Source organism: Exiguobacterium sp. s128 (genome assembly GCF_018618815.1).
In the GTDB taxonomy this organism is placed as follows: Bacteria; Bacillota; Bacilli; order Exiguobacteriales; family Exiguobacteriaceae; genus Exiguobacterium_A; species Exiguobacterium_A antarcticum.
In genome coordinates this window covers 57672-139770 of sequence record NZ_JACSMT010000003.1, presented here as the reverse complement: position 1 = coordinate 139770, position 82099 = coordinate 57672, and the positions used below count along the sequence as shown (strand labels likewise).

The window sequence follows — 82099 nt, the reverse complement described above, 5'->3', positions numbered from 1 at the left end:
TTCTGTGATGCCTTTTCGGAACACTTCGGTAGAAGTACGGACGAGTCCGAGACCGTAGTCATATACGAACGTCAAATCACAAGAGAGGCATCTTTGACGTGGGACATCCAGTTCGATCCACAAGGCACCGACTCCCCACGCATGACCGTGTCGAAAACGACGACGTTTTTTCGAATGCAGGATGGTCTTTTTTTCGCATAGCGGACAAGGGATTTCATGTGTATCAGGAATGACAGGAAATACGTGCGGTTCTTCATCGGACGACATCTGGATTTGAAAAAGGGCTGGAAGCGGAAGAATTAATTTGATAAACTGTTGGGACAAGGCGAAAACTCCAATCGTGGTTTGTCTAGACAACAATTACGATACCGGGGTTTTCGCTTTTTTTCTATGTTCGATTTAAAATCCGATGGATTTTATGTGTCAACCACACCTTATGGTGATGAGCCAAATAAATGGAGAATCGTACGCAATCTGTAAGGCAGATTTATTAATTAAAGGTGAAGATGCACGTAATATTCGTCTAGGCAATACATTATCGAATGATCAATTTTCTCAAGAGAGATTCGATTATCTGATTTCAAATCCGCCATATGGTGTCGACTGGAGATCGTATCAAAAACCTATTATTGATGAGCATGAGAATCTAGGTACTAACGGTCGCTTTGGTCCGGGTACACCTCGTTCAAGTGACGGACAGCTATTGTTTTTACTGCACTTAATTTCAAAAATGAAGCCTATAACAGCTGAAAATCCACAAGGATCACGTTTAGCGATTATTATGAACGGTTCACCGCTGTTTACAGGTGATGCTGGCTCTGGTGAAAGTGAAATTCGTCGTTACGTACTTGAAAATGATTTAGTAGAAGGCATTGTCGCGTTACCGAACGATTTATTTTATAACACTGGTATCGCTACATATGTTTGGATTTTAACGAATAATAAGGCGCCACTGGCAAAAGGGAAAGTACGTTTAGTCAATGCAGTAGACTTCTCGAAAAAAATGAAGAAAAGCATGGGAAGTAAACGTAACGAAATTACAGAGGAACAACTTGCAGAAATTGTTCGCCTATATGGAGAAGCGCAACCAGGTGAGTACGTTAAGACTTTTGATAATGAAGACTTTGGCTACTCAAAAATTACAGTCGAGCGTCCCTTACGATTAAATTTCCAAGTGACGGAAGAACGTTTAGCACGTGTTGTAGAGGAAAAAGGCTTTTCAAACTTAGCAACATCAAAGAAAAAAGGTGATGCAGGTCATTTTGAAATTGAAGAAGGTAAAAAACTACAAGCACAAATTTTATATGTATTACGTACATTAAAAAGTGATGCCATATATAAAAATCGTGAAGAGTTTACGAAAATTGTAAAGTCTGCACTCAAAGAAGTAAGTATTACAGCTAGTGCACCTGAATTAAAAGCGATTTTAGCAGGTCTATCAGAAAAAGATGAAACAGCTGATGTATGTATGAAAAATAAAACAGATATCGAGGCCGATAGTGATTTACGTGATACGGAGAGTGTACCGTTAAAAGAAAGTATCCAAAATTACTTTGATAATGAAGTGTTACCGCACGTACCTGATGCATGGATCGATGAAACAAGAACAAAAATCGGTTACGAAATTCCATTTACACGTCAATTTTATAAGTATACCGCCTTACGTAGCTCGACAGAAATTATGGACGAAATTCGTGCATTGGAAGTGGAGATTGCAGAACAGTTGAAAAAGGTGATGGAATGAGTCAAGAATTATGGTCTAAGAAAAAAATTACCTGGTTATTTGATGTAATAGGAAGTGGCACTACTCCTTCAGCTTCTAATGAGAGTTATTATAATTCTCCAGATAAAGCATGGTTAAATACAGGAGACTTAACAGATGGTTATATAGAAAAAACATCTAAATATGTTTCACAAATAGCCTTGGAAAAATATTCAGCACTAACAGTTTTTCCAAAAGAATCATTAGTCATGGCTATGTATGGAGCTACTATTGGTAAACTGGGAATAACAAAATATGAAACTACAACTAATCAAGCTTGCTGTGTATTAGCTAAACCTAAAGATATATTAACAAAATTTGTATTCTATTGGTTGATGGCACATCGAATAGAAATTATTAATCTTTCTCAAGGTGGAGGACAACCCAATATTAGTCAGGGAATTATTAAAAATATAAGAATTGCTGTACCCTCAATTGAATTACAGAATAAAATAGTGTCTTTAGTTGATAAAAAATTTGAAGAAATAAATCATGTAATCAAACAAAAAGAAAAAGTAATGGCTCTTTTAAAGCAACAAATCCAATCGATTATTACAGAATCTGTAACAAAAGGTTTAAATCCGAATGTGAAAATGAAAAAATCAGGTGTTGAGTGGATTGGTGAGATTCCTGAACACTGGAAGATAAAAAAAATTAAGCATATAACTCAAGTTAAACGAGGTGCGTCACCAAGACCTATTGATAATCCAATGTATTTTGATGATGATGGAGAGTTTGCATGGGTACGTATAGCTGATGTTTCAAAATCAGGAATGTATTTAAACAAAACATTACAAGCATTATCGGAATTAGGATCCTCATTGAGCGTCAAACAATATCCAGGAGATTTATTTGTCAGTATAGCAGGAACTGTTGGAAAACCATGCATAACTAATATCAAGTGTTGTATTCATGATGGCTTTGTTTACTTTCATGACTATCAGTACAATAATAAATTTTTATATTATATATTTGCGTCTGGTCAATCATATAAAGGACTCGGTAAAATGGGAACTCAATTAAATTTAAATACAGATACTATTGGAGAAATTAAAATACCTTGGCCACCAGTCGAGGAACAAGACGAAATCATAAGCAAATTGCAAGAAAACATAAGTAAAATTGATAACTTAGTTGAAATAGTAGCCAATCAAATAGAGAAACTAAAAGAATACCGGCAATCCCTAATCTATGAAATGGTAACAGGCAAAATTGATGTACGTAATATTGAAATAGATTAAGTGAGGTGAATTGTAATGGCGATGGATACATCAGAAAAAGGCTTCGAAACGAATATTGAAACAACTTTAATTGCGAATGGTTACACAAAGCGCATTCTTGAAGGTAAGGCAAGTAGTGCTTTCAAGCAACACGCTATCGACGTAGAGGAACTTTTCGCTTTTTTAGAAGAAACTCAGGAAAAACGTATGCGTACGCTAGAAAAGTCGTATGGTCCAATGTATAAAGTAGAAATATTGAAGCGTATTAAAGATCAGTTGCATAAACAAGGATTAGTTGAATGTTTACGTAAAGGTATCAAAGACCGTGGTGTGACATTACAGCTTGCGTTTAATAAGCCACCGACAGACATGAATAAGACATTAAACGAGCAGTATACAAAAAATCGCTTTAATGTGTCTCGCCAAGTGTATTATAGCGACAAGCATAACAATAGCTTAGATATGGTTTTATTCTTAAACGGATTACCTGTCGTTGTCATGGAGCTGAAAAATCCGCTGACGAATCAAACAGTAGAACATGCGATGAAGCAACTAAAAAATGATCGTGATCCACGAGAACAGTTATTTACATTTAATGAGCGTGTGGCAGTATACTTTGCAGTAGACTCGGATGAAGTATTTATGGCAACAAAGCTCGATAAAGCAAAAACATACTTCTTGCCCTTCAATAAAGGTAATCAGGACGGGAAAGGCAATCCTGGAGTTCATAACAATTATCGGACACATTATTTATGGGACGAGATTTTGACACCTGATAGCTTACTGGATATTTTATATCGTTTCATTTTTATTAAGAAGGACGAAATCAAAGACTCAAATGGTGGGACGATTGGTGAACGTCAAATGTTGATTTTCCCACGTTTTCATCAGCTTGATGTTGTACGTAAGTTGGAAGCTGATGTAAATGTAAAGAAGGTCGGACATAACTATTTAATTCAACACTCGGCAGGATCAGGAAAAACGAATTCAATTTCCTGGCTTGCACATCGACTAGCAAAGTTGCATACAGAGAATAACAATTCAGTGTTTAGTAGTGTAATTGTAATTACTGACCGTCGTGTACTCGATAAGCAATTACAAGACGCAGTGTATCAACTAGAGCATAAAGCAGGCATGGTTGAGCGTATTAATCAAGATTCTGATCAACTCGCAAACGCAATAAATAATGAAACAAGAATTATTATTACGACGTTACAGAAGTTCCCTTACATATTAGAAAAAGTGTCGGACTTAAATCGGAAAAAGTATGCAGTCATTATTGACGAAGCACATTCCTCTCAAGGAGGTAAAGCTTCAACCGCTTTAACGAATGCATTATCGGATAAGACGTTAGAAGCTGCTTACGAAGAAGATCGTCTTGCAGAAGAAAACTTAGATGATGTAGACGAGAAAATCGTAGAAGCTATCATGAGAAGTGGTAAACAAGATAATGTGTCATTCTTTGCTTTTACAGCAACGCCGAAACCAAAGACACTTGAGAAATTTGGCACGATAGGAAAGGATGGCAAGCCAACGGCGTTCCATCATTACACAATGCGCCAAGCGATTGAAGAAGGCTTTATTTTAGATGTTTTACAAAACTATACATCGTATAAAACCTTTTGGAAGATTGCAAAGACAGCAAATGATGATCCTGAAGTGTCAAAGAAGCAAGCAACTAAAAAGCTTGCACAATATGTGTCATTGCATCCGCATAGTATCGCACAAAAAACGGAAATCATTATTGAACATTATCGGAATTTTGTACAGCGTAAAATCGGTAGTCGGGCAAAAGCGATGGTCGTGACAGCAAGCCGTTTACATGCGGTGCGTTATAAAATTGCCTTCGATAAATACATTACCAGCATGGGCTATGCTGACATGAAAACGATTGTTGCTTTCTCAGGGACGGTGAAGGATGGCGCGATTGGTTATACAGAGACAGATATGAACAGTTTTTCCGATAGAGAGTTGCCTGCAAAATTTCATTCAGACGAGTACAAAGTATTGCTTGTAGCTGAAAAATATCAAACAGGTTTTGATGAGCCATTGCTACATACAATGTATGTCGATAAGCCCCTTAGCGGAATTAAAGCAGTACAAACACTATCTCGTTTAAATCGTACATGCCCTGGTAAAGAAGATACATTTATACTCGATTTTATTAATGATCCTGACGATATTAAGGAATCCTTCCAGCCATATTATGAGTCGACAAATTTATCAGAAGTAACAGATCCGAATATTTTGTACGATTTACAGGCTGAAATTGAGCCATATCAAATATTTACAGAAGATGAAGTAAGACGAGTAAGTGAATTAGAAGTAGCTGGTGGTGTAACAAAGTCTGTAAAGGCCCAAGCTGAGTTAAATGCCATTCTTGATAAAGGTGTCGAACGTTACAAACAGTTGCCGGAGCAAGAACAAGAGGCATTTAAACAAGCAATAATGAAATTCTCACGTACGTACGGTTTCATATTGCAAATTGTAACTTTCATTGATATTAGCTTACACAAACAGTATATTTACTTAACATATTTACTTCGAAAACTACCACGTTCAGCAAATGATAAAGATGTGTATCTAGCAGACGATGTGGCACTCGAATATTATCGCAACCAAAAAGTGTTTGAAGGTGAGATTGGATTAGAGAAAACAGGTGGCGCAGATCTTGATCCTCAAAAATATGGTGCTGGTGTTGCAGAGGATGAAAAAGTTTATTTATCGAGTATCTTAGATAAATTAAATGAACGATTTGGTACAGAGTTTACGGAGTCTGATTTCCTTTCTCGGGAGCAAGTAAAGCAGGATATGCTAAGTGACGATGACATGCGTCAAAAAGCAGCCAATAACACAAAAGAAAATTTTAAATTCGCTTTTGAAAAAACATTCATGGATTTTGTACTTGACCGCATGAGTAGCAACGAGGAGTTCTTTAAAAAGATACTGGAGAACAGTGAGTTTAAGATGTACATTATGGAAGATATGATGAATGAGGTTTATGGGGAAGTGAATGGATAATATTGTTCTTGTTAAGCTTATAATTTTAGAAAAATAGCTTTAATTTCTATCGGTTGAAATTAAAAGTATTTAGTATGAATATAGTATCTTTAAATGGAGGAGTAAAGTAGTGATTTATAGCGGGAAGATTGAAATAGAAGGCTATTTTTCAGATGATTTAACTCATCGGTACTATTTAAAGCGAAAATATAAAACTGATAAATTTTCGTTTCTAGGTAATCGTAAGCTATGTTATATATTAATCAATCCTTCTTTTTCAGATGAACTATTATTTGATAAAACAAATATGCTTGCTTCTAACATTGGAGTGAGAAATGGGTTTAATGAAATTATAATTTTGAATATGTACTCACTAATTACTAAAAATAAAAACCAGTTAAAGAAAAGCTTAGCTCTAGGTAATGACGTAATTAATGATGAAACAATACTAAATGAATGTTTAGGGGCGCACAAAATTATATTGTCATGGGGAACGGATAGTGAGTTTCAGGATAGACGCAAAATATTAGTGGATATGCTTAACGATAATGACCTTATGGATAAAACCTACAAAATTGTATATACAGATAAAAACGGGAAATTGTATAATGCTGCTCACTTGAGCATGTATTTAACCGATAACCCTTGCAATTTCAAAGTGGAAAAATTGGGCTGTAACTAAATTATATATGAGCAATAGCTAAATCATTTTAATTGAATAGTCAAAAACCCTTGTAAATATCAAGGGTTTTTACATTTTAATATACAAGTAAGGTACTTTACTTATTAGTTAAAAATCTATATTACGTTAATAAAAAGAAGGTGTAAGTAATAGCACTTACCCACGAATTTGGGATTATTGATAACCACAAAAATCTTTTGAGATATATTGATTATGAATCAAAGAAATTTAATTGTATTAGTGTTGGTGACAACGTCGTTAGCGACTTAATGGAGCAACTGTTAATCATGAAAACATATTTCCAGACATTTAATCGACCAGCTTGTGGTTTGGCGTACCATGGCACTACAATTATTCCGCCTGAGTCACTATCGTTATTTTGTGATATCGTCATTTCTTCAAGTTGTTTAAAAAAATCTGCTGATCTTCAAGAACTGGTTTTGATTATCATAAGAGCGATAGAAGAAAAAAAGCATATGATTCATTTCGGAATTTAATTTTGAAAGGTCTGATCAAAATCGAAACGAAATTGATTATTTTACGTGGTAATTCTGGAAGCGGGAAAACAACAATTGCAAAATTACTTCAAAAAAGTTTAGGGGAAGAAACACTGCTGGTTTCACAGGATATTGTACGTCGCGAGATGTTGATGGTTCCGGATTTGCAGGGGAATATGTCAATCGAGTTGATCAAAAGAATTACAGAGTTTGGTAAAGGTACATGCAAAGTGGTTATTTTAGAGGGGATATTGAAAAAACAAGTTTATGAAGAACTACTACTTGATCTCGTTAACTACTTTGATTATCACGTCTATGCCTATTACTTTAATTTACCTTTTACAGAAACGGTCGAGCGACATAATTTACGTTCTTCTGCAAAAGAGTTTGGAGAAGCACGTTTAAATACCTGGTGGATTCCTCATGATCAGTTAGGAATAAATGGAGAAATGATGCTCACCATCGATATGAGTCAACAAGACATCGTGGACTTAATTCTTCATCAAATCAATGAATCGCCCTGTTCATAAAAAGGGGAATGTACCGGATTACGCGTATACTACTTAAACGACATCTTTGTTGATTAGAAATGTAGTGCAGAGCAATCCAAGATTTCAAAAAGGGTTACGTGTTACGTTTTAATCAAGTACACCAAAAGAACTTATTTTTTCATATTATGTTTTTATGGAAATGGAGCTGACACCTATGATACGACGTGCCACCTTGATGGATGGAAAGGCCTTATCGGATTTGATGCGACGAATTGATCGGGAAACGAAATATATGTTGTACGAACCGGAAGAACGCAGCATGTCGACGGAGCAGGCGGAAGCGTTCATTGAACGGTTTGGTCAGGCGGCGAACTCGGACATCTTCGTCGTCGATGTCGATGAGCAACTTGTCGGTTATGTGTTGGTCGTCGGTGGCAAACCAAGCCGAATCCGTCACCGGGCGAACCTTGTGATCGGCTTGCTCGATGCCTATACGGGTCAAGGTCTTGGTGCCGGATTACTCGAAGCCGTCGATGCCTTTGCCGTTGAAGCAGGGCTTGTTCGGCTGGAACTGACGGTTCGGAAAGATAATCTGCGGGCAATCGAGCTTTATCATAAGTTTGGCTTCGACATCGAAGGAACACGGATTGCCTCGCTGTTCATTGACGGCGAGTACGTCGACGAACTGGCGATGTCGAAGATTTTTACAGCAGAAGAAACCTAAAAAAGATGCTCGATTGCCTCCTCTCAGATTGAGACGGGACAGACGAGCATCTTTTTTATTGGGACAATTTTTGTTGTTCAAACTCAACTTCGAGGACATTTTTGGCATAATCCTTACCCCAGTCGTACATCGCGTCTAAAATCGGCATCAGGCTGTAGCCATGTGGCGTCAATGAATATTCGACCTTCGGCGGAACGACCGGATAGACTTCCCGGTGGATGATATGGTGATCTTCCAGCTCCCGTAACTGATTGACGAGCATCCGTTGCGTGATACCGGGCATCAGACTTTTCAGCTCTCCGAAGCGTTTGGTGCCTTCTTTACCGAGATGCCAAAGAATCAGCATCTTCCATTTCCCTCCGATGATTGATAGGGTCAATTCTTTTTCGCAGTTAAACTGCCGGTCTTCAAAATGTGGCATCGTTCCACCTCCTTTTTTAGTATAGTCCTTCTTGTCATCGACAGTATACTTTTCCGCACTATGTATGAAAAACCGCACTATGTAAATTAAAAGTGCGTACTTCCTAAGTTCGTCTATGAGGATTATATTTAGTCATGTTCCTTCACGAACGTCAGAAGGAAGTGCCAGGATCCATAAATAGAGAGAAGAATAGGAGAGATCAATTATGAAATTACAACTCGCGATCGATTTAGTCGATACAGCAGGTGCCATCGCTTTAGTCAAAGAAATTGGTGAAGAAAACTTGGATATCGTTGAGATCGGGACACCGGTCGTCATCAACGAAGGTCTTCGCGCCGTGAAAGAAATGAAAGCGGCATTCCCGAACTTAACGGTTCTCGCCGACTTAAAAATCATGGATGCTGCCGGCTATGAAGTCAGCCAAGCTGTCGCACACGGTGCCGACATCGTGACGATTCTTGGAGCAGCCGAAGATATGTCGATCCAAGGTGCCGTTGAAGAAGCGAAAAAATCAGGCAAGAAGATTTTGGTGGATATGATCGCTGTCAAAGATATCGCGACACGTGCGAAAGAGCTTGATGAACTCGGTGTTGACTACATCTGTGTCCACACAGGTTACGATCTTCAAGCCGTCGGTCAAAACTCGTTCGAGGATCTCGCAACAATCAAGTCCGTTGTTAAAAATGCTAAAACAGCAGTTGCGGGTGGAATCAAGATGGAGACATTACCGGAAGTCATCGCAGCACGCCCAGACCTCATCATCGTCGGTGGCGGGATTACCGGACAAGACGACAAACAAGGAACAGCGTCAACGATGCGTCGGATGCTGCAAGAGGCGTAAATGACACATATTCAAACGATTGTACAAGAGCTGACGTCGACGGTCGAAGCGATTGATCAAGCCGAGACGACACAACTCGCGGAAGCCGTTCTGAAGGCAGACCGGATCTTTCTCGCTGGAGCCGGTCGCTCCGGCTTAATGGGCAAAGCGTTTGTCATGCGTCTGATGCACATGAACTTCGATGCATATGTCGTCGGTGAGACGGTCACAGCGAACTTGCGCGAAGGGGACTTGTTGATCATCGGATCAGGATCCGGTGAGACGAAAACACTCGTCCCGATCGTCGAGAAAGCGAAGCAGATCGGTGGAACCGTCGCGGTCGTCACGATTGAGCCGACGTCGACACTGGCGAAGTTAGCGGATCTTACCGTCAAGCTGCCGGGAGTGCCGAAAGAACGGACAGCGACGGCGGACGAAACGGTCCAGCCGATGGGATCATTGTTTGAACAGACGATGTTACTGTTTTATGATGCATTAATTTTACACATCATGGCGGCGAAACAACTTGATTCAAAAACGATGTACGGCAAACATGCCAATTTAGAGTGAAATAGATATGTGAAAAAGATTAGTCCTCTTCTTAAATTGAAGAGATGGCTAATCTTTTTTTTGAGGAAATTCTCCTTTCCCTTCTTTGTCAGTTTGATGAAAAGCGTCATGATGAACCGTGCGATACTGGAAGAAAGGGAAAACATGGAGAGGGAGAGACCTATGCGATTTAAACGAACATGTTTGGTCAGTGCCCTAGTGATTACGGGTATCTTGACCGGTTGCGCGGAACCGGAACAAATTCCTGCATCCAGTCAGCAAGAAACGAAATGGATAGACGATACCACTACTGATGGTGGAACGACATCAGACGCCATCGTGAAGAGGATTAAGGTTGATGCATTCCCGCAAGATGCAGATTCATTTGAAGAAGGTGTCCGTCGTCATCTGGAGTTTCAATTTAGGGACGGGACGTCGGCTCATCCGACAGCGACCGATCTTTGGAGCAGTGTCGTCGTCGGAGACCGTGCCTATGTCACTCTCCAGTATCCGAAAAGTGCTAAGCGTCTTGCCATCTTGACGTACCAACGTCAGGCAAAGAGCTGGATTTTAAAGAGCGGTCTCTATGAAGATATCAAACAGATAAAAGCAACCAGTGCGGCGAACGGTCTGAAGCTACCGTTCTCAAAATTTCAATCAATTGGCAGTAGTTCAATTTCCAGTGAAGACTCCGGTCGCATGTGGCTATTTTATACGAAAACTGATGCTGTAGTAATCACCGTCCTTCCGAAACAGAACGTTCCTTCATCTGATTGGAAGACAAGCAGACTTGCAGACGGTCGAACGGCTTACGTGCAACAGAAAAAGAAAGGTACAAACCTGTATTATGTAGATGACGATCAACTCGTCCTTGTGACCGGAAATCTGTCGCTTTCGCAACTGCAACAGTTGGCTGTGACGATCGCTCCCGTCAGCTCAGATGGTTTTCCGTACCCGACGTAAACAAAGAACCCGGAGGCCATGGGGCATCCGGGTTTTTTTGTTACCACTTCATATCAAAATCAGCCCCGACGTCTTTCGCGAGGTGCGCATCCGATCCGTAAACGAGCGGAATCCCTAAAGACTGCGTGATTTGCAGGAGTTCCGGGTAAGGATAGGAAAGACCGCATAACGGTTTGCGCAGTCCTGCCGTATTGAGATCGAGCGTAAAGTCGGCCTGGCGGATTTTACGGACGGTCTCGTCGAGGTTCGCCGGCGTCTGCTCAAGCGGATAGGCTTGGATGAACTTCGTCGGCAACGTCAGGTGACCGAGGCGTTTTGGTTGATGGGTCCCGAGGTTCGTCATGACAAGCGCCTGGATGCCTTCGTAATACCGTTCGTGAGCGGCCGTGACACTGCCGGTCGTTGTGACGATCTCACCAAAACTTTCCTTGCTGAAGTCGACCATGTAATACCGGTCCTCGATCCAAAGGTAATGCAGGGACAGGATGCCGTCCGTCAGCTCGGGACCATAGCGGGCGATGATGTCACGCGTGCCGTCGACGTCATGCTCCCAGTAATCAAACTCCATCCCGATCCGGATGTCGATATCATTTTTGTATGTGTCGCGTAATGTCTTCAGTTCTTCAATGTAGCGTTCGGCTGTCGCGAACGACATCCCGGAATCGTTGTCGGGTGCCGGATCGACAAGTCCTTCCGGCAGCGGGGCGTGTTCGGTGAAGCTGATCCGTTCGAGACCTTGTAACAGGGCGCGTTCGATATACGCTTCGAGTGGATCCTTTGTTCCATGCGGACAATACGGGCTGTGGACGTGACCGTCCCATTTAATCAATTGCATGACAAAACCTCCAATATGTTTTTTTCAGTACGAAAACAGGCAAAAGGATTGACAATCGAACCACAAAAAAGGTATCTTATCGTTAAATAATTTAGCGTGGTACAGTGATAACAAGATAAAGGAGTGGCGACATGCAATCATTTTCTACGATTCGACTCAAAGACGGGGCGACGGACTACGTCGGGCAATCAGCTGAACGCCTGCAACGTGTCATCCGCCAACTCGAGGATGGGCTCGAACAATCTAACTATACCCGATTAATCACCCCTTTAATTGAAGAAGTCGGTGGCCGGGAACAAATTCGGATGGATTTTACGACAAGTGTCGCGCGGGCGCTCAGTGAGCGGGGCCGCGAACAATATAAGCGCGTCTTTTACAGTGGTTCGGTCTTCCAGCCGGAAGAAAAGTTCCAAGTCGGTTTTGAAGAACGGGGCGTCATTGCCGAGGTCGAAGCGATCCAACTCGGTGTCCGGTTGATCGAAGAATTGACCGGTAAAGAAGTGACGTTGTCGATCGGCGACGCCGGACTGATTGAACACTTGATTGAAACGCGGGTCGGTGATCACCACCTGCGGGATCAAGTGACCCAGATGTTGCGGTTACGGAACGTCATCGAACTGAAACGGATTGCCCGGGAACTCGATGATGCCTTGCTCGCCAAACTCCCGCTCTTGTTTGGTCGCGAAGGGGCGGAACAGATTTTGCCGTATGTCGACGAAACCCGCTTAAATGCCGTCATCGATTTAGCAGACGCCGTCAATGCTGATCTCGACTTCGGACAGATGGGGCTGCAGACGTACTATGATGGCGTGACGATTCACGGTTTCATCGAAGGTGTGACCGAGCCGGTATTGGTCGGAGGACGATATGACCGGCTGTACGAACAATTTGGTCAGGAACAACAAGCGTTCGGGATCGGATTTTCCGTCGAACGACTCGCGGAGGTGCTCTAAATGCGGATTGGGATTACGAAAGGCCGGCTGTCGAAAACGACGGAACGGTATTTAAAAGAAGCAGGCGTCGAAACGTGGGGAGCGATCGAACGTGAATTGATCGTCAAACGCGGCGAACACGAATTCGTCTTCATGAAAGGATCAGATTTGATTCCGTACGTCGCCCAAGGCGTCCTTGATGTCGCAATCACCGGCAGCGACATCCTGCTCGAATCGGATCAGGAATTGTCGGAACTGGCAGAATTACCATTCGGGATTTGCCGGATGTCGGTTTGTGCAAAAGAACCGTTGCAGTTCGAAGGCGGACGCCGGGTCCGGATTGCGACCAAATATCCGGTCATCGCAAAACGTTACTTCAGTGAACTTGGTGTCGATGTCGATATCGTGCCGCTGAACGGTTCGGTTGAACTGGCACCACTACTCGGACTTGCCGATGCAATCGTCGATATCGTCGAAACGGGTGAAACACTCCGGGCGAACGGTCTTAATGAATACGAAAAAATCATCGATATCAACGCCCGATTCTTTACAAGCGAGTGGACGTTGAAACGCAAACGCGTCGAAGTGATTCAATTACTCGAACAGCTGACAGAAGGAGTGACTCGGTAATGGCAACGACAAAAAACTTCAGTGTTGACCGTGAGACGGAGCAAGCCGTCCGGTCGATTCTGGAACAAGTGGCAAACGACGGCGATGCAGCCGTCCGTCGCTATACAAGTGAATTTGACCGCGTTGATCTGACAGACTTCCGTTTAGATGAAACGAAAATCCAAGAAGCGTTTGATCAAGCCGATCCGAATCTGGTCGACTCGTTAAAACTGATGGCGACTCGACTGGTCGAGTGGCACGAACAAGAATTGCCGTCCGACATCGAGCTCGTCGAAGCGGACGTCACCCGTCGCCAACGGTTTGTTCCGGTTGACTCGGTCGGGATTTATGTCCCGGGCGGAGCAGCAAGTTATCCGTCAACCGTCCTGATGAACGCGATTCCGGCTAAAGTCGCCGGCGTCGAGCGGGTCGTCATGGTGACACCGGTCACCGGACTGAGCACGGAAGTATTGGTCGCGGCGAAAATCGCCGGTGTGACAGAAATCTATACAATTGGTGGCGCCCAAGCCGTCGCTGCCTTGACGTTCGGCACGGAATCGATTCAAGCGGTTGATTTGATCGTCGGACCGGGCAACCGGTTTGTTGCGGAAGCGAAACGCCAAGTCTACGGCATCGTCGGCATCGATTCGGTCGCGGGACCGTCAGAAGTCGTCGTCATTGCTGATGAGACGGCGCATCCAGACCGGATTGCCGCCGATTTACTCGCACAAGCGGAACACGATCGTGACGCGGTCGCGATTGCCTTTGTCCCGACAGAAGCAATGAAACGTGACGTCGATGAGGAACTCGAACGTCGCTTGTCAGTACTCCCGCGGCAAGAGATTGCACGCCGGGCGATGGAAAACGGTGGCGTCTTCGTTGCCTCACTTGATGAAGCGATTGCAGAAGCGAACCGTTTGGCTGCCGAACACTTGGAACTCGCCGTCGCGAACCCGCAAGAGGTCGTCAAGTTGATCCGTCACGCCGGGATGATTTTCCTCGGACACGAAACACCGGAAACACTTGGCGATTATGTCGCCGGGACAAACCACGTCTTACCGACGTCGGGGACGGCACGCTTTGCGTCCGGCTTATCGGCACGAACATTCTTACGTCACCAGACGCTGCTCGAAGCGACACGGGAAGGTGTCGCCCGACTGGCGAATGCTGCAAAAACGGTCGCTCGGGTCGAAGGACTCGAAGCACACGCACAAGCGATAGAAGTGAGGGAGAATTGATGCGATTACACCAAAACGAACGTTTTACACCACACAGCCGGGTTGGCATCGAGACGATCAAACAACTCGTCGAGACGTTTCCGATCAATGAATATCCGATCGAAGTCATCGATCAAGCGAAAGCATCGTACAGCGCCTACGCCGGTGTCCGTCCGACGCAGCTCGTGGCCGGGAACGGCTCCGACGAACTGATTGGTTACCTCTGTGCCCGCTACGCCGGACCGGAGTCACCGGTCATCGCCTCGCAACCGGACTTCGTCATGTATCAGTTTTATGCTGACCGCGCACGGGCCGACTTCAGTAAAGTCCCGTTGCTCGACGGGATGGCGCTTGATGTCGACGGATTACTTGCTGCCCCAGGCAACATCATCTTCCTCAGTCACCCGCATAATCCGTCGGGGACCTTACGGAAAGAACAGGATGTCCGCCGATTGCTCGACAGTGGAAAATATGTCGTGATTGATGAAGCCTACATCGATTTTGCCTTTGAGCAGTCGATGATCGGTCTGCTCGACGAATATCCGAACGCGATCATTCTCCGGACGTTGTCGAAAGCGTTTGGTCTCGCGTCACTGCGACTAGGCTTCCTGATTGCCAGTGAACAGGTCGTCGCGGAAGTCGAATCGATCAAGTCGCCGTATAACGTCTCCGGACTCTCGGCTGCCGTCGGGATCGCCATCATGGCCGAGCCGGAACTGGATCTCGTCTTGGAAGAGACGTTCGCGAGCCGGGACACGATTACCCGTCTGGTTGAACCGCTTGGCAGAACGTATCCGAGTGCTGCGAATTTTGTTTACGTTGAATACGAGGAAAACGAGCGCTTCACCGAACGTTGTGCCAAAGCCGGACTGCGGATCCGTTTGTTTGACGGAGCCTTCCGTGTCAGTTGCGGCTCGAAGGAAGCGATGGAAATCTTAGAGAAATGTGTAGAGGAGGAACTGCAATGCGTCGTGGGACAAGTGAACGAGTAAGTTCAGAATCAGAAATCAAGGTCGCGGTCGACCTCAGTGGCGGACCGGTTGAGATCAAGACAGGGGTCGGCTTCTTCGACCACATGTTGACCTTGTTTGCCTTCCAGGCCCGAATCGGTCTTGTGATTGAAGCGAAGGGTGATCTCTGGATCGATGCCCACCATACGGTTGAAGATACGGCGATCGTCCTTGGGGCGGCCTTGACGGAAGCGTTAGGCGACAAAGCCGGTATCGAACGGTACGGTGAATCGCGTGTGCCGATGGACGAGACGCTTGCCTCGGTTGTCCTCGATTTCAGCGGTCGTCCGTATACGGTCTTCCTCGCCGAATTCAAAAATCCGAAGCTTGGCGATTTTGATACGGAACTGGCGGAAGAGTTTTTCCAAGGCTTGTCCCGCAGTGCCCGGATGACGATTCATGCGCAAGTTCTCTACGGTTCGAACACCCACCACATGATTGAAGGACTGTTCAAGGCACTGGGGCGGGCTGTCCGTCAAGCGGTTGCTGTCACCGGTGATGGCGTCCCGTCGACGAAAGGACTGATTGACCAATGATCGCGATCGTAGATTATGGTGTCGGCAATATCGCCAACATCGAACGGGCGTTAAAAGAGCTCGGGGAAGCCGTCATCGTCACGAGTGACCTAGAACTGCTCGGACAGGCGGAAGCGCTCGTCTTACCGGGTGTCGGCGCCTATTCCCCTGCAATGGCCCGACTGCAAGAAACGGGATTAATCGAGTTCTTACAGGAACAAGCGACGAAAAAACCATTCCTCGGGATTTGTCTCGGGATGCAACTGTTGTTTGAATCAAGCGATGAGGATGGACAGACGCAAGGGCTCGGTATTTTACCGGGAACGGTCGAAAAGTTACCGAGTAACGTCCGCTTGCCCCACATGGGCTGGCATCAGTTGACGAACCATGGCGAAGCCGTTTATTTCGTCCACTCGTACGGTGCCGTCTGTGAACCGGACTGGATCGTCGATTCGGTCGAATACGGACGACTCGTTCCGGCCATCGTCCAAAAAGACTTGGTGACGGGAATGCAGTTCCACCCGGAGAAGAGTGGCGAAGTCGGATTGAAATTACTTAAGGAATGGAGAGAGACGACATGCAACTCTACCCAGCAATCGATTTAATGAGCGGACAGGCCGTCCGGCTCAAGCAAGGTGATTTTCAACAGCAGACCTTTTTCGGGGATGCGTTGACGATCGCGAAACGGTTTAAAGAAGATGGTGCGACAGCGATTCACCTGATTGATTTGGATGGGGCAAAAGCCGGCGAACCCCTGCACTTGAGCCTGATCGCGGACATCAAAAAAGAAACCGATTTGTTTGTCGAAGCCGGTGGCGGTGTCCGCAACATCGAAACGGTCGAAGCTTACGTTGGCGCCGGGATTGACCGGATCCTGATCGGCACGGTCGCTCTCGAAGACGAAGCCTTGCTCGAACAGATGATTGAGCGGGCCGGTGATAAGTTGGCTGTGGCGCTTGATGCCAAAGATGGGATCGTCCAGACACGTGGCTGGCTCGAAGCGAGTGACTGGACACTTGACCGGGCGATCGAACACTTGATTCAAAAAGGCATTAAGACCTTCTTATACACGGACATTTCCCGCGACGGGATGATGCAGGGACCGGATGTCGACGGACTGGACCGCTTAAAACGGGACGGCGTTGAACTGATTGCGTCCGGTGGCGTGACGACAGTCGAAGACGTGGCCCGCTTAAAAGAAATCGGGATGGACGGTGCTGTCATCGGCCGTGCCTTGCTCGACGGCTCACTCTCGTTGAAAGAGGTGCTTCGCGTATGTTGATGAAACGGATCATTCCTTGCCTTGACGTCAAGGAGGGACGCGTCGTCAAAGGCGTGAAGTTTCAAAATCTGCGGGACCTCGGCGATCCCGTAGCCGTCGCGAAATACTATTACGAACAAGGGGCCGATGAACTTGTGTTACTTGATATCTCGGCAACGCAAGAAGGACGCGACACGATGCTCGATATCGTCGAGCGTGTGGCGGAAGTCATTTACATGCCGTTTACGGTCGGCGGCGGCATCAAAACGCTTGAAGACGCCAAACGGTTGATCCGTGCCGGTGCCGATAAAGTCTCCCTCAATTCATCGGCGTTACAGAATCCGCAACTGATTCAAGACATCAGCCGTCTGTTTGGTGTCCAGGCGACGGTCGTCGCGATCGACGCCAAGCGGACAGGTGACTCGTGGGGTGTCTTCTCGCACGGCGGCACACAAGCTGTCGGCCGGGACGCCATTGAATGGGCGCAGGAAGCGGTCTCGCTTGGAGCCGGTGAACTGCTCGTCACGTCGATGGATGCGGACGGAACGAAGGACGGCTACGACTTGGAATTGATCCAACGCTTGCGCGAAGTCGTCAATGTCCCGTTGATTGCCTCGGGTGGCGTCGGGACACTCGAACATTTGGCGGAAGGGCTCGAAGCCGGAGCTGATGCGGCGCTCGCGGCCTCGATTTTCCACGAAGCGACCTATACGATGCCGGAGACGAAGGACTACTTGAAGGCGAGAGGAGTCGACGTCCGATGATCAAATTGAATTTTTCGAAGGGACTCGTCGCGACCGTGATTTTAGATGAGACGACGAACGACGTCCTGATGGTCGGTTTCATGGATCAGGCGGCGTACGACAAGACGCTTGCGACCGGACTCGTCACGTTTTTCTCACGGACGAAAAACCGACTTTGGACGAAGGGCGAGACGAGCGGGCATACGCTCGAACTACGCCGTATGTGGATTGACTGCGATCAGGACAGTCTGTTGATCACCGTCAAAGCCAACGGACCGACGTGCCATACCGGCAATCGGACATGTTTCTATACAGAAGTGGAGGTGCCGCATGCTACATGAACTCGAACGAACGGTAAAGGAAAAAATCGCGTCACAAGATGAGGCGTCTTATACGAACTACCTGGTCAAAGCAGGCCGGGAAAAAATCGCCAAGAAGTTTGGTGAAGAAGCGTTTGAAGTCGTCCTCGCAGGCGACGATACGCTCGCGGAGGAAACAGCGGATTTACTGTATCATCTGACGGTGTTGCTTGCTGATCGGGGTGTTTCGTTTACGGACGTCGAAGCGGTCTTGAACGAACGCCATGGCACAAAGTCGACGTTCAAGGATCGACCGGATATCGAACAGTGGTAATCGATGACTCTGCATTCCTAAAACGGGATGCAGAGTTTTTTTGCTGAAAAAAATGGGAAAACAACATAAGAAGTGTCATCAAATCGTCAGAACATTTTGATAGGCATTTAGTAGAAAGCGGGCGTATAATCAAGAACATAGTCTGTTTGTCCAGAAAGTAGGTGTCATCTTGATCACGAAAAAAGAAATCACGAAAACGATCAAAGACCAATCAAAGGAAACGATTGAAGAGTTGCTCGCAAAAGGTGATTCGTTAAAAGAAGAGATTGCCAGTGCGATTACCCATGGTCTCGGTGTCATCTTTAGTATCGTCGCTTTGGTCCTGCTTGTCCTGCAAGCCTCGAAGTCGGGTAGTGTTTGGAACATCACGGCCGTCAGTATCTTTGGTGCAACGATGATTCTGTTGTATCTGTTCTCGACGCTGATGCATTCGCTGATGCATACAAAAGCCAATAAAGTCCTGCAGATTCTTGATCACGCAGGAATCTACTTATTGATTGCCGGGAGCTATACACCGTTTGCCTTGATTACGTTACGCGGACCACTCGGCTGGACGTTGCTTGGAATCGTCTGGGGCGTTGGTATTCTCGGTATCATTTGGAAATTGTATTCGACCGGAAAATACGTCTGGATTTCGAACGCCTCGTATTTGATTCTCGGCTGGTGTTGTCTGTTCGCGATTAAACCGATGTATGAAGCGCTTGGCTTACAAGGATTCCTTCTCCTGCTGGGTGGGGGACTCGCCTATTCACTTGGTGTCATCTTTTACGTCTGGGCACGTTTGCCTTACAATCATGCGATTTGGCATCTGTTTGTCCTCGCCGGCAGCATCTTGATTTTCCTGTCGATTTTCTATTACGTCGCACCGGCATCCGCACCGCTGTCTTGAAGAAGCTCAAGTTACGGGACTGGCTCCCGTTTACACTCTACATGCTGATTGGCGTCGGACTGCTCCTGTATTTCCGCTTTTCGGGAATGATGGAGCAGTTTGATATTCAAGCGTTATCTGACTGGATTCGTCAGCAAGGCGCCTTCGGCATGTTGCTGTACATATTAGCCTATACGATCCGTCCGCTCGTCTTTTTCCCGGCGAGCCTGTTGACCGTTTTTGGCGGCTATACATATGGACCATGGCTGGGAACGATTTTGGACGTCATTGGTGCCGGGACCGGCAGCTTACTGAGCTTTTGGATCGCGCGCCTGCTCGGTCGGCGCGGGATTGAAAAAATCATCGGCACCGGCAAATTAACGGCACTTGATGAACGGATTGCGACGAATGGCTTTGTTGTCGTCTTGATCGTCCGGCTGATTCCATTTTTTCCGTTTGATGCGATCAGTTACGCGTCAGGTCTATCAAAAATTAAATTTAGACAGTTTGCGCTTGCGAGTTACCTCGGCATCATTCCGGGTGCCTTTGTCTACAACAACATCGGCGCAAGTTTACGTGATCCATTTTCCTGGCAGTTTTTCTTTGCGATTTTCCTATACCTCTTATTTTTTATGGTTGGATTTTTTGCACAACGTAAACTTCGGAAAAAACAAAACAATGAGCACGTGTAAGCGCTTTATGTCATAATATGAATGCAGAGATGTGAACCGACATGGTAAAACAGCCTAGCATTTATTTAGGGGGAGTAATGAGTGATGGAACGAGTATTACGGGATGGTTTTATCTTTTTATCGCAAAATAAGACATTGAATGGTCTGGCGAAACGGTATGGTCTGAAATTCGGTGCAGGTCGCTTCGTCGCGGGGGATTCACTTGAAGCTTCGAAACGTGCGATTCAGGGCTTAAATGCAAAAGGATTGTGCGTCACGATGGATCACCTCGGGGAGTTCATCTCGACCGTAGGAGAAGCGGAAATGATGACGCAGGAATGTATTCGTGCGGTAGAAATGATTGCGGAAGAGAAATTAGACTCGCAACTTTCACTGAAATTGACATCGCTCGGTCTCGATATCTCGGATGAATTGATTCGTTCGAACATGGAACGGATCTTAACACGGGCAAAAGAAGTTGGTGTCTTTGTCACGATCGACATGGAAGACGAGCCGCGTTGTGAAAAGACGATTCAACTGTTCGAAGAATTACGTCAGTCATTTGATAACATCGGGACGGTCATTCAGTCGTACTTGTACCGGTCGGAAGACGACATCAAACGTGTCGGACGATTCGAGACGAACTTACGGATCGTTAAAGGCGCGTATAAAGAGCCGGCAACGGTCGCCTTCCCGGAAAAAGAAGATGTGGATCATAACTACATCAAGCTCGTAAAACTTCAACTGTCACTTGGTAACTATGCTGCAGTAGCGACGCATGACGATGCGATGATTGAACAAATCATCCGTTATGCGAAAGACAATGGCATCGGCAACGACAAGTTCGAATTCCAGATGCTGTACGGCATCCGTGTCGAGCGACAACTTGAACTCGTGAAGCTCGGCTATAAAGTTCGGGTCTACGTTCCGTATGGTCGTGACTGGTACGGCTACTTCATGCGTCGCTTAGCGGAACGTCCGGCGAACGTGGCGTTTGTGCTTAAAGGAATGGTCAAAGGTTAATAGGGGAACATGAGATGGAGCTGTCATGGCTTCATCTTTTTTTATCATTTTTTAATAATTGTTCGAAAGATTTTTACGTCCCTTGCTTTCCTCGGGCGAGACGCAAGTCGCGGCTCTTTGACCCATGGGATCAACGAGCCGGGTCTCGCCTGTCTCTGACAGCGCAAAAAAACGCGCTTTTTCCCGTAGGAGTCACGGGAAGCAAATCTTTCTTCACTGAGTACATATACTACATAGGAGGCACGGTCATGGATGTAACGGAACAGCAGTTGAAAGTGCAGCTGCAACGAGAGAATACTGTTATTTCGAAGGAATTGCTTGATCAGATGCTGCACCATATCGGCAGTTTGGATCCGGCTTTACGGGACGGACTCATTTATCCGCGGCTGGCTGAATGGATTATGTCGGAAGAGTTTTCCGCAATATCAGCTGAACGGATCGTATCGTTTGTTTTGAGTCAGGACGGCTTATTTCATCAATTGACGGAGCCGGATGACACCGCCGTCTTCACCCGTTCTTTTTCGGCTTTGCTTTTGGCGGCAGTATTGGAAAAGGATATCGCGAAGCCACAATTGGACGAGAAGAGATACGAACAGCTCTCCGAACGATTGTTGACGTATCTTAAAAACGAAACAGATTTTCGAGGATTTGTTCCTGACTATGGTTGGGCGCATAGTATTGCCCATATTGCCGACGTCTATGATGCTTGGTTCAAGCATCCCCGGTGTCAGATCAGAAATGAGCAAGCAGCGATTGCCCGGTTCATCGAGATTTTGATGACACCGGACTGTGTTTTTATCGATGAAGAACAGGAACGTGTCATCACAGCTTGGTTAGCGGCAAGAGAACGAGGAATGACAGACGAAATCTTGTTCACGACGATTGAGACATCAGTCCAAGCCTTACTTGATCTACCGGTAAATTGGAGCGACGAACGATTTACTGTCCTCCGCAATACAAAACAATTATTACGGACACTGTATTTTCGGGTGAAATGGCAAGACAAGACATCTATGCTCCCGGAACTGATTGAACACTTGCTGTTTCAAATCCATCAACGCTATCAGTAAACGAAAAACAGACGTGTCCACTCGACTTCTACGGGAAAAGGAAGCTTGCTTCCGTCAGGGACAAGCAAGACCCGGTCATCGCTAGATGGGCGCGGCTTGCGTCCCGCCCGAGAAAAGCGGGTGGACATACGTCTGTTGCAAATAGGTATTTTTTTTAATCTCTTGTCTGAAACGCAAACAAACAGGAAAACGCATGGGACTGATCAAGCAACCGGTGACCGGTCATGACGGCACCTTCTTTTTGAATGACGGCTTCATCAAGCAACGTCCAGCCAAGTTCATTTGCCAGTTGGAGAAGTTCCCACGGCATCATCGTATTACCCATCGGTGCGTCTTCTCCGTACAGGCGACGATAGGACAATGCCCGTGGTGCTGCCGTTGGTCCAAGTAGACTGATGACGACAAGCGGAGCGACCCGGCTAATTTCGCTTAGCACCGTGACAGGACGCGTCGACCATTCGAGTGAATTGACAGCAAGGACGGCGTCAAACGTATCATCCGCAAACGGTAACGCTTCACCGGTTCCGACGACGAAGTCGAGTGCCGGTGATTTGTCACGGGCGATTCGTACCATTTCTTCCGATAAATCCAGTCCTGTCACCTGAAACGCGTCTGCAAGCAGACGGCAGGCCGCACCGTCGCCGCATCCTAAGTCGAGTAAGTTGCCGGACGTGATGACGGATTTCAGAAACGGGATGATGGTTTTCCGGCTGCCTGACGTCCACATCATCTCCGATCGTTCCGCCCAGTCCGTCGCTTTTTGATCCCATAATTGTTCTGTCGATTTCATGAGAACTCCCCCTTTTGATTTCAGTTTAACAGGGAAATTTGACCAATAGCTGAATTTTTATTGCTACTGAATGATAATTCATTTATGATGGAGATGTAGAAGGAAGCAGTGGAAAAACGGACGGCTTCTTTTTTTGTCAGAATAATGAATGGTTGTTCATTCAATTACGAATCAGGGGGTCTATCATGGCGAGTCAAATCGGTCAGCCGACCACAGTACACACGACGAAACATATTCAATTCGCCGTCATTATCGGTTCAGGGGTCATGGGTGCAGGGATTGCCGCACACCTCGCGAACGCGGGAATCCGGACATTGATGCTTGATATCGTACCAAAAGAATTAACGGCGCAGGAGACAAAACAAGGGTTGACGCTCGAAGATGCGGCAGTCCGGTCACGGATTGCCCGCGACAACCGTCAGAAGTTACTCAAACAAAATCCGGCACCACTGGCTTCGAAACAATTACTCGATTTAATTGAAGTCGGAAACCTCGAAGACGACTTGGAACGCCTCAAAGAAGCGGACTGGGTGATTGAAGTCATCGTCGAACGGCTTGACGTCAAGCAACAGCTGTTTGCGACAATCGAACCGTTCTTGCGCGAAGATGCGATCGTCAGCTCGAATACGTCAGGAATTTCAATCGAAGCGATGCGTCAAGGACGTTCGGATTCCTTTAATGCCCGCTTCCTCGGCACACACTTCTTTAATCCGCCGCGTTACTTGAAGTTACTCGAATTGATTCCGACGACGGATACGGCTCCGGAAGTCGTCCAGTTCATGAAACAGTTCGCAGAAGAACGTCTTGGTAAAGGGGTCGTCATCGCTAAAGATACACCAAACTTCATCGGCAACCGGATTGGTACGTACGGTCTGCTTGTCACACTCGACGAGATGAAGAAGGGCGGCTATTCGATCGGGGAGGTCGATTCCGTCACCGGACCATTACTCGGTCGTCCAAGCTCAGCGACGTTCCGGACGCTTGATGTCGTGGGGATCGACACATTCGTTCACGTCGCGAACAACGTCTACGACTTGTTACCGGACGGAGCGGAAAAAGACACGTTTGCCGTGCCGGCAGAAATGAAACGGCTGGTCGACGAAGGGTCACTCGGGGCGAAGTCGGGTCAAGGCTTCTATAAAAAAGTCGGTAAACAGATTCTGGAACTCGATCTTGCGACTTTTGAATACGTCGAAAAGAAAGCGCTTACCGAACCGTCGATCGGTCAAGCGAAAGCTCTTCCGGGCGCAAAAAATAAACTCAAAGCCGTTGTCTTTGCGAAGGACCGTGTTGGTGCTTTGCTCTGGCCGATTCATGCGAAGACGTTACTGTACTCGGCTCAACTGACACACGAAATCGCGGATGACATCAAAGCGATTGACGAAGCGATGAAATGGGGCTTCGGTTGGAAGATGGGACCGTTCGAGACATGGGATGCGCTCGGCGTCGAGAAGACGGTTGCGAAGATGAAGCAGGACGGCTACGATGTCCCGGCTTGGGTCGACGAGATGCTCGCAGCAGGCGTCACCAGCTTCTATAACGAAGACGGTCAGTTCTATGATGCACAGTCACAAACGTATGTCGGCGCTGCCGTCAATCCAAAAGAAATCCGTTTACGCGACGTTCGAAAATCAAACGGCGTCCTGCTCGAAAACAACGGTGCCCGCCTGATGGATCTCGGAGACGACGTCGCGGTTCTCGAATTTACGTCGAAGAGTAATGCAATCGGCGTTGATATCATGCAGATGATCGAACAGTCGATTGATCTCGTCGAAAAAAATCACCGTGGTCTTGTCATCGCAAACGATGGCAAAAACTTCTGTGTCGGGGCGAACCTGGCAATGATGTTGATGGAAGCTGAAGATGAGAATTGGTTCGAACTTGACTGGATCATTAATAAGTTCCAGCAATCGATTCAGAAAATCCGCTACGCGTCACGGCCGATCGTCGTCGCTCCACAAGGGATGACGCTTGGCGGCGGAACAGAGATTTCACTTCCGGCAGCGCGTATCCAAGCAGGACTTGAAACGTATATGGGACTGGTCGAAGTCGGTGTCGGTCTGATTCCAGGGGGTGGCGGGAACGTCAACACGTATCGTCGTCTGCTTGAGAATACACCGGACGGACTCGTCAACATCGAAAAGGCCGCGCAGAAGACGTTTGAGAACGTCGCGATGGCGAAAGTCTCGAAATCAGCCTTTGAAGCACGGGAACTCGGTTATGTCCGGACCGTCGATCAAATTTCGATGAACCGTGATCACTTGACGTTTGATGCAAAACAGCTTGTCCTTGAGCTCGACCGGACAGGATACACGGCACCAGCGCATGCAAAGATTCCGGTCGTCGGTCGTGCCGGGAAAGCGACGCTTGAACTCGCGACGCGCGAGATGTTCTACGGCGGTTATATCTCGGAACACGATTTAAAAATCGCCAGTAAACTTGCACACGTCATTGCCGGCGGAAACGTTTCGTTTGGCACGACGGTCGATGAGCAGTACATGCTCGATATCGAACGGGAAGCGTTCCTGAGCTTGATTGGTGAGATGAAAACACAACAGCGGATGCAGCATATGCTTGTCAAAGGCAAGCCGCTCCGTAACTGATGACTGGGGGGATTCGAATGAAAGAAGCAGTAATCGTCGCTGGTGCACGGACACCTGTCGGCAAAGCAAAAAAAGGATCGTTTAAATCGATGCGTTCTGATGAACTCGCAGGAATCGCCATCAAGGAAACGTTGAAACGTGCGAACTACACCGGAGCAATCGATGACGTCATTCTCGGTTGCGCCTTACCGGAAGCCGAACAAGGGATGAACATCGCCCGTTATGCGTCGGTCCTCGGAGGACTCTCGCATGAAGTACCCGCGATTACGATCAACCGGTACTGTTCATCCGGTCTCCAATCGATTGCCGATGCGTCGATGAAAATCATGACAGGACAAGCGACAGCGGTCATCGCCGGTGGACTGGAGTCCATGAGTCAAGTGCCGATGCCGGGACACGTCGTCCGTCCGAATCCATCGATCGTTGAAACGGAACCGGAATATTATATGAGCATGGGTCATACGGCAGAGCAGGTCGCAACGACGTATCACGTCTCACGGGAAGATCAAGATGCGTTTGCGCTCAAAAGTCATCAAAAAGCAGCCGCTGCGATTGCGTCCGGCAAGTTCGCCGATGAAATCGTCCCGGTGACGGTGACAGAACAGTTCGTCAACGATGAACTGAAAATCGAAGAAAAAACGTGGCTCGTCGAACATGACGAAGGCGTCCGCGCTGACTCGTCACCGGAAGGTCTCGCAAAGTTACGTCCGGCCTTCCGTCTCGGAGGCAGTGTCACAGCCGGGAACTCGTCTCAAACGTCAGATGGTGCAGCCGCAGTCTTGATCATGGAACGGGAAGAAGCAGAACGCCAAGGGTTACCGATTCTCGGGAAGTTCAAATCGTTTGCCGTCGGCGGTGTTCGTCCGGAAGTCATGGGCATCGGACCGGTCGTCGCGATTCCGAAAGCACTCGAACTCGCCGGCATCACGCTCGCAGACGTCGGACTGATTGAGTTAAACGAAGCCTTTGCGTCGCAGTCGCTTGGTGTCATCCGGGAACTTGGTCTAAACGAAGACATCGTCAACGTCAACGGCGGCGCGATTGCACTGGGGCATCCACTTGGTTGTACAGGAACGAAACTGACGTTAACACTTTTGCATGAAATGAAACGACGGAACGTCCAATACGGCGTCGTCTCGATGTGTATTGGCGGCGGCATGGGTGCTGCCGGTGTATTCGAACTAGTTGAAGGAGGAACAGGACAATGAGCCAAACGACAAACGAATTAATTAAAGGTGGAAGTTTTGTACTGGATGAGTTGGAAGCGGATCGTCTCTTTACACCGGAAGATTTTTCGGAAGAACACAAAATGATTGGTGACATGACGGCGAAATTCGTCGAAGACCGTGTCGTTCCGCTCCTCGATCGAATCGAAAAACATGAGTTCGAATTGTCGGTCGGTCTCCTGCGCGAAGCAGGCGAGCTCGGATTGCTTGGTGCCGATGTCCCGGAAGCGTATGGCGGCTATCAGATGGATAAAATCTCGTCTTCGATCATCACGGAGAAGTTTGCTCGCGGTCGTTCATTTGCCCTCAGTTATGGTGCCCACGTCGGAATCGGCTCGTTACCAATCGTCTTCTTCGGAAACGAAGAGCAAAAACAAAAGTATCTCCCGAAACTGTCATCCGGGGAATGGATTGCTTCTTACGCCTTGACAGAACCAGGCTCAGGTTCCGATGCCCTCGGTGCAAAGACGACGGCTGTCTTGAATGAAGCCGGCACACACTATGTCTTGAACGGTGAAAAACAATGGATTACGAATGCCGGATTTGCGAGCCTGTTTGTCGTCTATGCGAAAATCGATGGCGATAAGTTCACGGCGTTCCTCGTCGAAGGTGATTATCCGGGCGTCTCAACGGGACTCGAAGAACAAAAGATGGGGATCAAAGGATCATCGACACGGACATTGATCTTACAAGATGCAGAAGTACCGGTCGAAAACGTCCTCGGTGAAATCGGCCGCGGGCACGTCATCGCCTTCAATATCTTGAACGTCGGTCGTTATAAACTAGCGGTCGGTGCCGTCGGTTCATCAAAACGGGCGATCGATCTTGCCGTCCAGTATGCGAACGAACGTAAACAGTTTAAGACGCCGATCAGTTCATTCCCGTTGATCCAGGAGAAACTCGCGACGATGTCGGCACAGACATACGCGATGGAAAGCTCAGTCTACCGGACAGGTGGTTTGTTCCAGGACAGTCTTGATCAGTTGTCGGAAGAAGAAAGCAAAGACGGCAAGAAGATTGCCGATGCGATCGCCGAATACGCGATTGAGTGCTCGATGAACAAAGTGTTTGCGTCGGAAACGTTTGACTACGTCATCGACGAAGCGGTTCAGATTCACGGAGGTTACGGCTTCATGGCAGAATATGAAGTCGAGAACATGTACCGTGATTCACGGATCAACCGGATCTTCGAAGGAACAAACGAAATCAACCGTCTGCTCGTCCCAGGTACGTTGCTGAAAAAAGCAATGAAAGGGGATTTACCACTCTTGGCAGAAGCACAACGTCTCCAAAATGAAGTCATGAGCTTCATGCCAACGGAAGTTGGGACAGAACCACTCGACCGGGAACGTCACTTGCTCGCGATGATGAAAAAAATCTTCTTGCTGACAGCAGGAACGGCCGTTCAGAAGTACCAAGATAAACTTCAGGGCGAACAGGAAATCCTTGCGAACACAGCCGACATCATGAGTGCCATCTATGCGCTTGAGTCTGCCATCGTCCGGACGGAAAAAGCGATTGTCACAAAAGGCGTCGAGAAGAGCGAATTGAAAATCCGTTATACGGAAGTGTTTGCGCAACAAGCGTTCGAAGGTGTCGAACGGGACGCAAAAGAAACGTTGTACGCGGCAGCGAGCGGCGACGAGTTGCGGATGTTGTTATCGGCATTGAAGAAGTTCAGCCGTTACCAGCCAATCAACTCGATCGGAACAAAACGTCTGATTGCGAAACGTTTGATCGAAGCGAATAAATATACGGTCTAAGTCAGGTTTACCGATTCGCCTTTACAGGGAAAATCTCTGTAAGGGCGAATTTTCGTTCATTGAAGGAGGGAGCACGAATGCGACACGAGTTAACGGAACTTCAGTTTGCGGTGGACTATTATAAATCATTGGAACGGCTGTCGGATGAAGAATGGCAGCTCCCACTTGCGATTGATCAGTGGACGGTTCAGGAATGTGTCAGTCATCTGTTTTTATGGGACCGGTATTATTTCGATCATGCCGTATCAAAATTGCCGAATGATCCGTTGACGCTCATCGAGACTGATTACGATGAATTTAATCGTCTCGCGGTCGAGTATGCGCACCATATCGATGCACTCGCGTTGCTGAAAAAAGCGATTGCTGTCCGGCTAGAGCTGGTTTCCTCCCTTGATCGTCTGACGGATGAGCAGTACGACCGGCGATACGAGGATCGTTTTCAACCGCGGGCATTCGTAGAGTCCTTCATCGCGCACGACCATCACCATCAAGAACAAATCGATGCTGCGCTGGCCCGCTTGAAACGGAGATGAGACATCTGCTAGTCTAAGGATAGAGGTGATAGAAAATGGTAACGATGTATGGGTATCCAAAATGTAGTACGTGTGTCAAAGCAAAAAAGGCACTTGAGGCAAATGGCGTCGAGGTCGATTACAAACACATCGTCGAGGAGACACCAAGTGCCGAGACGATTCGAGAGCTCCATCAAAAGAGCGGCGAACCGTTGAAGAAGTTTTTCAACACGAGTGGTCAGTCGTATCGTTCGCAAGGCATCAAGGACCGCCTGCCGAATCTGTCGGAACAGGAGCAATATGAACTGCTCGCAAGTGACGGCATGTTACTCAAACGTCCGATCGTGACGGACGGACAAGACGTGACGATTGGGTTCAAAGAAGAACTCTATCACGGAAAATGGTATTAAGAAGGCTGGTTCATTTGGTATACTAAATGCGTTAGTCCACTATAGATCACAGGGGGAATCGCAAATGAGTCAAGTCAAAGACAATCTACGTTATTCGGAAGAGCATGAATGGGTCGAAGTAACAGGAAATAAGGCACGAATCGGGATTACGGATTTCGCGCAACATGAACTTGGCGACATCGTGTTCGTCGAACTACCAGAAGTCGGTGATACGATTTCGGCAAACGAACCATTTGGTTCAGTTGAATCGGTCAAAACGGTATCCGAATTGTATGCACCGATTTCAGGGAAAGTCGTTGCGATCAACGAATCACTGTCTGATTCCCCGGAACTCGTCAACGAGTCACCATTCGAAGGGGCATGGATGGTCGATATCGAGATTGCAGATGAAGCGCAAGTCGAAGCATTGATGGATGCAGCTGCTTATAAATCGATGATCAACGAGTAATACTTAACGAAAAGAGGACAAGGAAACGATTTCGTTTCCTCGTCGTCTTTTTTTCTGTATACTGGCACAAGACAAGAAATACGAAAGGAGAACGTGATCGATGAAGGAAGTCACAGCAGCACCAGAAAACGGTTTGTTGTATGTCTATGCACCGATGTGTGGGACGTGTGCCATTGCAAGTCGGATGCTTGAGATCGTCGAAGCAACAAAAGATGGGGAATGGATTGAACAAGCGAACGGAAATTTCATTCCGGATTTTCTAGAACAGGCACAGGTCATGAGTGTTCCGGCTTTATTAAAAATCGAAGGAAATCAAGTCGTATCAAGGCTTTATGCGTTCCAGTCGGTTCAAAACGTCTTTGCATTTTGTGCGGAATAACAAGAGGAATCAAAAAAAAGATTTCTCTTTACGCTAAATTGTCGGAATATTTACAATAATCCGTTGACAATCATAAATTATGAATGGTATATTCATATCAACTTCTAGAAATGCTTTTATAGGAAGTCTGGCAGAGATGTAACTCGACTGTTTCTTTTCATTTCAAAACCGTTCAAAAAAATCCAGGATTGTTTGTTTGTCTCCCCTTAAGTCGTCCCCCAAAGACGAAGCGGCACAAGAAGACGATCCTTGGATTGGAACAGGTAATCTGGATGTGAGGACAGCTTGGCTTATGTATCGAAAAGGCGCCGTCCTCTGATGCGACGAACGAAGAAGTTCGTATCAGAGCTGGGTTTTCCTTCGTGGCATTTCTAACCACATTATTCGTGTTGCCGGTTTACCGGCAGCGCCTTTTTTTTGTTTTCGAAAGATTTTCAAGCAGTCGCCTTGCCAAGCAGAATGCTCCCTGCTACAATTCGATTAAGGTAAATTACTTTAATTCATATCCGATTAGTCGGAATTAAAAAAGAGATACGGAGGACGAACAGGCATGACAGTACGTTTTATGGATGTATTTACAGAGTGGGCGTCAACATACGACGACACAGTGACGGGGCACGATCCGGAGTACAAAGAAGTCTTTCGTCGTTATGAAGAAATATTAGATACAGTGGCAACAAAAGCGATCTCACCGGTCGTCGAATTCGGGGCGGGAACAGGGAACCTGACCCAGCGATTGCTCGAGCGGCACCAAAACGTTTTGGCGGTGGAACCGAGCCCGGAGATGCGGGAAATCCTCATCAATAAGATTCCAACGTTACCTGTGCAGGATGGACACTTCCTGTCCTTTACGGCAGATCATGCGAAAAGTTTTGTTTCGACCTATGCGTTTCATCATCTGACGGATGAGGAAAAGGGAGAAGCCGTTGATTTGATGGCGGAAATTTTGCCGCACGACGGAAAAATCGTCTATGCCGACACGATGTTCGTATCGGAAGAAGCACGTTTGCAGACGATCGCAGAAGCAAAAGCACAAGGGTTCAACGGTTTGGCAGAAGACTTGGAACGGGAGTTTTATCCACTGATTCCAGTCATGGAAGATATTTTTGCGTCACGTGGATTCGACGTGACATTCACACAATACAATCACTTCGTCTGGCTCGTAGAAGCCGAGAAAATGGGGGAATAAATCATGACACTCAAAAAAATGAACGTAGAAAGTTTTAACTTGGACCATACGAAAGTCAAAGCACCATATATCCGCGTCGCCGGTTATAAAGACGGTAAGGTCGATCAAGTCGTCAAATACGACATCCGCTTCACACAACCAAACGTCGAGCAAATGCCGATGCGTGCGATGCATACGCTTGAACACTTACTCGCGGAAAACATCCGTAACTATTCAGACGATGTCATCGATGTTTCGCCAATGGGATGCCAAACAGGTTTCTACATGGCGATGATGAACTTCGATTCGGTCGAAAAAATGAGTGAACTCGTCGAGAAGACACTTCAAGACGTCTTAGAAGCAGAAGAAATTCCAGCGCAAAACGAAGTCCAATGTGGATTCGCAAGCGCCCACGACCTTAAAGGAGCGAAGCACTATGCCGAGAAAATGCTTGCCGGTCGTGATGAATGGGACATCGTCTTCGGATGATCGCGAAGTCAGTCCGGGACCTCGTCGGAAATACGCCGCTTTACGAGATTACTTCATTCGATTTGCCTGCTGGTACGCGGATTTTGGCGAAGCTCGAATGGATGAACCCTGGGGGCAGCGTCAAAGACCGCCTGGGCATTCAACTCGTTGATGCGGCGATCGAACAGGGACACGTGACACGAGGCGGAACGATCATCGAACCGACTGCCGGCAACACCGGCATCGGTTTGGCGCTCGCCGCTAAAAAATATGACTTACAAGTCATTTGTGTCGTTCCTGAAAAATTCAGTCAGGAGAAACAGACGTTGATGCGGGCACTCGGCGCGACTGTCGTCAACACACCGACTGAACTCGATATGCAAGGCGCGATTGATAAAGCAAAAGAACTGGGACAAACGATTCCAAACAGTTATGTCCCGCTTCAATTCGAAAACGAAGAAAATCCGGTCACGTATCAGCGGACACTTGGTCCTGAGCTGATGGCGGAACTCGATCATATCGATTGGTTCGTCGCCGGATGCGGGTCAGGTGGAACGTTTGCCGGAACAGCGGCATTCTTAAAAGAACGTCTCGGGACAAAAGGTGCCATCGTCGAACCGGAAGGCTCGGTCCTCAACGGAGGACCGGCCGGACCGCATAAGACGGAAGGTATCGGGACGGCCAAATGGCCAAGTCTTGTATCCCGCGACTTAGTAGATGAAATTCATACGATTTCTGATCACGATGCCTTCACAAAAGTCCATGAACTGGCGGCTCGTGAAGGGTTGCTCGTCGGCAGTTCAGCCGGCGCGGCACTCGCAGCAGCGCTTGATATTGCAAATCGTTTTCCCGGCAGTACCATCGTCACCGTCTTCGCAGACAGTGCCGAACGGTATTTAAGCCAACAAATCTTTGAAAAGGTGGACGAGACACATGCGTAAAAAGACAGCATTGATTCATGGGGGAACAGGTGTCGATCGAGCAACAGGTGCCGTTACACCTCCGATTTATCAAACAAGTACGTATAAACAAGAGAAGATCGGTCAGTTAAAAGAAGGCTATGAGTATTCACGGACAGCGAACCCGACACGGACAAGCATCGAACGATTGATTGCGGATCTTGAAGGCGGCGTACGTGGTTTTGCGTTTGGATCAGGAATGGCAGCGATTCATGCTGTTTTCAACCTGCTTGAGTCAGGCGATCATATCGTCATGACCGATGACGTCTACGGTGGAACGTTCCGCTTGATGCAACGTGTCTTACCGAAGTTCAACATTCATGTGACATTCGTCGACACGACGGATCTTGCCGCGACGGAAGCTGCGGTTCAAGACAACACGAAAATGCTGTACGTCGAAACACCGACGAACCCGTTGTTGAAAGTCACGGACATTACAGCTGTCGCGGACATTGCGAAACGCAATAACTTGAAACTCGTCGTCGACAACACGTTTGCGACACCTTACTTGCAACAACCACTTGCACTCGGCGCAGACATCGTCTTGCACAGTGCAACAAAATACATCGGCGGTCACTCAGACGTCGTCGCTGGACTCGTCGTCGTCAACAGCGATGCACTTGGTGAAGATCTTCACTTCATTCAAAACTCGACTGGCGGCATCCTTGGACCACAAGACAGCTTCTTGCTTGTCCGTGGTTTACGGACGCTTGGTATCCGGATGGATGCGATCGAAGAAACGTCACATGATCTCGTTCAGTTCTTACAGGACCAACATGTCGTCTCAAACATCTTCTACCCGGGACTCGCGTCACATCCGGGTCACGCGACACAACAAAAACAGGCGACTGGTTTTGGCGGCATGATCAGCTTTGATGTCGGATCAGCGGAAAACGCGGAGAAACTCGTCGAAGCGACACACTTCTTTACGCTTGCCGAGAGTCTCGGCGCAGTCGAAAGTTTGATTTCCGTTCCGGCACGGATGACACATGCCTCGATTCCAGCAGAACGTCGCGCTGAGCTCGGCATCACGGACGGACTCGTCCGGATTTCGGTCGGACTGGAAGATGCAGAGGACTTAAAAGAAGATTTAGCACGTGCTTTCAGTCTGTTAAAACCAGTTTCAGAAAAAACTGTTTGACAAGCAAAATAAGCCCTGCTAATATTCAGATTATATTAAAAATAACTAAATACCGATAACTCTTATCGAGAGTGGTGGAGGGACTGGCCCGATGAAACCCGGCAACCGCGGAATTTATTCCGAAGTGGTGCTAATTCCAGCAGACGAATGTCTGCAAGATGAGAGCAAATGGTTTTGTGTACTGAAAAAGTGCGCGCGTTTGCTCTAAAACGTGCGCACTTTTTTTACGTTTAGGAGGGACAGTATTGATTCGCTTACAGGATGTAGGAAAGATTTATCGCTCGAAGCGCGGATCGGTTGAAGCCGTCGTCAATGTCGACTTAACAATCGAGCGCGGTGAAATTTTTGGAATAATCGGTTATTCGGGAGCAGGGAAGTCCACCTTGATCCGATTGCTGAATATGTTAGAAACTCCGACGAGTGGCTCGATTCAAATCGACGGAGTCGAAATGACGACGTTACGTCCAAAAGAATTACGCGGCGTCCGCAAAAACGTCTCGATGGTCTTCCAGCACTTTAACCTGCTGTGGTCGCGGACGGTTGAAGAAAACATCATGTTCCCACTCGAACTCGGTGGTTATCCGAAAGCACGCCGTAAAGAACGGGTCGCCGAGCTGATTCAACTTGTTGGACTCGACGGACGAGAAGGCGCTTACCCGTCGCAACTATCGGGTGGTCAAAAACAACGGGTCGGGATTGCCCGGGCACTGGCTTCTAACCCGGACGTCTTATTATGTGACGAAGCGACAAGTGCGCTTGATCCGAAAACGACGGATTCGATCTTAGAGTTGCTCGTCGATATCAACAAAAAACTGAAACTGACGATTGTCTTGATCACGCACGAGATGCACGTCATTCAAAAAATCTGTAACCGGGTCGCCGTCATGGAAGCCGGGAAAATCGTCGAACAAGGACCGGTCGCCGAAGTGTTCCGTCATCCAAAACAGGCGATGACAAAAGAGTTCGTCAAACAGTTGACGTCTTCAGCAGAAAACGAATTGACGTTTACGAAATTGCGGGAACGGTATCCGACCGGGAAAATCGTTCAGTTGACGTTTGTCGGTTCGACTGCTGAGAGCCCGATTCTTGCCGAAGTCATGAAAGATTCGACCTTATTATTTAATATCATTGGCGGGAACGTCGGACAAACGCAGGACGGGGCACTCGGGACGCTGTTCATTCAGTTGATCGGGGCAGAACAGGAAACACAAGCGGTCATCGCCAAACTTCAAGCGAGTGACGTTGAAGTGGAGGTCGATCATCGATGAGCAAGTGGTTTGAAAATGTAGATTGGTTAGTAATGGGGCAACAAACGGTGAATACGTTGTATATGACAGGTGTCGCCGGAATCGTGACGTTTGTCGCCGGACTGTTGATCGGTTTGCTGTTGTATGCGACCAACGAGGAACTCTTGTTTAAGAATCGGACGTTTTACGGGATTCTCAGTTTCTTCGTCAATATCTTCCGGTCGATTCCGTTCATCATTTTGATCATCCTATTGTTCCCGGTGACAAAACTCGTGACCGGTTCAATTATCGGATCAACCGCAGCGATCCCGGCTTTGATTATCGGGGCTGCGCCGTTTTACGGACGGATGGTCGAACTTGCCTTGCGTGAAGTCGATAAAGGAGTCATTGAGGCAGCCGAATCGATGGGGGCAACAAAACTCCAAATCATTTATAAGGTACTCATTCCAGAAGCATTACCTGCGATCGTCTCTGGTATCACAGTGACACTCGTCGCCCTCGTCGGTTACACAGCAATGGCCGGAGTAGTGGGTGGTGGGGGACTCGGTAACTTGGCCTTCATCGATGGGTTCCAACGTACTCAAAACGACATCATTGTCGTTGCGACATTATTGATTCTCGTCATCGTCTTCATCATTCAGATCATTGGCGACGTACTTGTTAAAAAAATCGACAAACGATAAAAAAACTTAACTATAACTGGAGGAATCATTCATGAAACTTTGGAAAAAATTTGTCGGGACAGCCTCTGTCTCCGTTTTAGCAATCAGCCTTGCAGCATGTGGTGAGGGATCATCGTCAGGCGATGAAAAAACACTCGTCATCGGCGCTTCAAGTGTCCCGCATGCTGAAATCTTAGAGCATGTCAAAAAAGAGTATGAAGCAAAAGGCTACAAGTTAGAAATCAAAAAATTCAACGACTATGTGTTACCAAACAAAACGTTAGCTGAAAAAGAACTCGATGCGAACTATTTCCAGCACGAACCATACTTGAAATCACAGATGGCTGAAAACAAAGCGTATAAATTTGCGAGCGCAGGCGGGATTCATATCGAGCCAATCGGCGTCTACTCTAAAAAATATAAAAAATTGAGTGACTTGCCAAACGGCGCACAAATCTTAATGAGTTCATCTGTTGCGGACCATGGTCGAATCTTGACATTGCTCCAAAACGAAGGACTCATCAAACTAGCAGACGGGAAAACATCAGACGCAGAAGTCAAAGATGTTGTTGAAAACCCTAAAAAACTGAAGTTCAAAGCAGATATCGAAGCAGCACTTCTCCCGCAAGCTTACAAAAACAATGAAGGGGATGCAGTCCTCATCAACACGAACTATGCGATTGACAACGGACTCAATCCATTAAAAGATGCGATTGCTTTAGAGGGACAAGATTCACCATACGTCAACTTGATCGTGACACGTGAAGGGGACGAGAACGAAAAGAAAGTCCAAGATTTAGTCGACATCTTGCATGAAAAAGAAACACAAGACTGGATCACGAAAGAATACAAAGGGGCAGTCGTCCCAGTCAGTAAATAATCTGCTCGATTAATGCATTCTTCCTATATAATGGAAGGATGCATTATTTTTTTGTGGAAGGGGGATTTTTATGCAACGTTTGAAACAGCTTCATCCCTTGACGGTCGGGGTGTTGCTCGGGACATTTTTCGCCCGGCTCGGGACATTCATCACGATGCCGTTTTTTGCGATTTATTTATCCGTCGTCTTGAAGTTCAGTCCAGTTGATGTCGGTTGGATTCTCAGTATTTCAGCCATCGCGAGTCTCGTCATGAGTTTTGTCGGGGGAACGTTATCCGACCGGTATGGACGGCGGACGATGATGCTGAGCGGAACATTTGGTTTCGTCCTCGTCTTTATCGGACTGGCGCAAGTCGAGACGTTTTGGGCATTTTTCATCTTAAGTGCGTTAAACGGGATTTTCCGGTCGATTTTTGAACCATCTGCTCGCGCCTTGATCAGCGATACGACGGATGAAGAAAACCGGTTGTTTGTCTTTAACATTCGTTATACGTGCATCAACATCGCGGCGGCGATCGGACCGGGAATTGCCTTGCTGCTCAGTGCAGGAAATACGGCGGTTACTTTCTATATAACAGCAGCTGTTTATCTCGGATATGGACTCGCCATCTTCATTTTGTTTAAGCGGCATCCAATCACGGAGAGTCATGGTGGGAAAAAAGTATCATTTGGAGCGACGATTCGTCTTTTGAAAACCGATGTGGCGTTTACGTTTGCGTTAGCAGGGATTATCTTCGGTGTCTTCGGTTACAGCCAGTTTAACTCGACGTTACCACAATTTTTGACGACAACGACGTTATTATCCGGTGGGACGAGTTTGTTTGCTTTGTTGATCACGATCAATGCGATCACGGTGCTTGTCGTTCAGTACCCGATCATGAAGTTTGGTGTCAAAACGTCACCGCTTGTTTCGATCACGGTCGGAATTGCGACCGTCGCCGTTGGATTATTCGTCATGGGAACCGCCGGAACGGTTTGGTTGATGATTGGCGCGATGTTTATCTTCACGTGCGGAGAGGTGATGATGTTTACGATGACCGACATTTTGACGGACAGCTTTGCGAAACCGGAATTACGGGGAAGTTACTTCGGCGCGATGGGGTTGACGTCGATCGGTCAATCGGTCGGACCGGTCGTCGGCGGACAATTATTACTTTATTTTGGAGCAGAACGTCCCCTGCCGATTTTTGGCGTCTTAGCCCTCTTGACAGTTCTCGGAATACCACTGCTCCTACTGTCACAGCGGGTTCATCGTCAATTGAAACCGGAAGAAGAGAAAGAAGTCGTCTCACTTTGAAGTCATTCTCACTGAAGGGCTCCATTTTGAGAAAAAACCATGAGCGATGACGCTTGAATAATGTGGTATGATTCATTAAGATTAGAATGATACTAAATTAGTAACTCTCGTGAACTGAATCGTCAGACACGAAATGAATAGATGGAGGGATTCTATATGAAGGCTTCACACTTAAAGATTGAAGATCTACACGTTGCAATCGACGGCAAAGAAATCTTGAAAGGCGTCAACTTAGAAATCAAAGGCGGCGAAATCCACGCGGTCATGGGACCAAACGGGACTGGTAAATCAACACTCGCTTCTGCACTAATGGGTCACCCGACTTACGAAGTAACATCTGGATCCGTCACACTTGACGGCGAAGACGTTTTAGAGATGGAAGTAAACGAACGTGCGCAAGCTGGTATGTTCCTCGCGATGCAGTACCCAAGCGAAATCAGTGGCGTTACGAACTCAGACTTCTTGCGTTCAGCGATCAACTCACGCCGCGAAGAAGGCGATGAAATCTCACTCATGAAATTCATCCGTCAACTCGACGTACAAATGGGTCTTCTTGAAATGCCGGGCGAAATGGCACACCGTTACCTCAACGAAGGATTCTCAGGCGGAGAGAAGAAACGGAATGAAATCCTCCAAATGACGATGTTGAAACCATCCATCGCCATCCTTGATGAAATCGATTCAGGTCTTGATATCGATGCACTCAAAGTCGTCGCAAAAGGTGTCAACGAAATGCGTTCACCTGAATTCGGCTGCTTGATCATCACGCATTATCAACGCCTCTTGAACTATATCGAGCCAGACTTCATCCACATCATGATGGGCGGAAAAATCGTCATGTCGGGTGGGAAAGAACTCGCACACCGTTTAGAAGCAGAAGGTTATGACTGGGTTAAAAAAGAACTCGGCATCGAAGAAGTCGAAATCGAAACAAAAGCGTAACACGAGGGAGGAAGCATGATGACTGTAGAACTGAATCTTGCAGTAAATCGCGAGGCAGTGGCAGAACGTGCGACTCGCTTAGGGGAACCCGCTTGGATGATCTCTAAGCGTCAAGACGCACTGGATCTTGCCCCAACGCTCGCATTGCCAAAAGTAGAAAAAATCAAAATCGGTGGCTGGAACTTCACAGAAGGAACAGCGGATCTTGAAACAGTAACGGGTCTGACACCGGATATAGAAACATTAATCGGTGAAAACCGTGACCATATGCTGATCACGCGTAACGGACAACTCGTTCACGCGCAAAACAGCGAAGCGACGAACGGTGTCATCTTCACGACGCTCGTTGACGCAATGAAACATCATCCAGAGCTCGTCGAGAAGTACTTCATGACAGAAGGCGTCAACGTCAACGAAGATCGTCTGGCAGCACTGAACGCAGCACTCATGAACGGCGGTACGTTCCTTTATGTACCAAAAGGCCTGAAGTTGACGGTTCCGATGCAAGCCATCTATACGCTGGAACAAGCAGGCGGTGCACTTTACCACCATGCGATCATCATTGCCGATCAAGACAGCGAATTGACGTATATCGAAAGTTTCGTGTCGTATGGCGAAGAAGCGCACAACGTCAACGTCGTTACGGAAGTGTTCGTCGAAGACAATGCGAAAGTCCTCTTTGGTGGTGTCGACACGCTCAGTAAGGGTGCCGTCACATATATGAACCGTCGCGGTGTCGTCAAACAAGGCGCGAAGCTCGAATGGGCACTCGGTCACATGAATGACGGAAACACAATCACAGAAACGAAAACACACCTCGTCGGTAACGATTCGTTCTCTGACACGAAAGCCGTAACGGTTGGTCGTGGGGATCAAAAACAAAACTTTAACGTCCGGACAGACCATTTTGGTAAAGGTTCGGAAGGTTTCATCTTGATTCACGGTGTTCAAAAAGATTCCGCAACATCGATTTTCAACGGAACATCGATGATTCACCATGGCGCTTCAAAATCAAACGGTGTCCAAACGGAACGTGTGCTCATGTTGTCTGAAAAGGCACGTGGTGACGCGAACCCGATCCTCTTGATTGATGAAGATGATGTCATGGCAGGACACGCGGCATCTGTCGGCCGTGTCGACGAACTCCAACTCTACTACTTGATGAGCCGTGGTTTATCACGGAAAGAAGCAGAACGTCTTGTCGTTCATGGTTTCTTACAACCGGTTGTTTCCGAACTCGCAATTGACTCTGTCAAAGAACGTCTCGTTCAAGTGATCGAAGGGAAAGTAAACTAATATGGGAATCGATGCATCCATCCGCAATCAGTTTCCGATTCTTGACCAACAGGTGAATGACCGGAAACTCGTCTATTTAGATAGTGCGGCTTCGTCACAAAAGCCGCTCGTCGTCATTGAGGCGATTGAGAACTACTACAAGACGGTTCATTCGAATGTGCACCGTGGCGTCCATACGCTCGGAACACGAGCGACGGATGCGTACGAAGGTGCGCGTGAGAACGTACGTCGTTTCATCAAGGCGCAACACCATGAAGAGATTATCTTTACCCGCGGGACGACGACGGCGATCAATATCGTCGCGTCGAGTTACGGAATGGAGCATGTGCAAGAAGGCGACGAGATCGTCGTTACGTATCTCGAGCACCATGCGAATCTCATTCCATGGCAACAAGTCGCAAAAAAGAAAAAAGCGAAACTGAAATATGTCGATTTGACAGCGGACGGTCGTGTGACGATCGAAGCCGTCAAGGAACAAATTTCAGATCGGACGAAGGTTGTGGCGATGGCCCATGTGTCAAACGTCCTCGGGACAATCAATCCGATCAAAGAAGTGACACAACTTGCGCACGCTGTTGGTGCCGTCATGGTCGTCGATGCGGCGCAAAGTGCACCGCATCAACAAATCGATGTCACGGATCTCGATTGTGACTTCCTCGCGTTTTCGGCACATAAGATGTGCGGACCAACGGGTATCGGTGTCCTGTACGGCAAAAAAGCATTACTCAATGCGATGGAGCCGGTCGAATTCGGAGGCGAGATGATTGACTACGTCGGGCTTGAAGAGTCGACGTTCAAACCATCACCGTACCGGTTCGAAGCAGGAACACCAATCATTGCAGGAGCAGTCGGCTTATCAGCGGCAATCGATTTCTTGGAACAAGTCGGACTCAGTAACATCGAAGCCCACGAACGTGAGCTTGCCCAGTATGCGATGGCACAAATGCGTGACATCGAAGGGCTGACGATTTACGGTCCGGAAGAACGGGTGGGTCTCGTCACCTTTAATCTCGGTGATGTCCATGCGCATGATGTCGCGACGGTCCTCGATATGCAAGGTATCGCAGTCCGTGCCGGTCATCATTGTGCCCAACCGCTAATGCGCTGGCTCGGAGCCAGTTCAACGGCACGAGCAAGCTTCTACCTGTATAATACAAAGGAAGAAGTAGACGCCTTAGTGACAGGACTTCGCCAAACGAAGGAGTATTTCAGTCATGGATTTTAACAATCTCGATCACTTGTACCGTCAAGTGATCATGGACCACTATAAAACGCCCCGCAATCGTGGTGCGATTGACGGTGGTGTGACAATCGATATGAATAACCCGACTTGTGGCGACACAATCCGCCTGCAACTCGCGATCGAAGACGATATCGTCAAAGATGCGAAGTTTGACGGTGAAGGGTGTTCGATCAGCATGGCATCTGCGTCGATGATGACGCAGATTGTCAAAGGAAAAACAGTCGAAGAAGCATTACAACTCGCCAATATCTTTTCCGAGATGGTTCAAGGAAAAGACTATGACGATGAGAAATTTGATCTGGGAGACGCGGAAGCACTGTCCGGTGTGACGAAGTTCCCAGCACGAATCAAGTGTGCGACACTTGCCTGGAAGGCGCTCGAACGTGGCGTCGAAGAAGGGAAGTAAACTTCGGTCAGTAAGTAAGAGGAGGAAACGAACATGGCTAAGAACATGCCTGAAATTGGCGATTATAAATATGGTTTCCACGATCGCGATATCTCGATCTTCCGTTCTGGACGCGGCTTGACGACAGAAGTCGTCGAGACGATCTCGAAAATGAAGGAAGAACCACAATGGATGCTTGATTTCCGTCTGAAATCACTCAAGATTTTCAACGAACAAGCAATGCCGGCATGGGGCGGCGATTTATCAGATCTTCGTTTTGATGACATCACGTATTACGTTAAACCATCAGAACGTGCTGAAAAATCATGGGATGAAGTACCGGAAGAAATCAAACGTACGTTTGACAAACTCGGAATCCCGGAAGCTGAGCAAAAATACCTCGCGGGTGTTTCGGCACAGTATGAATCAGAAGTGGTTTATCACAACATGAAGAGTGAACTGGAAGATCAAGGAATCATCTTCAAGGATACCGATACAGCATTAAAAGAAAATCCAGAACTGTTCCGTGAGTATTTCGGGAAACTGATCCCACCAACGGATAACAAGTTCGCTGCGCTTAATACAGCGGTCTGGTCAGGTGGATCGTTCATCTATGTACCAAAAGGCATCAAGATGGATACGCCGCTTCAAGCCTATTTCCGCATCAACTCGGAAAACATGGGTCAGTTCGAGCGGACATTGATCATCGTTGACGAAGACGCATCGGTTCATTACGTCGAAGGATGTACAGCACCGGTCTACACAACGAACTCGCTTCACTCAGCAGTCGTTGAGATCTTCATCAACAAAAACGCCTACTGCCGTTACACGACGATCCAAAACTGGGCGAACAACGTCTACAACCTCGTTACGAAACGCGCGATCTGTGAAGCCGGCGCGACGATGGAATGGGTCGATGGCAACATCGGTTCGAAATTGACGATGAAGTACCCGGCTGTCATCTTAAAAGGTGAAGGCTCACGTGGGATGACATTATCAATCGCCATCGCGGGTAAAGGGCAACACCAAGACGCAGGCGCGAAAATGATTCACCTCGCACCAAACACGTCGTCGACAATCGTTTCGAAATCGATTTCAAAACACGGCGGGAAAGTAACGTACCGTGGGATCGTCCACTTTGGTCGTAAAGCGACAGGCGCACGTTCGAACATCGAATGTGACACGCTGATCATGGACAACCAGTCGACATCGGATACGATTCCGTACAACGAAATTCTCAACGACAACATTTCGCTTGAACACGAAGCGAAAGTATCGAAGGTCTCGGAAGAGCAATTGTTCTACCTGATGAGCCGCGGGATTTCACAAGAAGAAGCAACTGAAATGATCGTCATGGGCTTCATCGAGCCATTCACAAAAGAATTGCCGATGGAATATGCGGTCGAAATGAACCGTCTCATCAAGTTTGAGATGGAAGGTTCAATCGGATAATTCGTTTTTTACTCTCTCATCTGCGGATGGGGGAGTTTTTTCGTGAACAGCTAAAAACGGGTAAAGGATTAAAAAGGAGGGAGTCATCATGCGTGATCTCGTCTATTCTTTTCAAGTCTCGCTCGACGGGTACATCGAGGATGCGTCGGGCAGCATCGCCTTCGCATCACCGGACGCTGAACTGCATCAGTATTTTAATGACTACGAAACAGAATTCGATACCCATGTTTATGGACGTCGCTTGTACGAAATAATGTATCCGTATTGGTCGACGGCCGATCAAACGGAGACGGATCCGATTTTAATTGAGTATGCGAAGTGTTGGCAGCAACTTGAGAAGGTTGTCTTCTCACACACCTTACAGTCCGTCGAAGGTAAGGCACGTCTTGCAACCCGGTCGCTGGCAGAAGAAATCGCATACTTGCGGACACTCCCAGGAAAACAGATTGCAATCGGAGGAGCGACGCTTGCGGCAGAAGCTGTCCGCCTGGACTTGATCGACCGTTATCGTGTCGTCATCTATCCCGTCTTACTGGGAGGAGGAAAGCGGATGTTTCCGTTGTTCGAGCAACCTTTCCCTTTACGTCTCATCGACCAGCAGACCTTTGCTTCCGGATGTATCGCCTTGACGTATGAGCGGATCCGGAATGATTGATTCAGAAGAGAAACAGATCAATGAAACAGGCAGTCCATCCCCCTTATTTTTGCAGGAGTAGGAAGGATCTGCTTGTTTTTTATATACAGACTTTATCTCTTTTCCGAGAAGAGCTCCGAAGAAGAAATTCCTGATTCTGCTATGCTATGATGGGAAATATGGAGCAATACAGATAGGAGGAAGACGGATGATTTATGTCGGCGTGACCGGTTGGGGCGATCACGACAGCCTCTATCCGACACCACAAGACCGGAAAGAGAAGCTTGCCGCTTATGCAGGACATTTTCCGGCAGTCGAAGTCGATTCGACGTACTATGCGATTCAACCGGAACGGAATTATCAGAAGTGGGTCGCGGAGACTCCGGACGCCTTTCGGTTCATCGTCAAGGTCCACCGAGCGATGAGTGGCCATGACCGGGAAAATAAGGATCCGCTTGGTCCGATCTTCGAACAATACCTGACTTCGATCGAACCGATGCGGCAAAGTGGAAAGATTGCGGCGATTCTCGTCCAACTTCCACCTTGGTTTGATGTCAGTAAAGTCCATCTCGAGTATCTTCAGACGATCCGGAAGTCGCTTGCCGGACTTCCTGTCGCAATCGAGTTTCGGAATCCGTCCTGGTATTCAGATCTTTATCAAGAACGGACGCTTCGTTTTTTGGCGGAGCATCAATTCATTCATACGATTTGTGATGAACCGCAGACGGAAGACGGGTCTGTACCGTTCGTTCCCGTAGTGACGCAAGAGACGGCGTTCGTCCGCTTGCATGGCCGTAATATCAACGGATGGCTTAAAAAACCGGGTCAGAGCAGTGACGACTGGCGGAAAGTCCGTTGTCTGTACCGTTATTCGGAAGATGAACTGCAAGATTTGGCGACACATATCCGTTCGCTTGCCGAACAGGCAAAAGACGTGTATGTTTTCTTTAATAACAATTCAGCAGGAGATGCCGTTCCGAACGCCAAACGACTCATCGAGATTTTAGGTCTGGATTACGAATCGCTGGCACCCCGGCAAATCTCATTGTTTTAATACCTAGAGGAGGCTTGAGCGTGAAGTTACACGTCATTCATTATAACGATCTACATTCACACTTTGATATGTGGCCTCGCTATATGTCGTTCATGAAAGAACACCGGACGTATGATTCCCTCGTCTTTGATTTAGGGGACCATGCAGACCGGGTCGCACCGGCAACGGAGGCGACGCAAGGTAAAATCAACACGCACCTATTAAATGAACTGGCTCCGACGGCCGTCACGATTGGAAACAATGAAGGCATTACGTTTCCACATGACTGGCTCGAGGAATTATATACGGACGCGACGTTCCCCGTCCTCGTGTCGAACTTGACGGCACCGTTTGCAAAAGCCGGCATGATCCAAGACTTGCCGACAGGAAAAGTCGGGATTTTTGGTCTGACGGCTCCTTATTATGAACTGTACGATTTGCTCGGATGGTCGATTGAAGATCCGTTGGAAGCGGCAGCGCGTGAAATCGAAGCCTTGCGGGATCAAGTCGATGTCTTGATCTGTCTGAGTCATCTTGGGTTCTACCAGGACGAAGCACTGGCCGAACGATTCCCGGAACTTGATTTGATCATCGGTGCGCATACCCATCACGTCCTCGATGACGGAGTCGTCAAAAACGGAGTCTTGATTGCACAGGCCGGAAAGTACGGTCAGTATGCAGGTGAAATTTACTTGAATACGGATACAGGCGAAAAAGAGGCCGTCCTCCATTCACTTGAAACCTATCCTTCAGACGAGGCGACATCGGTCTTACTCGATAAAGAACAGTATTTAGCGGAGCGTCAGATGAAACAACCGATTGGTCGAACATCAGGTCTTTCGAATGACTGGTTCAACCCGTCCCCGTTTACGCAACTATTGGCAGATACGATGCGCGATTGGTGTAATGCCGATCTTGCCTGTGTGCCTGCCGGGATGTTACTCGGTTCATTATCACCAGGACCTGTCTCATCGTTTGATTTACACCGGCTCTGTCCGCACCCAATCAATCCGTGTAAGGTGACGATGACCGGAGTTGAGTTGAAGCAGTTTATTGCCGAAGTCGATACGGAACGATTCGAACAATTAAAGGTTCGAGGACTCGGTTTTCGTGGAAAGCTGATGGGCAAGATGCATTATTCCGGAAATGATCAGCCCATCGATGAGACGAAGAATTATACTGTCGTCCTGCCGGATATGTTTACGTTTGGTCCGATTTTCCCCGCCATCAAAGAGATGCCGAAAGAATATTTCATGCCGGAACTGTTACGGGACCTCCTGTTCAATCGCCTATCGGAGAAGTCTGAATTCAGCGAATTACACGTCCGCAAACACTGAATATTTGGTATACTGTAACAGAAATCAGGTCAGTTTTTTACGGATAAAGGGGGAAACCGATTCATGGGACGCAGAGAGATACAACGTAAGCCAGAGTGGTTGAAAATCAAGTTGAACACGAATGAGACGTACACAGAACTCAAAAGTATGATGCGGGAAAAAAAGCTTCACACAGTATGTGAGGAAGCGAAATGTCCGAATATTCATGAGTGTTGGGCCGTTCGCCGGACCGCGACATTCATGATTCTTGGCAGCATCTGTACACGTGCCTGCCGTTTTTGTGCCGTAACGACGGGGCGACCAAATGAACTTGACTTAGAAGAACCGAAACGGGTTGCGGAATCCGTTCGTCTGATGAATCTGAAACATGCGGTCATCACAGCCGTTGCCCGGGATGATTTAAATGACTTCGGGGCCGGTGTCTACGCGGAGACGGTACGGGAAGTCCGTCGTATGAATCCGGAGACATCAATTGAAGTCTTACCGTCCGACATGGGTGGGAACTTCGACGCGTTACAGACGTTGATCGAAGCCAAGCCGGACATCATGAATCATAATATCGAGACGGTCCGCCGTCTGACACCAACGGTTCGTGCAAAGGCGACGTACGACCGGACACTTGAATTCTTACGTCGCTCAAAAGAGCTTGCACCGGAAATTCCAACGAAATCGAGTCTGATGCTAGGTCTTGGTGAGACGTGGGAAGAAATTTTACAGACGATGGATGATTTGCGTGCCAATGATGTTGATATCATGACAATCGGTCAGTATCTTCAACCAACAAAAAAACATTTGGATGTCATCAAATACTACACACCACAAGAGTTTGCTGAATTAAAACAGATTGCGCTCGGAAAAGGCTTCTCGCATTGTGAGGCCGGTCCGCTTGTCCGTTCGTCTTACCATGCCGACGAACAAGTCAATGCCGCGAAAAAAAATAAAACCGCTTTACCGATTGACTAATGAGCTCGAACCGTCCAAGCTACGTGCGAGGGCGGTTTTCTGTTGTCGGACGATTCGTTTTTAGAAGTGATTATGGTAAGATAAAGGAAGCAGGGGGTGGAAAAAATGATACAAGTCAATCGTGAAAGATATGAAATCGTCGAAGAGAAACGAGAAGGATTTAATGAAGAAGCCTTTATCGGGCGGTTTAGTGACGTCCTTGAAAAGTACGACTATATCGTCGGGGATTGGGGACACGGTCAATTACGCCTGCGTGGTTTTTATGAGGACGATCACGAAAAAGCAACGTTCGATACGAAAATCTCCCATGTGGCGGATTATCTGTATGAATATTGTAATTTTGGATGTGCGTATTTTATCGTCAAACGGATGGAACTCGTAGAAGGAGAAGAAGCACCACCTCGCTTCGACGGATCTTCAGCGAACACGCTAAAGCTCAAACGGAAGTTTTCGGCGGAAAAAGAAGAGACACAAGAGGAACAGTAATCAAACTGACATCTAAAAGGATGTTTCTGATTGGATGATTTCGGCTAATAATATAGTATCACGTATTATAGGGGGAACTATCCATGAGAATCGTCGGGATTTATCATTCTGTGCCAGAAGTCGTCAGTGCTGTCCATGATTTACGCGTTGCAGGTGTCGTATCAACGGATTTGAAAGTCGTTGCCCATGATCGATATGACCTGGAGCAAATCGAAGAATTGGCAGATTTAAAAAATCAGCAAACGTCGACACGTCTGTCGCAAGAAGACCACATGAATCTTTGGCAGGAGATCAAAGGAATCTTTAAAAAAGACAGTTCAGCTTCTCCTTCTCATCATGACGTGCTACAAGCGAGCGGATTGACGAAAGAGGATGTCAACCGTGCCAACAAAGCAGCGGAAGAGGGACAATTCGTCTTACTCGTCGGCGATGAAGCAGATCAGCATTCGGAACGTAAAGCCCACGATGAATCGGATAATACCAATGTCTTTAGTGGTCCAAACACGATGAATGAACGAAACGACCGTTTATTATGAACAACAAGCAGCCCCGTCCAATTGGACGGGGCTGCTTGTTGTTTTATAAACCGATGTAGTCACGTAAGTATCCTTCGAGTTCTTCTGCCGCCTCATCCTCTAAATCAAAGGCATGGGCGATATAACCCGGTTCCTCGAAATCATCCGGACCGATGATCGCAAATCGATTCGATAAGAGATTCAGTACGAGAATCTTTCCGAAAAAATGTTCCGAATGGGTGATCGCTAAATCAAATCGGTTGGTCTCGCCGATCCAACAGACGAATCGGGTTTTTGTCTGTTCGACGTCATCATATAAAAAATCGCGTTCTTGCATCATCTGTCAGTTCCCTCATTTCCTTCATCTCTGCTTAGATTAAAGGGTTTGGGGAACTTTTTGCAAGTACGGTTTACGTGAAAGGCTGTGTTCTGCGATGACTTTCCGGATCGTTCGTGTTTTCGAGCGCATGACGAGTGACGTCGTTTCGACGATATCATCCGTCAAGAAGCGGACGCCGTCGAGCATTTCACCCGTCGTGACCCCTGTTGCTGCGAAGATGCAGTCGTCACTTTTGATGAGATCGTCAAGCGTCAACAGTTGTAGCGGATCAGCCAGACCCATCTGAATGACACGAGCTGTTTCTTCTTCATTCATCGGGTGCAGACGGGCTTGCATGTCGCCACCCATTGCTTTGACGGCAGCGGCCATGATGACGCCTTCTGGCGCGCCACCCGTCCCGATGAAGATATCGATTCCTGTTGATGGAGAAAGTGGTGCAATTCCTGCTGAAACGTCACCGTCTTCAAACAGACGGACACGTGCACCGACACGCATCGCCGCTTCCCGGAAATGGTCATGACGTGGACGATCCTGCATGATGACCGTCACTTCTTCAATGCGTTTTTGATTTAGCACGGCTGCTTTTTGGATGATGACTTCGAGTGGATCGTCGAGTGAGACGTGTCCTTTTAAGTTCGGACCGACTGTCAGTTTATCCATATACATATCCGGAGCGTGGAGCAGGGCACCTTGATCAGCGACGGCGATGACGACCATCGCGTTGCCAAGACCTTTTGCGACGATATTCGTCCCTTCGAGGGGATCAACGGCGATATCGACGATTGGTCCGTTTGATGTGCCGACTTTTTCACCGATGAATAACATCGGTGCTTCATCGAGTTCGCCTTCACCAATGACGACTGTTCCCGCCATGTTGACGGTATTTAAGACTTCGCGCATGGCAGTCGTTGCCGCGTCATCGGCTTCGTTCTTTTTCCCGCGACCAATCCACTTGGCGGATGCTAATGCTGCTGCTTCTGTTGCTCGGACGATTTCTAGTGCTAATTCCCGTTCCATCTATGAATAACCTCCAAGTCACATAATGTGACATACTATTTTCGTAAAAATCTAAATTGAGGATAACACATTGGGGAATGTGATGCAAACAGCCTTTCTGCTTTTCATGTCCCGCGGATAGAGCTAAAATGAAGGATGTGAGGGGGAATGCTGGATGTATTTCGTAAATCGTGAAAAGATTGAACAAACAGTGGTTTGTTTTGAAACCGCACTGCGTCAAAGCAAGGAATTAACAGGGGATGCGTTGACGATTTCACTGGCGTGGGAACGGATCGGGTTTTTAGTGATCGAAAGTATCATCGATATCGGAAACAGTATGATTGATGGTTTCATCATGCGTGATCCGGGAAGTTATGAAGATATCGTATTGATTTTAGAAGATGAACGGGTCGTCGATACGGCACTTGCCACTAGTCTGAAACGAGTGGTCGCACTACGGACACGGATTGTCCGTGAATTTACGACATCGAGTACAGCGGACATCCGCGAGATCCTTTTTGAAGAGGAAACAGAGTTACGTCGTTTCCCGGGAGCCGTTCGACACTATTTAGAGACCGAACTTGGACCCGTCTCTGCATTTTTACCAACTGAGGAGTGAGTCAGGATGAAAGCAAAAGGATATTTATTTGATTTAGACGGTACAATGTATAATGGGACAGAACCTGTCAAAGAAGCCGTTGATTTTGTCAATCAGTTGCAAGAACAAGGGGTTCCGTATCTCTTCGTCACGAATAATGCGTCGATGACAGCGGAAGCCGTTGCTGAAAAATTACGTGGTATGGGTGTACACTCGAACGCGGAACACGTCTTGACGAGTGCGATGGCGACAGGTCGCTACATCGCGGAACTCGCCCCTGGTGCGAAGGTTTATGCGATTGGCGAAGGCGGTTTGATTGATGCGCTTGAACGTCAAGGCTTACAAGTTGTTGCGGATGAGCAGGCTGATTATGTCGTCATCGGGCTCGACCGTCAGATCACGTATGAGAAGCTAGCAATCGGAGCACTGGCGATTCGTGCAGGCGCGCGCTTCATCTCGACGAACGGGGACATCGCGATTCCGACAGAACGTGGTTTCTTGCCTGGTAACGGTGCCTTGACATCCATTTTACGGGTGACGACGGAAAAAGAACCGTTTTATATCGGGAAACCGGAACCGGTCATGATCAATATCGCAGCCGAGATGATTGGTCTCGCGAAAGAAGACTTAATCATGGTCGGGGATAACTACCATACAGATATTTTATTCGGCATCAATGGCGGTATCCGGACGATGCACGTCAATTCCGGTGTCCATACACCGGTCTTCATTCAAGGACAGGACGCACAACCAACCTATATGGTGGATACGTTAGCTGAATGGATTCTGTGAACAAAAAAATCCCCATTGACAAATGTCAGTGGGGATTTTCAGTCTTAGAAGACTTGTTCAACTTCGACGACGCCAGCGACTTCTTCAAGAAGGGCACGTTCGATACCAGCCTTCAATGTAATGGTTGAACTTGGGCAACTGCCACAAGCTCCCATTAAACGGAGTTTGACGATACCGTCTTCTACATCTACGAGTTCAACGTCTCCTCCGTCACGAAGAAGGAACGGACGCAATTTTTCGAGGACTTCATTCACTTGATCAAACATTTCCATGCGTAAACACATCCTTTCTTATAGAATCATTGTAACAGGGTTGAAAAATGTTCTCAATCTGGAAAACTTGTATACTAAAAAAGAAGTATCCATCAAGAGGGGGAGTTTGAATGGAAATCAAGGTATATGGCGCTGCACAGACATGTCCGAGCTGCGTCGGGGCACCGAGTTCAGAAGAGACCTACAGCTGGCTCCAAGCCGTACTTGGGCGAAAATACGAGACAGCATTAACGTTTGCGTATGTTGATTTCGAGACATCACCTGTCGAAGATGATTGGATCCTGGCCTTGAAGGACGATGTCTATTTTTATCCACTCGTCCTGCTCGACGAGGAGATGATTGACGAAGGATACGTCCAGCTGAAAAAAATCACCCGGGCGATTGATACGAGACTCGAAAAAACGGCACCGGAATGACCGGCGCCGTTTTGCTTATTTGATCTTTTTATGTTTCCAGAGGACACCCGACTTCAAGAGACGTGGTACTTTTCCGGTTAATGCCTGTTTCCCCATGACGATCCCAAATCCGTCTGATTTCCCGAGCGAGCCGAGCATACCACGTAACTTGATCTCTGGTAGTTTCGGCAGTTTTTTACCGTCCCATTTCGCTTGCAGGACATCGACGACTTGATCCGCTTGATGTTCCGCGAGCTGTCCGCTTGGTGCGTACGGTAGACTCGCACAATCACCGATCACGAAGACATTTTCATGTTCCGGGACGTGGTGGTGTTCGGTCAGCTTGATGCGTCCGCCACTATCCGCTTCAAATCCGAGATCCCGAACGACTTTGACCGGTTGTGTGCCGGCCGTCCAAATCGTTAAGTTCGAAGGATAGGCCTCATCCCCGTTTTGGACGTCATCTGCCGTGACGAACGTGACATTTGAATTGTTGATGACTTCGACATCATGTTCTTCGAACCACTCCTGGACGTATGTCGATACTTTATCCGACAGGAACGACAACACCGATGGACCCCGATCAAACAATCGGATCTTCAAGTCTTTCCGGCTTTCGTGTAATTCACTCGCCAGTTCGACACCAGACAGTCCGGCCCCGACGATCGAGACGACGGCACCGGGTGAGAGACCGCAAATTGCCTGTTGGGTTTTCCGAGACTCTTCAAGCGTTTGGATGCTGTACGTAAATTCTTGCGCCCCCGGTATGTTATGGTATTTATCTTCACACCCTAATGCGATGATGAGATCGTCATAAAAAAGTTCCGTACCATCTTGCAGATGGACGGAGTTCGTCTCCGGTGAAATCTGGACGACATGTCCATATTTATATGTGAGATGTTCGCCTTCAGGAAAAGCGATTCGAACATCACGATCCGACAATGTACCGGCAGCGAGTGCATAATACTCTGTTTTTAAGGCATGATACGGTAAACGATCGACGAGGGTCACAGCGACCTCTTCATCTTTAAACCGTTCACAAATCCGCATACCGCCATATCCGCCGCCTAAAACAACCAGTTGCTTCATAACTTTAAATCCCCCTTAGTTCCCCTAAATCAGTCTGACCTTGTATAATACGACATGGGGAAGGACAATTCCTGCTTAAAGGAGGAAAAAAAGTGAATCCAATTATTGAATTTTGTATCAGTAACTTAGCGACAGGAACCCAAGTCGTCATGCAACAACTTGAACGGGATCCGAATGTCGATGTCGTCGAATATGGATGTCTCGGATATTGCGGCATTTGTTCACTCGACCATTTTTGTCTCGTCGATGGCGAAACGGTCGTCGGCGAGACACCGGAAGAACTGTTAGAAAAGATTTATCAAAAAATCGAAGAAAACGAACTTTAAAAAAATCCCCGTGTCTCAGAAGAGACCGGGGATTCGTGTCTGTCAGCGGGCGCGGCTTCGGACTTAGATCGTTTGTTGACGACGCATCATCCATGGTTTCAGTTTCAAAAACAGCGGAATGAAGAGTGCTGAGATGAACATAGCCTTGATGATGTTAAACGGTAAGATACCGGCTGTAATCGTCGTCCACTTGACGGCAGGATCTAACATGTAGTCCATACCGAAGAACCAAGCGTACGCTGGAAGAATTAAGATATAGTTGAGGATTGCAAGACCGAGTGCCATCGTGATTGTACCAGCGACAAGACCGGTTGCGAGACCTTTTGTAGTTTTCTTTTTATGATAGAACCAACTGACCGGAAGGATGAAGGCAACACCAGCAGCGAAGTTTGCAAGCTCTCCGACCGGGACACCACTTCCGCGGAAGATGTAGTACAGGACGTTTTTAAGCGCTTCGACGATGACACCGGCAATCGGTGAGAACATGATGGCTGCGATTAAGGCAGGGACATCACTGAAGTCGATTTTTAAATAGTTCGGTAAAAAAGGTAACGGGAAATTGAGTAGCATTAGAACAAACGAAATTGAACCTAACATGGATAAAGTGACCATCTTTTGTGTGCGTTTCATACGAGTATAATCTCCTTTTGCTCGTTCCTCTCGATGAAGTATTGGCATGGCTGCGTCCAAAATAAACCCCTATCGAATCAGATTCAATAGGGGAGAAGTCCGCAATAAACTAAACCTGAACGATTTTTACAAAAATCGGTTCAAGAAATAGAAACATGCCGCCATCTTCTCCCATCCAGACTATACTGTCGGCTCCTGAGTCACACAGAATCAGCAAATAGCGCCCTATTCGCTCGCGGGCTTCAGACGAATCGTCTGTTCACCGCCGGTCGGGAATTTCACCCTGCCCTGAAGATGGAACGATTTAATTTTTTTTGATACAACTCCTTTATACAACGAATTCAAGATAGTTTCAAGCAACTAGGTTTCGAATCAGCTCGAAATTGCGTATACTAGAAAAAAAGGGAGGGTGATGACATGATCCAATTAACAGAAGCAGCAGCTCTTCAAGTGAAAGAGATGATGATGCAGGCGCCGGACGACGAAAAAAATCTACGGATGCTCGTGCAAGGTGGCGGATGCAGTGGTCTCTCCTACGGAATGGGCTTTGACAGTCAAAAAGAGACCGACTTGACCTTTGAACAACACGGTGTGAACGTCATCGTTGACCAAAAAGACTATCCGGTCGTCAAAGGACTGGAAGTAGACTATAAACAATCCATGCTCGGAGGCGGATTCACGATTACGAATCCAAATGCGATCGCCACGTGCGGCTGCGGGACTTCATTCCGGACTGCAACCAATGCCGGGACACCGGGCGGATGTTAATCAAATGACTCTAATCGCAGACGATTCCGTCTGCGGTTTTTTTTGTTTTTCAGAGACAGACAGGACTTACGCCGCTAAATGGAGAAGGATTACAACGAACGCCATGATAAGGGAGGACTATCGATGCGAAAGGTACTGATCTTCGGTGGAACACGTTACTTTGGGAGACGGCTGGCATTACGACTTGCAGAATCAGGGGATGATGTGACGATTGTCACGCGCGGCGAGCACACGCCACCTGTCGCGAAAGGCTTGACATTCTTTAAAGGAGACCGGACGTCAAGCAGCACGATGAAAGACTTAGGGAGTCAGAACTGGGATATCATCTATGACAACATCTGCTTTAATCCGTATCAGGCGAAACTTGCCGTCGATGCGTTCGAAGGAAAGGTCGGTCGTTATATCTTGACCTCGACGATGTCAGTTTATGAGAACGGTGGAACGAAGATTTCAGAACGTGCCTACAATCCGTTTCCTGGGAAATATGACCTCGAAAAAGAACATGATTACGGGGAAGGAAAACGCCAAGCAGAAAGTTACTTTTTCCAACGGGCGACGTTCCCGGTCATCGCTGTCCGCTTCCCGGTCGTTTTAGGACCGGACGATTATACGGAACGATTGGTGTTCCATATCAAACGAACATTGGCAGATCAGCCGATCATTGCAGAAAATCTGTACGCGAAAATGGGGTACATCTCGAGTTACGAAGCAGCAGCATTTCTCGAATGGTGTGGACGCTCGACGATGACCGGACCAATCAACGCGGCGAGTGACGGCGTGTTGTCGATCCAAGACTTGATGGATAAGATCGATCGTGTCGCGGAAACGACCACCCGTTTTGAAACGACTGGAGAAGACCCGTCACCACTGGCACCGGATCACGACTTTTATATGGATACGGCAGCCGCAAAACAAGCGGGGTATTTGTTCCAACATGTCGACGACTGGCTCGATCGACTCATTGAAGAGGAGGTCCGCAATCACAGATGATTACATTAATCAAACCGTCTGTACAACTTGAAGTCGAATACCTCGATTTTTTACTGGAGTGGCAACAATCCGGCGAATCGATCGTACCAAGTGTCGTCAGTAAAACCTTTTTGCCGTTAGCGGATTTTTTAGAGGAGCAACAACAAGAAGAACAGGTGGCACCGGAAAACTGGGTCACGCACTCGACCTATTGGTTATATGACGGACAAAAAATCGTCGGTGCGGTCAATTTCCGGCATGACCTGAACGACCAACTGCAGCAAATCGGTGGGCATATCGGTTACGGGATTCGTCCGAGTTCCCGGCAGAACGGGTATGCGACGGAAGGGTTACGTCAAGCACTGAACGTCGCAAGAGAGCGGGGGCTTGCCTCTGTTTTGATCACATGCAGTGCAGATAACCTGGCGTCCGGTCGTGTCATCGAAGCAAACGGTGGACAAGAAGTCGAATCGTATGTAAAAGAAGACGGGACGCGTGTTCGACGATTCAACGTGCCATTGTCTTAAAATTGCTTTGAAAAATCATTCTATTGCGATTAGGATGATTTTTTTTGAATTGAAAGAACTGTGTAGAAAAGATTCATTTCCCGTGACTCCTACAGGGAAAAGCGCGTTTTTCGCGCTGCCAGAGGCAAGCGAGACCCGGCTTCTTGAAAGGTAAGGTCAAGAAGCCGCGACTTGCGTCTCGCCTGAGGAAAGCACGGGAAGAAAGAATCTGGCGGCGTCAAACACAGTCATTTAGACTGCAAACAAAAAGAAGAGAAACTTCGATTTGCATCGAGGCAACTCTTCTTTTGGGCGTAACTTAATGATTTTTGACTTTCTCAAAAAGACTAGTCGAGTGTTGCGGGTGACGCGCTGAAGGATCGACAAGCAACTTCGCTTGATTGACGGCAATCGGTGCTTCACCGAAACCCGTCGCAATCAATTTGACACGACCGTCGTAAGTCGCGATATCGCCGCATGCGAAGACACCGGGGATCGCCGTTTCCATCTTCGAGTTGACGCGGATCGAATTCCGTTCAAACTCGACTTCCCACTCCTTGAGCGGTCCGAGCGAGGAAACAAAACCGAAGTTACAGACGACATCATCGGCACCGACGACAATCACATCATCTGTTTCCGCATGTTTAAAGGTTAACGTCTCGATGCTGTCGTCACCCGTGACTGATTCGAGTGTATACGGTGTCATGACATTGACGGATGAGTTGTGTAACAGCTCGACCGTATGCTCATGGGCACGGAATTTATCACGACGGTGAACGAGCGTGACGGATTTAGCGATCGGCTCAAGCATCAATGACCAGTCGACTGCGGAATCGCCACCACCGAGTAAGACGACTTGGCGATCCTTAAAGCGATCCATCTCGTTGACGAAGTAATGCAGGTTACTCGTCTCGAAACGTTCTGCATCTGCGACACCAAGTGGACGGGCGGCGAACGACCCGTTTCCAGCTGTCAGGATGACGGTTTTCGTGTAATGTTCTCCTTTATTCGTGACGAGGCGGATCAGTCCGTCATCGAGCCGTTCATAAGCAAGGACGGTTTCGCCGAGGACGTACGTCGGATCAAATTCGTTTGCTTGTTCGAGCAGACGATCAATCAAATCCTGGGCTTTGACTTTCGGGAAGCCGGCAATGTCGTATATATATTTTTCAGGATAAAGCGTCGCCAGTTGTCCACCGAGTTGTGGTAGACTTTCGATGACTTTCGTCTTCATCTGACGCATGCCTGAGTAAAAAGTGGTGAACAGTCCGACTGGACCACCGCCGATAATCGTTACATCATATGGTTGGTGCATCTGAGTCCCTCCTAAAGTTGGATACTCCTATTATATAGGAAGATGGGTTCGATGTGGCAAGTGCGAGACATCTCACATTTTTTTAAGGGATTGCATATTTTAGCTTTGCAATCTATGATAGAAAATGGTTCAATGAACGTATAGACGTGTGAACATTATTTGAACAAAGTTTTCGAGCATTTATCTGCAATTGAATGTGAAGGAAATCACAACAAAACTATTAAGCGTAAGGGGTATCAGAACATGAACACACCAAACATTGTTATTCTTGGAGCCGGCTACGGTGGATTGATCACAGCAGTCAACCTTCAAAAGAAACTTGGCGTCGACCAAGCGAACATCACATTAATCAACAAACACGATTATCATTACCAAACAACGTGGTTACACGAACCGGCAGCAGGAACGATGTCTGCTGAACAGGCACGTATCTACATCAATGATGTCATCAATCCTTCGCGTGTCAAACTTGTCAAAGGTATCGTCGAGAAAGTTGATACAGCAAGCAACACAGTGAAGCTTGTCGACGGTGGAACAGTTCCTTATGACTACGTCGTCGTCGCACTTGGTGGCGTTCCGGAAACATTCGGCATTAAAGGATTGAAAGAGAACGCTCTAACGATCAGTTCACTGAACAGTGTCCGAAAAATCAAGGAACATATCGACTATTCCTTCGCCGAGTACAAAACGACGGGTTCAACAAACCGTTCACTCTTGACGATTGTCGTCGGTGGTGCTGGATTTACGGGTATTGAGTTCATGGGTGAACTCGTCAACCGGATTCCTGAATTGTGTAAACAATATGATATCCCACGCGAACTCGTTCGTGTCGTCAATATCGAAGCTGCTCCAACAGTCCTTCCTGGATTTGATGCGGATCTTGTCAACTACGCACACAAATGGCTTGAGCGCCAAGGCATCGAGTTCAAACTCGGTAACGGCATCAAGGAATGTGGACCGGGCAGCGTGACATTCGGACCGCTTCAAGGTGAAACAACAGAAACAATCGAAGCGAACACAATCATCTGGACAGGTGGCGTCAGCGGTAACCCGGTTGTTGCAGCATCTGGCTTTGAAGCGATGCGTAACCGTGTCGTCGTCGCAGAAGACCTCCGTGTTCCTGGACACGAAAATGTCTTCATGATCGGTGATTGTTCAGCAGTCATGGATCCGAATTCGAATCGTCCGTACCCGCCGACTGCTCAGATCGCGACGCAACAAGCACACAAAGTGGCTGAAAACATCTCTGCTCTCATCGGTGGACGTCAAACATCAACGTTCACATATGAAAACAAAGGAACAGTCGCTTCACTTGGTCATAAAGATGGAATCGGTATGGTCTTCGGGAAGAAGATTTACGGACGTAACGCATCATTCATGAAAAAAGTCATCGACAACAAACATTTCCTTGAGTTGAAAAAGATTGGTCTTGCCATCAAAAAAGGTAAATTCTAAGTTCACGTTTTAGGCAAATGTACACTCGTGCATTTGCCTTTTTTGTCGGTTATACTAAAAAAGAGATTCAAAGGGGGAACAGTATGCATATCATTCAAGCCGTGATCGGGAGTGTTCTCTATCTCGTCATGTTCTTTAGTATCGGTTTTATCTTAAACATGTTGTTACGCAGTACGTGGATCATGCTTGTCCTCTATCCGCTGATCATCATCATGATGATTGATAACCAGTCGACGCTTGATTACTTCACGAATGCCCGTGAAGCGGTTCCGGCACTCGGTGAACGGATCATGGGGCTGCAGACGGCAGATGTCACGATGTTTGTGGCCGGCCTTGCCGGAATCGTCATCGCCGGTATGTCCATTCGCTTTCTGCGTAAAAGTGGTTACCAAATGTTTTAAAGTCTACTTGAGTGAGTAGGCTTTTTTAGTGCGTGGAAACACGTTATAATAAAAACAGTGTCTTTTAAAAAATGTGTAAGAGCAGATAGGGTTGAGAGCGAATGGATAAACAAATGTACCGCGTTATCAAAGTCTTGAATAATAATGTCGTCATTTGTTCGACTGGTGCCAACCAGGAAGTCATTATCCTCGCGAAAGGGATTGGCTTCGGTCGGAAGCCAGACGATCAACTAACGGATCTTGAAAAGCTAGAAAAAGTCTATACGTTAAAAGATAAAGACGAGCAGGCACAGTATAAGGCACTTGTCGGACACCTCGATGAAAATTTCATCGCTTTGATGAACGAAATCGTTTCGATGATTGAAACGCGGTTCGGAAAACGGGTTGATGAACATATTCATATCGGGTTGACGGATCATTTGACGTTTACGTTCAAACGTTTGGAGCAAGGCATGGAAGTGACGAATCCGTTTCTTGCAGAAACGGAAGCCTTATATCCGGAAGAGTATGCCTTGGCGGAAGAAATCGTTGAATTCATCAGTGCCGAGATGAATTTTTATCTGCCGCCTGCAGAAACGGGCTTCATCGCGCTCCATATTCATTCGGCAACGAACTTCAAAGATGTGCTCGAAGTGAACCGACATCATCAACTCGTCGGATTAATTGCCAGTCATATCGAACAGCGTTTGCAGATCAAAATCGATCGAAAATCGTTGGATTATAAGCGTTTAATTCGTCACTTACGGTCAGCGATTGAAAGGGTTTCCAATGGTGAGTACCTAGAGGCGCCAGAAAAAGTAGAAAAGCTATTGCGCGAAGAATATCCGCTGTGCTATGATACTGCTTGGGAGCTGATGTCCATCATGGAACGTCAGTTGAAGAAAGCGGTACCGCGCGGTGAAGCGACGTATCTTACGATGCATCTGCAACGCTTAGTGCAGTACGATTTAGGTAAATGACCGCACGGACTACGTGTTACTGATACGATCAGGCATGAGTGGGATGTCGGGCAAAATGGTTTATTTCCGTTAGGATTTTTCGCGGGATAAGTGTATTTTGTCTACAATCCGCTTGTGCCTGATTTTTTTCTGTAAAAATCGGTCAGATGTCTGACTTTTTTCGACCTGTCATTGGTATTATTTATTATTGTAGATTTTAGATTAAGAGGAGGAAACACACATGTTCAAACAGATTTTTGCTGTTCTTCAACGTGTTGGTAAAGCGTTGATGCTTCCTGTTGCGATTTTGCCTGCTGCCGGGATCTTACTCGGATTCGGTAATGCGATGCAAAATCCGAACTTGACGTCAAAACTCGAGTTCTTAAAAAATGATGCAATCATCAAGGTTGCAAAATTGATGGAAGCAGCCGGGGATATCATCTTCGGTAACTTAGCACTTTTATTCGCGGTCGGTGTCGCAATCGGATTAGCAGGAGACGGCGCAGCCGGACTTGCAGCGATCGTCGGATTCCTGATCATGAACAAAACGATGAGCGTTTGGCTCGGCGTTACACCAGAAATGGTGGCAAACGGTCAAGGATACTCAAACGTACTTGGTATTCCAACACTTCAAACAGGTGTCTTCGGTGGTATCATCATCGGTTTGATCGCCGCCTGGGCCTACGGGAAGTATCATAATCTCGAATTGCCGCAATTCCTCGGATTCTTCGCAGGAAAACGTTTTGTTCCAATCGTTACAGCAGTTGTTTCATTGTTCGCAGGTCTTGTTCTTGTATTCGTTTGGCCGTTCGCACAAGACGGGTTGAACACATTCTCCCACTTTATGATGGAGAAAAACCCAACACTTGCAGCATTCGTCTTTGGTCTCATTGAACGTTCATTGATTCCATTCGGTCTTCACCATATCTTCTATGCACCATTCTGGTTCGAATTCGGTTCGTACACGAATGCAGCAGGAGACGTCGTTCGTGGTGACCAAGCGATCTTCTTCGCTCAGTTAAAAGATAACGTTGAATTAACAGCTGGTACATTCATGACTGGTAAATTCCCGTTCATGATGTTTGGTCTTCCAGCAGCAGCACTTGCTATGTACCATGAAGCACGCCCAGAGCGTCGCGCAATCGTTGGTGGTCTTCTTGGATCAGCAGCACTTACAGCTTTCTTAACAGGTATCACAGAACCAATCGAATTCGCATTCTTATTCGTTGCACCAATCTTGTTCGCAGTTCACGCAGTCTTCGCAGGTCTTTCGTTCATGACAATGCAACTCTTGAACGTTAAAATCGGGATGACATTCTCAGGTGGATTGATCGACTTCCTTCTCTTCGGTGTCCTTCCAGGACGTACGCAGTGGTGGCTCGTCATCGTCGTCGGTCTTGTTCTCGCAGTTGTGTACTATGTTGGATTCCGTTTCGCAATCCGCAAGTTCAACTTGAAAACACCAGGTCGTGAAGACGAAGTCCAAGAAACTTCAATGGCTCAAGGATCTGAGCTTGCAGCTGGTATCCTTGATGCACTCGGTTCTGAATCAAACATCAAACACCTTGATGCATGTATCACACGCCTTCGTGTTGAAGTACTTGATAAATCAAAAGTTGACAAAAATGAATTGAAAAAATTAGGTGCGGCAGGGGTTCTTGAAGTTGGTAACAACGTCCAAGCGATCTACGGACCAAAATCAGATAACATCAAATCTGAAATTCAAGCTGTCATCGCGTCACGTAAACAAGAAAAATCAGTTTAATGCATGAAGAGTTTTCCCGATTTGGGAAGGCTCTTTTTTTGTGGAAATAAACATCTTCTAAATAGTTTCGCGGAATAAACATTAAGGGTATGAAGTAAGTAGTTTGGTTAAAAAAAGGAGGGAAATCACTGATGTGGAAAAACGTGTTTGGTGTGTTGCAACGGATTGGTAAAGCTTTGATGTTACCGGTTGCAATCCTACCGGCAGCGGGGCTTCTCCTAGCGTTTGGTACGGCTTTTCAAAACCCGAATCTGACGCAGTATCTGCCATTTCTTGAAAATGATGCATTAGTCGTCATTTGGCGAGTCATGCAAGATGCAGGGGATATCATCTTTGCCAATCTAGGATTATTGTTTGCCGTCGGGGTCGCGATTGGTCTTGCGAACGGTGAAGGGGTCGCAGGATTAGCCGCGATTGTCGGATTCTTGATCATGAACAAAGTTATCAGTTCGTTTTTACAGATTACGCCTGAAAAGATTGCAGAAGCACAAAAATCGAGTGATTTATCGTATGCGACCGTGTTAGGAATACCGACCCTGCAAATGGGGGTATTCGGAGGGATCATCGCCGGGTTGATTGCGGCGTACAGCTATAATAAATTCTTTAAAATTAAACTACCGGATTTCCTTGGATTCTTTGCCGGTAAACGGTTTGTCCCGATTGCTACAGCGCTATTCAGTTTAGTCGCTGGTTTTGCGTTGTGTTACATTTGGCCGCCGATCGGAACGGGAATCAATACGTTCTCGAAAACGATCATTGAATCAAATGAAACGTTATCTGCCTTCATCTTTGGATTAGTCGAACGTTCACTCATTCCGTTTGGTCTGCATCACATTTGGTATTCGAGTTTTTGGTTCCAGTTCGGTGAGTATACGGATAAAGCCGGTACGATCGTCAACGGAGATCAGCGGATTTTCTTTGCGCAATTAAAAGACGGTGTTCCGTTTACGGCAGGGACATACATGACAGGAAAATATCCGTTCATGATGTTTGGTCTTCCTGCTGCCTGTCTTGCGATGTACCATACGGTTGCGAAGGATCGGCGGAAAGCGGTTGAAGGGTTATATTTCTCAGCTGCCTTGACATCGTTTTTGACCGGTATTACAGAACCCGTTGAGTTTTCATTCGTTTTCGTTGCACCGTTATTGTTTGCGGTCCACGCCGTATTCGCTGGATTATCCTTTATGATCATGGACATCCTCAACGTCAAAATCGGGATGACCTTCTCCGGAGGATTGATTGACTATACGTTGTTCGGGATTTTACCGAACCGGACCTCCTGGTGGCTCGTCATACCAGTCGGGTTAGTTTTTGCGGTCATCTATTACTTTGGTTTCCGTTTCGTCATCACGAAGTTTGACTTGAAGATTCCGGGACGCGAAGCGATTCAAGAAGGGGCCGTCGCATCGACGACGACGGCTGGCGAACTGCCGTATGAAATTCTCCAAGCGTTTGGCGGGGCTTCAAACATCAAACATTTGGATGCTTGTATCACGCGGCTCCGGATTACCGTCAACGATAAATCAGGCGTCAATAAAGAACGGCTGAAACAGCTTGGTGCTGCAGGAGTACTTGAAGTCGGAGACAATGTTCAAGCCATTTTTGGTCCGAAATCGGACGGAATCAAGACCGAGATGGCAGAAATCATGAACGATCCGAACTATCAACCACCGGTTAAACCAGAAGCCGATCCGATTCCACAAGTTCCGACGGGAGCCGAATCACGGACCGATGATCGGTCGGGCTTAGCTGGAACGGATGGAGCATATGTACCGGTTGAAGGATATGTTTCACCAATGAGCGGAGTGATTCGATCGCTGGATGATGTACCGGATCAAGTCTTCTCCGGACGGATGATGGGTGACGGATATGCGATCGAACCGACGGAAGGATATGTCGTTTCTCCTGTATCCGGTGAAATCACGACCTTCTTCCCAACAAAACACGCGATTGGCATCCTTGCTGATAATGGAGATGAAATTTTGATTCATATCGGAATCGATACCGTATCGCTTGAAGGAAAAGGATTCGAAGCACTCGCCAAAGCAGGCGATCGGGTCGAACCAGGTTCGCCGTTGCTAAGCGTTGACCTCGAACAGATTCGACCGCTCGTCCCATCGTTACTCACACCAATCATCGTCACGAACAGCGGCGACCGGAAAGTTGCGGTCGATGTTGGAAAAACAGTCGAAGCGGGTGAAAAAATATCGTATGAGATCAAATAACATCCTTAAGGCACGGTTTCTCTTCTTAGAGAGATCGTGTTTTTTTTTGAGGAGTTAAACATTCAGTAATGAGATTTTGCACATACGATGATACAATGAATAAGCTATTATGAAGATTAGCTATTTTTTGAGAAAGAGGTGAGTCGATGGCTACGACTTCGACAAAAACACGTTATGTCGTGTTAGGTTTATTGATCGGGATTTTAGTGGCGGCGATGGACAATACTATCGTTGCGACGGCGATGCCGACAATCGTCAGTGAGCTCAACGGATTTGATCAATATGCGTGGGTGACCTCCGCCTATATGATTGCGACTGTCGCTGGCATGCCGATTTTCGGTAAGTTGAGTGATATGTATGGTCGAAAACGATTTTTCCTGTTCGGGATGTTACTTTTTATCGCCGGCAGTGTGCTGTGCGGAATGGCGGACTCGATCATTGAATTATCCATTTATCGTGCCGTTCAAGGTCTTGGCGGCGGTGCCTTGATGCCAATCGCGTTTACGATCATCTTTGATATTTTCCCACCGGAAAAGCGGGGGAAGGTCAGTGGATTGTTTGGTGCCGTCTTCGGAATTTCAAGTATTTTCGGACCGTTGCTTGGTGCGGTCTTGACCGATGCCATTAACTGGCGCTGGGTCTTTTACATCAATATCCCGCTCGGCGTATTGGCGTTGACACTCGTCTCGTTGTTCTACAAGGAATCACCGATTCACCGGACGCAAAAAATCGATTATGCCGGAGCGGTGACGTTAGTCGCAGGATTGGTCCTGTTCTTATTGGCGCTTGAGATGGGCGGAAAAGATTACGCCTGGAGTTCACCGCAAATCTTAGGATTATTCGGCGCGGCACTCGTTGCTTTTATCGTCTTTGGTTTCATCGAACGTCGGGCGGCTGATCCCGTCATTACATTCAGTTTATTTAGACGCCAACTGTTTGCGGCGACACAAGGGGTGGCGTTCTTTTACGGCTTCGTCTTCATCTCTGCCAGTGTATTCATTCCGATTTTTGTTCAAGGAGTGTTTGGCGGAAGTGCGACAAACTCCGGTTTGATCTTGATGCCGATGCTGATCGCATCGGTCGTCTCGGCGCAACTCGGTGGACGTCTGCCGAATAAATACGGATTCCGAAACGTCATGTTCGTCTCGGCAGTTTTCTTCTTGTTAGGGGTTTATCTGTTAAGCACGATGTCGCTTGAAACATCAAGAACAGCCATTACGATCTACATGATCATTTTAGGTTTTGGTGTCGGGTTCAGCTTCTCGTTACTCAATCTTGCCAGTATCAATGGGATCGAGATGCAAAGACGTGGGGCTGCGACCTCTATGGGTTCGACATTCCGGACGATTGGGATGACGCTTGGGGTGACGGTGCTTGGAATCATCCAGTCCCGGACGTTCTCATCGACGATCAGTGAACAGTTGCCGGGCGGAAACGCACCGGATGGCGGGCAATTCCCGACGGCTTCGGCCCTTGCGAGCATGCCGCCGGAAGTAGCAAATGCGATCAAGTCGTCACTTGCGGAATCGATTTCGTCGGTCTATTTGTGGGCATTGATTCCAGCAGTGCTTGGTGTCGTCTTTGTTTTCCTGATGGGGAATGAACGACCCACGTTAAAAGAAGGTCAAGGCGAACGACCGAAAACAAAGCAAGCATAATGTGCGGGTAAAGCTATTTAGATAAGCATTGGAAGAGAGGGAAGTGGATGTCAAAATCTGCTTCCCTTTTTTGTTGTTCGAAATCATTTGATGCACGAGATTCCTACAGGAAAAAGCGCAAGTGCCAACTGCGCTGTCAGAGACAAACAAGACCCGCTTTTCTGCCCATATGGGGCAGGAAAACTGGCTTGTGTCTCGCCTGAGGAAAGCGAGTGCAAAGAGGAATGATTTCGACGTAGGTTAATCCGATTTCCCGCACAAAGTATAGGGGAAAGAGGATACTTTGTTAATGATACAAAAAAACACGCCCCGCGATGGGACGTGTCCAAAAAGATGCCTTATTTTTTGATATCGAATGTCGTGCTGAGGAAGTTGACGACATCTTCCGCTGTATCCATATCGAGTACTTGTTCGACGATCGCTTCACACTCTGCTTTGTTCAAACGAGTCATCAAGCTACGTGCGCGAAGGACAGATGACGCAGACATTGAGAATTCATCGAGTCCGAGTCCAAGGAGAATCGGAAGAGCGAGTTCTTCTCCAGCCATCTCCCCGCACATGCCGACCCACTTGCCCGCTTTGTGTGCTTCTGTGATGACGTTGTTCAATAAGCTTAAGATGGCTGGGTTGAACGGTTGGTAGAGATACGACACTTTTTCGTTCATCCGGTCAGCAGCCATCGTGTATTGAATCAAGTCGTTTGTTCCGACAGAGAAGAAGTCGACTTCTTTTGCGAATTGTTTCGCCATGACAGCCGTTGACGGAATCTCAACCATCATACCGACTTCGATCTCTTCAGAAACCGTCACACCTTCTGCTTGAAGGTTTGCTTTTTCTTCCAAGAGAAGTGCTTTTGCTGCACGGAATTCTTCGAGTGTCGCGATCATCGGGAACATGACAGCAAGTTTACCGTACGCACTTGCGCGGAGAAGGGCACGAAGTTGTGTCCGGAAGAGATCTGTTTGATCCAGGCAAAGACGGATCGCCCGGTAGCCGAGGAACGGGTTCATCTCATGCGGGAGATCAAGGTAAGACAACTCTTTGTCGCCACCGATATCAAGTGTCCGGATGACAACTTTTTTATCGCCCATTGATTCGAGGACCGTTTTGTATGCCGTGAATTGCTCATCTTCCGTCGGGAATGTTTCAGCGTCCATGTAAAGGAACTCTGTCCGGTATAATCCGACTGCTTCGGCACCGTTCTCGAGAACGCCTTTCACATCATTTGGTGTTCCGATGTTCGCTGCGAGCTCGACGTGATGACCGTCAGCTGTGACTGTTTTTTCGTTTTTGAGTTTTTTCCATTCTTCTTTTTGAGCGATATAGGCTGAACGTTTTTCTTCATACTCAGCAATCTGTTCGCTTGAAGGGTTGACGATGACGTCACCTTCCGTACCGTCGAGAATCAAGAAATCACCGTGTTTGACTTCCGTCAAGACGACTTTTGTTCCGACGACAGCCGGAATTTCAAGAGAACGGGACATGATCGCCGAGTGCGAAGTCCGTCCACCGATGTTCGTAGCAAATCCTTTTGCATACTTCCGGTTGAGTTGTGCTGTATCTGAAGGCGTTAGATCTTCGGCAATGATGATGACTTCTTCATTGATTTGAGCCGGTGTGACGAATGTGATACCGAGCAAGTGGGCCATCGTCCGTTTTGTAACGTCACGAACATCGGCTGCACGCTCGCGCATGTATTCGTTGTCCATCGATTCAAAGATCATGACCATCATCTGTGAGACTTCATCAAGTGCTTGTGCTGCGTTTGTTTTATCTTCATCGATCTTCGCATTAACTTGGCTAACGATTTCCGGGTCTTCTAAAATTAAGAGGTGAGCTGAAAAGATTTCTGCTTTATCTGCGCCTAGTTCTTTTAATGTGTTCTCACGAATGATTTCGAGTTCACCTTTCGATTTAACGATGGCTGCTTGGAAACGCTCTTTTTCAGCCGCTGAATCCTCGATCTTATTAGTTGGAATGTCAAAGACAGGTGTTTCCATCACGAATGCTTTCGCAATCGCAATCCCTGCAGAAGCGCCAATTCCTTTGATATGCTGTGCCATGTGCATTACCCTCTTTTCAGTAAGTTTTTTTTGCCGCAATGACGTCGTTTCTTTGCTATCTATAGATACCCATAAACGCATCTCTCTTAACGGGTCGATTGCGGACTCTCCCTTTAAATGAAAACGTAGACATTTCTGTTGTTGCCAAAATGACCGTTTAGTAGAAGTGCCTGTCCTTTTCACCTGTTTAATCCTATCACATTGTGAAACGAGCAACAATCGTTTGAAACGGTCCAAATCGACAAATTAACGAACGTCAAAAATGAGAGCGGTTTCATTCTTTCTGGGTGCTATCAGTTGGAAAATCCGATCAAACACTTCATACTTATAAATATTACTACAAGGGGGAATTGAACATGAAATGGAACCAAGTAGATCAACAAGCACATGTCGAGGTACTGGTCGTCGGTATTTCAGGTAACCAACCAGTCGAGGAACGGATTCGTTCGCTTTATCCGGATCGATTGGATGAGTGGGTGCGTCGGGGAGATATCTCGACGAAACAAGGAGAACTCCGTTTATTGCCAACGTTAACCGGAACAGTCGAACGTGTCTTATTTGTCGGTCTTGGGAAAACGGAAGGTCTCACGCCGGACACACTTCGTCGTTTATTTGGGAAGGCAGCTCAGTTCTTAAAAACACGGAACCTCTCAAAAGCGACAGTTGACGCGACGACGTTTCCAAGTCAACCGGTCGAATTGATCGCCGAGACGTTTGGTTTAGCTACATACGAAGTCAAACATTATAAGACGACGACACATGCGACGTATGAGCTGGACTTAACGATTTGGTCGGATGCGGGAGAACGGGACGTAGAACGTGGAGAAGCGCTTGCTGAAGCGACGAACCTCGCACGACGCCTCGTGACGATGCCAGGGAACCTGCTGACCGCACCTGCTTTAGCAGACGAAGCGCGTTTTATCGCCGAGCGGTACGGGCACGACCTGAAGGTTTTGGAAAAAGAAGAGATGGAAGCACTCGGAATGGGCGCCTTGCTGGCCGTCAACCAAGGGTCAACGATTCCACCAAAACTGATTGTCCTCGAGTACAACGGAGCAGGTGACGACGCACCGATCGCCGTCGTCGGAAAAGGGGTCACATTTGATACGGGTGGGTACTCGATCAAACCAAAAGACGGGATCGTTGGGATGAAGGGGGATATGGGGGGCGCGGCAGCCGTGCTCGGATTGTTTGAAGCCCTCGGTAAACTTAAACCAAACGTCAACGTATTAGGTGTCATCCCGGCGACGGACAACATGATTTCCGGAGACGCGTTTAAGCCGGATGATGTCATCACGTCGATGGCGGGAAAAACGATCGAAATCTTAAACACGGATGCAGAAGGGCGACTGGTTTTAGCAGACGCCGTCACTTATGCCAAAGAATACAAACCGAAGATGATCATCGATCTAGCGACGTTGACAGGCGGTGTCCTGGTTGCGCTTGGAACAGAAATCACGGGTGCGTTGACGAATGATGCGGCTCTTTACAGTCGATTCGAAGCCGTGACGCAAGAGACAAACGAGATGGTCTGGCAGATGCCGTACGTCGATCAATTCATCAAACAAGTTCGCCGCTCCGACGTCGCGGATTTAAACAATTCACCGGGACGGATGGGGCATATGATCTTTGGTGGTGCCTTTGTCGGGGAATTCGTTGGCGAAACACCATGGCTTCATCTCGATATCGCCGGAACATCGGAACAAAAGGCCGCGACCGAACTCGGTCCAAAAGGCGCGACCGGTGTCATGGTCCGGAGTCTGTATCGTTTTGTTGAACGTGAAGGATGATCCGATTGAACAGCGTTCTCGTTTTATTGACCATCATCAGTATCGTCTGGTATCTCGATTCACACGAACAAATTCCCTTGGGACTGGCGACATTTTTAAGTGTGTTCACGGTCTTGTCACTGATGAAGGGAACACGGGAGAAGTCTAGTGGACGTCACCGGGATTGACGCGGCGAAGGCCGGCTGGGTGGCGGTCTCGATTCGGGACGGTCAGTTCTCCTGGTCGGTTGCTTCGTCGCTGTCTGACATCAGATGCGGGTCCGTCACGTATATCGATATGCCGATTGGTCTCGAACGACAACAGCGGCGAGTCGTTGATCAATTGTTGCGCGAGGAATTAAAACCGGGTCGAATGAGTAGTGTCTTTAATGCCCCGCTACTCGCGGCATTGGAACAATCTGATTATCAAGCGGCCAATGATTATTCGAAACAGCAAGCAGGTCTCGGTTTATCGAAACAAGCCTGGTACTTGTTACCGAAAATCCGTCAAGTCCGTGCACACTATCAACCGGGCATGATGGAATCCCATCCGGAAGTCTGCTTTGCCCGTCTGACGGGCCATCCGGCGCGACACAATAAACGGACAATCGAAGGCGTAGCAGAGCGGACGGAGCTATTGCATCGGTACGATTGTCCGCCTTACTGGGAACTCAAGGTGCCGGGCGTCGCAACTGACGACTGGGTCGATGCATGTCTGCTTGCCGTCGCAGCGACATTGCCGGCTACGTACTTGCCAAAACATCGTCCGTTCGATGCCGACGGCTTTCCTTTATATGCGGCACTACCGAAAAAAATCACCTTCACCGAAATGGTGTAGGTGATCCTTTAATGAACGACCAAAGATAATGAAAGATCCGTGCATTGTGCAAGGCTTTAAGAATCACGGCGACGAGTGGTCCGAGAATCAATCCGAACACACCGAAAAATTGAATGCCGACGAACAAGGCGATCAAGGCAGTGATCGGTTGAATACCGATGTTGTCACCGACGATTTTTGGTTCCATGATGTTCCGTTGTAAAATCACGAGACCATAGAGAATCGCAAGTCCGATTACAAGCCCGGTATCTCCCGTAATGATGGAGTAGGCAATCCAAGGTAAAAAGACGGAGCCGGTTCCAAGGTAGGGTAAGATATCAAAAAACGCTGCGATGAAGGCAATCGCAAAGGGATGTTCGACCCCGATGATCAATAGTCCAACAAGAACGATGAAAAACGTAATCGTAATCAATGTCAGTTGCGCCTTGATATAGCCGAACAAGGCGGACCGGAGACTTGCGACGACCGACTCGGCACGGGCAAACCATGGTAACATTTCATATTGTTTCAAGCGGATCTCATATTTATGCCAGTCTTTTGAGATGAAAAACCAGGCAAGCAAGACAATGACCAAAATCAATGCGATCGAGGGGAGTGTCGCTAAAATCGTCTGCAACATCCCGGCGATGTTTTTCGATCCTTCACCGATGGCGCTGGCAAGCGAACTGCCGAGCGATTGAATACTGTTTTGGACGGTGTTTTGTTGCGATGGTTCAAGTGAGCGAAGTGCTTCTGATGCATCGTTCCAAATGGGTGCCAATTTTTCATTGTAGAGCTTTTGGAAATACAGGCTCAGTTCTTGAATTTGTGCCGGCAATTGGTTTGCGACGAAAACAAGTCCCCGGATCAACTGCATGATGATCAGCACAAGTGAGCCGATTAACAGACCACTCATTAAAATAATCGACAGAAGAGCACCCCATCCTCGATTGATGCGGAGCCGCTTTTGGAAAAAGTCGACGAGCGGTCGACTAAAAAGAGCCAGTAAAAAGGCGAAAACGAACGGGTACATGAAAGAAGACAAGCGAATAATCAGCCAACCGATGAAAACGATGGCAAGGATGACGCCAAGGAAACGAGCTAATTGCCACAAACGTTCAGTCGACATAAGCAACACCTCTTACTATGTATGGAATGTCATCATCATATCATGTTTGTCAGAAGAACGTATCACTCTAAAGAGGGGGAATTGGCATGAAACGAAAAGAAGTTGGATTACTCGTCTCACTTGCCGTAGCCGGCGGGATGGCAGTTCGAGAATGGCGCAAGAACCAACAGTTCAACCGACGATTCAAGAAACAAACGGAAGATCAGCTGGTGAAAGGTTTGACGGAGGTGCAGGATGATGCAGGAGATGATACTTCTTCAAGAAAAGGTTGATGAAACGATTCGGGCACTCGGTGGATACTTTCGTCCATTATCCGGATTGGCGCGACTGATCGAGGAAGTGGGGGAAGTCGGAGAAGCACTTGAGGCGAACGACGATCAATCACTCAAAGCGGAACTCGTTGATGTCTTGATGATCTCGACCTGTCTTTCGAATCAATACGTGACCGATTTGGCGGAGCAACATCGACGGCTTGGTACCGAACACGATCAGGAAAAAGGATCATTTTACCGGCTCGTGCACGAAGCGGGTCAAGTTGCCCGCGTGATGAATGGTTACGAAGGAGACAAGCCGCCGAAAAGGACGGAGGACATCATCCCAATTGGAACTTCGTTGGCCCGTCTGCAACGGGAACTGTTTCGCTTGGCACGCCCTCTGGAACTTGACCTGCTCAAGGAAATCGATCAAACGAATGAAAAGAACTTACGCCGTGACCGGACGCGTTTTGCGTTGACACGGGATCCGGTTACGGAAGAAACGATCGATCACTTCCGAAGCGCAACGGGAAACACGGAACGTTTATGGGGGGCTCCTGTCCATGAAGCCGGTATGTCGCTTGAAGCGCATATCCAAGCCGCCTTGCCATCGTTACGACGATTTCTTCGCTGTGCCCGGATAGAAGGGATCGATGGATTCATCATCGAGGCACCGATCGAACGGAGCGACAGTCTACTGCGTGTCAAGGAACAGGCGGATCAGATTGGACGAATCATCAAAGAACAGACGCCATTATCGTTCAAAGAGGCACCGTACCGGATTGATGTCTATGCTCCTCAACTCGGTCCAGTTTCACCGTATCATGCCGAGGATGACCACCGTATGTTTTTAGTGCTTCATGTCGATGAATGAAACAACAAAGAAGCGTCGATTCCGGAATCGACGCTTCTTTGGCATGCCGGCATCAGCTCGAATGGTTCGAGAGTTCCGTTTGTTGGTGTTTCAACTGTTGCATGAACCGGTTGATCCGGTGGATGGCCTGTTGAAGTTGCTCAATTGAGCTTGCGTAGCTCGCGCGGACATACCCTTCGCCACTCGCACCGAAGACTGAACCGGGCACGACAGCGACGCGTTCTGCAAGCAACAGCTGCTCCGCAAATTCTTCACTCGTCAAACCGGTCCCCCCGATGTACGGGAAGGCATAAAAGGCGCCACCCGGCGAATGGGTCGGCAGACCGGCATCATTTAACGCTTTGACGAAATAGTTACGCCGCTGCCGGTAACTGCGGACCATATCCGGTACCGTCTTGTGACGGGAACGTAACGCTTCGATTCCTGCGAACTGGACGAGTGTCGGTGCACACATCATCCCGTACTGATGGACCTTCAGCATCGCTTGGCTGATGGCTGGTGGGGCACACGTAAACCCAAGCCGCCAACCGGTCATGGCAAACGCTTTTGAGAAACCGTTGATGACGATCGTCCGGTCCCGCATGTCGGGTAATGTCGCAAAGCAGGTCGGTTCGTCTTCGTACGACAACTCGGCATAGATTTCGTCACTGATGACGTATAGATCATGTTTCTTAGCCAGCAAGGCAAGATCCGCCAACTGGTCCCGTGACATGACGGAGCCGGTCGGATTGGATGGGAAACAAAAAATGATCGCTTTTGTCCGATCGGTCATTGCGGCTTCAATCGTGTCAGGCTGAATCGTAAAGCCGTGTTCTGCCTGACAGGCTGCTGCGACGGGAATCCCGCCTGCAAGTTCGATCAACGGTGCATAGGAAACGAACGCCGGCTCGACGACGATGACCTCATCCCCGGGGTTGATCAACGTCCGAAAGGCTAAATCGAGTCCTTCCGAGGCACCGGTCGTGACGATGATCTCATCTGCGACTTCGTAATCAATCGAAAACTTTTCCTGCATGTACAGGCGGATTTCCTGACGTAACTCGACGAGACCGGCGTTCGCACTATACGCCGTATAACCTTGTTCGAGCGCTGCGAAACTGGCTTCGCGGACATTCCAGGGGGTGACGAAATCCGGTTCCCCGACACCAAGGGAGATGACATCGTCCATCGAACCCGCTAAATCAAAAAAACGTCGGATGCCGGAAGGGGCTAACCGTTCGACTCGTTCAGATAACGACTTCATGGAGACACCTTCAATCGTTTGTCACCATCATCCTGACTAAACAAGACACCGTCATGTTTATAAGTCTTCAGCCGGAAATGCGTCGTCGTCGAGATGACAGAGTCGAGCGTCGACAGTTTTTCCGAGACGAATTGTGACACTTCCTGGAGTGATTTTCCATCGAGGACAACCTGTAAGTCATACGCACCGGACATCAGGTAAAGCGACGTCACTTCTGGAAAACGGTGAATCCGCTCCGCGACTTCATCAAAGCCGCGTCCGCGTTTTGGTGTCACTTTGACATCGATGAACGCCGTCACACCATGATGGGCGTGAATCTTCTGCCAATCGATGACGGCTGTGTAGCCGAGCAGGACGCCGTCTTCTTTGAATGCCGCAAGCGATGAGAGGACCTCGTCTTCTGTTAAGTCAAGCATTTGAGCCGCCAGAACGTGGTCGACCGGTCCGTTTTGGGTTAGCAGTTCAAGTAATTCCAATTGTTTATCTGTATACATGAAGATCACTCACTTTCTGTCAAATGGCCACTAAACGTGCGACGTGTCTCACGTAGACGCGACCGTCGTTCTTCTTGAACGATGTGGAAATTTTTCATATCGGTCGTCGGTAATTGATGTTTTTCGACGAGGCGGTCAAAATAGACGCGACGTGAGGCATCCTGTTTTGCGGATTCGTGATTGCCGGACGGATTAAAGGCATACAGGACAGTCGCACGAGCGGGGTGCAAGACGAGATGGTTCTGACCGACCCGTAAGATCCAGTCCCAGTCCCAGTAGTTGAAGACCTCTTCATCAAAAAGTCCCAGTTCTGCGTGCAATGATTTCCGGTAAATGGAACCGGACGGGATATACGTCGAGTCTTCCTTCATGCCTTCGCGGTCATACGGATAGGCGAACGGCTCCGTCGTCTTGACGACACGGTGATCCTGTTGCCAGTCATAGGTGAACAGTTCAGCGTCGGCATAGGACAAGTCGGCACCGGCTTCCAAGTCGCCGACGACTTCCTCGATATGCGAAGGCAATAACAAATCATCGTCGTCATGCAGAAGGATGTAACGTCCTTTTGCCAGCGAGACACCATGATTGCGTGCCCGGACATGATGGTTTTCCGGAAGATCGACATAAGTGATCGCCAGCTGCCCGTTAAAGTCAGCGATGACGGATTCGAGCCGGTCGCCGTTGTTATTTAAGATGATGACTTCGAAATCTTGAAAAAGTTGTTTTGTCAGTGCGGTCAAGGCTTCACGCAATTCACGTGACCGGTTGTATGTCGGAATGATGACTGAAACCGTAGGCATGGGAGTCGTCTCCTTAGAACAAAGACACCTGTAACGTTCAAGGTGTCCTTGTGAGATATTTACATATGTTCTTCGATTGTTGGAAGTAAGTCATTCCATTCAGCATCTGCTTCTTTTGTCACGGTAACGAAATCACCGTATGCAAAGAGGTTGTCGATACCGTCGATCGTAATGAGGGATGCGAGCAAGGCGTCTTCCGGTGTATCCCCTTTTTTGACACTTGTACTTTTCGCCCCGAAACGATCTCCGTCGAGGGTGATTTTTACTGAGTTTGGATTAGGTGTGTAGTCAACTTGCATAATAAGTCTCCTTTCAAAGTTCACACGATTCTTCACATAGAAGTAAGTTCGTTGCGAGTAAAGTTAATTCCTGCCGATCCGGTTGTTCACCAAACGATTCTTCAAATACAGACCCGATTGCTTCTGCAAGTGGGCTTATTTGATCATGGACCGTCAGTAAGCTTAGTATAGCAGACATTTCCGTCGGATAATTTCCTTGTCCTAGGTGAAATGGATCATATTTTTTTAAAAGTTCTTCTGACCTCATAATCGACTAAACTCCTTATCTCAATATATCTCAAAAGGCGGTAGTCCGCCTTTTTAAATTTGTTTGACCTGATTTTCAATGCAAGGGGTTATTTTTTGATCATTCAGTGATAACCTATATCTTGTAGATAAATAGGTTTAAAAATGCCTGAAACGTCTATATATAGAGTGATAGTACAATTACTCTTCCTATATGTAGGTCGTCTTTTTTTAGTTTAGCGCATTTTTTGAGACAACGAAACCTATTTTGAAAGTTAGAGAATGGGAGTGGTTCATAGTGGCATCTCCACTGAATACAGCACGCATCTATCAAGGTGCAATGACAATAGAAGATGTATATACGGTGATTCGTCAGATTACGGCATCATATTCAGAGCTCGACGTCGAACGTTACACAGAACGGGCAATTCGGGCACTTGAAGGAAAGACGTTACAGGCGGATCAAGTCTATGAACTGTTGACGATGCATGCACTTGATATGTTAAAGGCAGAAGAACCAAACTGGACGTTTGTTGCGACGGCGACGTACCTCAATCGTTTGTATCTGGAAGCCAGTGAAAATCGTGGTTATGGAGCGGACGAACGGTATGGTTCGCTTTACACGTTGATCGAAAAATTGACGGAGATCGGAATCTTCACACCACACCTGCTAGAAACGTATACAAAAGAAGAAATCGAGGAGCTTGCAGAGTCGATCGACCCGTCACGCGACCATCTGTTTACGTATATCGGACTCCGGACATTAGCAGACCGTTACTTAGCGCGCGATCATGTCAAAAAATTATACGAATTGCCGCAGGAACGTTTTATGGTCATCGCGATGACGCTCATGCAGACGGAACCGAAAGACCGTCGTCTCGATCTCGTCAAAGAATCCTACTGGGCCTTATCGAATCTCTACATGACGGTTGCGACACCAACACTGTCGAACGCCGGTAAATCGTACGGCCAACTCTCATCTTGTTTCATCGATACGGTCGACGATTCACTGCGTGGCATCTATGACTCGAATACGGATGTCGCGACGTTGTCAAAAGGCGGCGGTGGAATCGGGGTCTACATGGGGAAAATCCGTTCCCGTGGATCGGACATCAAAGGATTCAAAGGCGTATCAAGTGGTGTCATCCCTTGGATGAAGCAGCTGAACAATACAGCTGTCAGCGTCGATCAGCTTGGTATGCGTCAAGGCTCTATTGCCGTCTATCTCGATATCTGGCACAAGGATATCCTTGAATTTCTCGACGCGAAGTTAAACAACGGGGACGAACGGTTGCGGACACATGACTTGTTCACCGGCGTCAGCTTGCCCGACCATTTCATGCGGACCGTCGAGGCGCGAAGCGACTGGTACCTGTTCGATCCACACGAAATCCGGACAGTGATGGGCTTTAGTCTGGAAGACTCATTTGATGAGACGGAGCAGGGGGGCAGCTTCACGGAAAAGTATGAAGCCTGTGTCAATGAACCGCGTCTCAGCCGGACGAAAGTACCGGCGATTGATCTCGTCAAACGATACATGCGTTCACAGCTCGAAACAGGAACACCATACATGTTCTTCCGTGATGCGGTGAACCGCGCTAATCCAAACAAACATGCAGGAATGATTTATTCGTCTAACCTTTGTTCGGAAATCATGCAAAACATGAGCCCGACGACTGTGACGGAAGAATACACGGAAGACGGCAAAATCATCATCACGAAAACACCGGGCGATTTCGTCGTCTGTAACTTATCTTCCATCGCGCTCGCGCGTGCTGTCCGTGAAAATGTGTTGGAACGGTTGATTCCAATTCAAATGCGGATGCTCGATAACGTCATTGATCTGAACACGATTGATGTTCCGCAAGCACAGATCACGAATCAGAAGTACCGGGCAGTCGGTCTTGGCACATTCGGCTGGCATCACCTGCTTGCACTTGAAGGCATTCGCTGGGAATCGGTCGAGGCCGTGCAGTACGCCGACCGCCTTTACGAGAAAATCGCTTATTTGACGATTGATGCATCGATGCAACTGGCGAAAGAAAAAGGTGCCTATCGTCTCTTTGAAGGATCAGAGTGGCAAACAGGGGAATACATCGCCCGTCGTCACTACAAAACAACGGCTGAACTCAACTGGGATCGTCTGCAAGAAGACATCACAGCACATGGTATGCGAAATGCCTATCTGATGGCAGTCGCACCTAACTCGTCGACGGCGATCATCGCCGGCAGTACGGCTTCGATCGACCCGATTTACAAAAAGGTCTACGCGGAAGAGAAGAAAAATTACAAGATTCCAGTGACAGTGCCCGATTTAACACCGGAAACGAACTGGTTCTATAAATCAGCGTTTGAGATTGATCAACTGTGGAGCATCCGTCAAAATGCGTCACGTCAACGCCATATTGACCAAGCAATCAGCTTTAATCTCTACGTCAAAAACAGCGTCAAAGCAAAAGAATTACTCGAGATGCACATGGAAGCATGGCAGCTTGGGATGAAGACGATTTACTACACACGTTCGACGACCGTCGAAATCGATGAATGTGAGTCGTGTTCATCATAAGAGAAGGAGGACGATATCATGAAGGCAGCAATCGTATATGCGTCAATGAGCGGAAATACAGAGGAGGTTGCGGAACTAATTGCAAAAACATGTTCCGAAATGCAGGTCGAACCGACGATGATCTTTGCCGATGATGTGACGACGTATCAGCTGGTCCCTTATGATATCGTCTATTTTGGTTCGTACACCTGGGGAGACGGACAATTGCCGGATGAGATGCGGGATTGTCTGAAGCTGGTCTTAAAAGAAAGTCCGCACAAGATTCCGCAGGCTGCTGTCTTTGGGACCGGTGATAAGATATTCGTCAAATATTGCCGCGCCGTCGATGAGATGGCCTATCATCTTTCGAAGTTTGGTGTCCCACTCGCAGGTGAACTGCTCAAAATCGAACAATCACCACGAAACCGGCCGCATCTGGTCAAGGAATGGACACGTCGCACGTTATTGCAATTACAGCAAGAGGGAGCCGAACAACATGGAACAACTACAAAAAATCAAACTGCTTGATGCCCGTCATCCAAATCGGGCGACCGCGATCATTGGTGGCGAAACGAGCTCGATCGTCAACTGGAACGATCTTGCCTATCCCCAGTTTTATTCGATCTATAAACAGTTATTATCGAACTTCTGGATTCCGGACGAGATCTCGATGTCGAAGGACATGCAGCAATGGAATCAATTAAGCGAGCGGGAACAGGATGCGTTCAAACGGATCATCGGTCTGTTATCGATTCTCGATTCGGTCCAAACTCGTTATATCCTAGAGTCGGCGATGTTTACGTCAGACGCTTCGATTCATGCGATTCTCGCCATCATTGCCCAGCAGGAAGTCGTGCATAACCAATCTTACAGTTACGTACTCTCGAGCCTCGTCCCGTTGTCTGAACAGAACCGGATCTTTGATATTGCTAAAGACGATGAGATGGTCATGAAACGGAATGCCTTTATCCTTGATTTATACGAAGATTTCCAAAATGACCGCACACCGGAAAACTTTGCGAAGTCACTCGTCGCCTCGATCGTTCTCGAAGGAATCAATTTCTATTCCGGGTTTGCGTTCTTCTATAACTTAGCCCGTCACCAAAAGATGGTGGGGACATCGACGATGATCAGCTACATCCAGCGTGATGAATTACAACATTCGTACTTCATCAGCCAACTCTTACGTGCCGTCTTGACGGAACATCCAGAGATTGATGCGGACGGTTCATTTACGAAGTTCGTCTACGCGACATTCGAGCGTGCCGTTGATCTCGAAATCGAGTGGAGTGAATATGTCTTACGTGACTTGGACGGACTTGACGTCAGTGAGATGCGCGATTACGTGAAATATCTGGCCAACAAACGTCTCCGTGTCATTGGACTCGACGATTTGTATGAGGGACATGATGAAGACGTCATGCCATGGATCCGGGCCTATTCCGACGACTCGATGAATGCGACGAAATCCGATTTCTTCGAGCAAAAATCCCGCTCGTATGCGAAAGTGACAGATGCAAACGGATTTGACGATTTGTAAGTCGGCGAATGCTCTTAATTTTTTGATTGCTTCATGATACAATTTCCTTTACGCTAGGACAGGTGAGGTCATGCTCGACTCCTGCGGAAAAACAAGCCAATCATGACCCTGGAAGATGCATCTGCATCTGAAGCGGCATGATGACTTGTCCGCGGAAAGCGGGCTGACCGTATCTGTCCTTTTTATGTATCCTTTACTCTTTTTTATTTAGGTCAATCGAAAAGTGAACAAAAAAAGGGCCGGACTCGAAAAGTCCGGCAGAATCAGGGGGAATACTTGAAGTCTTGCTACTAATTTGTTCCCTTGTAAAATAAAAAATAAACAATTTGAAAAATATTTTTTACCATCCGTAAAAAGTATGTTATTATAAGTTGATGAATTTAGTTAGGGAGTGTATAAACTATGGCAAACTTTGAAAAAGACCAAGTTGTTACTGGTAAAGTAACTGGTATTCAAAACTTTGGTGCTTTCGTAGCACTTGACGAGCAAACACAAGGCCTCGTCCACATCTCAGAAATCTCACACGATTACGTAAAAGACATCAACGATTACGTAAAAGTTGGCGATGAAGTAACTGTTAAAGTTCTCGACATCGACGAAGCTAACAAAAAAATGAAGCTTTCGATCAAAGCAACACAGGAAGCTCCAAAACGCGAAGCACGCGCTAAAGGCCCACGCAAAAACACTGGCCGTCGCGATGCAGGTCCTGCTTTCAAACAAGAAGAAGCTCCTGGCTTCAACGTGTTAAAAGGCAAATTGGAAGAATGGATTGAAAAATCAAACTTCCAAAAATAAGATTTTGAAAGGGAATCGACATCGGTCGGTTCTCTTTTTTTTGCGTTATAAGCATTAAAATAGATGCAAAAGGGGAATGTGTGGATAATGTAAGGTGTTCATTACTTATCAAGGGGGCAACACACAATGGAAAACTTTGAATATCGCAATCCAACAAAACTTATTTTTGGTGACGGTCAAGTCAGCAAGATTAAAGATGAGCTCAAAACATTAAACGCTAAAAAAGTCATGCTCGTATTTGGCGGAGGCAGTATTAAACGTAATGGTGTCTATGATGACGTCACACGCGAACTCAAGGCGGCAGGAATCGAATACGTCGAATGCGACGGCGTCGAACCAAACCCACGCATCGAAACAGCGGAACGCGGCATTAAAATCGCGCGTGAAGCAGGCGTAGATGCATTGCTCGCTCTTGGTGGCGGTTCTGTCATCGACTGTACGAAATTGATTGCTGCCGGTATCCCGTACGAAGGTCCAGCATGGGATCTCGTCATCGGGAAAGCCACTCCCAAAACCGTCATCCCGTTCGGAACGGTCTTGACGCTTGCAGCAACGGGTTCAGAGATGAACTCAGGTTCTGTCATCACGAACTGGAAAACACAAGAAAAATACGGTTGGGGCAGCCCGTTGACGTTCCCGACATTCTCAGTCCTTGATCCAAAGTACACAGTCAGCGTTCCGAAAGATCAAACGATCTACGGTATCGTCGACATGATGAGCCATTGCCTCGAGCAGTATTTCCATACGGCGCATGCACCTGTTCAAGAGCGAATGACGGAAGGCGTCATGAAAGCTGTCATCGAAGCTGCACCGAAACTCGTCAACGATCTCGAAAACGTTGAACTCCGCGGTACGATCCTGTTTGCCGGTACGATGGCACTCAACGGTGTCCTTCAAATGGGCGCACGTGGAGACTGGGCGTCACACAACATTGAGCATGCGGTTTCAGCCGTTCATGATATCCCGCACGCAGGTGGACTGGCGATTCTCTTCCCGAACTGGATGCGTCACGTTCTCGATGAGTCAAACGCACACCGTTTCGTTACGCTCGGTGAAAACG

General features: G+C 47.5%; 85 protein-coding genes, 3 pseudogenes and 2 riboswitches (1 of these 90 running past the window's edge). Of the genes and pseudogenes, 71 read left to right on the top strand and 17 right to left on the bottom strand.

Annotated elements, in window-relative coordinates; genetic code table 11:
• A pseudogene (locus tag KNQ13_RS02595) lies at positions 1-324 on the bottom strand (hypothetical protein); the annotation flags it as partial.
• A 124-nt stretch (positions 325-448) separates the two neighbouring features.
• Here KNQ13_RS02595 and KNQ13_RS02590 point away from each other — a divergent pair.
• The 6 genes and pseudogenes from KNQ13_RS02590 to KNQ13_RS02565 all read left to right on the top strand — a co-directional run.
• Positions 449-1744: pseudogene (locus KNQ13_RS02590) on the top strand (HsdM family class I SAM-dependent methyltransferase); the annotation flags it as partial.
• Positions 1741-3003, top strand: a complete 1263-nt coding sequence (locus KNQ13_RS02585; RefSeq protein ID WP_209548048.1) for a restriction endonuclease subunit S — start codon at positions 1741-1743, stop codon at positions 3001-3003. The pseudogene KNQ13_RS02590 and the gene KNQ13_RS02585, both read left to right, overlap by 4 nt.
• A gap of 15 nt (positions 3004-3018) precedes the next feature.
• Entirely contained in the window at positions 3019-6003 is a 2985-nt protein-coding gene (locus KNQ13_RS02580) for a type I restriction endonuclease subunit R (RefSeq protein WP_209548047.1), read from the top strand.
• Between the two features lie 109 nt (positions 6004-6112).
• The gene (locus KNQ13_RS02575) at positions 6113-6664 is read left to right on the top strand and encodes a DUF1643 domain-containing protein (RefSeq protein WP_209548046.1); all 552 of its coding nucleotides are present in this window, start codon (positions 6113-6115) and stop codon (positions 6662-6664) included.
• A 508-nt stretch (positions 6665-7172) separates the two neighbouring features.
• Entirely contained in the window at positions 7173-7691 is a 519-nt protein-coding gene (locus KNQ13_RS02570; protein ID WP_251027323.1) for an AAA family ATPase, read from the top strand.
• 175 nt (positions 7692-7866) lie between these two features.
• Positions 7867-8376, top strand: a complete 510-nt coding sequence (locus KNQ13_RS02565; protein ID WP_209548045.1) for a GNAT family N-acetyltransferase — start codon at positions 7867-7869, stop codon at positions 8374-8376.
• A gap of 55 nt (positions 8377-8431) precedes the next feature.
• On the opposite strand, the gene KNQ13_RS02560 is transcribed toward KNQ13_RS02565, so the two are convergent.
• The gene (locus KNQ13_RS02560) at positions 8432-8797 is read right to left on the bottom strand and encodes a winged helix-turn-helix transcriptional regulator (protein WP_012371239.1); all 366 of its coding nucleotides are present in this window, start codon (positions 8795-8797) and stop codon (positions 8432-8434) included.
• Positions 8798-9002: 205 nt separating this feature from the next.
• Here KNQ13_RS02560 and hxlA point away from each other — a divergent pair, with 205 nt between their 5' ends.
• From hxlA to KNQ13_RS02545, 3 genes are all read left to right on the top strand, one after another.
• Complete coding sequence (hxlA, locus tag KNQ13_RS02555; RefSeq protein ID WP_026827605.1) at positions 9003-9638, top strand: 3-hexulose-6-phosphate synthase; 636 nt, start codon at positions 9003-9005, stop codon at positions 9636-9638.
• Complete coding sequence (gene hxlB, locus KNQ13_RS02550; RefSeq protein WP_026830084.1) at positions 9639-10187, top strand: 6-phospho-3-hexuloisomerase; 549 nt, start codon at positions 9639-9641, stop codon at positions 10185-10187. It begins immediately after the preceding gene.
• 162 nt (positions 10188-10349) lie between these two features.
• Entirely contained in the window at positions 10350-11129 is a 780-nt protein-coding gene (locus KNQ13_RS02545; protein WP_209548044.1) for a hypothetical protein, read from the top strand.
• A gap of 40 nt (positions 11130-11169) precedes the next feature.
• Here the strand turns inward: KNQ13_RS02545 and hisJ are convergent, their stop codons facing one another.
• Positions 11170-11964 (bottom strand): histidinol-phosphatase HisJ, encoded by a 795-nt coding sequence (gene hisJ, locus KNQ13_RS02540; protein WP_209548043.1) that lies wholly within the window; start codon positions 11962-11964, stop codon positions 11170-11172.
• Between the two features lie 131 nt (positions 11965-12095).
• Here hisJ and KNQ13_RS02535 point away from each other — a divergent pair, with 131 nt between their 5' ends.
• From KNQ13_RS02535 to KNQ13_RS02470, 13 genes and pseudogenes are all read left to right on the top strand, one after another.
• Positions 12096-12917, top strand: a complete 822-nt coding sequence (locus KNQ13_RS02535) for an ATP phosphoribosyltransferase regulatory subunit (RefSeq protein WP_026827608.1) — start codon at positions 12096-12098, stop codon at positions 12915-12917.
• Entirely contained in the window at positions 12918-13526 is a 609-nt protein-coding gene (gene hisG, locus KNQ13_RS02530) for an ATP phosphoribosyltransferase (RefSeq protein WP_012371233.1), read from the top strand.
• Positions 13526-14743: a histidinol dehydrogenase gene (hisD, locus tag KNQ13_RS02525; RefSeq protein WP_209548042.1), complete on the top strand. Its 1218-nt coding sequence runs from the start codon at positions 13526-13528 to the stop codon at positions 14741-14743. The genes hisG and hisD overlap by 1 nt, the downstream gene beginning before the upstream one ends.
• The gene (locus KNQ13_RS02520; RefSeq protein ID WP_209548041.1) at positions 14743-15714 is read left to right on the top strand and encodes a pyridoxal phosphate-dependent aminotransferase; all 972 of its coding nucleotides are present in this window, start codon (positions 14743-14745) and stop codon (positions 15712-15714) included. Before hisD ends, KNQ13_RS02520 begins: the two co-directional genes overlap by 1 nt.
• Positions 15687-16268 (top strand): imidazoleglycerol-phosphate dehydratase HisB, encoded by a 582-nt coding sequence (gene hisB / locus KNQ13_RS02515; protein WP_012371230.1) that lies wholly within the window; start codon positions 15687-15689, stop codon positions 16266-16268. The genes KNQ13_RS02520 and hisB overlap by 28 nt, the downstream gene beginning before the upstream one ends.
• Complete coding sequence (gene hisH / locus KNQ13_RS02510; protein ID WP_209548040.1) at positions 16265-16852, top strand: imidazole glycerol phosphate synthase subunit HisH; 588 nt, start codon at positions 16265-16267, stop codon at positions 16850-16852. Before hisB ends, hisH begins: the two co-directional genes overlap by 4 nt.
• Positions 16825-17529 (top strand): 1-(5-phosphoribosyl)-5-[(5-phosphoribosylamino)methylideneamino]imidazole-4-carboxamide isomerase, encoded by a 705-nt coding sequence (hisA, locus tag KNQ13_RS02505; RefSeq protein WP_209548039.1) that lies wholly within the window; start codon positions 16825-16827, stop codon positions 17527-17529. Before hisH ends, hisA begins: the two co-directional genes overlap by 28 nt.
• Entirely contained in the window at positions 17523-18272 is a 750-nt protein-coding gene (gene hisF, locus KNQ13_RS02500; RefSeq protein WP_014971134.1) for an imidazole glycerol phosphate synthase subunit HisF, read from the top strand. Before hisA ends, hisF begins: the two co-directional genes overlap by 7 nt.
• Positions 18269-18884 (top strand): annotated as a pseudogene (hisIE, locus tag KNQ13_RS16290) (bifunctional phosphoribosyl-AMP cyclohydrolase/phosphoribosyl-ATP diphosphatase HisIE). Before hisF ends, hisIE begins: the two are co-directional and overlap by 4 nt.
• Positions 18885-19107: 223 nt before the next feature.
• The gene (gene trhA, locus KNQ13_RS02485; RefSeq protein ID WP_209548051.1) at positions 19108-19773 is read left to right on the top strand and encodes a PAQR family membrane homeostasis protein TrhA; all 666 of its coding nucleotides are present in this window, start codon (positions 19108-19110) and stop codon (positions 19771-19773) included.
• The gene (locus KNQ13_RS02480) at positions 19770-20444 is read left to right on the top strand and encodes a TVP38/TMEM64 family protein (protein WP_209548037.1); all 675 of its coding nucleotides are present in this window, start codon (positions 19770-19772) and stop codon (positions 20442-20444) included. Before trhA ends, KNQ13_RS02480 begins: the two co-directional genes overlap by 4 nt.
• Positions 20445-20528: 84 nt before the next feature.
• Complete coding sequence (locus KNQ13_RS02475) at positions 20529-21446, top strand: proline dehydrogenase family protein (RefSeq protein ID WP_209548050.1); 918 nt, start codon at positions 20529-20531, stop codon at positions 21444-21446.
• Between the two features lie 248 nt (positions 21447-21694).
• The gene (locus tag KNQ13_RS02470) at positions 21695-22516 is read left to right on the top strand and encodes a DUF2785 domain-containing protein (RefSeq protein WP_209548036.1); all 822 of its coding nucleotides are present in this window, start codon (positions 21695-21697) and stop codon (positions 22514-22516) included.
• A gap of 154 nt (positions 22517-22670) precedes the next feature.
• Here the strand turns inward: KNQ13_RS02470 and KNQ13_RS02465 are convergent, their stop codons facing one another.
• Positions 22671-23306: a class I SAM-dependent methyltransferase gene (locus KNQ13_RS02465; protein ID WP_209548035.1), complete on the bottom strand. Its 636-nt coding sequence runs from the start codon at positions 23304-23306 to the stop codon at positions 22671-22673.
• Positions 23307-23491: 185 nt separating this feature from the next.
• Here KNQ13_RS02465 and KNQ13_RS02460 point away from each other — a divergent pair, with 185 nt between their 5' ends.
• The 26 genes from KNQ13_RS02460 to KNQ13_RS02335 all read left to right on the top strand — a co-directional run bounded on the left by KNQ13_RS02460 (position 23492) and on the right by KNQ13_RS02335 (position 48776).
• The gene (locus KNQ13_RS02460; protein ID WP_209548034.1) at positions 23492-25909 is read left to right on the top strand and encodes a 3-hydroxyacyl-CoA dehydrogenase/enoyl-CoA hydratase family protein; all 2418 of its coding nucleotides are present in this window, start codon (positions 23492-23494) and stop codon (positions 25907-25909) included.
• 17 nt (positions 25910-25926) lie between these two features.
• Positions 25927-27117: an acetyl-CoA C-acetyltransferase gene (locus tag KNQ13_RS02455; protein ID WP_026830071.1), complete on the top strand. Its 1191-nt coding sequence runs from the start codon at positions 25927-25929 to the stop codon at positions 27115-27117.
• On the top strand, positions 27114-28898 hold the full coding sequence (locus KNQ13_RS02450) for an acyl-CoA dehydrogenase family protein (protein WP_026830070.1): 1785 nt from the start codon (positions 27114-27116) through the stop codon (positions 28896-28898). Before KNQ13_RS02455 ends, KNQ13_RS02450 begins: the two co-directional genes overlap by 4 nt.
• Positions 28899-28975: 77 nt before the next feature.
• A complete protein-coding gene (locus KNQ13_RS02445; protein ID WP_209548033.1) occupies positions 28976-29431 on the top strand; it encodes a DinB family protein in 456 nt (151 codons plus the stop codon).
• Positions 29432-29466: 35 nt separating this feature from the next.
• Positions 29467-29820, top strand: a complete 354-nt coding sequence (locus KNQ13_RS02440) for an arsenate reductase family protein (RefSeq protein ID WP_209548032.1) — start codon at positions 29467-29469, stop codon at positions 29818-29820.
• Between the two features lie 64 nt (positions 29821-29884).
• A complete protein-coding gene (gcvH, locus tag KNQ13_RS02435; protein ID WP_012371215.1) occupies positions 29885-30268 on the top strand; it encodes a glycine cleavage system protein GcvH in 384 nt (127 codons plus the stop codon).
• 100 nt (positions 30269-30368) lie between these two features.
• Positions 30369-30647, top strand: coding sequence for a thioredoxin family protein (locus KNQ13_RS02430; RefSeq protein ID WP_071499625.1), 279 nt, complete (start codon positions 30369-30371; stop codon positions 30645-30647).
• 550 nt (positions 30648-31197) lie between these two features.
• The gene (locus KNQ13_RS02425; protein ID WP_209548031.1) at positions 31198-31836 is read left to right on the top strand and encodes a class I SAM-dependent methyltransferase; all 639 of its coding nucleotides are present in this window, start codon (positions 31198-31200) and stop codon (positions 31834-31836) included.
• Positions 31837-31839: 3 nt separating this feature from the next.
• The gene (locus tag KNQ13_RS02420) at positions 31840-32304 is read left to right on the top strand and encodes an S-ribosylhomocysteine lyase (protein ID WP_014971120.1); all 465 of its coding nucleotides are present in this window, start codon (positions 31840-31842) and stop codon (positions 32302-32304) included.
• Positions 32301-33224, top strand: coding sequence for a PLP-dependent cysteine synthase family protein (locus KNQ13_RS02415; RefSeq protein ID WP_071499627.1), 924 nt, complete (start codon positions 32301-32303; stop codon positions 33222-33224). Before KNQ13_RS02420 ends, KNQ13_RS02415 begins: the two co-directional genes overlap by 4 nt.
• On the top strand, positions 33217-34383 hold the full coding sequence (locus tag KNQ13_RS02410) for a bifunctional cystathionine gamma-lyase/homocysteine desulfhydrase (protein ID WP_209548030.1): 1167 nt from the start codon (positions 33217-33219) through the stop codon (positions 34381-34383). The genes KNQ13_RS02415 and KNQ13_RS02410 overlap by 8 nt, the downstream gene beginning before the upstream one ends.
• Positions 34384-34442: 59 nt before the next feature.
• Positions 34443-34548: riboswitch (SAM riboswitch) on the top strand.
• Between the two features lie 80 nt (positions 34549-34628).
• The gene (locus tag KNQ13_RS02405; RefSeq protein WP_209548029.1) at positions 34629-35651 is read left to right on the top strand and encodes a methionine ABC transporter ATP-binding protein; all 1023 of its coding nucleotides are present in this window, start codon (positions 34629-34631) and stop codon (positions 35649-35651) included.
• Positions 35648-36313 carry a methionine ABC transporter permease gene (locus KNQ13_RS02400; protein WP_209548028.1) on the top strand — a complete coding sequence of 222 codons (666 nt, stop codon included), beginning with the start codon at positions 35648-35650 and terminating at the stop codon, positions 36311-36313. Before KNQ13_RS02405 ends, KNQ13_RS02400 begins: the two co-directional genes overlap by 4 nt.
• A 31-nt stretch (positions 36314-36344) precedes the next feature.
• Positions 36345-37172, top strand: coding sequence for a MetQ/NlpA family ABC transporter substrate-binding protein (locus KNQ13_RS02395; RefSeq protein ID WP_209548027.1), 828 nt, complete (start codon positions 36345-36347; stop codon positions 37170-37172).
• A gap of 70 nt (positions 37173-37242) precedes the next feature.
• On the top strand, positions 37243-38469 hold the full coding sequence (locus tag KNQ13_RS02390; protein WP_209548026.1) for an MDR family MFS transporter: 1227 nt from the start codon (positions 37243-37245) through the stop codon (positions 38467-38469).
• A 156-nt stretch (positions 38470-38625) separates the two neighbouring features.
• A complete protein-coding gene (sufC, locus tag KNQ13_RS02385) occupies positions 38626-39411 on the top strand; it encodes a Fe-S cluster assembly ATPase SufC (RefSeq protein ID WP_209548025.1) in 786 nt (261 codons plus the stop codon).
• 18 nt (positions 39412-39429) lie between these two features.
• Positions 39430-40707, top strand: coding sequence for a Fe-S cluster assembly protein SufD (gene sufD, locus KNQ13_RS02380; RefSeq protein WP_026830058.1), 1278 nt, complete (start codon positions 39430-39432; stop codon positions 40705-40707).
• A 1-nt stretch (position 40708) separates the two neighbouring features.
• Positions 40709-41932, top strand: a complete 1224-nt coding sequence (locus tag KNQ13_RS02375) for a cysteine desulfurase (protein ID WP_071499633.1) — start codon at positions 40709-40711, stop codon at positions 41930-41932.
• Positions 41922-42356, top strand: coding sequence for a Fe-S cluster assembly sulfur transfer protein SufU (gene sufU, locus KNQ13_RS02370; protein WP_014971111.1), 435 nt, complete (start codon positions 41922-41924; stop codon positions 42354-42356). The genes KNQ13_RS02375 and sufU overlap by 11 nt, the downstream gene beginning before the upstream one ends.
• Before the next feature lie 33 nt (positions 42357-42389).
• A complete protein-coding gene (sufB, locus tag KNQ13_RS02365; RefSeq protein WP_026830056.1) occupies positions 42390-43787 on the top strand; it encodes a Fe-S cluster assembly protein SufB in 1398 nt (465 codons plus the stop codon).
• Between the two features lie 88 nt (positions 43788-43875).
• Complete coding sequence (locus KNQ13_RS02360; protein WP_209548024.1) at positions 43876-44442, top strand: dihydrofolate reductase family protein; 567 nt, start codon at positions 43876-43878, stop codon at positions 44440-44442.
• 187 nt (positions 44443-44629) lie between these two features.
• Positions 44630-45475, top strand: coding sequence for a DUF72 domain-containing protein (locus tag KNQ13_RS02355; RefSeq protein ID WP_071499636.1), 846 nt, complete (start codon positions 44630-44632; stop codon positions 45473-45475).
• A 20-nt stretch (positions 45476-45495) separates the two neighbouring features.
• Positions 45496-46791 (top strand): bifunctional metallophosphatase/5'-nucleotidase, encoded by a 1296-nt coding sequence (locus KNQ13_RS02350; RefSeq protein WP_209548023.1) that lies wholly within the window; start codon positions 45496-45498, stop codon positions 46789-46791.
• A 63-nt stretch (positions 46792-46854) separates the two neighbouring features.
• On the top strand, positions 46855-47754 hold the full coding sequence (gene lipA, locus KNQ13_RS02345; RefSeq protein WP_209548022.1) for a lipoyl synthase: 900 nt from the start codon (positions 46855-46857) through the stop codon (positions 47752-47754).
• A gap of 105 nt (positions 47755-47859) precedes the next feature.
• On the top strand, positions 47860-48240 hold the full coding sequence (locus tag KNQ13_RS02340) for a YutD family protein (RefSeq protein ID WP_014971105.1): 381 nt from the start codon (positions 47860-47862) through the stop codon (positions 48238-48240).
• Positions 48241-48323: 83 nt separating this feature from the next.
• Entirely contained in the window at positions 48324-48776 is a 453-nt protein-coding gene (locus KNQ13_RS02335; protein WP_071499638.1) for a general stress protein, read from the top strand.
• 43 nt (positions 48777-48819) lie between these two features.
• Here the strand turns inward: KNQ13_RS02335 and KNQ13_RS02330 are convergent, their stop codons facing one another.
• Both KNQ13_RS02330 and glpX read right to left on the bottom strand, forming a co-directional pair.
• Entirely contained in the window at positions 48820-49095 is a 276-nt protein-coding gene (locus tag KNQ13_RS02330; RefSeq protein WP_209548021.1) for a DUF3055 domain-containing protein, read from the bottom strand.
• Between the two features lie 36 nt (positions 49096-49131).
• Positions 49132-50112, bottom strand: a complete 981-nt coding sequence (gene glpX, locus KNQ13_RS02325; RefSeq protein ID WP_209548020.1) for a class II fructose-bisphosphatase — start codon at positions 50110-50112, stop codon at positions 49132-49134.
• Positions 50113-50266: 154 nt separating this feature from the next.
• Here glpX and KNQ13_RS02320 point away from each other — a divergent pair, with 154 nt between their 5' ends.
• Both KNQ13_RS02320 and KNQ13_RS02315 read left to right on the top strand, forming a co-directional pair.
• Positions 50267-50710: a DUF86 domain-containing protein gene (locus KNQ13_RS02320; RefSeq protein ID WP_209548019.1), complete on the top strand. Its 444-nt coding sequence runs from the start codon at positions 50267-50269 to the stop codon at positions 50708-50710.
• Positions 50711-50716: 6 nt separating this feature from the next.
• Entirely contained in the window at positions 50717-51481 is a 765-nt protein-coding gene (locus tag KNQ13_RS02315) for a TIGR01457 family HAD-type hydrolase (protein WP_209548018.1), read from the top strand.
• Between the two features lie 44 nt (positions 51482-51525).
• Here KNQ13_RS02315 and KNQ13_RS02310 read toward each other — a convergent pair whose 3' ends face one another.
• Complete coding sequence (locus KNQ13_RS02310) at positions 51526-51753, bottom strand: NifU family protein (protein ID WP_012371190.1); 228 nt, start codon at positions 51751-51753, stop codon at positions 51526-51528.
• 110 nt (positions 51754-51863) lie between these two features.
• Between KNQ13_RS02310 and KNQ13_RS02305 the strand changes: the two genes are divergently transcribed.
• Complete coding sequence (locus KNQ13_RS02305) at positions 51864-52169, top strand: DUF1462 family protein (RefSeq protein WP_071499642.1); 306 nt, start codon at positions 51864-51866, stop codon at positions 52167-52169.
• A gap of 15 nt (positions 52170-52184) precedes the next feature.
• Here KNQ13_RS02305 and KNQ13_RS02300 read toward each other — a convergent pair whose 3' ends face one another.
• The gene (locus KNQ13_RS02300; protein WP_071499643.1) at positions 52185-53237 is read right to left on the bottom strand and encodes an NAD(P)/FAD-dependent oxidoreductase; all 1053 of its coding nucleotides are present in this window, start codon (positions 53235-53237) and stop codon (positions 52185-52187) included.
• Positions 53238-53329: 92 nt separating this feature from the next.
• Here KNQ13_RS02300 and KNQ13_RS02295 point away from each other — a divergent pair, with 92 nt between their 5' ends.
• On the top strand, positions 53330-53563 hold the full coding sequence (locus tag KNQ13_RS02295) for a YuzB family protein (protein WP_012371187.1): 234 nt from the start codon (positions 53330-53332) through the stop codon (positions 53561-53563).
• A 63-nt stretch (positions 53564-53626) separates the two neighbouring features.
• On the opposite strand, the gene KNQ13_RS02290 is transcribed toward KNQ13_RS02295, so the two are convergent.
• Positions 53627-54193, bottom strand: a complete 567-nt coding sequence (locus KNQ13_RS02290; RefSeq protein WP_071499644.1) for an ECF transporter S component — start codon at positions 54191-54193, stop codon at positions 53627-53629.
• Positions 54194-54352: 159 nt separating this feature from the next.
• A riboswitch (FMN riboswitch) is annotated at positions 54353-54493 on the bottom strand.
• 117 nt (positions 54494-54610) lie between these two features.
• Here KNQ13_RS02290 and KNQ13_RS02285 point away from each other — a divergent pair.
• The 3 genes from KNQ13_RS02285 to KNQ13_RS02275 all read left to right on the top strand — a co-directional run bounded on the left by KNQ13_RS02285 (position 54611) and on the right by KNQ13_RS02275 (position 56457).
• The gene (locus KNQ13_RS02285; RefSeq protein ID WP_209548017.1) at positions 54611-54961 is read left to right on the top strand and encodes a HesB/IscA family protein; all 351 of its coding nucleotides are present in this window, start codon (positions 54611-54613) and stop codon (positions 54959-54961) included.
• Positions 54962-55084: 123 nt separating this feature from the next.
• Positions 55085-55951, top strand: a complete 867-nt coding sequence (locus tag KNQ13_RS02280) for an NAD-dependent epimerase/dehydratase family protein (RefSeq protein WP_071499645.1) — start codon at positions 55085-55087, stop codon at positions 55949-55951.
• Positions 55948-56457, top strand: coding sequence for a GNAT family N-acetyltransferase (locus KNQ13_RS02275; RefSeq protein WP_209548016.1), 510 nt, complete (start codon positions 55948-55950; stop codon positions 56455-56457). Before KNQ13_RS02280 ends, KNQ13_RS02275 begins: the two co-directional genes overlap by 4 nt.
• A gap of 298 nt (positions 56458-56755) precedes the next feature.
• Here KNQ13_RS02275 and KNQ13_RS02270 read toward each other — a convergent pair whose 3' ends face one another.
• Positions 56756-57751, bottom strand: coding sequence for an NAD(P)/FAD-dependent oxidoreductase (locus tag KNQ13_RS02270; protein WP_209548015.1), 996 nt, complete (start codon positions 57749-57751; stop codon positions 56756-56758).
• Between the two features lie 243 nt (positions 57752-57994).
• On the opposite strand from KNQ13_RS02270, the gene KNQ13_RS02265 reads away from it, so the two are divergent.
• From KNQ13_RS02265 to KNQ13_RS02240, 6 genes are all read left to right on the top strand, one after another.
• Entirely contained in the window at positions 57995-59206 is a 1212-nt protein-coding gene (locus KNQ13_RS02265; RefSeq protein ID WP_071499648.1) for an NAD(P)/FAD-dependent oxidoreductase, read from the top strand.
• 83 nt (positions 59207-59289) lie between these two features.
• Positions 59290-59607, top strand: a complete 318-nt coding sequence (locus tag KNQ13_RS02260; RefSeq protein ID WP_071499649.1) for a YuiB family protein — start codon at positions 59290-59292, stop codon at positions 59605-59607.
• A 101-nt stretch (positions 59608-59708) separates the two neighbouring features.
• Positions 59709-60566 carry a glucose PTS transporter transcription antiterminator GlcT gene (gene glcT / locus KNQ13_RS02255; protein ID WP_014971090.1) on the top strand — a complete coding sequence of 286 codons (858 nt, stop codon included), beginning with the start codon at positions 59709-59711 and terminating at the stop codon, positions 60564-60566.
• A 220-nt stretch (positions 60567-60786) separates the two neighbouring features.
• Positions 60787-62310, top strand: a complete 1524-nt coding sequence (gene ptsG / locus KNQ13_RS02250; RefSeq protein WP_014971089.1) for a glucose-specific PTS transporter subunit IIBC — start codon at positions 60787-60789, stop codon at positions 62308-62310.
• A 131-nt stretch (positions 62311-62441) separates the two neighbouring features.
• The gene (gene ptsG / locus KNQ13_RS02245; RefSeq protein ID WP_071499650.1) at positions 62442-64535 is read left to right on the top strand and encodes a glucose-specific PTS transporter subunit IIBC; all 2094 of its coding nucleotides are present in this window, start codon (positions 62442-62444) and stop codon (positions 64533-64535) included.
• A gap of 146 nt (positions 64536-64681) precedes the next feature.
• Positions 64682-66193 (top strand): MDR family MFS transporter, encoded by a 1512-nt coding sequence (locus KNQ13_RS02240; RefSeq protein ID WP_071499651.1) that lies wholly within the window; start codon positions 64682-64684, stop codon positions 66191-66193.
• Positions 66194-66531: 338 nt separating this feature from the next.
• On the opposite strand, the gene ptsP is transcribed toward KNQ13_RS02240, so the two are convergent.
• Positions 66532-68256, bottom strand: coding sequence for a phosphoenolpyruvate--protein phosphotransferase (ptsP, locus tag KNQ13_RS02235; protein WP_209548014.1), 1725 nt, complete (start codon positions 68254-68256; stop codon positions 66532-66534).
• Between the two features lie 356 nt (positions 68257-68612).
• Here ptsP and KNQ13_RS02230 point away from each other — a divergent pair, with 356 nt between their 5' ends.
• The 3 genes from KNQ13_RS02230 to KNQ13_RS02220 are packed head-to-tail and all read left to right on the top strand — an operon-like array spanning position 68613 to position 70862.
• A complete protein-coding gene (locus tag KNQ13_RS02230; protein ID WP_209548013.1) occupies positions 68613-70046 on the top strand; it encodes a leucyl aminopeptidase in 1434 nt (477 codons plus the stop codon).
• Between the two features lie 5 nt (positions 70047-70051).
• Complete coding sequence (locus KNQ13_RS02225) at positions 70052-70213, top strand: hypothetical protein (RefSeq protein ID WP_214755783.1); 162 nt, start codon at positions 70052-70054, stop codon at positions 70211-70213.
• Entirely contained in the window at positions 70194-70862 is a 669-nt protein-coding gene (locus KNQ13_RS02220) for a DUF429 domain-containing protein (protein ID WP_209548012.1), read from the top strand. Before KNQ13_RS02225 ends, KNQ13_RS02220 begins: the two co-directional genes overlap by 20 nt.
• Here KNQ13_RS02220 and ytvI read toward each other — a convergent pair.
• A complete protein-coding gene (ytvI, locus tag KNQ13_RS02215) occupies positions 70846-71970 on the bottom strand; it encodes a sporulation integral membrane protein YtvI (RefSeq protein ID WP_209548011.1) in 1125 nt (374 codons plus the stop codon). The genes KNQ13_RS02220 and ytvI overlap by 17 nt on opposite strands.
• Before the next feature lie 86 nt (positions 71971-72056).
• Between ytvI and KNQ13_RS02210 the strand changes: the two genes are divergently transcribed.
• Positions 72057-72242 carry a hypothetical protein gene (locus KNQ13_RS02210; protein ID WP_209548010.1) on the top strand — a complete coding sequence of 62 codons (186 nt, stop codon included), beginning with the start codon at positions 72057-72059 and terminating at the stop codon, positions 72240-72242.
• Positions 72217-73098: a MazG nucleotide pyrophosphohydrolase domain-containing protein gene (locus KNQ13_RS02205; protein WP_209548009.1), complete on the top strand. Its 882-nt coding sequence runs from the start codon at positions 72217-72219 to the stop codon at positions 73096-73098. The genes KNQ13_RS02210 and KNQ13_RS02205 overlap by 26 nt, the downstream gene beginning before the upstream one ends.
• A 52-nt stretch (positions 73099-73150) precedes the next feature.
• On the opposite strand, the gene KNQ13_RS02200 is transcribed toward KNQ13_RS02205, so the two are convergent.
• The 5 genes from KNQ13_RS02200 to KNQ13_RS02180 are packed head-to-tail and all read right to left on the bottom strand — an operon-like array spanning position 73151 to position 76181.
• Positions 73151-74341: an aminotransferase gene (locus KNQ13_RS02200; RefSeq protein WP_209548008.1), complete on the bottom strand. Its 1191-nt coding sequence runs from the start codon at positions 74339-74341 to the stop codon at positions 73151-73153.
• Positions 74338-74835, bottom strand: a complete 498-nt coding sequence (locus KNQ13_RS02195) for an Lrp/AsnC family transcriptional regulator (protein ID WP_071499660.1) — start codon at positions 74833-74835, stop codon at positions 74338-74340. Before KNQ13_RS02195 ends, KNQ13_RS02200 begins: the two co-directional genes overlap by 4 nt.
• 5 nt (positions 74836-74840) lie before the next feature.
• Positions 74841-75635, bottom strand: a complete 795-nt coding sequence (locus tag KNQ13_RS02190; RefSeq protein ID WP_209548007.1) for a glycosyltransferase family 2 protein — start codon at positions 75633-75635, stop codon at positions 74841-74843.
• A 59-nt stretch (positions 75636-75694) separates the two neighbouring features.
• Positions 75695-75934: a NifU N-terminal domain-containing protein gene (locus KNQ13_RS02185; RefSeq protein ID WP_026832261.1), complete on the bottom strand. Its 240-nt coding sequence runs from the start codon at positions 75932-75934 to the stop codon at positions 75695-75697.
• Positions 75935-75947: 13 nt separating this feature from the next.
• On the bottom strand, positions 75948-76181 hold the full coding sequence (locus tag KNQ13_RS02180) for a DUF1871 family protein (protein ID WP_071499662.1): 234 nt from the start codon (positions 76179-76181) through the stop codon (positions 75948-75950).
• Positions 76182-76499: 318 nt separating this feature from the next.
• Between KNQ13_RS02180 and KNQ13_RS02175 the strand changes: the two genes are divergently transcribed.
• The 5 genes from KNQ13_RS02175 to KNQ13_RS02155 form a co-directional block, all read left to right on the top strand.
• On the top strand, positions 76500-78725 hold the full coding sequence (locus KNQ13_RS02175) for a ribonucleoside-diphosphate reductase subunit alpha (RefSeq protein ID WP_251027319.1): 2226 nt from the start codon (positions 76500-76502) through the stop codon (positions 78723-78725).
• An 18-nt stretch (positions 78726-78743) separates the two neighbouring features.
• On the top strand, positions 78744-79232 hold the full coding sequence (locus KNQ13_RS02170) for a flavodoxin domain-containing protein (RefSeq protein WP_209548005.1): 489 nt from the start codon (positions 78744-78746) through the stop codon (positions 79230-79232).
• Entirely contained in the window at positions 79201-80244 is a 1044-nt protein-coding gene (locus tag KNQ13_RS02165) for a ribonucleotide-diphosphate reductase subunit beta (RefSeq protein ID WP_209548004.1), read from the top strand. The genes KNQ13_RS02170 and KNQ13_RS02165 overlap by 32 nt, the downstream gene beginning before the upstream one ends.
• 402 nt (positions 80245-80646) lie before the next feature.
• Positions 80647-81039, top strand: a complete 393-nt coding sequence (gene yugI / locus KNQ13_RS02160) for a S1 domain-containing post-transcriptional regulator GSP13 (protein WP_014971071.1) — start codon at positions 80647-80649, stop codon at positions 81037-81039.
• A gap of 126 nt (positions 81040-81165) precedes the next feature.
• On the top strand, positions 81166-82099 hold the 5' portion of the coding sequence (locus KNQ13_RS02155; RefSeq protein ID WP_209548003.1) for an iron-containing alcohol dehydrogenase. 233 nt of this gene lie beyond the right edge of the window; only the first 934 of its 1167 coding nucleotides appear in the window; the start codon lies at positions 81166-81168; the stop codon falls past the right edge of the window.

What these genes read in the sequence shown, in the direction of transcription:
- KNQ13_RS02585 (WP_209548048.1), top strand. Translation starts at nt 1,741, where the DNA reads ATGAGTCAAGAATTATGGTCTAAGAAAAAAATTACCTGGTTATTTGAT.
- KNQ13_RS02580 (WP_209548047.1), top strand. Translation starts at nt 3,019, where the DNA reads ATGGCGATGGATACATCAGAAAAAGGCTTCGAAACGAATATTGAAACA.
- KNQ13_RS02565 (WP_209548045.1), top strand. Translation starts at nt 7,867, where the DNA reads ATGATACGACGTGCCACCTTGATGGATGGAAAGGCCTTATCGGATTTG.
- KNQ13_RS02560 (WP_012371239.1), bottom strand. Translation starts at nt 8,797, where the DNA reads ATGCCACATTTTGAAGACCGGCAGTTTAACTGCGAAAAAGAATTGACC.
- hxlA (WP_026827605.1), top strand. Translation starts at nt 9,003, where the DNA reads ATGAAATTACAACTCGCGATCGATTTAGTCGATACAGCAGGTGCCATC.
- hxlB (WP_026830084.1), top strand. Translation starts at nt 9,639, where the DNA reads ATGACACATATTCAAACGATTGTACAAGAGCTGACGTCGACGGTCGAA.
- KNQ13_RS02545 (WP_209548044.1), top strand. Translation starts at nt 10,350, where the DNA reads ATGCGATTTAAACGAACATGTTTGGTCAGTGCCCTAGTGATTACGGGT.
- hisJ (WP_209548043.1), bottom strand. Translation starts at nt 11,964, where the DNA reads ATGCAATTGATTAAATGGGACGGTCACGTCCACAGCCCGTATTGTCCG.
- KNQ13_RS02535 (WP_026827608.1), top strand. Translation starts at nt 12,096, where the DNA reads ATGCAATCATTTTCTACGATTCGACTCAAAGACGGGGCGACGGACTAC.
- hisG (WP_012371233.1), top strand. Translation starts at nt 12,918, where the DNA reads ATGCGGATTGGGATTACGAAAGGCCGGCTGTCGAAAACGACGGAACGG.
- hisD (WP_209548042.1), top strand. Translation starts at nt 13,526, where the DNA reads ATGGCAACGACAAAAAACTTCAGTGTTGACCGTGAGACGGAGCAAGCC.
- KNQ13_RS02520 (WP_209548041.1), top strand. Translation starts at nt 14,743, where the DNA reads ATGCGATTACACCAAAACGAACGTTTTACACCACACAGCCGGGTTGGC.
- hisB (WP_012371230.1), top strand. Translation starts at nt 15,687, where the DNA reads ATGCGTCGTGGGACAAGTGAACGAGTAAGTTCAGAATCAGAAATCAAG.
- hisH (WP_209548040.1), top strand. Translation starts at nt 16,265, where the DNA reads ATGATCGCGATCGTAGATTATGGTGTCGGCAATATCGCCAACATCGAA.
- hisA (WP_209548039.1), top strand. Translation starts at nt 16,825, where the DNA reads ATGCAACTCTACCCAGCAATCGATTTAATGAGCGGACAGGCCGTCCGG.
- hisF (WP_014971134.1), top strand. Translation starts at nt 17,523, where the DNA reads ATGTTGATGAAACGGATCATTCCTTGCCTTGACGTCAAGGAGGGACGC.
- KNQ13_RS02475 (WP_209548050.1), top strand. Translation starts at nt 20,529, where the DNA reads ATGGAACGAGTATTACGGGATGGTTTTATCTTTTTATCGCAAAATAAG.
- KNQ13_RS02470 (WP_209548036.1), top strand. Translation starts at nt 21,695, where the DNA reads ATGGATGTAACGGAACAGCAGTTGAAAGTGCAGCTGCAACGAGAGAAT.
- KNQ13_RS02465 (WP_209548035.1), bottom strand. Translation starts at nt 23,306, where the DNA reads ATGAAATCGACAGAACAATTATGGGATCAAAAAGCGACGGACTGGGCG.
- KNQ13_RS02460 (WP_209548034.1), top strand. Translation starts at nt 23,492, where the DNA reads ATGGCGAGTCAAATCGGTCAGCCGACCACAGTACACACGACGAAACAT.
- KNQ13_RS02455 (WP_026830071.1), top strand. Translation starts at nt 25,927, where the DNA reads ATGAAAGAAGCAGTAATCGTCGCTGGTGCACGGACACCTGTCGGCAAA.
- KNQ13_RS02450 (WP_026830070.1), top strand. Translation starts at nt 27,114, where the DNA reads ATGAGCCAAACGACAAACGAATTAATTAAAGGTGGAAGTTTTGTACTG.
- KNQ13_RS02445 (WP_209548033.1), top strand. Translation starts at nt 28,976, where the DNA reads ATGCGACACGAGTTAACGGAACTTCAGTTTGCGGTGGACTATTATAAA.
- KNQ13_RS02440 (WP_209548032.1), top strand. Translation starts at nt 29,467, where the DNA reads ATGGTAACGATGTATGGGTATCCAAAATGTAGTACGTGTGTCAAAGCA.
- gcvH (WP_012371215.1), top strand. Translation starts at nt 29,885, where the DNA reads ATGAGTCAAGTCAAAGACAATCTACGTTATTCGGAAGAGCATGAATGG.
- KNQ13_RS02430 (WP_071499625.1), top strand. Translation starts at nt 30,369, where the DNA reads ATGAAGGAAGTCACAGCAGCACCAGAAAACGGTTTGTTGTATGTCTAT.
- KNQ13_RS02425 (WP_209548031.1), top strand. Translation starts at nt 31,198, where the DNA reads ATGACAGTACGTTTTATGGATGTATTTACAGAGTGGGCGTCAACATAC.
- KNQ13_RS02420 (WP_014971120.1), top strand. Translation starts at nt 31,840, where the DNA reads ATGACACTCAAAAAAATGAACGTAGAAAGTTTTAACTTGGACCATACG.
- KNQ13_RS02415 (WP_071499627.1), top strand. Translation starts at nt 32,301, where the DNA reads ATGATCGCGAAGTCAGTCCGGGACCTCGTCGGAAATACGCCGCTTTAC.
- KNQ13_RS02410 (WP_209548030.1), top strand. Translation starts at nt 33,217, where the DNA reads ATGCGTAAAAAGACAGCATTGATTCATGGGGGAACAGGTGTCGATCGA.
- KNQ13_RS02400 (WP_209548028.1), top strand. Translation starts at nt 35,648, where the DNA reads ATGAGCAAGTGGTTTGAAAATGTAGATTGGTTAGTAATGGGGCAACAA.
- KNQ13_RS02395 (WP_209548027.1), top strand. Translation starts at nt 36,345, where the DNA reads ATGAAACTTTGGAAAAAATTTGTCGGGACAGCCTCTGTCTCCGTTTTA.
- KNQ13_RS02390 (WP_209548026.1), top strand. Translation starts at nt 37,243, where the DNA reads ATGCAACGTTTGAAACAGCTTCATCCCTTGACGGTCGGGGTGTTGCTC.
- sufC (WP_209548025.1), top strand. Translation starts at nt 38,626, where the DNA reads ATGAAGGCTTCACACTTAAAGATTGAAGATCTACACGTTGCAATCGAC.
- sufD (WP_026830058.1), top strand. Translation starts at nt 39,430, where the DNA reads ATGACTGTAGAACTGAATCTTGCAGTAAATCGCGAGGCAGTGGCAGAA.
- KNQ13_RS02375 (WP_071499633.1), top strand. Translation starts at nt 40,709, where the DNA reads ATGGGAATCGATGCATCCATCCGCAATCAGTTTCCGATTCTTGACCAA.
- sufU (WP_014971111.1), top strand. Translation starts at nt 41,922, where the DNA reads ATGGATTTTAACAATCTCGATCACTTGTACCGTCAAGTGATCATGGAC.
- sufB (WP_026830056.1), top strand. Translation starts at nt 42,390, where the DNA reads ATGGCTAAGAACATGCCTGAAATTGGCGATTATAAATATGGTTTCCAC.
- KNQ13_RS02360 (WP_209548024.1), top strand. Translation starts at nt 43,876, where the DNA reads ATGCGTGATCTCGTCTATTCTTTTCAAGTCTCGCTCGACGGGTACATC.
- KNQ13_RS02355 (WP_071499636.1), top strand. Translation starts at nt 44,630, where the DNA reads ATGATTTATGTCGGCGTGACCGGTTGGGGCGATCACGACAGCCTCTAT.
- lipA (WP_209548022.1), top strand. Translation starts at nt 46,855, where the DNA reads ATGGGACGCAGAGAGATACAACGTAAGCCAGAGTGGTTGAAAATCAAG.
- KNQ13_RS02340 (WP_014971105.1), top strand. Translation starts at nt 47,860, where the DNA reads ATGATACAAGTCAATCGTGAAAGATATGAAATCGTCGAAGAGAAACGA.
- KNQ13_RS02335 (WP_071499638.1), top strand. Translation starts at nt 48,324, where the DNA reads ATGAGAATCGTCGGGATTTATCATTCTGTGCCAGAAGTCGTCAGTGCT.
- KNQ13_RS02330 (WP_209548021.1), bottom strand. Translation starts at nt 49,095, where the DNA reads ATGATGCAAGAACGCGATTTTTTATATGATGACGTCGAACAGACAAAA.
- glpX (WP_209548020.1), bottom strand. Translation starts at nt 50,112, where the DNA reads ATGGAACGGGAATTAGCACTAGAAATCGTCCGAGCAACAGAAGCAGCA.
- KNQ13_RS02320 (WP_209548019.1), top strand. Translation starts at nt 50,267, where the DNA reads ATGTATTTCGTAAATCGTGAAAAGATTGAACAAACAGTGGTTTGTTTT.
- KNQ13_RS02315 (WP_209548018.1), top strand. Translation starts at nt 50,717, where the DNA reads ATGAAAGCAAAAGGATATTTATTTGATTTAGACGGTACAATGTATAAT.
- KNQ13_RS02310 (WP_012371190.1), bottom strand. Translation starts at nt 51,753, where the DNA reads ATGGAAATGTTTGATCAAGTGAATGAAGTCCTCGAAAAATTGCGTCCG.
- KNQ13_RS02305 (WP_071499642.1), top strand. Translation starts at nt 51,864, where the DNA reads ATGGAAATCAAGGTATATGGCGCTGCACAGACATGTCCGAGCTGCGTC.
- KNQ13_RS02300 (WP_071499643.1), bottom strand. Translation starts at nt 53,237, where the DNA reads ATGAAGCAACTGGTTGTTTTAGGCGGCGGATATGGCGGTATGCGGATT.
- KNQ13_RS02290 (WP_071499644.1), bottom strand. Translation starts at nt 54,193, where the DNA reads ATGAAACGCACACAAAAGATGGTCACTTTATCCATGTTAGGTTCAATT.
- KNQ13_RS02285 (WP_209548017.1), top strand. Translation starts at nt 54,611, where the DNA reads ATGATCCAATTAACAGAAGCAGCAGCTCTTCAAGTGAAAGAGATGATG.
- KNQ13_RS02280 (WP_071499645.1), top strand. Translation starts at nt 55,085, where the DNA reads ATGCGAAAGGTACTGATCTTCGGTGGAACACGTTACTTTGGGAGACGG.
- KNQ13_RS02275 (WP_209548016.1), top strand. Translation starts at nt 55,948, where the DNA reads ATGATTACATTAATCAAACCGTCTGTACAACTTGAAGTCGAATACCTC.
- KNQ13_RS02270 (WP_209548015.1), bottom strand. Translation starts at nt 57,751, where the DNA reads ATGCACCAACCATATGATGTAACGATTATCGGCGGTGGTCCAGTCGGA.
- KNQ13_RS02265 (WP_071499648.1), top strand. Translation starts at nt 57,995, where the DNA reads ATGAACACACCAAACATTGTTATTCTTGGAGCCGGCTACGGTGGATTG.
- KNQ13_RS02260 (WP_071499649.1), top strand. Translation starts at nt 59,290, where the DNA reads ATGCATATCATTCAAGCCGTGATCGGGAGTGTTCTCTATCTCGTCATG.
- glcT (WP_014971090.1), top strand. Translation starts at nt 59,709, where the DNA reads ATGGATAAACAAATGTACCGCGTTATCAAAGTCTTGAATAATAATGTC.
- ptsG (WP_014971089.1), top strand. Translation starts at nt 60,787, where the DNA reads ATGTTCAAACAGATTTTTGCTGTTCTTCAACGTGTTGGTAAAGCGTTG.
- ptsG (WP_071499650.1), top strand. Translation starts at nt 62,442, where the DNA reads ATGTGGAAAAACGTGTTTGGTGTGTTGCAACGGATTGGTAAAGCTTTG.
- KNQ13_RS02240 (WP_071499651.1), top strand. Translation starts at nt 64,682, where the DNA reads ATGGCTACGACTTCGACAAAAACACGTTATGTCGTGTTAGGTTTATTG.
- ptsP (WP_209548014.1), bottom strand. Translation starts at nt 68,256, where the DNA reads ATGGCACAGCATATCAAAGGAATTGGCGCTTCTGCAGGGATTGCGATT.
- KNQ13_RS02230 (WP_209548013.1), top strand. Translation starts at nt 68,613, where the DNA reads ATGAAATGGAACCAAGTAGATCAACAAGCACATGTCGAGGTACTGGTC.
- ytvI (WP_209548011.1), bottom strand. Translation starts at nt 71,970, where the DNA reads ATGTCGACTGAACGTTTGTGGCAATTAGCTCGTTTCCTTGGCGTCATC.
- KNQ13_RS02210 (WP_209548010.1), top strand. Translation starts at nt 72,057, where the DNA reads ATGAAACGAAAAGAAGTTGGATTACTCGTCTCACTTGCCGTAGCCGGC.
- KNQ13_RS02205 (WP_209548009.1), top strand. Translation starts at nt 72,217, where the DNA reads ATGATACTTCTTCAAGAAAAGGTTGATGAAACGATTCGGGCACTCGGT.
- KNQ13_RS02200 (WP_209548008.1), bottom strand. Translation starts at nt 74,341, where the DNA reads ATGAAGTCGTTATCTGAACGAGTCGAACGGTTAGCCCCTTCCGGCATC.
- KNQ13_RS02195 (WP_071499660.1), bottom strand. Translation starts at nt 74,835, where the DNA reads ATGTATACAGATAAACAATTGGAATTACTTGAACTGCTAACCCAAAAC.
- KNQ13_RS02190 (WP_209548007.1), bottom strand. Translation starts at nt 75,635, where the DNA reads ATGCCTACGGTTTCAGTCATCATTCCGACATACAACCGGTCACGTGAA.
- KNQ13_RS02185 (WP_026832261.1), bottom strand. Translation starts at nt 75,934, where the DNA reads ATGCAAGTTGACTACACACCTAATCCAAACTCAGTAAAAATCACCCTC.
- KNQ13_RS02180 (WP_071499662.1), bottom strand. Translation starts at nt 76,181, where the DNA reads ATGAGGTCAGAAGAACTTTTAAAAAAATATGATCCATTTCACCTAGGA.
- KNQ13_RS02175 (WP_251027319.1), top strand. Translation starts at nt 76,500, where the DNA reads ATGACAATAGAAGATGTATATACGGTGATTCGTCAGATTACGGCATCA.
- KNQ13_RS02170 (WP_209548005.1), top strand. Translation starts at nt 78,744, where the DNA reads ATGAAGGCAGCAATCGTATATGCGTCAATGAGCGGAAATACAGAGGAG.
- KNQ13_RS02165 (WP_209548004.1), top strand. Translation starts at nt 79,201, where the DNA reads ATGGAACAACTACAAAAAATCAAACTGCTTGATGCCCGTCATCCAAAT.
- yugI (WP_014971071.1), top strand. Translation starts at nt 80,647, where the DNA reads ATGGCAAACTTTGAAAAAGACCAAGTTGTTACTGGTAAAGTAACTGGT.